77 protein-coding genes are annotated in these 91,353 nt (G+C 38.9%); 41 read left to right on the top strand and 36 right to left on the bottom strand.

Translation table 11 applies throughout. From position 1 onward, the window contains the following. The first annotated feature begins 444 nt into the window (after positions 1 to 444). Positions 445 to 1,770, top strand: a complete 1,326-nt coding sequence (locus P20429_RS04295) for an OprD family outer membrane porin (RefSeq protein ID WP_007585605.1) — start codon at positions 445 to 447, stop codon at positions 1,768 to 1,770. A 107-nt stretch (positions 1,771 to 1,877) separates the two neighbouring features. Next, the gene (locus P20429_RS04290; protein WP_007585607.1) at positions 1,878 to 2,747 is read left to right on the top strand and encodes an alpha/beta fold hydrolase; all 870 of its coding nucleotides are present in this window, start codon (positions 1,878 to 1,880) and stop codon (positions 2,745 to 2,747) included. Positions 2,748 to 2,815: 68 nt separating this feature from the next. Here P20429_RS04290 and P20429_RS04285 read toward each other — a convergent pair whose 3' ends face one another. Further along, positions 2,816 to 3,205: a DUF2750 domain-containing protein gene (locus tag P20429_RS04285; RefSeq protein ID WP_007585609.1), complete on the bottom strand. Its 390-nt coding sequence runs from the start codon at positions 3,203 to 3,205 to the stop codon at positions 2,816 to 2,818. 225 nt (positions 3,206 to 3,430) lie between these two features. On the opposite strand from P20429_RS04285, the gene P20429_RS04280 reads away from it, so the two are divergent. The 10 genes from P20429_RS04280 to P20429_RS04235 all read left to right on the top strand — a co-directional run bounded on the left by P20429_RS04280 (position 3,431) and on the right by P20429_RS04235 (position 22,699). Next, on the top strand, positions 3,431 to 4,474 hold the full coding sequence (locus P20429_RS04280) for an alkene reductase (RefSeq protein WP_007585611.1): 1,044 nt from the start codon (positions 3,431 to 3,433) through the stop codon (positions 4,472 to 4,474). A 202-nt stretch (positions 4,475 to 4,676) separates the two neighbouring features. Next, complete coding sequence (locus tag P20429_RS04275) at positions 4,677 to 7,046, top strand: TonB-dependent receptor domain-containing protein (RefSeq protein WP_007585613.1); 2,370 nt, start codon at positions 4,677 to 4,679, stop codon at positions 7,044 to 7,046. 73 nt (positions 7,047 to 7,119) lie between these two features. Then, a complete protein-coding gene (locus P20429_RS04270; protein WP_007585615.1) occupies positions 7,120 to 8,247 on the top strand; it encodes an alkaline phosphatase family protein in 1,128 nt (375 codons plus the stop codon). After that, positions 8,244 to 9,305: an alkaline phosphatase D family protein gene (locus P20429_RS04265; protein WP_007585617.1), complete on the top strand. Its 1,062-nt coding sequence runs from the start codon at positions 8,244 to 8,246 to the stop codon at positions 9,303 to 9,305. Before P20429_RS04270 ends, P20429_RS04265 begins: the two co-directional genes overlap by 4 nt. Before the next feature lie 161 nt (positions 9,306 to 9,466). Beyond that, positions 9,467 to 12,766: an exodeoxyribonuclease V subunit gamma gene (gene recC, locus P20429_RS04260; protein WP_007585619.1), complete on the top strand. Its 3,300-nt coding sequence runs from the start codon at positions 9,467 to 9,469 to the stop codon at positions 12,764 to 12,766. Then, positions 12,753 to 16,331 (top strand): exodeoxyribonuclease V subunit beta, encoded by a 3,579-nt coding sequence (recB, locus tag P20429_RS04255; protein ID WP_007585621.1) that lies wholly within the window; start codon positions 12,753 to 12,755, stop codon positions 16,329 to 16,331. The genes recC and recB overlap by 14 nt, the downstream gene beginning before the upstream one ends. Continuing rightward, a complete protein-coding gene (gene recD, locus P20429_RS04250) occupies positions 16,328 to 18,382 on the top strand; it encodes an exodeoxyribonuclease V subunit alpha (RefSeq protein WP_007585623.1) in 2,055 nt (684 codons plus the stop codon). The genes recB and recD overlap by 4 nt, the downstream gene beginning before the upstream one ends. 193 nt (positions 18,383 to 18,575) lie before the next feature. Then, positions 18,576 to 19,901 (top strand): PAS domain-containing methyl-accepting chemotaxis protein, encoded by a 1,326-nt coding sequence (locus P20429_RS21000; protein WP_007585625.1) that lies wholly within the window; start codon positions 18,576 to 18,578, stop codon positions 19,899 to 19,901. A gap of 610 nt (positions 19,902 to 20,511) precedes the next feature. Continuing rightward, complete coding sequence (locus P20429_RS04240; RefSeq protein WP_007585627.1) at positions 20,512 to 21,582, top strand: hypothetical protein; 1,071 nt, start codon at positions 20,512 to 20,514, stop codon at positions 21,580 to 21,582. Between the two features lie 55 nt (positions 21,583 to 21,637). After that, positions 21,638 to 22,699 carry a hypothetical protein gene (locus tag P20429_RS04235; protein WP_007585629.1) on the top strand — a complete coding sequence of 354 codons (1,062 nt, stop codon included), beginning with the start codon at positions 21,638 to 21,640 and terminating at the stop codon, positions 22,697 to 22,699. Between the two features lie 82 nt (positions 22,700 to 22,781). On the opposite strand, the gene ttcA is transcribed toward P20429_RS04235, so the two are convergent. From ttcA to ccoN, 11 genes are all read right to left on the bottom strand, one after another. Further along, positions 22,782 to 23,696: a tRNA 2-thiocytidine(32) synthetase TtcA gene (ttcA, locus tag P20429_RS04230; RefSeq protein WP_007585631.1), complete on the bottom strand. Its 915-nt coding sequence runs from the start codon at positions 23,694 to 23,696 to the stop codon at positions 22,782 to 22,784. A 170-nt stretch (positions 23,697 to 23,866) separates the two neighbouring features. Further along, positions 23,867 to 24,793 (bottom strand): universal stress protein UspE, encoded by a 927-nt coding sequence (gene uspE / locus P20429_RS04225; RefSeq protein WP_007585634.1) that lies wholly within the window; start codon positions 24,791 to 24,793, stop codon positions 23,867 to 23,869. 103 nt (positions 24,794 to 24,896) lie between these two features. Then, positions 24,897 to 25,634 carry an FNR family transcription factor gene (locus P20429_RS04220; protein WP_007585636.1) on the bottom strand — a complete coding sequence of 246 codons (738 nt, stop codon included), beginning with the start codon at positions 25,632 to 25,634 and terminating at the stop codon, positions 24,897 to 24,899. Positions 25,635 to 25,701: 67 nt separating this feature from the next. Further along, positions 25,702 to 26,373 carry a sulfite exporter TauE/SafE family protein gene (locus P20429_RS04215; protein WP_007585638.1) on the bottom strand — a complete coding sequence of 224 codons (672 nt, stop codon included), beginning with the start codon at positions 26,371 to 26,373 and terminating at the stop codon, positions 25,702 to 25,704. Beyond that, a complete protein-coding gene (gene ccoS, locus P20429_RS04210; protein WP_002963071.1) occupies positions 26,366 to 26,533 on the bottom strand; it encodes a cbb3-type cytochrome oxidase assembly protein CcoS in 168 nt (55 codons plus the stop codon). Before ccoS ends, P20429_RS04215 begins: the two co-directional genes overlap by 8 nt. Further along, the gene (locus P20429_RS04205) at positions 26,530 to 28,905 is read right to left on the bottom strand and encodes a heavy metal translocating P-type ATPase (protein WP_007585640.1); all 2,376 of its coding nucleotides are present in this window, start codon (positions 28,903 to 28,905) and stop codon (positions 26,530 to 26,532) included. The genes ccoS and P20429_RS04205 overlap by 4 nt, the downstream gene beginning before the upstream one ends. Positions 28,906 to 28,913: 8 nt before the next feature. After that, positions 28,914 to 29,405, bottom strand: a complete 492-nt coding sequence (locus tag P20429_RS04200; RefSeq protein ID WP_007585641.1) for a FixH family protein — start codon at positions 29,403 to 29,405, stop codon at positions 28,914 to 28,916. Positions 29,406 to 29,554: 149 nt separating this feature from the next. Further along, positions 29,555 to 30,589 (bottom strand): cytochrome-c oxidase, cbb3-type subunit III, encoded by a 1,035-nt coding sequence (ccoP, locus tag P20429_RS04195; RefSeq protein ID WP_007585643.1) that lies wholly within the window; start codon positions 30,587 to 30,589, stop codon positions 29,555 to 29,557. Continuing rightward, positions 30,586 to 30,771 carry a cbb3-type cytochrome c oxidase subunit 3 gene (locus tag P20429_RS19830; protein WP_010554061.1) on the bottom strand — a complete coding sequence of 62 codons (186 nt, stop codon included), beginning with the start codon at positions 30,769 to 30,771 and terminating at the stop codon, positions 30,586 to 30,588. Before P20429_RS19830 ends, ccoP begins: the two co-directional genes overlap by 4 nt. A gap of 6 nt (positions 30,772 to 30,777) precedes the next feature. Continuing rightward, complete coding sequence (gene ccoO, locus P20429_RS04190) at positions 30,778 to 31,452, bottom strand: cytochrome-c oxidase, cbb3-type subunit II (RefSeq protein ID WP_010554062.1); 675 nt, start codon at positions 31,450 to 31,452, stop codon at positions 30,778 to 30,780. A 12-nt stretch (positions 31,453 to 31,464) separates the two neighbouring features. Then, a complete protein-coding gene (ccoN, locus tag P20429_RS04185) occupies positions 31,465 to 32,898 on the bottom strand; it encodes a cytochrome-c oxidase, cbb3-type subunit I (RefSeq protein WP_007585649.1) in 1,434 nt (477 codons plus the stop codon). A 339-nt stretch (positions 32,899 to 33,237) separates the two neighbouring features. Between ccoN and P20429_RS04180 the strand changes: the two genes are divergently transcribed. The 3 genes from P20429_RS04180 to P20429_RS04170 all read left to right on the top strand — a co-directional run bounded on the left by P20429_RS04180 (position 33,238) and on the right by P20429_RS04170 (position 38,185). Then, complete coding sequence (locus P20429_RS04180) at positions 33,238 to 33,663, top strand: hypothetical protein (protein WP_007585651.1); 426 nt, start codon at positions 33,238 to 33,240, stop codon at positions 33,661 to 33,663. A 614-nt stretch (positions 33,664 to 34,277) separates the two neighbouring features. Then, positions 34,278 to 36,728 (top strand): TonB-dependent receptor, encoded by a 2,451-nt coding sequence (locus tag P20429_RS04175; RefSeq protein WP_007585660.1) that lies wholly within the window; start codon positions 34,278 to 34,280, stop codon positions 36,726 to 36,728. A 104-nt stretch (positions 36,729 to 36,832) separates the two neighbouring features. Further along, positions 36,833 to 38,185 (top strand): hypothetical protein, encoded by a 1,353-nt coding sequence (locus tag P20429_RS04170; RefSeq protein WP_007585662.1) that lies wholly within the window; start codon positions 36,833 to 36,835, stop codon positions 38,183 to 38,185. Between the two features lie 49 nt (positions 38,186 to 38,234). Here the strand turns inward: P20429_RS04170 and P20429_RS04165 are convergent, their stop codons facing one another. The 8 genes from P20429_RS04165 to P20429_RS04130 all read right to left on the bottom strand — a co-directional run bounded on the left by P20429_RS04165 (position 38,235) and on the right by P20429_RS04130 (position 47,127). Further along, positions 38,235 to 38,489, bottom strand: coding sequence for a hypothetical protein (locus P20429_RS04165; RefSeq protein WP_007585664.1), 255 nt, complete (start codon positions 38,487 to 38,489; stop codon positions 38,235 to 38,237). Positions 38,490 to 38,508: 19 nt separating this feature from the next. Next, positions 38,509 to 39,345: a peptidoglycan binding protein CsiV gene (locus P20429_RS04160; RefSeq protein ID WP_007585666.1), complete on the bottom strand. Its 837-nt coding sequence runs from the start codon at positions 39,343 to 39,345 to the stop codon at positions 38,509 to 38,511. After that, complete coding sequence (gene mfd / locus P20429_RS04155) at positions 39,345 to 42,818, bottom strand: transcription-repair coupling factor (RefSeq protein WP_007585668.1); 3,474 nt, start codon at positions 42,816 to 42,818, stop codon at positions 39,345 to 39,347. The genes P20429_RS04160 and mfd overlap by 1 nt, the downstream gene beginning before the upstream one ends. A 59-nt stretch (positions 42,819 to 42,877) precedes the next feature. Beyond that, positions 42,878 to 43,771 carry a carbon-nitrogen hydrolase gene (locus tag P20429_RS04150; RefSeq protein ID WP_007585670.1) on the bottom strand — a complete coding sequence of 298 codons (894 nt, stop codon included), beginning with the start codon at positions 43,769 to 43,771 and terminating at the stop codon, positions 42,878 to 42,880. Further along, positions 43,768 to 44,823: an agmatine/peptidylarginine deiminase gene (locus P20429_RS04145; RefSeq protein WP_007585672.1), complete on the bottom strand. Its 1,056-nt coding sequence runs from the start codon at positions 44,821 to 44,823 to the stop codon at positions 43,768 to 43,770. The genes P20429_RS04150 and P20429_RS04145 overlap by 4 nt, the downstream gene beginning before the upstream one ends. 57 nt (positions 44,824 to 44,880) lie before the next feature. Then, complete coding sequence (locus tag P20429_RS04140; protein WP_007585675.1) at positions 44,881 to 45,489, bottom strand: PilZ domain-containing protein; 609 nt, start codon at positions 45,487 to 45,489, stop codon at positions 44,881 to 44,883. A 220-nt stretch (positions 45,490 to 45,709) separates the two neighbouring features. Continuing rightward, on the bottom strand, positions 45,710 to 46,477 hold the full coding sequence (locus P20429_RS04135; protein WP_007585678.1) for a haloacid dehalogenase type II: 768 nt from the start codon (positions 46,475 to 46,477) through the stop codon (positions 45,710 to 45,712). Continuing rightward, positions 46,477 to 47,127, bottom strand: a complete 651-nt coding sequence (locus P20429_RS04130) for a peroxiredoxin-like family protein (RefSeq protein WP_007585680.1) — start codon at positions 47,125 to 47,127, stop codon at positions 46,477 to 46,479. The genes P20429_RS04135 and P20429_RS04130 overlap by 1 nt, the downstream gene beginning before the upstream one ends. Positions 47,128 to 47,249: 122 nt before the next feature. On the opposite strand from P20429_RS04130, the gene P20429_RS04125 reads away from it, so the two are divergent. Beyond that, on the top strand, positions 47,250 to 48,137 hold the full coding sequence (locus P20429_RS04125; protein WP_007585683.1) for a LysR family transcriptional regulator: 888 nt from the start codon (positions 47,250 to 47,252) through the stop codon (positions 48,135 to 48,137). On the opposite strand, the gene P20429_RS04120 is transcribed toward P20429_RS04125, so the two are convergent. Further along, the gene (locus P20429_RS04120) at positions 48,117 to 48,632 is read right to left on the bottom strand and encodes a DUF2937 family protein (protein ID WP_007585685.1); all 516 of its coding nucleotides are present in this window, start codon (positions 48,630 to 48,632) and stop codon (positions 48,117 to 48,119) included. The genes P20429_RS04125 and P20429_RS04120 overlap by 21 nt on opposite strands. Before the next feature lie 374 nt (positions 48,633 to 49,006). On the opposite strand from P20429_RS04120, the gene P20429_RS04115 reads away from it, so the two are divergent. From P20429_RS04115 to P20429_RS04105, 3 genes are read left to right on the top strand one after another with little or no spacing between them, the layout of a single operon-like run. Further along, the gene (locus P20429_RS04115) at positions 49,007 to 49,573 is read left to right on the top strand and encodes an RNA polymerase sigma factor (protein ID WP_007585687.1); all 567 of its coding nucleotides are present in this window, start codon (positions 49,007 to 49,009) and stop codon (positions 49,571 to 49,573) included. Continuing rightward, the gene (locus P20429_RS04110; RefSeq protein ID WP_007585689.1) at positions 49,570 to 50,649 is read left to right on the top strand and encodes a FecR family protein; all 1,080 of its coding nucleotides are present in this window, start codon (positions 49,570 to 49,572) and stop codon (positions 50,647 to 50,649) included. Before P20429_RS04115 ends, P20429_RS04110 begins: the two co-directional genes overlap by 4 nt. Before the next feature lie 9 nt (positions 50,650 to 50,658). Continuing rightward, the gene (locus tag P20429_RS04105; RefSeq protein ID WP_033027055.1) at positions 50,659 to 53,694 is read left to right on the top strand and encodes a TonB-dependent siderophore receptor; all 3,036 of its coding nucleotides are present in this window, start codon (positions 50,659 to 50,661) and stop codon (positions 53,692 to 53,694) included. A 72-nt stretch (positions 53,695 to 53,766) separates the two neighbouring features. Here P20429_RS04105 and P20429_RS19835 read toward each other — a convergent pair whose 3' ends face one another. The 7 genes from P20429_RS19835 to P20429_RS04075 form a co-directional block, all read right to left on the bottom strand. Then, positions 53,767 to 54,171 (bottom strand): biopolymer transporter ExbD, encoded by a 405-nt coding sequence (locus P20429_RS19835; protein ID WP_033027056.1) that lies wholly within the window; start codon positions 54,169 to 54,171, stop codon positions 53,767 to 53,769. Positions 54,172 to 54,742: 571 nt separating this feature from the next. After that, positions 54,743 to 55,186, bottom strand: coding sequence for a PA2169 family four-helix-bundle protein (locus tag P20429_RS04100; RefSeq protein ID WP_007585695.1), 444 nt, complete (start codon positions 55,184 to 55,186; stop codon positions 54,743 to 54,745). Positions 55,187 to 55,363: 177 nt separating this feature from the next. Further along, positions 55,364 to 56,302, bottom strand: coding sequence for a LysR family transcriptional regulator (locus P20429_RS04095; RefSeq protein ID WP_002961484.1), 939 nt, complete (start codon positions 56,300 to 56,302; stop codon positions 55,364 to 55,366). Between the two features lie 16 nt (positions 56,303 to 56,318). Continuing rightward, the gene (gene aceK, locus P20429_RS04090; RefSeq protein ID WP_007585698.1) at positions 56,319 to 58,037 is read right to left on the bottom strand and encodes a bifunctional isocitrate dehydrogenase kinase/phosphatase; all 1,719 of its coding nucleotides are present in this window, start codon (positions 58,035 to 58,037) and stop codon (positions 56,319 to 56,321) included. A 103-nt stretch (positions 58,038 to 58,140) separates the two neighbouring features. Further along, on the bottom strand, positions 58,141 to 58,620 hold the full coding sequence (locus tag P20429_RS04085) for a hypothetical protein (RefSeq protein WP_007585700.1): 480 nt from the start codon (positions 58,618 to 58,620) through the stop codon (positions 58,141 to 58,143). Positions 58,621 to 58,706: 86 nt separating this feature from the next. Then, the gene (locus P20429_RS04080) at positions 58,707 to 60,203 is read right to left on the bottom strand and encodes a DUF3413 domain-containing protein (protein ID WP_007585701.1); all 1,497 of its coding nucleotides are present in this window, start codon (positions 60,201 to 60,203) and stop codon (positions 58,707 to 58,709) included. A 5-nt stretch (positions 60,204 to 60,208) separates the two neighbouring features. Then, a complete protein-coding gene (locus tag P20429_RS04075; RefSeq protein WP_007375276.1) occupies positions 60,209 to 60,421 on the bottom strand; it encodes a DUF1414 domain-containing protein in 213 nt (70 codons plus the stop codon). A gap of 62 nt (positions 60,422 to 60,483) precedes the next feature. Between P20429_RS04075 and yejK the strand changes: the two genes are divergently transcribed. After that, on the top strand, positions 60,484 to 61,500 hold the full coding sequence (yejK, locus tag P20429_RS04070) for a nucleoid-associated protein YejK (protein WP_007585704.1): 1,017 nt from the start codon (positions 60,484 to 60,486) through the stop codon (positions 61,498 to 61,500). A gap of 71 nt (positions 61,501 to 61,571) precedes the next feature. On the opposite strand, the gene P20429_RS04065 is transcribed toward yejK, so the two are convergent. After that, a complete protein-coding gene (locus P20429_RS04065; protein ID WP_007585711.1) occupies positions 61,572 to 62,222 on the bottom strand; it encodes a DUF4124 domain-containing protein in 651 nt (216 codons plus the stop codon). A 15-nt stretch (positions 62,223 to 62,237) separates the two neighbouring features. Next, the gene (locus P20429_RS04060) at positions 62,238 to 62,837 is read right to left on the bottom strand and encodes a DUF4124 domain-containing protein (protein WP_007585712.1); all 600 of its coding nucleotides are present in this window, start codon (positions 62,835 to 62,837) and stop codon (positions 62,238 to 62,240) included. Positions 62,838 to 62,930: 93 nt separating this feature from the next. Between P20429_RS04060 and P20429_RS04055 the strand changes: the two genes are divergently transcribed. Then, entirely contained in the window at positions 62,931 to 63,296 is a 366-nt protein-coding gene (locus P20429_RS04055; protein ID WP_007585713.1) for a hypothetical protein, read from the top strand. 81 nt (positions 63,297 to 63,377) lie between these two features. Here the strand turns inward: P20429_RS04055 and rne are convergent, their stop codons facing one another. Next, positions 63,378 to 66,512 (bottom strand): ribonuclease E, encoded by a 3,135-nt coding sequence (gene rne / locus P20429_RS04050; protein WP_007585714.1) that lies wholly within the window; start codon positions 66,510 to 66,512, stop codon positions 63,378 to 63,380. A 772-nt stretch (positions 66,513 to 67,284) separates the two neighbouring features. Between rne and rluC the strand changes: the two genes are divergently transcribed. Beyond that, positions 67,285 to 68,244 (top strand): 23S rRNA pseudouridine(955/2504/2580) synthase RluC, encoded by a 960-nt coding sequence (rluC, locus tag P20429_RS04045; protein ID WP_007585715.1) that lies wholly within the window; start codon positions 67,285 to 67,287, stop codon positions 68,242 to 68,244. After that, positions 68,241 to 68,903 carry an HAD-IA family hydrolase gene (locus P20429_RS04040; protein ID WP_007585724.1) on the top strand — a complete coding sequence of 221 codons (663 nt, stop codon included), beginning with the start codon at positions 68,241 to 68,243 and terminating at the stop codon, positions 68,901 to 68,903. Before rluC ends, P20429_RS04040 begins: the two co-directional genes overlap by 4 nt. A gap of 1 nt (position 68,904) precedes the next feature. Here P20429_RS04040 and P20429_RS04035 read toward each other — a convergent pair whose 3' ends face one another. Beyond that, positions 68,905 to 69,501 (bottom strand): nucleoside triphosphate pyrophosphatase, encoded by a 597-nt coding sequence (locus P20429_RS04035; protein WP_007585726.1) that lies wholly within the window; start codon positions 69,499 to 69,501, stop codon positions 68,905 to 68,907. A 131-nt stretch (positions 69,502 to 69,632) separates the two neighbouring features. Here P20429_RS04035 and yceD point away from each other — a divergent pair, with 131 nt between their 5' ends. The 14 genes from yceD (at position 69,633) to P20429_RS03965 (ending at position 81,569) form a co-directional block, all read left to right on the top strand. Further along, complete coding sequence (gene yceD, locus P20429_RS04030; protein ID WP_007585727.1) at positions 69,633 to 70,157, top strand: 23S rRNA accumulation protein YceD; 525 nt, start codon at positions 69,633 to 69,635, stop codon at positions 70,155 to 70,157. Positions 70,158 to 70,166: 9 nt separating this feature from the next. Then, positions 70,167 to 70,337 carry a 50S ribosomal protein L32 gene (gene rpmF, locus P20429_RS04025; protein WP_002962381.1) on the top strand — a complete coding sequence of 57 codons (171 nt, stop codon included), beginning with the start codon at positions 70,167 to 70,169 and terminating at the stop codon, positions 70,335 to 70,337. 12 nt (positions 70,338 to 70,349) lie between these two features. Beyond that, positions 70,350 to 71,390, top strand: a complete 1,041-nt coding sequence (gene plsX / locus P20429_RS04020) for a phosphate acyltransferase PlsX (RefSeq protein WP_007585728.1) — start codon at positions 70,350 to 70,352, stop codon at positions 71,388 to 71,390. A 52-nt stretch (positions 71,391 to 71,442) separates the two neighbouring features. Next, positions 71,443 to 72,369, top strand: a complete 927-nt coding sequence (gene fabD / locus P20429_RS04015; RefSeq protein WP_007585729.1) for an ACP S-malonyltransferase — start codon at positions 71,443 to 71,445, stop codon at positions 72,367 to 72,369. An 11-nt stretch (positions 72,370 to 72,380) separates the two neighbouring features. Continuing rightward, the gene (gene fabG, locus P20429_RS04010; RefSeq protein WP_007585730.1) at positions 72,381 to 73,127 is read left to right on the top strand and encodes a 3-oxoacyl-ACP reductase FabG; all 747 of its coding nucleotides are present in this window, start codon (positions 72,381 to 72,383) and stop codon (positions 73,125 to 73,127) included. 250 nt (positions 73,128 to 73,377) lie between these two features. Further along, positions 73,378 to 73,614 carry an acyl carrier protein gene (acpP, locus tag P20429_RS04005; protein ID WP_002962377.1) on the top strand — a complete coding sequence of 79 codons (237 nt, stop codon included), beginning with the start codon at positions 73,378 to 73,380 and terminating at the stop codon, positions 73,612 to 73,614. Positions 73,615 to 73,830: 216 nt separating this feature from the next. Beyond that, entirely contained in the window at positions 73,831 to 75,069 is a 1,239-nt protein-coding gene (gene fabF / locus P20429_RS04000; RefSeq protein WP_007585731.1) for a beta-ketoacyl-ACP synthase II, read from the top strand. Positions 75,070 to 75,128: 59 nt separating this feature from the next. Further along, positions 75,129 to 75,944: an aminodeoxychorismate lyase gene (gene pabC, locus P20429_RS03995; RefSeq protein WP_007585733.1), complete on the top strand. Its 816-nt coding sequence runs from the start codon at positions 75,129 to 75,131 to the stop codon at positions 75,942 to 75,944. Beyond that, positions 75,938 to 76,924, top strand: a complete 987-nt coding sequence (gene mltG, locus P20429_RS03990; RefSeq protein ID WP_007585734.1) for an endolytic transglycosylase MltG — start codon at positions 75,938 to 75,940, stop codon at positions 76,922 to 76,924. Before pabC ends, mltG begins: the two co-directional genes overlap by 7 nt. A gap of 5 nt (positions 76,925 to 76,929) precedes the next feature. Continuing rightward, positions 76,930 to 77,556 (top strand): dTMP kinase, encoded by a 627-nt coding sequence (gene tmk, locus P20429_RS03985; protein ID WP_007585737.1) that lies wholly within the window; start codon positions 76,930 to 76,932, stop codon positions 77,554 to 77,556. 1 nt (position 77,557) lies between these two features. After that, positions 77,558 to 78,472: a DNA polymerase III subunit gene (locus P20429_RS03980; RefSeq protein WP_007585739.1), complete on the top strand. Its 915-nt coding sequence runs from the start codon at positions 77,558 to 77,560 to the stop codon at positions 78,470 to 78,472. 11 nt (positions 78,473 to 78,483) lie between these two features. Further along, on the top strand, positions 78,484 to 78,810 hold the full coding sequence (locus tag P20429_RS03975; RefSeq protein WP_002962367.1) for a PilZ domain-containing protein: 327 nt from the start codon (positions 78,484 to 78,486) through the stop codon (positions 78,808 to 78,810). Between the two features lie 115 nt (positions 78,811 to 78,925). Continuing rightward, positions 78,926 to 79,705 (top strand): TatD family hydrolase, encoded by a 780-nt coding sequence (locus P20429_RS03970; RefSeq protein ID WP_007585741.1) that lies wholly within the window; start codon positions 78,926 to 78,928, stop codon positions 79,703 to 79,705. A 4-nt stretch (positions 79,706 to 79,709) separates the two neighbouring features. Next, positions 79,710 to 81,569: an alkaline phosphatase D family protein gene (locus P20429_RS03965; RefSeq protein ID WP_007585743.1), complete on the top strand. Its 1,860-nt coding sequence runs from the start codon at positions 79,710 to 79,712 to the stop codon at positions 81,567 to 81,569. A 481-nt stretch (positions 81,570 to 82,050) separates the two neighbouring features. Here P20429_RS03965 and P20429_RS03960 read toward each other — a convergent pair whose 3' ends face one another. From P20429_RS03960 to P20429_RS03945, 4 genes are read right to left on the bottom strand one after another with little or no spacing between them, the layout of a single operon-like run. Then, a complete protein-coding gene (locus P20429_RS03960; RefSeq protein WP_007585754.1) occupies positions 82,051 to 83,397 on the bottom strand; it encodes an O-antigen ligase in 1,347 nt (448 codons plus the stop codon). Between the two features lie 33 nt (positions 83,398 to 83,430). Further along, positions 83,431 to 83,982 carry a hypothetical protein gene (locus P20429_RS03955; RefSeq protein WP_007585756.1) on the bottom strand — a complete coding sequence of 184 codons (552 nt, stop codon included), beginning with the start codon at positions 83,980 to 83,982 and terminating at the stop codon, positions 83,431 to 83,433. A 23-nt stretch (positions 83,983 to 84,005) separates the two neighbouring features. Next, complete coding sequence (locus P20429_RS03950) at positions 84,006 to 86,015, bottom strand: EAL domain-containing protein (protein WP_007585758.1); 2,010 nt, start codon at positions 86,013 to 86,015, stop codon at positions 84,006 to 84,008. Beyond that, positions 85,999 to 86,697, bottom strand: a complete 699-nt coding sequence (locus P20429_RS03945) for a transglutaminase-like cysteine peptidase (RefSeq protein ID WP_007585759.1) — start codon at positions 86,695 to 86,697, stop codon at positions 85,999 to 86,001. The genes P20429_RS03950 and P20429_RS03945 overlap by 17 nt, the downstream gene beginning before the upstream one ends. A gap of 293 nt (positions 86,698 to 86,990) precedes the next feature. Between P20429_RS03945 and galU the strand changes: the two genes are divergently transcribed. The 4 genes from galU to P20429_RS03925 all read left to right on the top strand — a co-directional run bounded on the left by galU (position 86,991) and on the right by P20429_RS03925 (position 91,338). Further along, positions 86,991 to 87,881 carry a UTP--glucose-1-phosphate uridylyltransferase GalU gene (gene galU / locus P20429_RS03940; protein WP_007585761.1) on the top strand — a complete coding sequence of 297 codons (891 nt, stop codon included), beginning with the start codon at positions 86,991 to 86,993 and terminating at the stop codon, positions 87,879 to 87,881. Between the two features lie 114 nt (positions 87,882 to 87,995). Continuing rightward, the gene (locus tag P20429_RS03935) at positions 87,996 to 89,000 is read left to right on the top strand and encodes an NAD-dependent epimerase (RefSeq protein WP_007585763.1); all 1,005 of its coding nucleotides are present in this window, start codon (positions 87,996 to 87,998) and stop codon (positions 88,998 to 89,000) included. 2 nt (positions 89,001 to 89,002) lie between these two features. Next, the gene (locus P20429_RS03930) at positions 89,003 to 89,896 is read left to right on the top strand and encodes a sulfotransferase (protein ID WP_007585765.1); all 894 of its coding nucleotides are present in this window, start codon (positions 89,003 to 89,005) and stop codon (positions 89,894 to 89,896) included. Then, positions 89,893 to 91,338: a lipopolysaccharide biosynthesis protein gene (locus tag P20429_RS03925; protein WP_007585767.1), complete on the top strand. Its 1,446-nt coding sequence runs from the start codon at positions 89,893 to 89,895 to the stop codon at positions 91,336 to 91,338. Before P20429_RS03930 ends, P20429_RS03925 begins: the two co-directional genes overlap by 4 nt. Positions 91,339 to 91,353 lie beyond the last annotated feature (15 nt).

Below are 91,353 nucleotides of genomic sequence, written 5' to 3' on the forward strand. Positions count from 1 at the left end.
ATAGCGAACAACAAAAAGTATTAGCTAAAGGTGTTGATTTTTANATTTATCGATTTTTTTAGTGAATATTAGGTGCTCAAAAAACAACGGATAGCTTTTAGTTTTTGCTTATAACTTTACTTTGTTAAGTTTAAATAAAGTAAAATTTAACCAATATTATGACGCTTTTAAAGGGAACTATCGGTATAGGTTCGAGCGAGCAAGAGACGATGCTCACCTTACTTTTATAATTCATCCGAAACAAAACAAACACTTAATATTTTATAATATTAAAATTAAAACATTAAAAACTTATATTGTTCTATATTTTAGTAGCGTGAAAGAAAACGTGATTACTTAAAATGTAATTACCTTATGACTTGTTTGCCGTGTAGGTCGAAAAAATACACGCTGCTATGCACTGCACAGTGAAAACTTAAACAAAACAAGGTAACGGAGATAACTATGGCTCACCGAGTATCTAAATTACTTGCGGCAACAGGCGCAGTATTAACATGTATTTCTATTCCTTCGTATGCCGCTGTTAATGGGCTGACAGAACAAGATGAATTTAATATAAAACTTAGATCAATTTATTTTGACCGCGACTACGATAACGACGCAAGTGACGATTCAACTTTTGCTCAAGGTATAGAGCTCAATTACACATCGGGTTATATAAACGATTTAGTGAGTGTGGGTGTATCGACTTACACCGTGATGGATATTAATTCTACGGGTTCAGCCGCAGGTAATATTTTGCCAGCAGGTAATGAGAGCGGTGGAGTTGACGATAGCTTTTCTAAATTTGGACAATATTTTTTAGATTTTAAATTGGGCAACAACGGTCACGTTAAAGTAGGTGGGCAAAAAACCAAAAGTATGTTGCTTAAAAGCTCTGGGAGTCGGGCTATTCCTAATACTTTTAGAGGCGTTTTTGGCGATTACAAAATTGGTAACACTAAATTATACGGTTACGTTTACGATAAATGGAGCCGTCGACACGATGATAGGTGGGAAGACTTTTCTACCGATCAATCGGCACCTGGTGCTATTAGCGTAATTTGGGGCGTAGGTGCTACGCATAAAAAAGACAATCTAATATTAGAGGCTGAATATTTAAATTCGCACAATTATTTAAGTAAAATCGGGTTAAAAATCAGTTACGACATTAAGCTTGAGCAAAGTAAGTTAACCCTTTCAACTGGCATATTTACCTCACAAGATGATGGTGATTTATTTGTAACAGGCGCAGAGGGTGGTGACTTAGATGATGAAGATGCACCTGGTGCATTAACAGGTTTAACCAAAAGTGAAAACGATGGGTTTGCCTATTACCTAGATGCCGATTGGAAAAAAGATATTTGGAGTGTAGGTGCGGCATTTACTAAAGTAAGTGATGCTTGGATTGAAGATAATTTCAGTGGCGACCATGGTACAAACCCATTTCCAACTCGCTCATTAATTGGTGCCGATTTAACAAACCAAAATGAAACATCATGGCAAGCTCGTTTAGGAATTGATTTGAAAGCAGTATCGCCTGGCTTAACAACTAAATTTTACTACACAGACGGCAGCGATGCTGAAAACTCTGCATTGGGTAAGTTAGGTGGTACAGCCGACGAAAAATATTGGGCTGTAGATACTCGCTATAAAGTTGAGAAAATAAAAGGCTTAAGCTTACGTTGGTTATTTGTAGATTATACAACCGAAAAATCAGGCAGTGTTGATGGTGTTAAAGGCGATAGAGCTGACCATCGAGTTTATGTAGATTACACTATTAAATTTTAACATGACTTTTAATAAGCCAATGCAAATTTTATGCATTGGTTTTGTTTCCTTTTTTCATTATCTTTATGATAAAACTAACAAATCAATAATAAAAATTAAGCTAATATATGTTTTCTCTTCAACAGTGGCAATCACAGGGTCAATTTACTCAAATTAGTGGCCATCAAATTTTTACTAAAACAGCTGGTGATATAACTAAGCCTGCGCTGCTTTTAATACATGGCTTTCCAAGTGCTAGTTGGGACTGGGAAGGTATGTGGCAAACCCTTAGTGAACATTATTTTGTAATTACACTCGATATGCTAGGTTTTGGTTTGTCAGATAAACCTAAAAATGCAGGCTATAAAATTACTGAACAAGCCGACTTATATACTCAATTTTTAAAAACGTTAAATATTAATGATATACATATTTTAGCTCATGACTATGGCGATACTGTGGCTCAAGAGCTATTAGCAAGACAAGTCGTTAGCCAAAGTGACTTTAAAATAAACAGTGTGTGCTTTTTAAATGGTGGGTTATTTCCTGAGGTGCATAAACCCTTATTTATACAAAAGCTTTTACTTTCAAAGCTAGGTTGGATAGTGCCAAAATTAATGAATAAACAAAAATTTGCCAATAATCTAGTTACTATTTTTGGTAAAAGTACACCGCCTTCAAAACAAGTGGTAGACACCCTTTGGGAGTTGCTAATTTATAAAGATGGTTTAGCCGTTATGCCTAAACTCATTAGTTATATAAAGCAGAGGCAGCAAAACAGAGAACGCTGGGTTGGTGCCATCATAAATAACAATATACCACTTACGTTTATAGCAGGCGCAGAAGACCCCATCTCTGGTAAGCATATGATTGAGCATTATAAAAAGCTGATCCCCAATGCGCGCGTACAAGAGTTTGTAGAGCTTGGGCATTATCCGCAAGTAGAAAATCCAGATGCAATTACGCAGGCTTATTTGAATTTTAGATATTGCCAATAAAAACGCGGCTACTAAATTAAGTGCCGCGTTTATAAATTTTAGAACTCTGAGTATTTAGGCTTTGAACCTTAATATTTTTGCTTTGGTGCTTTTAATTGTTTTTCAAACTCATCTGAAAACAATATCGTGCCATCATCTTCCTCTGTAGGGAAGGCAGCAATAAGTAAGTCATCTTCCTCAAGGCCTGGTGTCCAGCGACTAAACCAGTCAGCAAGTGGGATTGCTTTAGCGCTGCAGCCAGCCCATTCTCCAGTTGCCCATGCTTCTGCAAATTCACGAGTTGGCCAAACTGGCACACAGTCGTCATCTTCGTTGGCAAGCATAACGCAGCCATCATCATCGTTTAAAATCCATACTTGCTTGAACTGTTGTACGGTTTCGAACATATAGGCTAGGCGTTTTTTTGCTCCAAGTCCTAAAATTACTGCGTGTTCTTCGCTTAAATTTGGCGTTGTCATAATTAGCTCACTTTTAATTACTATATCTAAATTATATGCACACAAGTATATCGAGTTATATGACAGAGTGTTGAAAAGTTGCTATTTAATTTCAGCAATGCAGATCTAATTTGTAGATTGATCAGTATAATTTCTCACTAATTTGAGCGATCATTCAAAAATAAGCTTGAATGTTTGTAAAAAGGCCACATTGTAGTAAGCATATACTTAATGAAGGATTGAAAAATGACAACTGATCTACTTGCTCCGTTTAAATTAAATAACACGATTGAGCTTAAAAACCGCGTACTTATGGCGCCATTAACGCGTTGTATGGCTGACGATAACTTAGTGCCAACACAAGATATGGTTGAATATTATGCTCGCCGTGCCGAAACCGGTTTAATTATTAGTGAAGCAACTATTATTCGTCCAGATGGACAAGGTTACCCAAATACTCCGGGTTTATTTACCAGCGAGCAAATTCAAGGTTGGAAAAAAGTAACTGACGCTGTGCACGCTAATGGCGGCAAAATGTTTGCACAGCTATGGCATGTTGGCCGTGTTGCACACCCTCACTTTTTTGATGGCGATGTACTTGCTCCATCAGCAATTGGCGTTGAAGGCTCTGTCCCTCGTATGCGTGAGCTTACATACATCACACCAAAAGCAGCCACTACTGATGATATTAAAAGTCTAGTTGCTGATTTCGCAAAAGCTGCTGAAAACGCAATTGAAGCGGGCTTTGATGGGGTAGAGATTCACGGTGCTAACGGTTATTTAGTTGACCAATTTTTACATTACGCTGCAAATACACGCAGCGACGAATATGGTCAAACGCCTGAAAACATGTCGCGTTTTGCACTAGAAGTAACCGATGCGGTTATTGCTGCTGTGGGCAGTGATCGTACTGCACTTAGATTAACACCGGGTGCTTACTTTAATATGAGCGAAGATAGCCGCGATAAAGCGGTATTTGATTACTTATTAACAGAACTTGAAAGCAGAGAATTAGCGTACTTACACGGCGGTATTTTTGACGACAGCATGCGCTTTGACTCGCTTGAAGGCAAAAGCATCTCTGAATTTTTACGAGCAGGCTACAAAGGTACATTAGTAGGCGTAGGTAGTTATAGTTTTGAGTCAGCAAAAGAAGCTATTAACGATGCTAAGTTTGACTTAATCGCTATTGGTCGTCCACTTATTGCAAACCCAGATTACATTAGCAAAATTGCAAACGGTGAAGAGTTAGTACCATACAGCGATGAAATGCTTGCACAATTGAAATAAATTACTATTTGTAATAAGTTCTAGAAAATAATTAAGACACCCAAAGTTAAGCCTTTGGGTGTCTTTTTTTGTACATATTCCCGCCATAAATCTTCCATATTTGTTTAATTTTTATGTAAATAAAGTTCATCCTCGTTGTCATATTTAAAATTCATACTGTCCGCGTTTTCATATTTCATAATTAAAATCAAACGGGACAACAATGTACGCTTTAAAAAACAAATCGCTTTTGAGCATGGCTATTGCCATGGCTGTATCAACATCTAGTTATGCTAACGACAACACCATAGAAGAAGTAACCGTGGTTGCTAAACCAACGAGCTACGCTAACAATGTTATTGAGCCTGCAATGCTTGAGCAACAAAGTTCGGTATCGAGCATATTATCGGTTATTGATAATTTACCGGGTATTAGCATAAATGAAGGTGATGCATTTGGTGGCGACGATTGGTCTACTACAATCACCATGCGTGGTTTTAGTATTGATGGAAACCAACAACAATTAGGTATGACCGTTGATGGCATTCCCAATGGTGGCTCTAATTACGGCGGTGGTGCTAAAGCTAACCGTTACTTGGAGAGTGAAAATTTAGCAACGGTAGAAGTAGGTCAAGGTACCTCTGATATTAAGTCGGCTTCACTTGAAGCACTAGGCGGGACATTTAACTTTGTAAGTAAAGACCCAAGCCTTGAAAAAGGCACTACCTTTGCTTATACATCAGGGAGTCACGATGCCACGCGTTATTACTTTAAACATGAAACAGGCACTGTTTTTAATAACACACAAGCGTACGTAAGTTACTCGCAAACAGATACAAGTCGCTGGATTGGTTCAGGCAGTAATGGGGGCAAAGACAACCAACATGCAGAGGTTAAGTTTGTATCTAGTTTTGACGACTTAACACTTACCGGACGTTTATCTTACGACGACGTAAGCGAGACAAACTATAACAGCGTAAGCCTTGAGCAGTTTGAACAAACACCCGATTGGGATCAGCTAACATGGAATTGGACGGGAGTTCCGCACTTTGACCAAATGTTTGCAGAAGGGTGGGGAACGCTTCGTGAAAATACCTTAGGCTATTTAAAATTTGAATACGCGATTTCGCCGACTTCATTATTAACCGTTAGTCCTTATTATCATAAAAATTCAGGTCGCGGCGATTGGATCCCACCTTATTTAACAACGCCGGTTGATGAAAATGGCAACCCAACAACCGAGGGTGGCACTAATGCAGGCTCTTATGGTTTTGCTGATAGTGAAGGCAACCCGCTTGCACCAAATGCCGATTGTACGCAAAGTTTGAGCTGGCCATGGGAGTCGGGTCCTGGTTTAAATCCTGCGTGTTACGATGCAACAGCAACGCCGGTTATGTCTTACCGCCATACGCATTACAACAAAGATCGTTTAGGTGTAACGGCAAATTACCAAGCTACATTTGGTGATCACGATATCGAAGCGGGCTTTTGGTATGAGCAAAGCGAACGTGATGAATCGCGTGATTGGCACAAAGTAATTGACGCGCGTATTTATCATCACTTTGATAGCACGCCTTACTGGACACAATACAAAAACACTTTTGATACCGATACATTCAAATGGTACCTACAAGACTCGATTAATTTTGGTGACTTAACATTAAATATTGGTGCAAAACAATATTTAGTTGAATTACAAAAGTACGACCACTTTGCTAACGAAAGATCAGATAAAGTAGATAGCGACTCAGACGTGTTATTTAGTGGTGGTGTATTGTATCAGCTAAATAACAGCACAGAATTATTTGCCAGTTACAGCGAGAATTTTTCAGCAATAAAAGACGGTGTACTTGAGCGAGACAGCTCAACGCTTACAAACATAGAGCCAGAAACTGCCGACAACATCGACTTTGGTGTACGTTATCAAGCTGACAGACTAACTCTTACAGCAACGGCTTACAGTGTTAAGTTTGATAACCGCATTACCTTTATTGCCCCTGGTAGTGGCACAGACGGCATTGATTACACGATTGGTACAAATGGCTCGTACGTAAATGTAGGGGGTATTGACTCAAATGGGCTCGAGCTTGCAGCAAGCTATATGCTAACACCAAGCTGGAGCGTGTACTCGTCGTATACAAATAGCAGTTCTGAGTATTCATCCGATGATCCAAATGCATACGATTCACAAGGCGTAATATTAAGAGATGAAAGTGGTAATGAGGTAGCACCAAGCTTTAGAAAAGGCGACAGCATAATAGATTCATCAGAGGATTTATTTGTGGTATCTACCGATTACTTTAGCGATGGCTTTCGTGTTGGTTTATCGGCTAAATACACCGGTGAGCGCTTAGGCGCATGGCAAGACGAAGACACTCGCACGCGCAATAAAGTAGACGGCTACACCGTACTTGATTTTAATGCAGGTTATTCAACTGACGTAGATGCAGGCCCGTTTAAAGCCATTGACGTATCGTTTGTTGTTTATAATGTTACTGACAAAAGCTACTTAGCAGGTGGTACAGGTAACGGCTCTACTTATTACATTGGTGCGCCTCGCACTGCGGCAGTTACATTGACCGCTGACTTTTAATTAGGTTTTAGTAATTGAATTAAAATATAGCCCATCATTGATGGGCTTTATTATATGAAAGGGCGCAAACGCGATGAAAACAATTATAAAAGTAACACTATTTAGCTTAAGTGTATTAGCGAGCAGCTTTGCAACAGCAGCGCAAAATGTAGTGCTGGTAACGCTTGACGGGGTACGCTGGCAAGAAGTATTTAATGGGGCTGATAATAGCTTAATTAATAATACTGATTTTGTTAAAAAGCCTGAGCAATTAAAGACCCAATTTTGGGCAAAAACAACAAATGAGCGCCTGCAATTACTTATGCCTTTTTTAACGCAAGTAGTGGCTAAAAAAGGGATTATAATTGGCGATAGAGCTAACGGCTCTACTATGTCGGTAAGTAACCCGTGGTATTTTTCATACCCTGGTTATAACGAAATACTCACCGGTGAAGTTGACGAAAATATAAATAGTAATAACAAAGTGCTCAACCCAAATAAAACTATTTTAGAGCGTTTAGATAAGTTACCTGAGTTTAAAGATAGCACTGCCTTATTTGGCAGTTGGGATGTATTCCCATACATTGTAAATACTAAGCGCAGTAACGTGTATGTAAATGCAGGTTTTATGTCAATTGAAGAGAATTTATTCACCGATGCGCCGCTGTTAAATGCGCTACAAAATGAAATTCCCAGTCCTTGGTATAACGTACGACTAGATAGTTTTACATATCGCTTTGCTAAAGCGTATATGTTGGCTAAAAAGCCTAAGTTGTTGGTGATAAGTTTAGGCGAAACCGATGACTTTGCGCATGATGGTCATTACGATCAATACCTTAAATCGGCAAGGCAAAGTGACGCCTTTATAAAAGACTTATGGGCAACCATTCAAACTACAGCGGGTTATAAAAATAACACCACACTAATTATTACTACTGATCACGGCCGTGGCAATAATGCCAATGATTGGCAACATCACAGCTCTAAACGTGCACTTGCTGAACTAGAGTTAGGTGAAAATACCTACCCAGAAGGAATTGTCGGCTCTGAACATATTTGGCTTGCAGCCATTGGCCCCGCAATAAAAGGTAGTGGCTTAATTAAAACTAAAAATGAGCTTAAACAAGCGCAAATAGCGGCGACCGTTTTAAAGGCTCTTGGGCAGAACCCAAATGAAATAAATTCAAATATGGCGCCTGCTATTAGCGAGATTTTAAAATGAAGAATCTATTAAAACCATTAACCCTATCTGCCTTGGTGTTGAGTTTGGTTATTAGCGCGAGTGTTAATGCCGCGCCATCTAAAATCCTATTTGGTTCGTGTGGGCATCAAGATAAAAACATACCCATATTTAATACAATTAACAAAGAGCAGGGGGATTTGTTTATATTTTTGGGTGACAATATTTATGGCGATACCAACGATATGGATGTACTTGCCGAAAAATACCAACGTTTAGGGGCAAAGCCTGGTTTTAAAACGTTGAAAGCGCAAACGCCTATTATTGCTATGTGGGATGACCACGATTATGGCCAAAACGATGCAGGTAAAGAGTATCCGCATAAAGAGCAATCACGCCAAATTATGCTTAATTTTTGGGATGAACCTGTAAACTCAGCGCGTCGCACTCGTCCTGATGGAATTTATACCTCGTACATGTATGGTGAAAATGAGCAAACCATACAAGTAATAATGCCTGATTTACGTTGGAACCGTGATGCGCTAAACCATGTAGGTGAGCTTGAATACTACACTAAGCGCAAACTTAATAACCAAGGCCCGTATAGTCCTAGTGAAGTTAATGGCGCATCAATGCTAGGTGAAGCCCAGTGGCAATGGCTTGAACAAGAGCTTAAAAAGCCTGCTGCAATAAAATTGATTGCCTCAAGCTTACAGCTTTTACCTGACTTTACAGGTTGGGAGTCATGGGCAAACTTTCCTGAAGATAGAAACCGTTTATTTACATTGATTAAAAAGCATAAAGTAAATGGGGTAGTGATCATCAGCGGCGATACGCACTGGGGTGAAATATCAAAGTATCAGCAAAACCTTGATTACCCATTAATTGAGATGACCAGCTCTGGCTTAACTGAAAAATGGAAAGACGTGAGTCCTAACAAACACCGAGTAGGGGATTTTACTCATAACGTAAATTATGGTGATTTAAGCATAGATTGGCAGCAAACAGATCCCACTATTTCACTTAAATTAAAAGGCATTGATGGCGAAGTAATAATGCAAAGTGACTTTAGTTTATCAAGTATTAGCCCTTATAAATAAACTCACTACTACGCACAGTATATAAAATAGATGCTGTGCGTATAAAAATCTGTAAATTAGTTCTTAACTCTCTGATTTATTAAAGCCAATTACCCGTTTGCGCTACCCCTAATATTGAAAATATCTTACACTGGTTTTATCTCAAGCAAGGTCAGTGTTATATGCTAAATATTATTCAATCAAACCGGATGGAAGCCCTGCAAGCGCAGTTCCACCAGCTGTTAAAAGTAAACCCATTGCAAAGCCCGTTCGACAAAGAAGTGGTGCTAGTGCAATCGCCGGGTATGTCGCAGTGGTTAAAAATAGGTTTGAGCGAAAACTTAGGGGTTGCGGCGCAAGTAGATTTTCCGCTGCCGTCGAGCTTTATTTGGCAGTTGTATCAGCAATTACTGCCAAATGTCCCTAAAGAGTCGGCATTTAATAAACCTAACCTTGCTTGGAAACTGTTTGCAATTTTACCTAACTGTATTGATGAGCCATTATATTTGCCGCTAAAAACCTATTTAGAAGGCGATATCGACGGGCAAAAAACCTTTGCGCTGTGCGAAAAAATAGCCGATGTGTACGACCAATATTTAATGTACCGACCGCACTGGATAGCCACATGGGATAGTGGCAAAGATGAGCTTGATGACGTAGATGTAACCATTGCCCCATGGCAACCTGACTTATGGCGACGCATTGTAAAGCTAAGTCAAGATCTTGGGCAAAGCCAATTTCATCGCGCTAACATGCAAGGGCAGCTACTTGCAGCCCTTGAGACGATGGATAATAGCTTACTGCCACAACGCATTAGCTTATTTGGTATATCGGCGATTGCCAGTTCCCAGCTAGAGGTGTTTGAAGCGCTGAGTAAAAAAACTGAGGTTATATTATTCTTTTTTAACCCGAGTGAGCATTACTGGGGCGATATTATAGATGAAAAAACAGCAGCTAAAATAAGCGCTAAATACGCCAAAATGCCGCTGGTGGAAGCGCAACAAAAAAAACAAACCAACCCAGATGAAGAATACTACTTTATAGGTAATCCGTTGTTATCGTCGTGGGGTAAATTAGGTCGCGACTATTTTGAACAACTTGTACAGTTAGATGCCCGTTGGATTGATGGTTTTATTGATGTGTTTGACGACACCTTACTAGGGCAAGTACAAAGCGAGATTTATCAGCTTGCGTTTAAAGGCGAATCACTGACCGATAACAAAGAGTGGTTTATAAACGACGAAGGTAAATTACCAATCAGCGCAACCGACACCAGTATTACGCTCAGCGATTGCCATACACCGCTCAGAGAAGTTGAGCGCTTGCACGACTACTTACTTAACTTATTTAATCAAAACCCAACGCTTACTCCCAAAGACATAATCGTCATGATGCCCGATGTAGGCACTTACAGCCCTTATATTGAAGCCGTATTTGGCGGGGCACAAGGCAGCCGCTTTATTCCTTACGCATTGGCCGATTTAGCCATAGAGCAAGAAAAGCCTGTCCTTAGTTCATTTGCGAGTTTAGCTAACTTACCGTTTTCGCGCTTTGGTGTGTCGGATATTCTCGATTTATTACAAGTGACGCAAATAGCCGAAAAATTTGGGCTTGAAGCACACGAATACGAGCAAATTCAATACTGGCTTGAACGTGTTGGGGTTAAATGGGGCATAAACGCAGCGCATAAAAGAAGCTTTGATTTACCCGCTATCGATTTAAATACCTGGCAACATGGGCTTAACCGTTTACTGCTTGGTATTGCTATGCGCGACGAACAATGCCCGTTTAACGGTATTTACAGCGCTGACGAAGTAGAAGGCATGGCGCTTGATACACTCAATAAGCTCGTGCACTTTATTGATGTACTGCAAAGCTTTAAAGAGCAGCTAACGCCTGATGACACGCTCACTAATAAAGCGCATATTTTAAGCGAGCTATTAAACGCCATATACGAAAGTGAAAGTGACGACAGCTGGGATTTATTAGTACTTCAAAACGTGCTCGAAGAGTTACAAAAGCACCACGACAACGGCGATTACAGCAAAGCGGTTTCGCAGCGTATTGTTAGTTACTTAGTTAAACAAGGCATTCAAGAAAAAGGCGTAGGGCAGCGATTTTTGGTTGGGCAAGTAAACTTTTGTACGCTTATGCCCATGCGCGCCGTACCATTCAAAGTGGTATGCATGCTGGGCTTAAACGATGCCGACTACCCGCGTAACGTACAACCTATTGGTTTTGATTTAGTGCCTTATTCTAAAAAGCAAAAAGGTGACCGATCACGTAAATTAGATGACCGTTACTTATTTTTAGAAGCGCTACTGAGTGCCCGCGACAACCTATACATGAGTTACATTGGTCGCTCGTGTTTTGATAACCAACCGCGCATGCCATCAACCCTTGTAAGTGAGTTGTTAGAATATATTGGGCGTAGTTTTGTATTAAACGAAAAGAGTGAAAAAACGCTGCCCGCATGTCTAATTAATCAGCAGCATTTACAGCCCTTTAATAGCCATTACTATTTAGCCGATGAGCAAGCAAATACTGTGCTGAGCAACCACAGTTACAATCCAATTTGGCTGCCAAGTGAGTCAATTAAACCAGAGCCAGTTATTGCGCTTGATGTGACTGTGCCAGATCAGTTAGATCTTGATGTGTTTATTAGAAGTGTGTGCAGCGCACAAGAGAGCTTTTATCAACAAACATTGGGCTTACGCCTGCCACAATTTAACGAAGTAGCAAAAGACGAAGAACCCTTTAGCCTAGATGCGCTGCGCCGTTATTTTTACCTTGATGAAATACTTAAAGCCAATATAAACGAGCAACCACTGAGTACCGAGCAAATACTGCAGCGGGGTGAGTTACCTCAAGCCAATGTAGGCAGCCTCATATTTGAGAGTATGGAGCACCGAGTTGACGCGCTTGCAGGGCAAGTAAAAGAGCACATTAAAGGCGGAAAAAGTGAGCCAATAGAAGTTTTGCTTACCATTGAAGGCACTAAAATAGAGGGATGGCTCAATCATGTTTATTTGCAAAAACAAGTGTTTTATCGCAGCGCGAGTATTAAAGCGAAAGATTTAATTAAAGGCTTTATTTATCACCTCGCAGCGCAAAGTATGGGTCAACAAGTAGAAACATTGTTACTTGGGCTCGATAAGCAAATTACCTTTGCGCCAATTAATAAAGCTGATGCCGATGCATTGTTACTTGATTGGTTTGAGTTATACAAAGCGCTGCGCGCAGAGCCGGTGCCGTTTTTTCCGGTAAGTGGTTATGAATACGTTAAAAGCGGCGGCGATATAACAAAAGCAATGAGCAAATTTAGCCCGCAATACATAGGGCGAGGCGAGGGCGAGAACCCGTATATTCGCTTAACGGTGCAATCGCTAAACGACTGCCAAGAAGAATTTATAAAATGGAGTGATAAATTGCTCACGCCTTTATTTGAACACGCAAAGGAGAGTGACCATGCAAGCGCTTAATCCTCTTACTATGCCGCTCATTGGTCAAAGTTTAATAGAAGCCAGTGCGGGTACCGGCAAAACCTATACGATTACGGGGCTGTATTTACGTTACTTACTAGGTATGCAAATAGAGGGTGAGTTAAATACGCCGCTCAGTGTTGAGCAAATTTTGGTTGTAACCTTTACCGACGCCGCCACCCAAGAAATTAAAGACCGCGTACGCAGCCGAATCATTGCTGCACGCGACGCACTGCTTGGGCAAGACCCAAATGACGAACTCATTGAAGGCGTAATTGCCAAAATTGATGATAAACACCGCGCGTTTGATTTGCTCGATGCAGCTGCTAAATCAATGGACGAAGCCGCTATTTTTACCATTCATGGCTTTTGTCAGCGGATGCTAAAACAACATGCGTTTGAGTCGGGTGTGGCATTTAATCTCGAATTTATTTTAGATGAGCGCGACATACTGCTCGAAACTATTAAAGATTTTTGGCGTGCGTTTGTATACCCACTTAACAAAGAACGCACCGATGCTATTTTAGAGGTATTTGCCGCACCAGAGGCTTTATTCGCTCAAGTGGCGAGCATTTTAAATAAAGCTAATGCGCACATTACGCCACAAATAAATTTAGACGATGTGTGGAAAGCCCGCGACGAGTACATAACCCGTGTACCCGCATTTAAAAAAGCGGTGTTAGAGCAAGAGTTTATCGGTGCTATTAAAGGCTCGGGTTTAAGCGGGTCTAAAACGCCAGCACGAAAAGGCAGCCTTAGTGCGCTTGAGGCATTTTGTTTAGGCGGCGATTTGTTTTTTGAATTTGGCACTAGCAAGTATTCGTTTGAAGTGTGGAGTACAGAAAACTTAAGCGATGCAGGCAACTATAAAAAGAATCAGCCATTATTTGTGCATCCATTACTGAGTCAGTTTGACGAGCTTGCCGCCCTTAATAACACCATAAACCAAGGGCTTAAAATAGCGGTTGTACAACATGCAGCACGCTGGGTAAAAGCCGCAATAGTTAAGCGCAAGCAAGAGCAAAGCGTTATCACCCCAGATGACTTATTGACCAATTTACACAGTGCGCTTAATAACGAGCAAGGCGACGTACTGGCGCAAAAAATTGCGCAGTTGTTTCCGGTTGCCATGATTGATGAATTCCAAGATACCGATCCGATTCAGTACGGTATTTTCAGTAAAATTTATGAGCAAAAAAATACCACGCTTGCCATGATAGGCGACCCTAAACAGGCTATTTATGGCTTTAGGGGCGCGGATATTTTTACGTATATTGGCGCAAAAGAAGCTGTACAGATTGATCAGCAATTTACGCTGGGTACTAACTTTCGCTCAAGCACCGATATAGTAAATAGCGTTAATAGTTTATTTGGCAAACACGCTAATAGCTTTATTTATAACGACGCCATACCGTTTAACGCAGTGGCTGCTAAAGGCAAAAAAGCGGATGACTCTTTTTTAATTGATGGCAAACCCGCTACCGCATTCGAATTTAATGTATTTGTGGATGAAGCTGCCGATGAAAAAAACAAACCAACCAACAAAGGTGTAGGGCAAGCGCATTTAGCCACCCACTTTGCTAATAAAATAGTGACCCTGCTTGAAAAAGCAAAACAGGGGGACGCGTGCATTGGCAGTAACCCTGTAAGCGCTGCCGATATTTGTATATTAGTGCGCGACCGTGTTGAAGCACAAATAATGAAAAAAGCGCTTAGCGAAGCCAAAATAGCCAGCGTGTATTTATCGCGCGAAAGCGTTTTTAGTCAAGAGCTTAGCCATCACCTACTTAACTTTTTAACGGCGCTACATGGTCAATACGACGAGTCATTGCTGCGCGGTGTTTTAGCGGGTCCATTATTTTGTTTAAGTTATAACGAAATACATGCACTCGCCGATGATGAAAATAAATGGCAAGACTACTTAAACTTTTTTGCACAACTTAGCCACATTTGGAACAAGCAAGGCGCTATGGCAATGCTTGAGCGCTTAATGAGCCATAATCAGCTTAGCGCTAAATGGCAAGGGTTGGGATATAACGTTGAGCGTTGGCTGACGGACTTTAGGCACTTGGGCGAAATACTTCAGCAAAAACAAATAGAGCTTGAAGGCACGCTGCGTTTGCTGCGCTGGTTTGCACAAAAGGTAAGCCAACAAGACGGTGAAACAGTACAAGTACGCCTAGAAAGTGACGCCAACTTAGTTAAAATTGTCACTATGCATGCCTCAAAGGGGCTTGAATACCCACTGGTATTTATGCCGTTTGCCAGTGGCTATCGCGAAACAAAAGAAGCGCTTTATCATAATAATGGCAAGCTAGTTTACGATTTAAGTAAAGACGAAGATGCCCTTCAAAAAGCAGAACAAGAGCGCCTAGCAGAAGATTTACGCCTGTTGTATGTAGCACTTACTCGCGCTGTGCATTTTTGTGCGCTTGGTGTTTATAACATTGGGCAAGGGCAAAGTAGCCGCTTAGCAATGCAAAGTAGTGCACTAGGGCATGTTTTATTTGCAGGGCTTGAGCTTGCCAGTAGCCAAACATGGCGCACGCATTTAAGTGAGTTTTGCGACGCTAATAGCGCGATGAGCTATCAGCAATTTACCTCGCAAACGTTATTAGAACAGGGAAAGCTTTGTTTTAGTAATAGTAAAATTGCGCAGCAAACATTAAGTGTTAATAGAGTAACGGCAAATATTGAGCGTAACTGGCGAGCAACCAGCTTTAGTGCGTTGAGCTTTAAAAAGCACAGCGACCAATTAGCCCCAGGGCGAAGTGATGAAGATCACGAAAAAGACGAGTTTGCAGTGCAAGAGGACGAACTGCCATCACCTTATAGTTTTCCTAAAGGGCCAAAGCCGGGTAGCTGTTTGCATGAAATATTTGAACAAATAGATTTTATTAGCCCAATAGTTCACTCAACTAATACCGAGCAAAACTTATCTGAGGTAGTTAAGCGCAGTCTTGAAAAGTATCACATAAGTGAGCAATGGCGAGAAGTGGCTGAAAAGTGGGTACTCGATGTTCTTGCGTGCCCCCTAGATAAAAGCTCTCTAGAAAACAGCCTTCTTTCATTAGGTGTGCTTACACCAAGCGACTGCCTAGTCGAAATGGAGTTTAATTTACCACTTGAGAGCTTAAGCGCACCTAAGCTAAACGAAATGCTGGTTAAACATTTTGGCTTTACGCAAAGTAAGCTTGAATTTTCACAAGTAAAAGGCTTGTTAAAAGGCTTTGTCGATTTAATATTTTGCTATCAAGGCAAATATTATATTTTAGATTATAAGTCTAATTACTTAGGCAGTACGCCAGCTGATTACGAAGGCGATATGCTTGAGCAAGCAATGAGCAGTCATCAGTATCATTTACAGTATTTAATCTACACGGTAGCGCTGCATCGTTTATTAAAACAACGTATAGCTGATTACTCGATAGAAACCCATTTAGGCGGCGTGTATTACACGTTTTTACGTGGAATGCCGGCAGGGCAAGGCGTGTACTTTAAAAAGCTAACTGTAGAGCAAGTAACTATTTTAGATGGCTTATTTAGCCAAGGAGCTATGCTATGAGCGATTTAAATGAGCAACCTGGCTTGTTTGACGATATTGACGAGACACTTAATAATGAAGCCGCAGAGCCTCTTACTTCAAAAAATGTAGCACAAGATGCCCCATTAGAGGACATTGTGTTAAATAATACGATTACCGAAGTCCCGTTACTTGAGTATTTATTAGCGCAAAATCGACTGCGTGTAGTTGATGTGAAGCTCGCTGAATTACTGTGTGCTAATGACATTGAGCAAACTCACAATGAACTGTTTTATATTATTTTATTGCTGTGCTTATCGCAGCAAAGCCAGCATAGCTGCCTAACCTTAAATGAAGTTGATTGGAGCAATCCTTTTAACTTGCGCAAAAGCGACTTTAATAAACTCGATGGCAATGTACCCAGTGCGCTAAGCCCGTTTAGTGATGACTTTAATGTACATACAGCGCTCAGTTATTTACAAAACCATGAAAGCGTGGGCGATAATAAACCACTACAACTGTTTAACGAGCGACTTTATTTTGCGCGCCTTGCCGGTTATGAGCAAACGCTCGCGGACAGACTATTAAGTATGAGCGAGCGAAAGCTCAATATTAATAATGAAGTATTGGCTGAACTTTTAAATACCTATTTTCCTGCTGATTCAACAATTGAAACTGATTGGCAAAAAGTGGCGTGTGCGATTGCCGCCACCAAAGGCTTTAGTGTGATCACGGGTGGCCCAGGTACAGGTAAAACTACCACAGTGACTAAGTTGCTGGCTATTTTGCAGTCACTTTATGAAACCGCGCCGCTTAGTATTAAGCTGGTGGCACCCACTGGTAAAGCAGCTGCACGTTTAAGTGAATCTATTTTAGGTGCCAAAAATAAGCTCACAACGATCCCTGATGATATAAAAACGCTGATCCCGCAAAGCGCTCAAACTATTCATCGCTTATTGGGTGTAAAACCGTTTACTAATAAATTTAGGCATAACAAAAGCAATCCGCTGCATTTAGATGTACTAATTATTGATGAAGCCAGTATGGTCGATTTATCGCTGATGGCTAAATTAATAGAAGCACTGCCCGCGCACGCGCGATTAATACTCCTAGGTGATAAAGATCAACTTGCCTCGGTAGATACCGGCAGTGTAATGAGTGATTTATGCCAAGGTTTAACACTTGGGCAAACGCCAAGCTACTCGCAAGGACGTTGTGATGAGCTAAATAGCTTATGTTTTAATAATGACCCTAAGCTCGAAGCGCAAAGTGCGAGTGAATTTAAACTTGCAGATTGCATTGCCTTTTTACAGCACAGTTATCGATTTGACGCACAAAGCGGTATTGGTCAACTAGCACTTGCGGTAAACACCAATAACACCGGTATTTTAAATTACGTAGAGCAAGAAAGTACTGAAGGGCGTTTTAACGATGTAATTTTAGATTACGACTTTGTAGCAAAACCGATTGAAAAGCTCGTTAAATGTGCAGCAAGTCATTATGCAAAATACCTTAACTTAATTGCCCAAGGTGCAGACGTTGCACAGGTGCATACTGCTTTTGCTAGTTATCAGCTTTTAGCTGCGGTACGAGAGGGCGATTACGGCGTTCATAGCTTAAATCAACGAATAGAGCGCGTGTTGCAACAGCAAGGTTTAATTACCGTAAGTCCTAATACTCACCACTACACGGGTATGCCTATTATGGTGAGCCAAAACGATTACCAGCTTAAGTTATTTAACGGCGATATTGGTATTTTAATGCCCGATGAAAGTAATCAACTCAAAGCCATATTTATTGATGAGCAAGGTAATCAACGAGCATTTTCGCCAGCACGACTCCCTGCGCACGATAAAGTCTATGTAATGACTATTCATAAATCACAAGGTTCAGAGTTTAGCTACACAGCCATGGTACTGCCACCGCTAAAACAAGCGCGCATGGGTATTAACAGGCAATTAGTGTATACGGGAATAACCCGTGCTAAAAACACCTTTGAGCTGGTGGCTGATAAAAAAGTACTACAACTAGCGATGAATAAAAGTGTATCGAGAGCGTCTGGATTGTATGAAAGATTAAAGTTTGAGAATTAAAGGTTCTGCTGGGACATAGAAGTTATTTTATTGATGTATCCACATATTTGTAGATACCAGTGTTTATGTATTGGCTATTTTAAAACTTTCTGAATCTAGTAATTAAAGCTCTTATTATTTATCGCGTTATAAATAATATCTTCTATAATAAAATTAATTTCATTTCATATCGAATGTATTAGTAGGGATATTAATGTTTTTTTCTAAAAATAAACAAAACGAAATAGCTTCTCTAAAAGCTGAACTTTACCCATTACAACAAGTATGGGAAGGGCTTTACCGAGAGATGTTAGTACTAAACATTCTTTATGATGGCCGAATTTCGCACGCCAATGATAAGTTTTTAGAAAACCTAGGCTACAGTGAAGATGATCTAACTAATAATTCTTTTGACGATTTTATTACAGATTCGTCTCGTCAATCTTCAGAATTTAAAAGCCTGCAGCAAGCTATTAAAAAAGAAGGGCATTGGGGCGGTGCATTGCAAGTTATGCGCAGCGATGGTAAAGCTGAATGGTTACGTTTAATAGTACATCCAGTAAAAGGGGAGCAAGATCAGTTGCTCTATTTTTCTATATTCGGAAGTGTACTTACAAAAACAATTACGGCTTCTCGCGAGCAAAGCGATACTATTAAAGCGATATATCGCTCTATGGCGGTAATTGAATTTGATTTAGAAGGCCATGTATTAAAAGCAAATGATCAGTTTTTAGCTGCAATGGGTTATCAAGAAAGTGAAATACTAGGTAAACATCACCGTACGTTTTGTGAGGCTTCAGAGTATAATTCCCAAGAGTATCTGCAATTTTGGGCTAAATTAAGAGAAGGTAAGTTTATTGCTGAGCGTTTTAAGCGCGTAGATAAACATGGCAACATTGTTTGGCTAGAAGCGTCATATAACCCAATCTCAAATGACGCGAATGAGCTTTATAAAGTGATGAAGTTTGCAACTGTTATCACTGATCAAGTAAATCAAGAAATTGCGATATCACAAGCTGCCGAAATTGCTTATAGCACCTCAACCCAAACTGATAAAAAAGCAGAGCAAGGCGCGAGCGTTATACAAGATACAGTCGCAGTAATGACTGAGCTGGCTATTAACATGGAGCAAGCTGCAAATGAAATTTCAGCGCTTGATCAGCAGTCGCAACAAATATCGAGTATTGTACAAAGCATTAGTAGTATTGCTGAGCAAACAAATTTATTAGCATTAAATGCCGCAATTGAAGCGGCAAGAGCTGGCGAGCAGGGGCGAGGCTTTGCTGTGGTTGCAGATGAAGTGCGATTGCTTGCATCGCGTACCTCAAAAGCAACAGAAGAAATTGTAGAAGTTGTACAGCGCAACCAATCACAAACCCAAAATACGGTGGCTGTAATAGAAAAAGGTAAAGAGAAGGCAGAGCAAGGCTTGGCGTTATCTAAAGAATCTGGTGAAGTGATGCAAGAGATCCAACAAGGTGCACAAGAAGTTGTAAATGCGATTGGGCAATTTACCAGTGAACTTAAAGCTAACGGTTAGATTAGCTTCGTCCTTATTCTAAAGCGGGCACTTTCAATGGTATCCGCTTTAATCTTACTACCCTCAATATACCCCTTGAAACCCATCTAATAATTTCAAATATAACAACTATACCTCTATTAACTCATTAATCAGTATGAAATAAGTTTCTTCTCTTCCCTAAATGATAATAAGTTGTTGCATTTTTGTTCGTTGTTCCTAATACTAGAGTCTGTTGATCTTTCAAGGTTAAATTTGCAGCAGTCTGTTTGGTATTTAGGCAAGGCAGAGCCTAAGTAGTGTGGTTGTTCCCCATAAATAGGCGATAACGTAGCATTAATGCCAAACAGACGCTGCCCAAAGGGTGCTTCCTAGAGGCTATTTACTCTTTGTTGCTCGGTTTTTACTTATTCTTACATGGATGTAAGCCAGTAGAGTAACGCAGGAGCAGTTACCGAGCCCACTAGGTTACAAATCTCGCGCCGTGATTAAATAGCCTCTAGTTTGAACAAATTTTAATCCGCAAAGAACAACAGACTCTAGTGAACACCTAAGCTGACAAGCTTATGTAAACCAACATGAATACCTTAAATGATAATAAAATATTAAGTACACAACATTGAGGAATTGTATGAACAACACAAAGCGCACACACAAATTAATTAAGCCAAGCCACCTAATTGGTGCGGGGTTAGCTATGTTAATGAGCTTTTCTGCAGCGAGTAAAGACTACAAAATTATATTAATTCATGGGTTACAAACTTCGCAAATAACAAATAAGTCGGGTAGTGATGTAATCAATGATGGTGAAACATATTGGCAATCGTACTGGAATAATCGTGCAGATGAGCGAATTGATTGGCCTGCTTATGAGCGTATTGAAGGTAAAATTGCTACCGATTGGGTGTGGCCAAAGCTAAAGCAAATTTCACGCTCTAATTTATGCAGTGATGGCTGTGTATTTGTAACACATTCAACAGGAGACTTAGTTGCACGCCATATTATTGATAATCAAGAAAACTGGTTAGAAAACGAAGGCTTAGAGCCGCTTAATATTGTTGCTACGTTTGATTTGGCAGGCGCGGGTGGTGGAAGTGAGCTGGCTGACGTAGCTGTTAGTGCTTTAACTGGCGCATCATGGAACTTTGCGGTCGATGCAGCACTCAAATGGTGGCTAGGAAGTGATGTAACCGAGGCCGTTGGTGTATTACACGATTTAAAAGTGAATAATGCACGTAAAATATCTCCATTTCCTGATGCACGTACGCCACGTTTACGCTTTGTTGCCGATGGAAATGCATATTTGGGTTTAACGGGTGGTTTTTTAAAAGGCAATGATGATTCGGTTGTTGCATCGCACTCTTCATGTGGTGCCAGTTCGGCTGGCTCGTTTGGAAGTTGTAGCAGCAGTATTGATACAAATGGCCATTTAAAATCGCAAGGTGATGCAGTAAGTAGCTTTATGCCAAACCATTATCCAATGATGATGAGTGACAGTTATAGCCATAACGAAATACATAACGCGCAGCGAAAAGGTAATGTAACAATAGCCATGAATAACGTAAATGTGGAAGGTGACACTGTAGGTTTTAATACGTTTGATAAAACTACAGGTAGTTGGTTTTGGAAAAAACAATATCGTTATATTAAGGATTCAAATAATTTAAGCGCATCAGCACTTATTTATAATGTGATTCCATAACATACAAGGCGTGTAGTTAAAAACTATACGCCTTATAAAAGATTGAAATATAAAAATGAAAAAATTTTATGTCGTTGCTTTAATTATTAGCACTATTTTATTCTCGCTATGGTTTACAGGTAAAAATGATGCTCATAAAGTTGCTGAGCCAATAACACCTCAGGTTAAACACAGTGCGAGCGTAGCTGATTTATCGCCAGTAAAAGTGATCCCTATAGATGTACCTACAGCAAAAAAAACACAATCAAAAAAACAAATCGCGTTTAATGAAGACTTAACAAAAGCAGCGCAGCAAGTGGTTATGCAATATGAAAGTGCACTTAAATTTCCTCCTTATTCTCAGCCATTGAGTCCATTAGATGAAGATCGATTAAAGCCAAATCAATTCTACCCGGTATCGAGCCCTATTGATGAAAGTGGCGATGCTTTAACGTTAAGTCTTAAGCAATATCGTTTTGTATACCCAGAAGAAATAACAATAAAGATAAGCGCTCAAGGGCTTGGAAAAGTGGTCGTTGAGCTTGCAAATACAGATACAAAAGAAGTGTTAAATACCCATACAGGCAATGCGCGTGACGGTGAAGCAATTATAACATTTGAAGAGGATGAAGATTACCCTCGTAGCTTACAAGTGTTTGTAGAGGGTAATGTTGCCGGTAAAAAAGTTCCCGTAGTTGCACAAATTCAATATATGCCGCCTAGTGCAACTTTAACAGGTTTTGAAACTGCTTATGCACAAAACGAAAACATGATTTTGCCAGCTAACATAGCGGTAGTAAAAAGTGGTTTGTATCGTGTTAGGGCTAATTTATACAGTGGCGATACACCACTTGCTCATCTAGTATCTAAAGAGCGGTTAACGAAGGGAAGGCAAACTCTTAATTTGAAAGCTCATTGGTCCGTGTTACCACAAGGCATTACAGATATGCGCTTAAGCGACTTTGTTATTGAGAGAATGTCGCCAAGCCCAGGCGAGCGAAACAGCTTTGGGAATAGTGAAATAAGTCACTTTGATATTAACGATTTTTCGTACGATAGCTTGCAGCAATTACCATATCAGGCTAATGCACAAGAAAAGTTAAGTTTGGAATTTTTACAAGGCTTAGCTGAGAGTTAAAAATAGAACGCAATGCTGAATTGGAAAATTTAAGAGGGTTGTACATAAATACAACCCCCTTAAATTTGTTAGCTTAGATATGTTAGCTTAGATTTATAGTAACTACACTTGGCGCTTCTTGTTCATCAAGCTCATTAGCAACAGGCACTTTAGGAATATCTGGTTTATCAAGGGCTATATCGCCACCATCAATTACTTCACCTGTTTGTAAGTTTTTAAAATCAAACAAGTCGGCGTCAGCTAAATGTGAAGGCACTATGTTTTGCATTGCTGTAAAAATGCTTTCAATACGACCTGGGTGCTCCGCATCCCATTTAGCGAGCATTGTTTTTGTATGTTTACGCTGTAAGTTTTCTTGCGAGCCACATAGGTTACACGGAATGATAGGGTAACCTTGTACAAATGCGTATTGGCTTATGTCGCTTTCTTTACAGTATGCAAGTGGGCGAATAACCATATGCTCGCCGTTATCACTCATTAATTTAGCCGGCATACTTTTTAGCTTTCCGCCGTAAAACATATTTAAAAACAATGTTTCAATCATGTCGTCACGGTGATGCCCAAGGGCTATTTTAGTAGCGCCTAGCTCTTTTGCTGTGCGGTATAAAATACCACGACGTAAGCGTGAGCAAAGTGAACACGTTGTTTTACCTTCAGGGATAATATCGGTAACAATACTGTAAGTATCTTCTTCTACAATTTTGTATTCAACATTTAATTTATCAAGATACTGGGGTAAAACATGCTCAGGAAAATCAGGTTGTTTTTGATCAAGATTTACAACAACTAGGTCAAACTTTATAGGTGCTACACGTTTTAAATGTTGAAGCATTTCAAGCATTGTGTAGCTATCTTTGCCGCCAGAAAGACATACCATTATACGGTCACCCTCTTCAATCATATTGAAGTCCATAACGGCTTGACCAGTTTGGCGACGTAAACGCTTTTGCAGCTTATTTAAGTTAAATTGAGCTTTAGCTTGATCTGAGTGTGACAATTACGCCCCCTAGTAAAACAATACAGCAAAGTTATTTGCTAAAAATAAAGGGGCGTATTATACCCAAACCACCTGAATATGCGAGTTTAGGATGTAATTAAAATTGATTTAAACATGCCTTATTAACACGTAAAAATAACTCGCTTATAACTTGTACATAAGGCTTAAAATTAATCCTTTGCCATAGGGCTCACGTAACCATCGGGTTTGAGTGCCAGTACATCACAGTCTAGGCTATCAATTACATGCTCTGCTGTATTACCTACAAGAGCGGCACTTAAGCCCGTGCGACCTACGGTACCAATAACAACTAATTCGCTATTTAACCGCTTCGCTACATCAGGGATTACATCCTCTGGCAGGCCTTCTTCAATAAAACATTGCTCTGGGTTTAAATTAAACTCTGCAGCAAGTGCATTGGTTGATTCATGATGATGCTTTTTAACTGATTCGTTATAAAGTCCTGGGTTAAACTCAGGAATTTCGATGGCAATATTAATAGGAGTTGCAGGGTAGGCATTAACTAAATTAAGTTTTGCGTTGGCAAGTTCACATAAATATTGTGCGTCTTTAATAACGCGTTTATTAAGTGCTACATGTTCTTCGTTTTCACTAACCGCATTTACAGCAGCTAAAATATTACCGTTTGCTGGCCATGCCATTTCTTTTACAAATAATACCGGAGCTGGGCATTTGCGTACTAAGTGCCAATCGGTCGGGGTAAAAATAACTGATTTAAGTGCACCATGTTGATGTGTGCCTTTAATTACTAAATCGTACTTTTCATCAATTACAGTATCGATTATGGCTTCGTAAGGACGATTATGCCAAACCACTTGGGTTTCAATATTTATATCTTTGTAAGGGGAAACTAAATCGTTTAGCCATAGCTGGCGATCTTTTAGTACGGCATCGCGCATTGCTTCGCGTTCATCGCCAGATAGCATTGTCGTCATTTCGTAAGAGAAGTCGTAAACCGTCATAAAGGCGGTAATACTTGCGCCAGATTTTTTAGCTAAATCTATTGAACGTGCTAAACCGTGTTGATCATCTTTGGTGGGGTCAATAACCGCAATAATGCGTTTAATAGTGTTCATATGCTACTCCATTTACCTAACGGGTGTACATTTAGTGTAACGTAAATATAAAACAGTTAAAGGGGTAGCGTATAAATTGTTGTTCTAAATCAAACTATTTAATTTAGCGAGGCTTAACTATCGCCGCTGTTTTAGCCAAGGCATCATTATCTAAAATTGTAATAAATTTACCCTCTACTTTAATTAAGTCAGCTTTTTGAAAACGACTCAATAAACGGCTAATGGTTTCTACTGTTAGACCTAAGTAATTACCAATTTCACCGCGAGTCATCGTAAATCTAAATTCTTTACGCGAGAAACCACGCTCACCAAAACGCTCTGACAAGTTATAAATAAAACTAGCTAAGCGTTCCTCTGCTGATTTTTTATTGAGTAATAACAGCATTTCTTGATCGTAAGTAATCTCGCTACTCATTAAACGCATTATTTGTTGGCGAAGTTTTGGTAATTTTCCTGATAGTTCATCAAGAGTATCGAATGGGATTTCGCATACCATTGACGTTTCAAGTGCTTGCGAAAAACTGGGATGAGTCATTTTACTTATTGCGTCAAAACCAACTAGGTCGCCCGCTAAATGAAAGCCGGTAATTTGCTCATCACCTCGCTCCGATAACGTGTACGATTTAAATGAACCAGAACGAACCGCATAAATAGCCTGTAAAGGTGCACCTGATTCAAATAGATAGTCGCCTTTATGGAGTGGTTTTTTTCGCTCAATAATTTCGTCAAGCTTGTCCATTTCTTGGCCATTGAGTGAAAATGGCAAACACAATTGACTAATACTGCAGTTATTACAGCTAATAGCACAATTACCTTTAGCGCGACTTTGAGAGAAATCCATAATTTAATCCGTTTAAATTTTTATACACGACTGCAAAATAACCTTAAAGGTTAATAATGCGAATAGATTAATGTACCAGTTTGTCAGTTGCAATAATCAATAAGTAGATACCATACCAAATTATAACACTGCCTAATACAATTCGGGTCCATGGATGGTTAATAATCGTATTTAGTTTTTGCGCGGTAATGCCTAATGTGATCATCGCGGGAAAAGTACCCAAAGCAAAGCAAAGCATAACTAAGGCACCGTCAAGAGCACTTGGGCTGGTCATCGCCCATGTAAGCGCTGAGTATACAAGCCCACATGGCAGCCATCCCCACAAAGCACCATAACCTAGGGCTTTAAAAGGAGAGTTAATAGGCATTAAATATTTATTTAGTTTAACAATGTGTTGCCACACCAAGGTTTTACCAATTTTCTCTAACCATTGCAAAGTAGGGCCCAAGCGCATTATATACACGCCAACGAGGAGCATAAAAATAGCTGCAATGAACGAAAGTACTAAAGAGAAGGAGGTGTTTTGCCTTGCAAATTGGCTGCTAATACCAGCAACAAGTGCACCTGCAGCCATATAGCTCAGTGCACGTCCAATATTATAAGCAAATGAATAGGTAAATGTTTTACGTTTGTCACTTGCCAGTTGTAATGAGCTTGCAATACCACCACACATAGCAATGCAATGACCGCTACCGATTAGTCCCATTAAAAATGCGCTGGTATAAAGAGGGTCAATCATTACTTTTGTTATGTTGCTCTTTGTCATCTTCAAACAAAATACTATGACCTTGCTTGTTTAAATCCGAAAACTGCTCGCTTTTCACTGCCCAAAAGAAAACACCAATAGCAATAATGACGAACAAAATGGCGATAGGGATCAAAATGTAAATTATGCTCATAACTTTAATAGCCTTAGTGAATTACTAATCACAATAATTGAGCTGGCAGACATGCCAATAACAGCCATCCAAGGAGCAACTAAGCCCAACGCTGCCAGTGGTAATATTGAAGCATTATACAATAAAGACAGCGCAAGATTTTGCTTAATAATACGTCTGGTTTGTTTTGCTACATTAAGTAAGTGACCAATGGAGGCTAAATCGCTATTAAGAAGCACTACATCGGCGCTATTTTTTGATATGTCTGCACCGGTTTCCATAGCAATAGATAAGTGTGCACTAGCAAATACCGGGCTGTCGTTTACACCATCACCTACCATTGCAACGACTTCATTTTGTGAAGACCATTGCTCAACGGCGGTTTGCTTATCTTGTGGAGAACATCCAAATTGCACACTTTCAAGTTTAAGTTGCTTTGATACTTTTAGCCCAGCATCTGACGCGTCACCGGTTAACATGTGACAGGTTAAGTTTTGCGATTGAAGTGAGTCTATGAGCTTTTTAGCATCGCTTTTTACTTTATCAACAAAGTAAAAGTGTGCAACAACTTGCTTATTTATATACAAGCTCGCTTGTGCATTCGATTTTTTGCTATTAAACCAACCACTTTTACCAATTGCGTAATGATTAGTTGCATCTTGTGCGCTAATTCCCAGCCCTGGATGTACTTCAACGTTATTAAGACTGCGGTGAGCTGGCGTAAACTCATCAAATGCACTGGCGATAGGGTGTTCAGAATAACGCTCTAGCATGGCTGCTATATCTAGCACTTGCGCTTTTGTATATTGTTTATCGATTATATCTACTTCATCAAGGCTAAATTTACCTTGCGTAAGTGTGCCTGTTTTATCAAATGCAAATAAAGTAATTTGTGAGAGCGTTTCGAGCACATGCGCTTGTTTTATTAATACGCCTTTGCGGGTAAGCGTTGCCACTGCACATGTGAGCGCGGTAGGTATGGCTAAACTCAGGGCACACGGGCAGGTAGCAACTAAAACCGAAATAGTGATCCAAAATGCGTGTTCAGGATCAATTTGGTACCAGCCAATAGCTGTAAGTGAAGCAAATATAAGCAGGCACGCTATAAACCATTGCGCAACTTTATCTGTAATTTCAACCAGTTTAGGGCGCTTGGTTAATGCGTTGTGTTGTAAGCGTATAATTTGATTTAAAAGCGTATTTTGGCCAATTTTATTAATTTTTATTTCAATAACGCCGTCGTGGTTAACGCAGCCGGCGTAGACATTGTGGCCAATAAATTTAGTTACTGGTTGATGTTCGCCGGTCATCATTGACTCATCAACCGTGGTTTTGCCTTTAATGAGTTCGCCATCGGCAGGAATTGTCTCACCTGCTTTAATAAGTACTACGTCATTAAGTTTTAGTTTTTTGGCTGCAATTATAAGCTCTTCGCCACTTTCGTTAATGGTGCGGGCTGTTAACGGTAATAACTTTTGTAAATTGGCAGTAAACTCGCTCGCTTTTAAACGCGCTCTAAACTCAAGATATTTACCTAATAACAGTAAAAAGGTAAACATGCATACAGATTCAAAATACACTTCGCCGACTTGCATAAATGTGGCGTAACAACTTGCACCAAATGCGCCAAAAATAGCCAGTGATACGGGTAAATCCATATTGAGCTGTTTTGCTTTTAAGCCATTTATAGCATTGGTTAAAAAGGGCAGTGCGCTATATAAAATAACCGGGGAGGCCAGTACCAAGCTGATCCATCTAAAATACTGCTCAAAGTTACTGTCCATGCCTGAAAACATGCCAAAGTACATGGCGAACGCAAACATCATTACTTGCATGGTCATTAAACCAGCAACACCTAAGCGGCGAATATAGGCTTTGGCAGTTTGTTGTTTTTGCTTAGCTTCAATATCTGATTGAAATGGGTAGGCTTTATAACCAATTTTAGCTAAGGAAGTAATAACCTCACTCAACGGGGTGCTGGTTTTATCCCATTGAATCATCGCGCGGTTGGTAGATGTATTTACATCAACACGCTTAACTGAGGTTAAATTTAAGAGTTGTTTTTCGATAAGCCATGCACAAGCGGCGCAGGTTATACCTTCAACGCTTAATAATACCTCTGAGATATTATCGCTAGTGGCTATAAATTCGTCTTGAATGTCTTCGTTGTCATAACTTTTTATAAATGCGAGTTGCTCAGGTACCAGCTGTTCGACCTTTCCAGCACGAACCGTTCGGTATTTATAATAATCGGTCATACCTTGATCAACAATATTTTGCGCAACAGCTTGGCAGCCAATGCAACACATTGGCTGGGCAATATCGTCAATTATCACGTTTGCGCTAAATCCGTTTGGCACACTTTCAAGGCAATGAAAGCAAGAGTTAGACATAGTTATTACTACTTATAATTAGGAGTAACTAAAACGGTTTGTTCAGTTGGTAACGTTATATTTTCTTTCATTTTCCAACTGCCATCTATTGGCTCAATAAATACTGAGTAGGCGCCTTGTGTATACTCATCAAGTAATGCAGTAAATTCTTGATTGGCATTAGGTGTAAGTGTTGCCTCAAAGTCATGCGCTTTAATGGTGCGATGGTAAAACGAGAGCTTTAATACATGCACGTTACTGCTGTCGCCTTTTGTAAACTTAAAGCTTACACGCTCGTTGGTTACATTCAATTCGCCATGTAAATAAAGTGCTTTTGCTTTTTCAAACTTAGTCAGTTCTAAGTTTATTGCTTTACCTTTTTTGTAGTAGTCGTCAACAACCATATCTGGACCGTTACCTATTGCCGTAATAAATAAGCTAATACAGCCAATAATGGCAACTAACGGAAAAAAGATTAAAAACCAAGGCCAAAAATTTTTATACCACGGAGTAGGTTGCATAGTGTCTCTAAAATTAGTTTAGGAAGCGTTATTTTATAGGAATTATACGTAAAAGACTAAAAAAAAGCCTCACAGTGGAGGCTTTTTTGATCTGGATTAATCTATTGAATTAAATAAATTAATTTATAAACATTTTATTAACCGCGTGCTTATTTATCTTGCGATAAACTGTAAACATAGGCAGTTAATAAGTGAATCTTATCTTCACCTAAAATGTCTTTCCATGCAGGCATTACACCGGCACGGCCGTGGTTAAGAGTTTCTTCAACAGCACGTTGAGAACCACCATATAACCAAATGTTATCAGTCAGGTTAGGCGCGCCAAACGGTAGGTTATGTGCAACCGACCCTTTACCGTCAGCACCATGACATGCGGCACACATTGCAAACTTAGCGGCACCTGCGTCTGCGTCTTTTTGGTTAACAGTACGACCAGAAAGGCTCAGCACATGTGCTGTCATTTCTTTAACGCCTTGTTCGCCAAGAGCAGGACCCCAAGCTGGCATTGCTGCAATACGACCATAAAGAAGTGTTTCTTTAATTTTGTCAGGTGTTCCGCCATATAACCAATCTTTATCAGTTAGGTTAGGGAAGCCAGTACCACCACGTGCATCAGAGCCATGACATTGCGCACAGTTTTGTGAAAATAAACGCTGACCAATTTCAATGGCTACTTGACCATCTGTTTGCTCATGTTTATTACCATTATCAAGCGCTATTTGCTGTGCTGCATCACCTTCAAATTTAGAACTAACTAAATCTAAAACGGGTACTTGTGCAAGTTTATTAAAAATAGGACCAAAGCGCTCTTCTGCAGCTTCGTACTCTTTATCAAGTTTCACAAAGCGTCCATCCGCTTTTGCCTCTGCAACTGCTTTTTTAGATTCAGCTAAAGAGGTAATACCTTGATTAGAACTAGTCCATTTACCTAAACCTTCCCAGTTGCCTAAACCTGGGAAAGCTGCAAGGTAATATACCGACCAAGCAAAAGTTGCGAAAAACATGTAAGTCCACCATTTTGGTAGTGGATTATTTAGCTCTTCAATACCGTCAAATTCATGTCCACAGCTTTCACCTTCTTCTACGCCTGCATAGTTTTTTAAGTTCCAAACTAATAAGCCAAAGATGATGCATAAGCATGCAAGGGTTAATACAATAACCCAAATACTCCAAAAGCTAGTCATTTTTCAGACTCCTTTTCCTCGTTAGAGAGCGTGTTGTCATGTTTTTTTTCATCTTCAAAAATGGCATTAGCAGCGCTGTCAAAACGAGTTTTGCTTCGCTTGCTATATGCCCATGCAACAATCACAATAAACAATACTAAAATTACCAGAGTCAAAATACCTCTGTATGTTCCGTAATCCATAATTTTTTACTTCAAGTGGGTACCAAGTTGCTGTAAATACGCGATGAGAGCTTGGATTTCTGTTGCGCCTTTGCCATCATTCATAGCATTAACTTTATCAACATCTGCTTGAAGCTCTGCATCATCGCCATAACCTAAACCCGGATGTTTTGGGTTTTCTGGGTTAATAGCAAAAGTATCACGGAAAAGTTGTAGTTTTTTCAGAGTAAGGCTTGTATCAACCGTATTCTCTGCTAACCAAGGAAAGCCTGGCATGTTTGACTCAGGAACCACAGCACGTGGATCAACTAAGTGAGCATAATGCCAATCGTCCGAGTAGCGCTTACCAACACGAGCCAAGTCAGGACCAGTACGTTTAGAACCCCATAAAAACGGATGATCCCATACTGATTCGCCTGCTACAGAGTAGTGACCATAACGCTCAACTTCATCACGAAAAGGACGAATCATTTGTGAGTGACAGTTAGAACAACCTTCACGCACGTAAAGGTCGCGCCCTTCCATTTCTAAAGCGTTAAGAGGGCGTAAACCCTCCACTGGTTTAGTTGTATCGTCTTGAAACATTAGCGGAGTGATCTCAACTAACGCGCCAAAGCTAATAGCAAAAACAGTCAGAATAGCCATAAGGCCAACGTTCTTTTCTACTATTTCATGTTTGTTTTGTGAATTTTTCTTGCTCATCATCTCACTCCGTTATGCTAATTGTGCTTGCGCGTCTAGTTTCAGAGATTCTTTCTCAGCTGAAATAGTGCGGTAAACGTTATAAGCCATAACTAACATACCCGTTACGATGAATACACCGCCTACAAAGCGCATGATATAGAAAGGATGCGACGCTTCTAAAGACTGCACAAAGCTGTACATTAATGTACCGTCAGCATTCACTGCACGCCACATTAGACCTTGCATTACACCAGAAATCCACATTGCAACAATGTATAAAACAACACCTACAGTGTGTAACCAGAAGTGGGTATTAACTAATTTAACGCTATACATACGACCTTGCGCGAATAACGCAGGAATTAAGTGGTAAATAGCACCAATTGAAATCATAGCAACCCAACCTAGTGCACCTGAGTGTACGTGGCCGATTGTCCAATCTGTGTAGTGAGATAACGCATTTACAGATTTAATTGCCATCATTGGACCTTCAAACGTAGACATACCGTAGAAAGACAATGAAACAACTAAGAAGCGTAGTACTGGATCAGTACGTAGTTTATGCCACGCGCCAGATAGCGTCATAATACCGTTAATCATACCACCCCAAGACGGTACGAATAGGATAATAGACATAACCATACCTAAACTTTGCGTCCAATCAGGAAGCGCTGTGTAGTGAAGGTGATGAGGACCAGCCCAGATATATAATGAAATTAGAGCCCAAAAGTGAACTACTGATAAACGGTATGAGTACACTGGACGACCTGCTTGTTTAGGTACAAAGTAATACATCATACCCAAGAAACCAGCAGTAAGTAGGAAACCTACAGCGTTATGACCGTACCACCACTGAACCATCGCATCTACGGCACCTGCATAGATTGAATATGATTTAGTTAACGATACAGGCACTGCCATACTGTTTACAATATGAAGTACTGCAACAGTGATAATAAAGCCAGCATAGAACCAGTTAGCAACATAAATGTGCGACACTTTACGCTTGATTAAAGTACCAAAGAATACAATAGCGTAAACAATCCAAACCACAGCGATTAAAATATCGATTGGCCATTCAAGTTCTGCGTATTCTTTTGAGCTAGTAATACCGAGTGGTAATGTAATTACTGCTAATACAATAACTAGCTGCCAGCCCCAAAAAGAAAAGGCGGCGAGTTTGTCTGAGAAAAGACGCGTTTGACAAGTACGTTGTACGACGTAATAAGACGTCGCAAAAAGTGCACTGGTACCAAATGCGAAAATTACTGCGTTCGTGTGTAACGGACGTAGTCGAGAGTAAGTTAACCATGGTGTATCAAAGTTAAGTGCTGGCCAAGCTAATTGGGCAGCAATCAGAACCCCAATACTCATGCCAACGATGCCCCAAATCACTGTCATAATAGCGAATTGGCGTACAACCTTATAGTTATACTCAGTTTGTGATGCTACTGTTTGGCTCATTTTCTGGCTTCCGCTGCAATAAATGCGTTTAGAAATGAATTACCCACCTTTAAAAGTGGGGCCTACTATTTTCTCAAGCGTGTTATCTAAAACTTTCAATACATGAAAGCTTCAGAAAAAAAACTTGAGAAACCCTTATTTTTTGCGGGTGAAATGATAAATTTTTTGGCCTAAAAAAGATAGGTCAATTACATAAAATTATGACATCAATCAATGTTTGTGAGCTTGTTGTTTATTTTTTGATACAGTTTGTGCCTAATTTGGCTTAATAGTAACACTCGCACTTGTTATTTGCAGTCGCGATTATTAGTATTTGTTTTTCTTTAGTGCGAAATTGTTATGCTTATATATAGATTAAGTTTATTCACGGCGGTATTTTTTTTATTAACAGCATGTGATTTTTCCAAAAATACAGATGAAAAGTTTCTAGAAAATGCCACATGCACAGCCAATTTGCCTTGTACTTTTTCAAATGATGTTAAAGTATGGTTAAGCGAGAAAACCCTTTCTCCCGAAACTCCATTTACTATTTTTAGTGATTTACCAACAAACCTTACAATTGAAGATGCCAAGCTTAAAGGCATTACTATGTATATGGGTTACATTCCTCAGCAATTTAAAAAACATAATGGCCTGTGGCAGAGTAATACCATGGTTGGCATTTGTTCTGAACAAAATATGCTCTGGAATTTAGAGCTAACAGTTAAAGATAATACAACCTCTTTAATACAAACACTAAATTACTCTTTTTATGTAACGTATTAGGCTTAATACCTAACTTTCATGCAATCCATTTACCATTAGCAATTTGCATTGTTATCCATACGATTATTTAAGCGAGAAGATCATTAAAACTGCTATTTGAATCAAGTAGCCAATTAAGTTTTTATAATATGAAACTAATTCAATAAAGACACAGTTTTAATTGTGGCTGAACAAAAAGTCTAATCAAAAAAACCGCAAAGTAGTCAAATAAAGCTATTTAAGCACCAAACATGCGTAAATTCGGTTAGTAATTAACATTTAGTTTTGCGGTTTTAATAATTTGCTGTGATTAACTTGTTAATTTATCTGAATTTGGTACATAATTCGATTAGTTACATTGAATTACAAAGTTGACCAGTTTGGTTTCAACTGTGTTATTTAAGTATCTTAAATTGTTTATGCTACTGATATGTAGATGTATTTATTCATTAACAATGAAACAAGTTGTAACGTATGTCCCCAAAAGAGTTGTTCTATTTTGTTGGTTGATAAAAAACGCACTGGCGTTAAGTTTTCGTTCAGTTAAAAGCGCCTAAGTTGCCCATCTGACTCACTATTCTTATAACAAGTGAGCATTACCAATAAAGGTAAACTTCAACAAGTAGGGTTCTTTCATGAAAAAATCAACTCTTGGCTTAGCTGTAATTGCAGCAATACCAATGTTCTCAAGTGTGCAAGTTTTAGCGGCTGACGAAGCAGCTACATCAATTGAAAAAATTCAGGTGACGGGCTCTCGTATTAACCGTACTGATATGGAAACAGCAAGCCCAATCACAGTTATCGGTGATGACTTCATTGCAAAAAGTGGTTTCACATCTGTTGCTGACATACTTTCTACTCAGCCATCAGCTGCTGGTATTAGCTTAGGCGCTTCAAGTAATAATGGTTCAGGTGGTTCAGCAACAGTAAACTTACGTGGTATGGGTTCACAACGTACGTTAGTACTCCTAAACGGTCGTCGTATGGTTTCTTCAGGTACCGGCGCAGATTCTTCTGTTGATTTAAATACCATTCCTGTAGCAATGATCAAATCTATCGAAATCTTAAAAGACGGCGCGTCTGCAGTATATGGCTCTGATGCTATTGCTGGTGTTGTTAACATCATAACAAAGAAAGATTTTGAAGGTTCAGAGTTAAACGTTGAAGGCAGCCGCACTACAAAAGGTGATGGCAATAACTACGGTGTTAGTTTATTACACGGAATGAATATTGCCGATGGCAACTTAGTTGTTGGTGCTCAATACTCAAACCGTGGTGAAGTAATTCAGTCGGATCGTCGTTTTGTAGAGCCTGGCGAGTCTTCATTTATCCCTGAAGGAACACTGGGCGGCAGAACTTACCAGGGTAATGGTGTTTTTGCAGATAGAACTACTTCATACGACTTCACAACATCAAGCTATGCTCAAACACCTAATGAGCTATACAGCTTATTTACTAGTTTTGACAAAGAGCTAGACTCAGACACTACATTTAATGTTGATTTGATGTATACACGTCGTGAATCTAATCAACAACTTGCACCACAACCAGCAAGTATTGATTTAAGTACTTCTAGCTTGGATTCAACTTACACAGATAGCTTCCGTGACGCAGATACAGGCGATCTTGCTGACTCTTTAGAGTACAGAAGAAGAATGGTTGATGCTGGTCCTCGTATTTATGAGCAAGAAACTGACACTTACCGTGTATCTGTTGCATTACAAGGTTTATTAGATAACGATGCAAGCTGGGATGTAAGTGCAACTTACGGTCGTAATGACTCAAAAGATAAAGTTCAAAACTCAATTAATGCAAGTCGAGTTGAAGAAAGCATTTATGCAAACCAAGCTCTTTGGTTCAGCGGTGATTCTTTAGATCGTAGCTTATTAACATCTAACGATTCAATTTATACTGAGTCAAACGAAGGTGGTAACGAGCAATTTATTCTTTCAGCTGGTTATAGCGCAGTAACAGAAAGTGATATTGGTTACGCAATCGGTGTAGAAAACCGCTTTGAAAGTGGTTACTACACACCAGATCTAATTACTCAGCTTGGTGAGAGCACAGCTGCACAACAAGATCCAACTGAAGGTGATTTCTCAGTACAGTCTATCTACTTTGAAACATCTATGCCGGTATTAGAGACTGTTACCCTTGAAGGTGCTGCTCGCTACGATAACTACTCTACCTTTGGTGGCGAAACAACGTGGAAACTTGGTGCAACGTGGAATGTAACTGAAGAGTTTATGGTTCGTTCTGTATTAGCTACTGGCTTTAGAGCACCAAACGTATCAGAACTGTTTGGTGGTAACTCAGGTTCGTACGATTACCTAGCTGATCCATGGGGCAACGAACAAGATGCTCAAATACTTGTAAACTACACAAGTGATAACGATCTTAAAGCCGAAGAAAGTCGCTCTTTCACTTTTGGTATGGTTTGGGAAGTAGCTGACGGTTTATCAACAACTCTAGATTACTGGAAGTTTGATATTACTAATGCGATTACTCGCTTAGATGTTCAAAACGAAATGAATAGCTGTTTTGCAGGTGACTCAGAATCATGTTCATCAGTAAACATCACACAATCTGGTGACTTATCTAACCTAAGTTCAGCACTAACTAACGTAGGTTCTCAAGAAACGTCAGGTGTTGATTGGAATATTAGCTACTCTGCAGATAACTACCGTATAAACCTTGATACAACTTATTTAATTAAGTTCGAAGAAGATGACATTAATTACACAGGTACTATTGATGGCAACATCGGTGGTTACTCTAAAATAAAGTCTAACCTTTCAGTTAATTACGATCTAACTGATTCATTAAATATCCTTTATAACGCAAGATTCCTTCGTGGAATGGATGGTGACTACTACGGTGAAAACTTTAGTACTGACAACGTTATTTACCACGATATTTCAATGAGCTACAACTTGAATGATGCATTACGATTTACTGGTGGCATGAACAACATTTTCGATAAAGAGCCTGAGAAAGTATTAGGTGGTAACGATATGGGTACTGTTCCAGAAGTTTATGATGTAATTGGTTCACGTGTTTTTGCAAGTGTAAACTACAAGTTTTAACTAGCACATTAATCGTATTAAGGCTCAGTATTTACTGAGCCTTTTTTATTGAACAAAACAAAGGAGACAAGTACACTAAAACGATATTTTAGAAGGAGAACTGATTGTTAAAACAAGATGAAAACTTATCTTTTGTCATTGAACCAGAGCTAACTCCTCGTTCTGAACAGCGCATAGATCTGTATTTTTCTATCCCTAATGAAATGGGGATTAATCCGCAAACGCTTACCGAAGAATCTTACTTTAATAACCATTTTAAATCGCATTTAGCCTACAATGCTAACAATATACACTTGCCATTAGTACGAAGCCGTTTTGTTAGTAAAAACAAAGGTGAGCAGCAAGATTATCGTCAAAACCTTAATTTATTTTGTTACCAAGTGCGTTTAGCCCTTGATGCCGACATTAAAGACGCGTTAAAAATTGATGAAGCAGAAGACTTTTATAAACGCGCTAACGAAGTATATGAACAAAGTGAAGGACTTTTAAAAAAGCTGCGTCGCTACACGCCAGATGACGAAAAACTACTTCCATTTTTTACCAATGCTGACAACTATTTAAGTTGGCATGTTGAGCAATCATTTTTAAAGCTTTTAGATGAAGGCCCACGTAGTAGCGATTATGCAAAAGAGCGTAACGATTTACTGCAGTTTTGTAAAAACGAAAATACGTACCGAGCAGAGAAAAGCTACAATTCTGAAACCACCATGCAAGACGCAAATCGAATAACAAATAAAATGCGCTTGTTACAACGTTTAATTGAGCATGGCGTTATATTACAGCGCCAAACGCGTTTTCTTAACAGCTACCTTAAACGATTAGTTAAAGGCACTGTAACAGCTGTTATCATGGCATTTGTGATGGTTGTGATACTTAATGCCCGCTCAACGTTTACTGAAGTCACCGCGACGCTTATTTTAATTTTGGGGGTCATTTACGGACTACGTGAAATATTTAAAGAAGACATTACACGTATGATCTGGCGAGCTATTGTACAAGGGCGACCTAAGTGGCGATTTAGTTTTAAAAATAGTATTACCAAAGACAAAATAGCGAGTCAGCTAATTTGGCTTGAATACACACGCTTTAAAAAAATACCTAAAGAAGTTAGATCTATTTTTTCAAAACGTCGTCAGCAAAATAAACAAGCCGCGCAGTGGTTACACTTTGCAAGTGAGACACGTGTTAGTGCAAAAGAATTTTTACCCGGTTACGATACACTGCAACAAACACTGCAATTTAGTCTTGCACCATTTGCGCGTTATTTAAAGCGTGGTGAAGGGAAGTTATATCATTTAGATAGTAATAAAATTTCTAAGCAGGCGGTTGAACGGCGCTATCAACTTAACATGGTGCTTGTGCTAACTGAGGAAGATAGAACACTCTACCAACGCTATAAAATAACGTTAAATCGTAGTAAAATCGTTAATATTGAGCTTATCTACTCCAAAAAATGAATTTTAGTAATTAAAAAAGGGACTGATAAAATCAGTCCCTTTTTTAAATTTATTTATTAGCTAAACCATGTTTACTATATAAAGTTACTTTGTTTGATACTAGCGTGATCTCGATATTTTTTGCTTCGTCGCCCCACACACAATTAGTATGCAGTGTTTTTTCAACACAATTATCTGCACTTCCCAAAATGGTTTCAACTTCAGTCTTGTCCATACCTACTTTTATTTTTTCGTAACTCTCAAGACTTACCTTAGAACAAGCCGCAAGGCTTAGTGTAGCTGCGATGATAAGGAGTTTTTTCATTGTTATATCCTACTTAATATTAATGTTTGAATTTTCTGATTTGGACGATCATGCCCATTCGTGGGTGGTCAAAGTAATGTACTTCACCACTTATTACACGTCTAAACTGAGAAAAGCGGGCTGACTCTATATCGCCATTTTCTAGTTTTTGGCTAATATCAAAATTAGCTGTAATGTATAAATAATGTCGTAAGTGTATTTTAAATAAACCGTCTAGTTCCCATTCTGCTTTTGATTGGTTTGGGTCGTTAAACAGTTCAGGTTGTGAGTTTAATAAACTTACAAAATCAGGATTTGAATAGCTAGGGGTTACGTTGGAATCACTTTTAAGGTGTTTACCTGCTATTAAATGCATACTTGGAGCACGCGATTTACTTGCGCCTTCAAAGCGCCAGCCAGTATGTAGAATAGGTGTTAATCCTTTGCGATCTAGCTGTCGGTACTGCGCTTTAAATTGCAGTTGTTCTGGCGCTAATAAATAAGTTTGCTGCATATGATCTTTAGCGGGTGCTAGAGGTGTTACAGGTAGCTCATCGTAGCTTTGTAGGTAGTTTGTACTGTCACCGCATACACCCGATTGTGGGTTTGAATTAACTAATGAGTCGGTAAAAGAGCGTTTTTGAAAACGCTCATCACCATTTATACAGGCTTGCATTGCTTGCTCTGTATAAAGAGGGGTCATTAAATCTAGAGAGTTTTTATCCTCAATAGCTTTGTGCTTAAGTGTAAAATCTTCTTGCAAATACGGAGCAGGGCGCTGCTTAAATACAAGCACCTCAACCTCAAACCAGCGTTCTGCAAATGCAGTGCTGCTAAACAAGCAGCATAAAATAACTAGCGATTTTTTTAGCAACATTAATGGCTAACCTTTTTTTCGAAATCTGCAATCATTGCAGTGACCATTTTTAAGCGTTCGCGAGCGTTAGCTTCACTAATTGCAAAGCGCAGTTTATTTGCGCCATCCATTTTGTACACCTTAGGCGCACTTTGTATCAAACCAATGATGAAGCTAGGGTTAACCTTAGTATCTTGGCTAAACTCAAAGTAACCACCTTTTGGATTTGCCTCAATTTTTGTTATCCCTAAATTACTTGCCTGCATTTTTAATAGTTGTAGGCTAAATAGGTTTTTAGCGGCATCAGGCAGTAAACCAAAGCGGTCTATAAGTTCTACCTGTAGTTCATCCATATCATCAAGGTTAGCACAACTAGCAACTCGCTTGTACATACCTAGGCGTGCATTAACATCGTGTATGTAATCATCAGGTAATAGTGCAGCCAGTTTTAAATCTACTTCGGTTTGTTTTTTAAGTAGATTTTCAAGCGTTGGCTCTTTTCCTTCACGTAGCGCATTTACGGCTTGCTCAAGCATTTCCATATATAAACTAAAGCCGATTGTTTGCATTTGACCTGATTGATCGTCGCCAAGTAACTCACCAGCGCCACGAATTTCTAAATCGTGTGTAGCGAGGGCAAAACCCGCGCCTAAATCTTCCAATGATTCGATTGCTTGTAAGCGTTTACTCGCGTCTTTAGACAGTGCTTTAGGGTCACCTGTGAGTAAATAGGCATACGCTTGATGATGGCTTCGACCAACTCGTCCACGTAATTGGTGTAATTGCGCAAGGCCAAGTTTATCTGCTCTATCCATAATAATGGTGTTGGCTGTCGGTACATCGATACCGGTCTCGATAATCGTGGTACATACCAGCACGTTGTATTTTTGATGATAAAAGTCAGTCATTATTTGTTCAAGCTCTTGCTCGCGCATTTGACCATGGGCTGAGGTGACGCTTGCTTCAGGCACCCATTCACTAATTTCTTGCGCAACACGGTCAATAGTTTCCACATTGTTATGCAAAAAGTAAACTTGGCCACCACGTTTAATTTCACGTAGTACAGCTTCGCGTATTAGTTCTACATCGCGTTGGCGTACAAAGGTTTTTACCGCTAAACGTTTAGCCGGTGGCGTTGCGATTATTGATAAATCGCGCATTCCGCTCATGGCCATGTTAAGTGTACGCGGTATTGGCGTTGCAGTTAGTGTGAGTATGTCTACATCGGCACGCAGGGCTTTAATTTTCTCTTTTTGGCGAACACCAAAGCGATGCTCTTCATCAACAATGAGTAAGCCTAAATCGTTAAATTTAATGTCATGCTGAATAAGTTTATGTGTGCCAATAACTATATCGAGCTTACCGTTTGCCATTTTCTCAAGCGTGTCTTTTTGCTCTTTAGTGGAGTTAAAGCGCGAAAGTACACCAACTTCAATAGGAAAATCAGCAAAACGGTCTTTAAAGTTTTCATAGTGCTGCTGAGCCAGCAAGGTGGTAGGCACTAAAATTGCCACTTGTTTATCATCGTTAACCGCTACAAAAGCAGCGCGCATGGCCACTTCTGTTTTACCAAAGCCTACGTCACCACACACTAAGCGGTCCATGGCTTGCTTTGATTGCATATCACCTAACACCGCTTCTATGGCGTTGCGCTGATCGTCAGTTTCTTCAAACGGGAAGCTATCGCTAAATTGGCGATATGCAGGGGCGTCTAGAGTAAACTTATTACCGGGTTTTGCTTGGCGCTGTGCATAAATGTCGAGTAATTCGGCTGCTACATCGCGAACTTTTTCAGCCGCACGTTTTTTTGCTTTTTCCCATGCATCTGAGCCAAGCTTATGCAGCGGGGCGCTGGCTTCTTCACCGCCAGAGTAACGACTCAGCATATGCAGTGCAGACACTGGCACGTAAAGTTTAGCTTCACTTGCGTAAGTAATCGTAACAAACTCAGTAATTACACCTGCGGCATCAATTGTTTGCAAACCTTGGTAACGCCCAACACCATGATCGAGATGCACAACAGGTTGGCCTTCTTTGAGCTCTGCTAAATTACGGATTAGTGCATCTTGGCTGGCTTCGTACTTGTGCTTGCGGCGTCTGCGTTGAGATACTTTAATACCTAGCAGTTCTTGCTCGGTAATAATAGAAAGGCTGGGCTTAGTACCAAGTACTACACTTTGTTCAAGCGGACTTACTATTAAACCTACATCACTCGCGCTTTTTGTAAATTGTTCGAGTGTTTCAAATTCTTTAAATTTTAAACCGCTTGGTTTTAGAATGCTCAGTAATGATTCACGACGACCATCGGATTCAACACTGAGTAATATGCGGCCTTTTTTCTTTTTTTGCTCTGCTACATAATTTATAAACGCGGCATAAGGTTCATGCTGCTTATGATCAATTCGAATAGCAGGCAGCTCGCTAACGCTTAAGTTTTTATTGCCCGCTTTAGTACCAAGCTTTGCAAGAGATAAACGAATACGTGCAAAATTGCCTAAATTAGAAAACAGCTCTTCAATAGGCTGATAAAGCGCATTAGGTTCAAGTAATGGACGAAGTGGGTCAACTCTGCGGTTCTCATAGCGTACATTTACATCGTGCCAAAAGTTATCTGCCGCGTGCTCTAAATCACCCAGCTGCATAACAGTTGTTGTATCTGGCAAGTAGTCAAAAATAGTCGCTAGCTTTTCAAAAAACAACGGCATGTAGTATTCGATACCAGCAGGCCAGTTACCTTTGCTTACTTGCATGTATACAGAGTCTTGCTGCGAGCTTGCACCAAATTTTTCACGGTAGCTTATTCTAAAACGTTCAATATCAGCGTCGTTAGTAGGAAATTCATGCGCTGGGAGTAGCTCAATTTTATCTACTTTTTCATCAGAGCGCTGTGTTTCTACATCAAATAAGCGAATTGTATCGAGTTCGTCATCAAAAAAGTCGAGTCTAAATGGGTGCGGGCTACCCATTGGATATAAGTCAACGATAGAGCCGCGTATAGCGTATTCGCCGTGCTCCATTACTTGTTGAACATTTAAATAACCAGCTTGCTCTAAGTTGTCACGAAAGTTATGTGTGTCTAGCTTGTCGCCCACTTTAAAGTTTATTGTTGAACCGTAAATAAACGAGGCCGGGGCTGTGCGCAACATTAAGGTTGATACAGGCACAATTAACACACTTTGTTGTTCTTTTTTTAAGGTGTTTAAAGTGGCTAAACGGGCTGAAATAATATCTTGATGGGGAGAAAAGTGATCGTATGGCAGAGTTTCCCAATCAGGAAATACCATTACTGGGTTATCGGGTAATAAATATTCTAATTCTGTTTCAAGGCGTAGTGCGCTTGGTGTATCAGGCGTAACAATCAAGACTAAGTTGTCTTGTTGTTTAACGCCTTCAGCAATGGCAATACTTAAACCACTTCCGCTTAGCTGGCCCCATTGAATTTTATCTTTTTGAGATTTTACCCAAGGCAAGGCTGCCCATTGCTCAAACGCCATTTATTACTCCATTTATAGATGGCTCTTAGCAAGTAAGAGCCATCTTGAGTTAAGTTTACTTAGTCTCGGTATATTTTTGTTAGGTCTTTATAGTGATCAATTCGTCGGTCACGCAAGAACGGCCAGATACGTCTTACGTTTTCTGAGCGTTTTTGATCAATTTCAACCACTAAAATTTGCTCATCAGTATTATTAGCCTCTGCTAATAATTCACCTTGTGGGCCTGCAATGAACGAATTCCCCCAAAACGCAATACCATCGCTTTGCGCACTTGGGTCACTTTCATGGCCGACACGGTTACAGCTAATTACTGGTACACCATTGGCAACAGCATGGGCACGCTGACTAATAACCCACGCATCTTTTTGACGAGTTTGCTCAGCCGTGTCGTCATTTAGATCCCAACCGATAGCAGTCGGGTAAATTAATACCTCAGCACCAGCCATTGCCATTAAGCGTGCAGCTTCAGGAAACCATTGATCCCAACATACTAGCACGCCTAATTTACCTACAGATGTCTGAATAGGCTCAAAACCGATATCACCTGGGGTAAAGTAGAATTTTTCGTAAAAACCAGGGTCATCAGGAATATGCATTTTGCGGTATTTACCCGCAATACTGCCATCTTGTTCTAATACAACCGCGGTGTTGTGATAAAGGCCCGTAGCGCGTTTTTCAAATAAAGAGGCCACAATAACAATGCTTAGCTCTTTAGCAAGCTCACCTAAGGCGTTACTGCTAGGGCCTGGAATGGTTTCGGCTAAATCAAATACGTCAACATTTTCGGTTTGGCAAAAATAGAGGCTTCGGTGTAGCTCTTGAAGTACAACCAGTTTTGCACCTTTTTGAGCGGCTTCACGAATGGCACTCATTGATTTTGCCATATTGTGCTGAGCGTTATCGGTATTGCTTTGTTGCACTAACGCAACGGTTAATTTTGCAGGGCTTGTCATTGTGCTGCTCCAGCTAAAAATCCACGAGGTAATTGCATTGTAATACAGTGCAGGCTGCCAAATTGTTCAATAATTGGTTGGCAATTTACGCCAATAATAGTGTGTTGTGGGTATGCTTTTTGAACTTGTGCTAGAGCACGTTCATCATTAGCATCATTATACGTTGGCACAAGCACCGCGTTATTAATAATTAAGTAGTTAGCGTAGGTAGCCGGTAAGCGTGTTTGCTCATCGTCATAAGCGGCTTTTGGCCACGGTAACTCAATTAAGTTATATGGGGTGTTATCGGCAGTTTTAAAGGTTTTTAGTTGTTTTTCCATTGCATCAAGTGCGCTAAAGTGCTCATCAGTTTTATCGTCACACTGTACATATACAAGGGTATTATTTGGAGCAAAGCGGACTAAGGTATCAATGTGGCTGTCGGTGTCATCACCCGCTAAATAGCCATGATCAACCCATAAAAAACGTGTTGCTCCCAAGTGCTCTTTTAAAAGTACTTCTATGTCAGCAGGGTTTAAATCTGGGTTACGGTTTTTATTAAGCAAACATTCGCTGGTTGTTAGCAACACACCATGCTCGTTTATTTCAATACCGCCACCTTCAAGTACCATATCGAGCGCTTGATATTGGTTGTTTGTGCTACTTAGCTCTTTTACCAAAGTACGATTAATTTGATTGTCTAATGCGCTTTCAAATTTATTGCCCCAACCATTAAAAGTAAAATCATATACTTTTAGTTGTTCTGGTGAATCAATAGCGGCGCAAGTAAGCGGACCATGATCGCGCGCCCAGGTATCGTTGGTAGGCGTTACTACAAAATGAACACGATTAAGAGAGATGTTAGCGCTATTTAGCAATGCTGTAATATGCATTTTTAAGGCACTATTATGCGCCACAATAACAAGCTGTTGCTGCGTTGTTATATGCTTAGCAAGCTCAATATATACAGGTTCTACACGTGCTAAATTATCAGCCCAATCTGTGTCTTTATGAGGCCATGTAAGCATAACAGCGTCTTGCTCGGCCCATTCTGGTAAAAGTCTAAAGTTCATGAATTTTATATACTAATTAAGATGACGCTAGTTTAGCATTTTACATAAAGATGTCAGCTAATTATCACTGTTTAGGTCGGCTTGGTTTTGATCAAGTTCTTGACGTTTTTTAAGTTGGCGGGTTTGAGCATGTAAACTCGCTCTAACAATAAGTTCTTGGTCAGTGGTTCTAATTGCGGTAAAGAGCATAGTGTATTGGTAATGTTCGCTATCTTGTTTTTCTACTGCCACAACTTCGGTGTAACAATAAACCGCAGAGGCTTCGTGGTGCAAAAACAGTTTTGTTCTAAATGCTTGGCCAATTGAGTGTACTTCGGGTGATGTAAAGCGAATACCGCCCCCGCCGTAGCTATCACATTGAATTGCATTATCTTGGGCTTGTTCTGAGGCCAAAATATGGCTCATTATTAAATCTATTTTACGTGACTGCGCTTGTAAAAATGTAGCTAGTTCTTGTGCTATATCGCCTAAGTTACGCAGCGGGCGTAACGAGCTTTGCTCAAGTTCACTTACTTCATTTGCTAATCTAAATAGTGGGGGGATATCGTCTTCTAACTCAAGCTGCGATTTAGGAACTTGTCCGTTCGATACGGCGAATAAATTCACTCTTATACTTTCATTAATTTGAAAGTACTGCTCAAACTCACCTAATCTTTCACTATTCATTATGTTCTCCACCACGTATTTATTTAATAGTAGCGTTGTGAGTACTAAATTGCTAGCAGATAAAATAACTCATAGTGGGCTAAATGCTTTGTTTACATTCAATTTTTAACATACTGATTATGAAAATAAATACACTAAGACATATTTAGGGGTAGTTATAAAAAAGCGGCCAATGTCATCCTAACATTGGCCGCTTGGGTATTGATTCATCAGCGCATACTTATTTAAGTAGAGCGGCTAATTCATGTAAATCTTTCACAACGTGATTTGGTTTTTTAGCTAATGGGTAAAGTGCTTTACCTGGGCGTGCAATGAAAGTGGTTTGTAAGCCTGCTTCTTTTGCGCCAGCAACATCCCAGCCATGGGCTGCAACCATCATAGCTTCATTTGGTGCTACATTTAGCTTTTTAAGTACCCATTCATAAGCACGTAAGTCTGGTTTGTAAATTTTAATATCTTCAATGCTGTAACGTGCATCAAAGTAAGACATTAAACCAGCGCTTTCAAACTGTGCCTTTACACCTTTGTTTGAAGAATTTGTAAGGCTTACTAACTTATAGCCCTGAGCTCTAAGTTTTGCCAGTCCTTCTTTAACATCGCTGTGTGGAGGAAGCGTTAAAAGAGGCGTAACAATAGCTGTTTTAGCTTGTTCACTAGTAATATCAATATTGTTATTTTGAGCAACCATAAGAAGTGATGCCACCCCAATTTGCCCAAAGTCGTGATAACTACCGCTTACTGTATCTACTAATGAATGGTGCAGCATAGTCGAAAACCAAAGTGGTAATAAATCTTCACGCCCGCCTAGTGCTTTACCAATAGAGGTACGCATTGACGTTAAATCAAGTAGGGTTTCGTTTACATCAAAAATAAGCACTTTGGGCTTTACTTGTTCTTTTGGTTCATCAGCGACTGCATAACCAGATACAAGGCTTGTGCCTACAAGTAGTGAAAGAGTAAGTGTTTTTAACGATTTTAAAATAGACATTAGTTATTCTCCGATTCAAGTGCTGCCATAATATCAGTAGGTTCTGCGCGTAGGGTGTAGTCTTCGTTTAAAAATGCGTATGTAATAACACCTTCTTGGTTTATCACATAAGTAGCCGGTAGCGGCAATTTAAAGCTTTTATCGCCGTAGTAGTGTTCAAAATCAATACCAAATTGTGTGTATAACGCTTGAATACGCTCATCAAGTGTAAACAATAAACCAAATTGCTCAGCTACTTTATTACTAACATCTGAAAGCACGTCAAACTCAAGATCGTTTTTTTGTGCAGTTGAGAGAGTTTCATCAGGCAGTTGTGGTGATATTGCGACTAACTGAGCATTTTGAGTTTTAAATTGCGGTAAGTAGTCATTAAGTGCTTTTAGCTCTAAATTACAATATGGGCACCAGCCACCACGATAAAAGCTAATAATTACCGGGCCTTTTTTTAATAAATCCGCAAGCTCAATGTTTTCGCCGTTATGGTTGGCTAGGCTGAAGTTTTCTACCTTTTGACCAATTTGTAACGCATTGTCTTTAATATGCTGTGCAATAAGCTCTTCGTTTGTAGTGTTCATTAATGCTAAAACGTCAGCCGGTAACTTGGCATCTTTTTGTACGTTATAGGCATCTATTTGCGCTTTTAAACTCATGATTGAACCTCAATAATTAGACTATTTGCAATTATAGTGTTTTACATATTTAAATAAACATTGCAAAACTGAAAGCTTCATTCGAAAATGTTAAACATTGAAAAGTGCACAATGGCATCTTTATGTATAATTTAAGCGACCTAGAAACATTTATAGCAGTAGTTGAAAATAAAGGGGTGCTTGCTGCTGCCCGCGAGCAGCGTTTATCGCCTGCAACGGTAAGCCATCGCTTAAGTAAATTAGAACGTGAGCTTGCAACAGTACTTGTTTTTAGAGATAGCCGACGAGTACGGTTATCTCCCGCAGGTGAAATATTTTATACGCGAGTTGGCGCTATAATGGAGGCGCTGCACGACGCTGAGCATAGTATTGGTGCGCGTAGTTCATCTGTGAGTGGTTTATTACGCGTGACTATGCCCCCTTGGATTTTTTCAAAATACGTAATGCCAAGACTCAATGAGTTAGAGCAGGCCTATCCTGAACTAAAACTTGATTTTTTAATTACTGATCATTTTGTAAATGTGGTTGATGACGCACAAGATGTAGCAATTCGTGTAGGACAATTAAATGATTCCGGTTTACTGTCACGAAAAATAGTAAACAACAAACGTATACTTTGCGCAGCTCCTAGCTACATAAAAAAATATGGCATGCCTAAAAGCTTAGCTCAATTGAGCGAACACTATTGGGTTTGTCTGCCGTGGCAGCGCCAATTAAAGCTTTTTGATGAACAAGGTAAAACACATACTTTTAATGCAAGAACACGCTTTACTATTTCTAATTCCGACAATATGACTCAAGCAGCCATTGCAGGTCATGGCATTGCGATTAAATCAATGATAGCTATTCATGAAGATATTAAAAATGGCATTTTAGTTGAAGTTATGCCCGGTGTCATGGCACAAGATGATGCACCAGTTTGGTTTTTGCGTCCGCAAAATAGCTTAACTACCCGCAAAACCGATGTATTTTATGACTTTATGAAATCACTATTTTTGAGCTGCGAATAAGCGTTTAAATGAGCGTTTTACTCCAGTTAAAAACAAATAACCAGTAAGTTCTGCAAGTACGGCAATAAAAATGGCTGCAACAATGGCGGCTATAATAGAGTCTTTTTTTAAAATGATTTGACCTTCGAAGCGTTGCCACACTTGTTGCTTTACATCGCTCATGCCACTGATCATAGTAAAAATATATGGAGATTGCGCAAACCTATTTACAGCGATTTGTAAGTCTTGTTGTCGTGTGTAAAGTGTACTGATATTACTTGCACCTTTATTCACAATCCCATCATCAATATTTTTATAGTGTTTAATTAGCTTATTTAAATCATTATTAAAATACTTAGCTGCATCGTTTTTAAAAGGTGCAATGGCACTATTAGCTTCAATTAATTGGGCTGATAATGCTTGGCCAAAATCGCTTACAAATGCAGGAATTTGCACTCCAAGTAGTAAACCGAATGCAAAGAAACTAAGTCGGATATAATCTAAAAATTTACTCATTTATCTTCCTATCCATTTAAATAACCCAGAATTAACATTTGAGCTTGTTTTTATATCAAAAACTCGTAATCTAATGGGGCGTGTTGACCTTTGTGGATTGAAATTTGTTCAATCTAGGTACGTTTTAATCGCGGCGCGAGGTTTGTAACCTAGCGGGCTAAGTCAAAACCGAGCAACAAAGAGTTAATCGTCCCTAGAAAGAACCCAACGGGCAGCGCATGTTTGGCATTTATGCTGCGTTATCACCTATTTATGGGGAATAACCACACTACATAGGCTCTGCCTTGCCTAAATACCAAACGTACTGCTGCAAATTCAACCACGAAAGGCCAACACGCCCTAATAATAAAAATAACAACAGGTGGATGTTAAGGATGACGAAAAAAGTAAAATTCACGTCAACATTTGTTGATATATCTAAACAGCTCAAACGTTTTGTATCGCGCATTGTTCAACCCGACGATGTAGAAGATATTGTGCAAGAAACCTTTGTAAAAAGCTACGAAGCTGATTTAAAGCAAGATATACAGTTTACCCGCAGTTACATGCTTAAAACAGCAAAACACTTAGCACTTAACCATATAGCTAAGTGGGACAACAAATTTAATGATTCGTTAGAAAATGATAACGAATTACCGGTATTACTCAAATCAATGAAGCTTGAGGATGAATATACATCTAAAGAGCGCTTTTTACTTTTTTGTAGAGCTACTGAGCAACTAAGCTCATCGATTCGTAAATGCTTTATATTAAAAAAAGTTTACGGCATGAGCCAAAAAGAGATCGCAGACCAAATGCAGTTAAGCCAAAGCACTGTTGAAAAACACATTGCCAAAGGGTTGTTACAAACCATGTCGTACATGCGTGAACATGAGCAAAGCCCTCAAACAAACCCTAAAGCTCAAGCACACCCTATCTCAGTTAAGAGGGTCGCAGAATGAGTAATGTTCATCAATTTAATTCAAAAGATTTAATTTTAGAAAAGTCATGTGATTGGATAAGCGCGATTGATCGTGGTTTAACTGATGATGAAAAAGAGCAATTTAAATTATGGATGATGCAAAGCATCGCCCATCAAGACTCTATATACGAGCTTGCTCAGCTTTGGGATGAGCTTTCGGTGTTAAATGAATTAAGTCATTTATTTCCTCAGCGTAACAATACTAAAGCATCAAAAAATAAGTGGATGTTTTCTTACTCAATTGCAGCGAGTTTATTTGCAGCACTAATGGTATGCAGCTACTTATTAATTAATTTAGAAAACGGCTATAACCAAGAGCTTGCAAAAGTTAACTACACTAAGATTTATAAAACAAAAGTAGGCGAGCAAGCAACGTATGTATTGCCAGATGGCACCATAGTGCAGCTTAATACTAATAGCTTACTAGAAGTTGCTTATAGTAAAGGCCGCAGGCAGTTACTGCTAAGTCGGGGTGAAGGGCGTTTTAATGTAGCAAAAGATGCCACGCGTCCGTTTAGTGTTATGGCCGGCGACAAAAGCTTTACTGCACTCGGTACCGTGTTTAATGTACAGCGCAATACCTCATCAGATTTAGAGCTTGTTGTTACCGAAGGCAAAGTGATGATCACCGACCCTAGTGTAGCGGTTGATGCAAATGACTTTAAAGATTATCAGCTTGCAGATAACAGCACGCAAAAAATTCGTCAAATTAATGCCAATATTGTTACCTCAGGCGAAAAAGTAATTATAGAGCAGAGTGTTACCAAGCCAATTACCCAGCTTTCAATGAACGACGTACAACGCGATTTGGCATGGCAAAATGGCATGCTTATTTTTAATGGAGAAGAGTTAAGCGATGCTTTAAATGAAGTAAGTCGCTATACCGCAACACGTTTTGAACTTTCATCAGCCGAGCTTGCCAGTATTAAAGTAGCTGGGGTATTTAAAGCGGGTGACGTTGAAGGTTTACTAGAAAGTTTACAAACTAATTTTTCGATTGATCATGAGCGTTTAGGTGAGCATGTAGTAACGCTAAAACACCATACAGAATCATAAGTAGACGTTATGCAAATCAAACTAATGTTAGATAAAGTTGCATCAATAAAGATTGAACGTAAAAAAAACATTAAAAAAAAGAAACAAAACCATAGAGGATTTTTGTTTGTCAGCTGTTTATATAAGTTGCGCAGTAACCAAACGCATTTATTGAGTGGATTTAGTGTGCTTGTACCGGCTATTTTTAGCTTGAGTGTACAAGCAGCAACTCAAACCACTGGGCAAATGGTGCAATTTGATATAAAAGCGCAGCGAGCAGACAAAGCCTTAATTGAATATGCTAAACAAACAGAGCAAACCGTGGTGTTTTCTTATGAGTTGGCAAAGCAGTATGACGCAAATTCAGTTTATGGATTTTACACTCAGCTAGATGCTCTAGAGGCATTATTAGGTGGGACTGAACTCGATGCGGTTGTTGATCAAAATGGTTTACTGAGTATAAAACTCAAACAAATCAACAGGAATGATAACAACATGATGAAGCTTTCAGCGGTCAGTGCAGCAGTATTACCAGCTTTACTTGCAGTAAATTCGCAAGGTGTAAACGCAGCAGAAGAAGTCGCTCAAGAAAAAATTGAAAAAATTGCTATTGTCGGTAGCCGTGTAGCAGGACGTTCAGTTGAAGATTTACCCGTTCCAGTAGATATCTTAAGTGCAGAAGCGCTTGAAAATACAGGCCAAACAGAAGTTGGTCGTATGCTACAGTCTATCGCCCCTTCATTTAACTTTTCAAGCTCTGCAATTAGTGACGGTACTGATGCTTTAAGACCTGCGACACTTCGCGGTTTGGGCCCCGATCAAACATTGGTGTTAATTAACGGCAAACGTCGTCACCAAGCAAGTATTATTCATATTAATGGCTCTGTTGGGCGTGGTACCGCAGGTACTGACATGAATGCAATTCCAGCCTCTGCAATTAAACGCATTGAAGTATTACGTGATGGCGCTGCTGCTCAGTATGGTTCTGATGCAATTGCAGGTGTTATTAATATTGTGCTTAAAGATGGTAGCGAAGGTGGCAAAGCGGCTATTAACTACGGTCAATATTCTGAAGGCGATGGCGAAACCATTAACCTTGATTTTAATAAAGGCTTTGCGCTAGGTGATGACGGTTATTTAAATACAACTATTAATTACCGTGACCGTGCACCTACTAACCGTGCAGGTTTACATGGCTCTTGTCAGTTTTATGGTTGTACAGAACTAAGTGACGGCACTTTACTTGCTGGCGATCCGCGTGAGCTGACAGCCGATCGTGATACATTCAGAATTGGTGATGCTGACTCTCAGCAATTTGGTTTAACAATTAATACCGGTTACGAGTTAGGTGATGGCGAGCTTTACGGCTTTATTACTTACTCAACACGTGAAAATGAGTCGGCTGCATTTTTCCGTCATAATGCAAATGCAGGTGGTAACCCAGTACTACAAGATAACGATGCGACGATTCCATTAGGTTTCTTACCAAAAATTAATACAACTATCGACGATATCTCGTACAACTTTGGTTATAAAACTGAGTTTGATAACGATGCAAGCCTTGATTTATCTTACACCTATGGTGAAAACAGCATTGATTACACGACAAGTGACACTATCAATGCCTCATACGCTAACTTTTTACGTTATGACCAAGGTTTAAGTGCTGCTGATATTCGTACAACTATCCCACGTGAAGCGTACGCTTATGGCATGGAATTATCACTGCAAACAATCAATATTGATTTTACGCAAAACTTTGATGATTATTCTTTAGCAATGGGTGCTGAAATCCGTACTGACGAATATCGCATTTTAGAAGGCAATGAGTACGCATACCGCGATTACGATACAACCAACGGTGTAAGTATTTACAACGGCTTAAGTGGTGGTGTTGGTTCTGAAGATGCATCAGGTGGTTCACAAGGTTTTGGTGGTTCAGCTCCTGCGTCATCAGTTGATGAATCGCGTGATGTAATTTCATTTTACATAGATGCAGAAGCTTATGTGATTGAAGATGTAATTTTATCGGGTGCACTTCGCTACGATAACTACAAAGGCTTTGGTGATACAGTAAACTTTAAGCTTGCTGGTAACTGGTCTGTAACCGACGATATTTCACTACGTGGTGCATTAAGCTCAGGTTTTAGAGCGCCTTCAATGCAGCAGCTTTACTTTAATAACGTAAGTACGCAATTTGTTGTTGGTACTAATGGTAATTTAGTTGCAGAAGAGGTTGGTACATTTAGAAATGATTCAACACTTGCGCAAAGCTTAGGTATTCCAAAGCTTAAAGAAGAAAAATCACAAAACCGTAGTTTAGGTATTGTATATAACGTTACAGATAATATTAATGTAACCGTTGATTACTACTCAATTGATATTGACGACCGTATTGTAATTAGTGACCGCTTAGGTAAAGGTTTATCTACAAGCCTTGATGCTGCACTAAATAGTGCGGGTGCTGGCGTAGGTCAGTTTTTCTTAAATGGTGCTGATACAGAAACCCGTGGTGTTGATTTTGTAGCAACGTGGAACACTGAAGGTTTAGGCGGCACGCTTGATTTTACACTTGCAGCTAACTTTACCAAAACAGATGTTGTATCGTTATTTTCGCCTGCTGGCTCAAGCCTTGAGACAGTAAACGTAGAAGATATATTTTCAGCTGAAGACATCTCTATTATTGAAGAGTGGCAACCAGAGGATCGTATTAACTTAAGTGCACTTTATCAACGTGATGATTGGACAGTTAACCTGTCACTTAATCGCTTTGGTGAGTACACAGTAGAAGACGGTGGTCGTCAAACGTATGGCGCAGAAATTTTAACTGACGTTAAAGTTAACTACTTCGTTACTGAAGATTTATCGGTAAATATTGGTGCAAATAACTTGTTTGATGTTTACCCAGATAAAAACGAAATAGGTAACTCTCGCTCAGGTACTATTGTGGATGCTAGTGGCAACACAGTAATAAGTAGCTCAGGTGTGTTTGACTACTCACGTCGTTCTGCTCCATTTGGATTTAACGGTGCTTACTACTACATAGGCGCAGAATACCGTTTTTAATTAATAACCTCCCTTTCGTTATTTAACTCAAAGGGCCGTAAGGCCCTTTTTTTGGTTTTATATTGGGCTGTTTTATTTAGAAATCAAACTTATTGAATAATCATCGTATTGCTTAATATTATTCATTACACTCATTAAAGTATTATGAGTACTGTTTTCGTCTGCGGTTATAAGTACCGAACTTATTTCATATTTAGCCGCGAACATCGCTAAATTAGTCGCAACTTGCTCTAAATCAATTAACCTCCCTGAAAAATATACTCCGTTACTTTCATCAATTCTAAATAAAGCATTTTTAACAGGCTTATCTATTTGAGGGCTGCCGAGTGGTCGGTTTAATTCAATAGCCACAGGTTTTACAAAAGATGTAGTTACAATAAAGAAAATTAGTAATATGAACACTATGTCTAACATCGAGGTCATATCTACATCAGCATTATTTTGCAGTTTAGTTAGGGCGTGTGAATCTTTGTGGATTGAAATTTGTTCAATCTAGGGGCGATTAAATCGCGGCGCGAGGTTTGTAACCTAGTGGGCTAAGTAAAAACCGAGCAACAAAGAGTTAATCGTCCCTAGAAAGAGCCCAAAGGGCAGCGCATGTTTGGCCTTTATGCTGCGTTATCGCCTATTTATGGGGAATAACCACACTACATAGGCTCTGCCTTGCCTAAAAACCAAACATACTGCTGCAAATTCAACCACCAGAGATCAACACGCCCTAGCTTACTTTTCATATTGGACCTTATTTTTAATTAAATGCTGCGGCGCCACAGCAAGGTTTTAGGTACCTACTAACAAAATTAGCACAGCAAAAATAAAGCGTGGTTAAATAAATATTCTAATAACATTAAATATTTGTATTCATTATGTATTTAAAATGTGGCGAAATAAGGTGGTGTTTATACCAATTTGCTTATATATGGGGTCTATATGGCATCGTTATAGTGTGATTTAATTCGTTAAATTGCTTAAAGATTTATGCAGATTGGTATTAGAGGCAATAAAAAACCCAGCGCTAGGCTGGGTTGTATTTATGCGTTATGTAAGCTTACTGCTTTTGCATACGGCTCATTTCTGCATGGCAGCTTTGCATTGTTAATAATGTTTTAGCCAGTGCAGCTTCGCAATCAGCCGGTTGTGGTTTATCCATAGCGGCTTTAATTTCTACAAGCGTTTTATCTTCTACTTCTTCAAGCTCTTTTACATACGTGCTGTCGTTATGTGAGGTGAATGTAGTAAGTAAGGCTGTGTATGCACGTCGTGCTTCAACTGCGAAAGATGAACCATCTTCGCGTTCGCCTTTTTCATTAATTGCATATGGCTGCAAGCGCTCAACACTCACTTTTCGGGCATCTATCATACGCTGAAAAAGTGCGCCAATAGCAGGGTCTTCAACTTTTTCCTGTGCTTTTTGATAAAAATCGATGCCGCTGTTCATAACTTGAATGATGTCAGTAATATGATTTACTTCTGATCCTTGATGGGTGTTCATAATGACCTCTTTTATTAAATGAATGTATAGTTCAACTTAATAAAAGCAATGTATGTTCCACGTTTTTATTTTCATGTAGTTGTTTGATTTTATTAGTTTAATTTTATTTCAGAAAGGGGCTAAGTTAATGAGGAAAGTATTAACTTAGCAATTTTTACATTATATTGTGTAATAAAGTTATTTTAGCTCTTCAGCTACTTCAGCTACTTTTTGGCGTAACCAGATATGGCTCGCATCGCGATGCAACAGTGGGCTCCAAATCATATCAAGCTCAAAAGGAGGAATTGGAAACGGTGGCTCTAAAATTTTAAGCCCCGGATCATCTAAGTATATATTTGCAGCTTTTGAAGGAAGGGTCGCAATCAAATTTTTCTCTTTAGCTAAATGAATCGCTACATGGTAGTTACGCGTAAAAGTGGCAATGTTACGATGTTTACCAAAGTGGGCAAGTGCTTCGTCAACCCAACCAAGTTTTTGCACATCTTTAGGGTCCATGCCCACACCTACACCAAAACCTGTTTTACTCACCCATATATGGCGCGCTTTTAAGTAGCTGTCGAGGCTAAAGTTTTCAATAATAGGGTTGTCGGCCTTAACTAAGCAGCAAAAACTGTCTTTCCAAATACGTTTATGATGAAAAGACTGAGGTAAGTTTTCAAAACGGTTGATTGCCATATCTACTTTACCGTTTTCTACGTCATGAAAGGTTACATCACTTGGTGTGAGTATATCTAAAGTAGTATCGGGGGCTTCTTCGTGTAGTTTACTTAAGAGCTTTGGCGCTAACGTACTTGCAGCGTAATCACTGGCCATTATTCTAAATACACGTTTACTCTGGCTTGCCTCAAATTCTCTATTAGGTGCTAGGGTTTCTTCAAGCGTCATTAATATGCCACGAATAACGGGTTGTAACTCTAAAGCGCGCTCTGTCGGGACCATACCATCGCTGGTACGAACTAAAATAGGGTCGTTAAATAAGTTACGAAGACGTTTAAGGCCATTACTCATTGCGGGCTGCGTAATACTCAATTGATTAGCAGCGCGTGTTACGTTGCATTCTCGAAGCAATGTATCGAGATAAACGAGTAAATTTAAATCTATTTTACTTATATTCATTGTGTGTCCTTTGCGTCTACCAGTGATGGATAAATCGCTGTGCTGTCGGGTATGGGTAAATATGACTTACCTGCCCATTTTTTATATTTTGTTGCGCCTGCTTCCAAAAGCTAACATCTATAAGCTCTGGATGAGTGCTGAGGAAAAACTTTTTATACATAGGATTAGGCATTACAAATGTACATAACTGCTCTGGGAATACATCTTGTGGTGCAACAGAGTAACTTTGTTCATCCATTAAATAATCGTCGTAGCTCTTTGCTTTCGGTAATGCTCTAAAGTTCATATCTGTTAGGTATTGAACTTCATCGTAATCGTAAAAAATAATACGTTTGTGCTTACTTACACCAAAGTTTTTTAAGAGCATATCGCCAGGAAATATATTAACGGCAATCATTTCTTTTAGAGCTTGCCCGTATTCTTCAATCGCGTCTGCGGCACTTTCTTCATCAGCATTTTCTAAAAATAAATTGAGTGGTGTCATGCGCCGTTCAATATATAAATGCTTGATGATCAACCATTCGCCTTCAATTACCATTGATGAGCCAATTGTTTTATGTAATTGCGCAAGTAAATTACTATCAAAACGCGCCAAAGGAAATACGACGTTAGAATACTCTATGGTATCGGCCATTCTGCCAACGCGATCATGGTTTTTTACTAGTTGATAACGCTTTAATACGGTATCACGGCCGAAGGGCTTACTTTCACCAAATTTGTCTTTTATTACTTTAAAAACATAACCAAATGAGGGAAGGGTAAATACCATCATCACCATACCGGGAGTACCCGGTGCAATTGTAAACTCATCACTTGAGTGAGATAAGTGATTTAAAAACTCTCGATAAAACTCAGTTTTACCCTGCTTATGAAAACCCACTGCGTTATAGAGCTCAGCAAGTGTTTTGTTTGGCATAAGCTGATTCAAAAACCGGACAAGTGCTGAAGGTGCATGAGTCTCTACCATAAAGTAGGCACGGGCAAAGCCAAAAATGACACGCATTTGAGATGATTTAGTTAAAAGTGCATCTAAATATAATCCGTTATCTTCATCGTGTAACACGGCGATTATAAAAGGCTGAACCCCACTTTTTGAAACAACACGACCAACAATATAAGCTGCTTTATTACGATAAAAAGGTGTGTGCAAAATATCAAAGCGCATTTGCCAAGGTTGGTGATGTGTATCGGGTGCTTGTTTATAAAAAGCTTTAACAAGAAGGCGAATATCACGCTCTAAATTTACAAATGGGGCTTTAAAATCAAAATGATTAATAATGCGTTTTATTGTTGGCTTTAGGCCATCAACTACTGGAAAGTATGTCCTATATTCGGCCTCAACAGGTACTGAAGGAGCATCTTTCAAAGTTGCTTCTACAAATATAAAGTCATTATGAAAATAGCGCCTATGGTACAGCCGGCAAAATACAGAATTATAAAAGGTTTCGGCGAGTTCTGCTTGAGGGTGGAAACATAAAAAGTGCTGATATATCTTTTTAACTTCGAGCCATAGGCTTTCATCTAATTGCTCTGTTGGGGTTTCTTTTTTTAGCGCTTGTGTGGTTTCGTTAACACGATCATCATAATAGCTGATACGCAAACGGCTGATATCATTAATTGCTTGCCAATCTTTTTTTGCAAAGGCGAGAGGGGCTTTGGCCGTTGTTTTTTGAAATAGCTGATAGTGCCTTTTAAAACCCGTTAAAATTAATTCAGCAATATGGCGAGGCTGCATTTGCACTCCTTAATAGTCCCTAGAGCTTATACTCTATTGTGTTAAGGGTATGTTATTTTAAGTTTAAAACCAAGATAAATATTACTTGCTAATTAAGAGTGATTTATTGGTATTGAGCTATCTTTTTTTCGAGAATTTTAATTTGTTTAGTAATAACCAATACATCTTTTTTGTACTCTTTATTAATTATTTTTAATTTTTTAGTAATATCTTTGGTAATACGCTTTTTATCTTCAATGGCTAGAATATGATTTAACCGCTCTTGTTGTTTGTATTCAGCACGCTGCTTATTACGATCAAGTATTGTTAGCTTATGGTTATTACTGCGAAGCTCTGCCTGTAAGCCAGATAGAAGCCTTTCACGCTCAAGTTCGTTTAGTTGTTTAGTGTAGTCAACCTTAGGACCAGAATACTGATTACCCGTCGTGTTAACTTTATAAGTCGTTGCTTCGTCGTCACACGGCAGTTGAGAAAAGATTGTGCCTTTTTCTGTTACACATTTGTAGTAAGTGGTATCGCTAAAGCTAAAAAAACTGATAAGTAAAAAGCTAGAATGGAGAATATAACAAGAAGTTTTAAACATACATGTCATCCTTGGTTTTTATATCTAACAACAATATAAAACTATAACCTAGCTTGGTGGTATATCAAGCTAGGTTAGGATAACTGTTATTGGGTAAAGGTTTTGAGCTTTTTAATACTCTGTACTAAAAATGGTATATCTAAACCTTGTTCAATAGAAAAACCTTCAGCAGCGGAAATGTTTTTAAAGTTACCATCTGAATCTATTAAGGTAATCCTATCTTTTTTATAGGCTATAACGACACCCTGAGAGTAGTTCACGCCCATATCATCTTTTTTCTTGTATAAATTAACGCCCAGCATTGTTTGCTTAGCAATGGCTTTACAATTTAAATATTGGCCAACACTTGTTGCAATTAAATCGCTAGGTTGAATAAGTCCATCTACTTTAGAAATACGTTTGTCGGAGCTATATAAAGTTGATGTTGTTACTACTTCTTGCTTGTTATTGGCAAGACTAAAAGCAAAAACCTGTGTTTTATCATCTCGTACAACGGCGTTATCGCTACTTTTAATAACTCTAATTGCGCTAGAACTATGTGCTTGATCATTTATAAAACTAAGTTCTTCCACGCCGGTTACTTCAATGCTGCGGCGCTGACTTTGCCATGCGGGAAGAGTTTGATCTCTTAAAATTGCTGCTTTATAAAAAGCTGGCAAACCATACACTAAGCTAAATAGCATATCGTCGTGATTAGTTGGCTGTAAAAACTGCTCTGTTTTGTGTAAGTTTTTATTATCGGCAACAAATTTAGCGAGTTGTTGCTGGGTTTCAAATACAAAAATATCTACATTGGCTTGTGTGTAGTCTTCACACTTATCAAGCGGGCTTGGCATTTGATAACTAATGTTTTGGTTATTAATTTTTACGTTATGTGCTTGCTTATAGCTTTCTATATCAAGCAGGTCATTTTTAGCTAATAAACTTTTAGCGGTAGTAGGGTATGACAGTGGTAGTACATTATCTTGCTTCGTTACGTCAAAGTTTAAATTTGCGTCAGCCCAAATATGAATACTGTGACTAAGTGAAAAACACACTATTAAAAATGAAATTGCGTAACGTGCAAATTTATATTGTTTTAAGCGCTCAAGGTGTTGCCATGTGTAATTACTCACAAGTAGCTGAAAGCCTAAAATAAGTAATACAATCCCACTGGCTAAAATGGTTGTTAAAGCAGGTGAACTGGTTAAGCGATGCCACAGTAGAGAAATAATCTCAGGTAAGGCAGATATACTTAGATGATAACCCAAATTAACGTAAACATAAGCATCAAGGGTAAGCAGTGAAGCGCCTAGTGTGGCTATAACAGCCGCCATGCCTCGTATATGTCGTGGGTAGGGGAATATTAAACTAAGCGGAAATACCGTCAGCACAAACGCTAAAAAGGCGATAAAACTAGTGTGGCTTAACCACGTTACTAGCATATAAGTAATGCCCATAAAGCTTGTTGGTGGCGAGTCGGCAAATAAGTAGCTTAAGCTAATAAATAGCGCCAAGCCAATATTGGCAAAAGTAAACCAATGGCCCCAGCTTAATAGCTGACTCGCTTTTGATGAAAACTGATTGTGCTGCGATAAATTCATAGAGTTTATTTAACCGACTGTGATAGAGCTTTTGCAAAGTTCTCAGTTACGGCTTGTCTTTTCCCTGTTGGTACATGCTCTTTTAAGATATGCGTGATAGAATTTCCTAAACACATAAGGCTTAAATCTACCGGCGCATTGTGTTTAGTTAGCACATCAATAAGCTGATCGACGATTTGTTCTACTTCTTCATTAGAGTATTTTGATAAGATTGGCATCAGTTGGTTCAATAAAATAGTTATATTCTCGTATTTTAACACTAGAGGCGTGAAAAACAAAGATGACAACAGACGTTAAAAAATTAGTCGTTCATTATGTAGACAAAAAAGACGACGATACGCAAATTCACCTTCGAAATGATGAGATGGTAATTAACGATAAAGTAGCCGTTTTTATCGAACAATTACATCATGCATACAATGGTAAGCCAGGTAAAGGTTACTGTGCTTTCAGTGGTGATAAAAACAGCATTGTAGCATCTGCAATGCAAAGCTACCGTAACGATGAGCTAGGCTTTTGGCATATGACCGAGCAAGCCTCAACGGTTTTAAAAGAAGAGCTTGATAAGTATGCATTTAGTGAAACAGGCTATTTAGTATTTTGTCATTATCAGTATGTTGCTACCGATTACATGTTAATTGCGATGATTAACATTAAAGAGCATTACTCTATGACCTCTGAGCTTGATTTAGCGGCTTCTCGCCATTTAGATATATCTCGCATGCAACTTGCTGCTCGTATCGATTTAACAGCATGGGATACGCAAGCAGAAGATAATCGTTATATTTCGTTTATCAAAGGTCGTGCGGGTCGTAAAGTTGCTGACTTTTTCTTAGACTTTTTAGGCTGTGAAGAGGGTATTGATTCAAAACAGCAAAGCCAAGTAATGCTTAGCGCAGTAGAGGATTATTTATCAGAGCAACAGTTTGATAAATCAGAAAAAGACGATTTACGTAAACAAGTATTTGATTACTGTAATGATTGCGTAACCACAGGCGAAGATGCAAGTGTGAGCGATCTATCTGCAACGCTTACAAAAGGCGATGACAGTCCGTTTGATAGTTTTTGCAAAGAGCAAAGCTATGACTTGGAAGAAACTTTCCCCGTTGATAAAAAAACAGTAACCAGTATGGTTAAGTTTTCAGGCCTTGGTGGTGGTGTAAGTGTAAGTTTTGAACGTAAACACTTAGGCGAGCGCGTAACGTACAACGAAGCAACCGATACACTAGTGATTAAAGGCATTCCGCCAAACTTAAAAGATCAGTTACAACGTTTTATGGAAAATGAAAAAGAGTAGTGTTTAAGTACCTAAATTAAAAGAAAAAGCCGTGTTATAACGCGGCTTTATTAATTAGATAACGATAATAACTATTTGTTCGTCTTACAAGTGATTTTCAAACCAATAATTGAACTTTTCGGGTTAAAGTCAGATCGAGCATGACAGGCGAAATTACGATGAGTCCATCTCCAATTACCTCTTCCATAGCGAAGAGTGTTCTCAGTCTGGTCTTCTAATCCCATCTCCATCATTCGTTTATTGATATCAGAAAAAGTAGCATTGAAAAAGCCATTGTTATCAGTTATAGAAGAAAAATCTTTTGTGTATATTTTCCCTTGGTAAATAATTTCACCCAAACCATTAATAAATCTTGCTGTCACACTATGGATAGGAACAGTTGAGTATTGATAACGACTAGGTGCTAAAAAGGAATGTTCAAAGTTGAAGCTTTTTTTAGGAGTTATATATTGCTGTTCAATTAAGTCTAAATTTAATAACACTATTTGGTTCCAACCCACATAGTTTAGGGCTTCTTTAATAGAATTAACCTCTTTTGGAGTCTTGTTAATTATTGGACTTTGCGAAGTGCTGTTGTTCTGTTGAGGATTGCCTGATTCATCACCTTGCTCACAAGGGATATCGGTAAACGATACTTTGCCCAGTTCGTCTTCACACTTGTATACTTTTGCTTGTAAAACGAAACTTGAAAATAAAAGTATCGTGAACATAATTTTGATCATATCAATCCTTGGTTATTATAGTGAATTTATTTTTTTTTGAATGAGTTCCATATAGCGTAAATGGACTTGGATCTCACATTTATTTTCAGCTATCTGGTCCAGCGAGTTATCAATGGCATATTTAATTGATTCATTTTTTTTATAGTACTCTTGTTGTTTTTCAAGGTGAGTTTGTAACCTCTGGTTTTCTTTTTTTAATTTTTCTTTAGTATTTTCGTGCATTCTTAACCCTACTAGGGCTTTTCTTTTTGGAGTGTCAGAATCATGGAATTTTGAACGAGTAATGCCTTGAAATATATTCCCTTTATATGCAATAAGCTTATTACAGCTGAGCCTAGCTCCTGTTCCTTTAATTATTACTTCAGAGCCCGGAATATGTTCTTCAGGCTCATCTTCAAAGCCATGAATACGGTTATTAGTTTTAACTACAACTTTTTGCACAGTAGGTGTAGATTCAATTCCTTCAACTACTTCTGCTCTTTGATCTGTTGGAACATCTGAGAAATGACGTACACCATTTTTATCGACCCAACTGTAAACTTGTTGTGAACTGGCTGTCGCTGAAAATAATATAAGACCAAAAAATAACTTCCGTTTCATTTGGTTATTGGGCATGTTGCCTTCTTATGGATTGACTCAAATATGTATTTAATTATAGTGTTATATTAGGCTAAAAACCCATTACTATGTCAAGGAGGAATTATCAATATGAGAGGAGTTATTTATTGTTTATTGGCTACTTTTTTACTATTTGTTTGCTACAGCAAATTAACAGAGAAGAAAATAGTGAGTGACTATTACAAAATGAGCGAACAAATTCAAATTGACGCAAAGCTCAAGAGCTTAACGGCAGATCAAGAGTTCCACCAGCAAATGTTGGATGCTGGCAAGAAAAGTGAAAAGCATTTTTTACTCTATAGTATTGATCCAACCATGCCTAAAGTTGAGGAGTTAGAGCAACGCTGCACAGATCTAACTTTAAAGTCATATAGATCAGAATCTATTTATGATAAAAATATTGCAGAACTTGAATGTGATAAATATGAAGCGTACAAATTGGCGAATGAAAGCTAACTATTAATAGTTTAAGTAGGTATTAAACAAAAAAGCCCCGCTATTTATTAAATAGCGGGGCTTTTTAATAAGTGTTAGTTATTAATCAACACTCAATGTTTTAGTCATTGCAGAACTTGCACGACCAGCAGGTTTGATAGAACCCGCACGTAAACCACTGTCTGGTACTAGGTCACGTTTATCGTGAGCCATTGCTACAGATGTATGTTTTACTTCGCTATCAGCTACAGGAGTAGGCTGTGCCATTGGCGCACTTGCAGACCCTTGAGTAACCGCTGTTTTAACATGCGGTGCTGATTTTTCAGTTTTCACTTTTGCTTTAACTTTAGCTGGCTCTTCAGTTACTACTGGAGTTTCAACTTTAGCTGGTTCTTCAGTTACTACTGGCGCTTCAACTTTAGCTGGCTCTTCAGTCACTACTGGAGTTTCAACTTTAGCTGGCTCTTCAGTCACTACTGGCGTTTCAACTTTAGCTGGCTCTTCAGTTACTACTGGCGCTTCAACTTTAGCTTGCTCTTCAGTTGCTACTGGAGTTTCAACTTTAGCTGGCTCTTCAGTTACTACAGGAGTTTCAACTTTAGCTGGCTCTTCAGTTACTACTGGAGTTTCAACTTTAGCTGGCTCTTCTACAGCTTCAACTTTTGCTAAGTCTTCAACTGCAACGGCTTGTTCAATTTGCTGCGCTGCATCCACAGGTGTTTCTTCAGATTTAGCTTTAAGCTCTGCTTCATATTCTGCAGCAGCTTGATCAGCAACTGGAACAAATGCAGGGGCTTCGTCAGATTTAACTTCTGCTTCACCTTCAGGACGTCGACGACGTTGACCAGATGCACGAAGATGACGAGGAGAACGGCGTGAACGCGTACGTGTTTGCTCTTGATCGTCTTCAGTAGTTGCTGCTTCATCGTTAGAATCAACAACGTCAACTTTCTCTTCTTTAATGTGAGCTGTTTTTTCTGCCGGAGCTTGTGTTTGCTTTTCTACAACAGGTGCTTGCTCTTGAACTTGTGGAGTGTCAGTAACTACAGCTTGTTCAGGTGTTTGCTCTGTTGAGTTAGCTTGCTCAGCGTTTTCATCTTGCAGACGTACTTTTTTACGTATGTTACGACGTTGACGGCGAACTTTAGGCTTTTGCTCTTTAGGCTCTACAGCTTGAGCTGGCTTAGAATCAGTTTCTACTTCTACTTTTACAGGGGCTTCAGTTTTAACTTGATCTTTTTCTTCGCTTTTATGCTCTGGGCGCTTACGAGAGTTAGGGTTACGACGACGCTTATTGCGGTTCTCGTTTCTCTCTTGAGTCTCGGTACTTGTTGCTGCTGGTGAGTCTGTTTTAACTTCCTCTTCAGCTGCAGGGCGCTCATTGCGTGGTTTATTAGTGCGCGGGTTATTATTACGACGACGTTGGTTGTTATTACGACGACGATTATCGTTACCACGGCGAGCGTTATTACGCGCTTCTTGCTGCTCTTTTTCTACAGCTTCTTTTTTCTCTTCTACTGTTTCGCTTGCAAATAACGATTTAAACCATTTAGTGATTGCTTCAAACAAGCCACCTTCAGTTTTAGTCTCTGTTATTACAGGCTGAGCTACTGGTGTAGGCGCTGCTTGTGGAGCCGGTGTAGAAGGCATTACAACACCTTTTAGCATTGGCTCTTCACGTACTGGTGCACTTGGTGATTTTGACATCTCAAATGCTTCAGGTTCTGGCGCAACAACTTGTCCGTAACTTACCGTTTCAAGTGTTTCGTCTTTACGTAAACGCATAACTTCGTAATGTGGTGTTTCCATATGTTGATTAGGAATAATCACTACGTCACATTTATGATGTTTTTCAATGCGATGAACACTACGACGTTGCTCATTTAATAAATAAGCGGCAACGGCAACAGGCACTTGTGCATTTACTTGTGCTGTGTTGTCTTTAATTGCTTCTTCTTCAATTAAACGAAGAATAGAAAGCGCAATTGATTCGTTTGAACGAATAGTACCTTGTCCACTACAACGTGGGCATGGGCCTTGGCTTGCTTCACCTAATGAAGGACGCAAACGCTGACGCGACATTTCAAGTAAACCAAAGCGTGAAATTTTACCAATTTGAACACGAGCACGATCTGGACGAGCAGCATCTTTTAAACGATTTTCTACTTCACGTTGATGACGTGGAGGCGTCATATCGATAAAGTCGATAACAATTAAACCACCTAAGTCACGAAGACGTAATTGACGTGCAATCTCATCGGCCGCTTCTAAGTTAGTATTAAGTGCTGTTTCTTCAATATCGCCGCCTTTAGTTGCTTTAGACGAGTTGATATCGATAGACGTTAGTGCTTCAGTTGGGTCAATTACAATTGAACCACCAGAAGGCAAGCGTACTTCACGCTGGAACGCAGACTCAATTTGGCTTTCAATTTGGTAATGCGTAAATAAAGGAGTGTCACCTTGATAAAGCTTAACACGGCTCATAAAGTCAGGACGAAAACGTTCAATGTGCGCTTTAGCTTCTTCAAAAACACGTGGTTTATCAATTAAAATTTCGCCAATATCACGACGTAAATAATCGCGTATCGCACGGAATATTACATTGCTTTCTTGGTGTATTAAAAATGGCGCTTTAGCACTATCGGCTGCTTGTCTAATTGCTTCCCAATGTACTAATAATGCTTTTAAATCGTAGTTTAATTCTTCAAACGATTTACCAACACCCGCTGTACGAACAATTAAGCCCATACCTTTAGGAAGTTCTAAACGACCCAATGCTTCTTTAAGTTCAGTACGTTCATCACCTTCAATGCGACGAGAAATACCGCCAGCACGAGGGTTGTTAGGCATAAGCACTAAGTAGCTACCAGCAACACTGATAAAAGTAGTTAACGCAGCGCCTTTTTGGCCACGCTCTTCTTTATCAACTTGTACTATAACTTCTTGACCTTCTTTTATTACGTCGCGGATGTTAGGGCGACCATGAAAAGTGTAACCTGCAGGGAAGTAAGTACGGGCAATTTCTTTTAAAGGAAGGAAACCATGGCGGTCAGCACCGTAATCAACAAATGCTGCTTCAAGAGATGGTTCAATGCGAGTGATTTTGCCTTTATAAATATTGGCTTTTTTCTGTTCGTGACCTGGGCTTTCGATATCTAAATCATAAAGGCGCTGGCCATCAACCAGTGCTACGCGCATTTCTTCTTGCTGCGTTGCATTGATTAGCATACGTTTCATATTGTTACTCTACTTATTTATGTCGCTGACATGACGATGTTTTTCTCGCCTGTTCAGTTGTCCCTATTTTTAGAATGTGCAGCCTCACGACTGGGTCTTTAACGGAACGGCTCTGTTTCTCGTATGCAGTATTTTAAATGCTGGCAAACAATAGCAATTATTATCGCTATTAAATTCTTAATGGTGCTAAAACTGTCGGCTTTTCAGCTACGTTTACAAGTTTTACCCAGAAGTCGGCCTGTCATATTAATCTTACTAAATATCATTCATATTAGGCGCGTAGGGCTCATTAAGTTGGTGAGCAATACATACTGATGTATCGCTAATATCCGTTTTAAGAGCAAAAATCGCTGCCGATGTTAATGAACGCTTATTTATTAGATTTTTTTAGTTCTAAATAAGCTGCTATACGGTACTACAATAATTGAGCTAGTTCTGAACGACGTTTTTTACGTCGTCACTATCAGACAAATTATCTGTTCATTGCTTTCTCTAGCACGTTAAAAATCGCTTCATGTTCAAACTTAACCAGCAATATATTACGCGCATTGCCGTTAATTGATCGCACGTGTTAACTGAGGAGGCATAAAAGCTTTGGAAAACTTAACTCGGATCTGTATGATCGGCTACCCAGAATGTGCATCACGAATGTTTTAATGTGTTAAAAAGCACCGTTGTTATTTGCAAATACTAAATATTTGCGCTGCTGATTATCCCACTATTATTACAGTGTTAGCAACTAAATTATTTTACTTAAATTAGTGATTAGGCAATGTCAGAAAAAAACGACTTACAAGTAACTTATGTCACGATCAACGAAGACCATTTAGGTCAGCGTATTGATAACTTTCTTATTACCCATTTAAAAGGGGTGCCTAAAAGCGCTATTTATAAACTTTTGCGCAAAGGTGAGGTACGCGTTAATAAAAAGCGTATTAAGCCTGTATATAAACTACAGCTTGAAGATGTACTTCGTATTGCACCTATCAGAGTTGCTGAGCGTGAAGAATTTGTTCCATCAAAATTAGACAAAGTAACTCGCCTTGAAAACGATATTTTATTTGAAGATAAATACCTTATCGTAATAAATAAACCATCAGGTATGGCTGTTCATGGCGGTAGTGGTTTAAGTTATGGCTTAATTGAAGCTTTGCGAGCACTTCGCCCAGAGGAACGTAGCCTTGAGCTAGTTCATAGGCTTGACCGTGATACATCAGGTTGTTTACTTATAGCGAAGCGTCGTTCGGTGTTAACAGCATTGCATGAACAACTTCGCGAAAAAACAATGGAAAAAAATTACTGGGCACTTGTAGAAGGGCAGTGGGATTCTAAAACTAAAAACGTAACCGAAGGGCTGCGTAAAAATACACTTAAATCGGGCGAGCGCGTAGTACGCGTAGATAACACTGAGGGAAAACCTTCACATACTCGTTTTAAAGTACTTGAACGTTTTAACGATTGCTCACTTGTACAAGCATCGCCTGTTACAGGGCGTACGCACCAAATTCGTGTGCATACGCAATGTAAAGGTCACCCAATAGCGTGCGACGATAAATATGGCGATCAGGGTTTTGACGATTCTATGCGTAAAGTTGGGTTAAACCGATTGTTTTTACACGCACATGATTTAAGTTTTTATCACCCTAAAAACGAAACAACGATGCGAGTAGAAGCACCGCTAGATAAAACGCTTAAAAATACATTACTAAAATTACGAGATGCAAAACTGTGATAAAAGTAGCCCCAATTAAAAAATATAAGCTCGTCATTTTTGATTGGGACGGCACTGTTATGGATTCAGTCACTAAAATAGTTAACTGTATTCGTAGTAGCGCCGAGTCACTTAATTTAGTGTCGCCAAATGATTTAGCAATTAAAAATATTATTGGTATGTCGCTTGAAAAAGCAATTGATGTTTTATTTCCCGATAATGTAGCGCAGCACCAAGCGCTAATTTCAGGTTATAAATATCAATACAGTGTGGATACTACTCCCACGCCTATATTTGCTAATGTTGTCAGCGTTTTAGGTGCCTTAAAAGAGCAGGGCATTGTTTTAGCGGTTGCAACAGGTAAAGGTAGGGGTGGGTTAGAGCGTTTGCTTGAACAAAGTCAATTGAGGCATTTTTTTAGTGCGACACGTACAAGCGATGAAGCGCAATCAAAGCCCTCTCCAGATATGTTGTATCAATTACTTGAAGAACTTGGCATAAGCGCTCAAGACGCTGTAATGATTGGCGACACTCAAATAGACATGACTATGGCAAAAGCTGCTGGCATGGATAGAATTGGCGTAACAATGGGTGTACACAACGCACAGCAGCTAAATAAGCTTAGTCCTGTTGCAACAGTAGATAACTATCTGCAGCTGCAACAGGTTTTGCTTGGCTAATTTATTTACCCTGAGCAGTAAGTACATCAATACCAAACTCAGCCAGTAACTGGCTGAGTTTAATTAATGGTAATCCAATTAAGCTATTAGGATCGTCTCCGCTTAACTTTTCAAATAAACAGATACCCAACCCTTCACTTTTAAAGCTGCCAGCACAGTTATAAGGCTGCTCAGCATCGCAATAAGCACTAATTTGTGCATCACTGAGTGTTTTAAACGACACATTATAAGGTTCTACGCAGGTTTTTTTAGTGCCAGTTACAATATCGTAAACACAAAGCCCAGTTAAAAATGTTACAGTATTACCGCTAAATAAATTTAGTTGTTTTACGGCATTTTGTTTATTATGTGGTTTACCTAAAATTTGATTATTAAACACAGCGACTTGGTCTGATCCAATAGCTAACCCTTTGTTAAAGTGTTTATTAGCTGCTGAGGCTTTTAATTCACTTAAACGCTTAACCAGTTCGGTAGGTGTTTCGCATTCAAGTGCTGATTCGTCAACGTCTGGTGAAAACGTATCAAATGGTAAATTAAATTTTTGTAATAAAGACTGCCTAAAAGGCGAGCTTGACGCTAAAATGAGTGGATGCTTCACGGACTGTTTTCCTACGATAATTCAGATTGAGTTAGGATAAATCAGATCCGAGAGTAAAACACGTTAAAAACCAAGTAAAAATGGTTTTTTACTTTGACTAACAAACTAACTATCTATATGATGCAGCCCCTATGCAAAAGGTGAAAATTCCCATCACTCTTCATCCAGGCAAAGCAGCGCAGCACCGTTTAAAGTATGACGGAATTGTACCGCTTGAAAAACTTACTCGTTTAGAGAAAGTTGTGCAGGAAGAAGTAGGTGAAATAGCGGTAAAAATACATTGCAAAAACGATGATCAAGGTTTCGCTGTGATTAGAGGCAATTTGTCCACACACGTTACTGTCATTTGTCAACGTTGTAATGGTGATTTAGGGTTGGATTTGGTTCAAGACTTTGCATATTCACCAGTAGGTGAAGATACAGAGTTAGATATTTTTCCAGAAGACTACGATGAAGTAGCGCTTGATGAAAATGGTGAAGTTAACGTTTTTAATTTAATTGAAGACGAACTAATTTTAGCAATTCCATTAGTGGCTACCCACAACGAAGCTTCATGCAGTTATTCAGCAAAGCCTGCCAGCTTTGGTGTATTAAAGGCGGAAGATGATAAACCTAATCCATTTGATATTTTGAAACAACTTAAGAAAGATTCTTAGGAGAAGACTATGGCTGTACAAAAAAGCAAAAAGTCTCGTGCAAGACGCGGCATGCGCCGTTCACACGATGCGATCAGTGGTCCAACTTTAACTGTAGATCAAACATCTGGTGAGACTCATCGTCGTCACCATGTGACTGCAGATGGTTACTACAAAGGCGTTCAAGTAATTTCTAAATAAGAGATTACTTATATGCTGAAAGATCTAACCATAGCGTTAGATATGATGGGGGGCGATTACGGCCCCCGTTCATCTATTCCTGCTGCCGTTTGTGCAGTAAATGCTCATGCCAATTTAACTCTCATTTTATGTGGCAATGAACACGTTATATCTAAAGAACTCGAATCCCTCGATTCTCTACCTCATCCTAGACTCATAATTCGTCACTGTAGTGAAATAGTCACCAATGCCTGTGAACCTGCAATTGCTGTGCGTTCAAAAAAAGATTCATCTATGCGTGTTGCCCTAGATTTAGTTAAATCGGGCGAGGCTCAAGCATGTGTTAGCTCAGGTAATACCGGCGCTCTATTTTTTATGGCTCACTATGTATTAAAAATGCTGCCAGGTGTTAAACGTGCCGCACTCATTTCATCTGTTCCTACAGAGCTTAAAAACCCAGTATATTTACTCGACTTAGGTGCTAATGTGCATTGTGATGCGCAAATGCTCTATCAGTTTGGCATTATGGGCTCTATAGTTGCAGGACAAGCACTTGGTTTGGATAATCCTCGCGTTAGTTTATTAAATATTGGCGCTGAGGACATTAAAGGCCACGACGACATTAAACAAGCTGCACAATTAATGCAGCAAAGCCCACACATAAATTATATTGGTTACAGCGAAGGAAGTGATATTTTTTCGGGTAAGGCTGATGTCATTGTATGCGAAGGGTTTGTTGGCAACGTAGCACTTAAAACATGTGAAGGCATTGCCAAGCTTATTATGAATAAGTTTACAACCGCGCTCGAAAAGCACCTTTTATATAAATGTATGGCGTTTATATTGCGCCCAATAATAAAAAAACTCTATAAAAGGGTGAACCCCGACCAGTATAACGGTGCTTCTCTGGTAGGATTGCGCGGTATTGTCGTTAAAAGTCATGGAAATGCGTCAGCTAAAGCATTTCAAGCAGCAATTGATGAAGCGGTAAAAGAGGTTGAACGTCAACTTCCTGATAAAATAGCCGCTATTTTCGAAAAAACACATTCTAAAGACACGGCGGTTAATCAATAATTGATGTGCCGTGTATTTCATTATTTATTTGTTTAATTAAAAAGAGCAAAGTATGGCACAAAAAATTGCACTTCTATTCCCAGGTCAAGGCTCGCAAAGCGTTGGTATGTTACAAGAACTACTAGAGAGTTCTGACATTGTTAAAGCAACATTTGCAGAAGCGTCAAATGCACTGGGTTACGACTTAGCAGAGCTAGTTCTTAATGGCCCAGAAGAAAAATTAAATCAAACCCACCGCACACAACCTGCATTACTAACTGCAAGTGTTGCTATTTACCGTGATTGGTTAGCAGCTAACCCTGATGCAGACGTTGTTATGGCGGGTCACAGCTTAGGTGAATACTCAGCGTTAGTATGTAGCGATGTATTAAGCTTGAGCGAAGCCGTAAAGCTTGTTGAAAACCGTGGTTTATACATGCAAGAAGCCGTGCCAGCAGGCGTAGGTTCAATGGCTGCTATTATTGGCTTAGGCGATGAAGAAATTAAAGCGGCTTGTGCTGCCTCAGCGCAAGGTGAGGTTGTATCTCCAGTTAACTACAACTCTCCTGGTCAAGTTGTTATCGCAGGCCATAAAGCGGCAGTAGATAGAGCATCGCAAGCATGTAAAGATGCCGGTGCTAAACGTGCATTACCACTTTCTGTTAGCGTACCTTCACATTGTGAGTTAATGAAGCCAGCAGCTGACAAGCTAGCAGCAGACTTAGCCGCTTTAACATTTAATACACCTAAGTGTGATGTAATTAATAATGTTGATGTAAAAGCTGAAACGTCAGCTGATGCAATTAAAGACGCATTAGTACGCCAGCTATACAGCCCAGTTCGCTGGACAGAAACAGTACAAGCCTTGGTTGCGCAAGATGTAACACAAAGCTACGAATTTGGTCCTGGTAAAGTATTAACAGGACTTGCTAAACGAATTGATAAAGCAATGATCTGTGGCTCAGTAAACGACGCCGCTTCAATTGATGCAGCTAAATAAGAGTATATAAAATGTCTAATTTATTTTCATTAGAGGGCAAAATTGTCCTAATTACTGGCGCCAGCCGTGGTATTGGTAAAGCAATTGCAACAACATTAGTTGCACAAGGTGCAAAAGTTGCAGGTACTGCGACAAGTGAGTCGGGCGCTGCTAAAATCAGTGAATACCTAGGTGACAATGGTAAAGGTTATGCATTAAACGTAACCGATCCTGCATCTATTGAAGCAACACTTGCTGCAATAAAAGCTGATTTAGGCGATATTGACGTACTTGTAAATAACGCAGGTATTACACGCGATAACTTATTAATGCGTATGAAAGAAACTGAGTGGGACGATATTATCGACACTAATTTAAGCTCAGTTTTCCGTTTATCTAAAGCGGTACTTCGTCCAATGATGAAGAAAAAGAAAGGCCGTATTATTAACATTGGCTCAGTAGTGGGTACTATGGGTAATGCAGGTCAAGCTAATTATGCAGCGGCTAAAGCGGGTGTAATTGGTTTTTCTAAGTCACTTGCGCGCGAAGTTGCATCACGTGGTATTACAGTTAACGTAATCGCACCTGGTTTTATTCAAACAGACATGACTGATAATTTAACTGATGAGCAAAAAGCAGCAACACTTGCAAATGTTCCAGCAGGGCGTTTAGGCCAACCAGACGAAATTGCTGCTGCAGTATGTTATTTAGCATCTGACGCGGCTGCGTATGTATCAGGCGAAACTTTGCATGTAAATGGCGCGATGTACATGGTTTAATCGCCATTGTACCTAGATTACTACTTAATAAAGTTAAGTAAGTTACCTCAAAAACATTGAATTATTTGTGAACTTGCTTTAAACATACTTGAAATCGCTGCGAAAATAAGCGATAAAAGACAAAACACACACTCAGAGGTTTGACCAGACAATTATTTATGGTCAAATCATTGAATCAGAGAATTATGCGGCGTAAACTACGCCGCAATCTGAAAATAACGCATTGGCGTTTTTAATAAAGGAAAGAAGAATGAGCGATATCCAAGAACGCGTAAAGAAAATTATCATTGAACAACTAGGTGTTAAAGAAGAAGAAGTTAAAAATGAATCTTCTTTCGTAGATGACCTAGGTGCAGATTCTCTTGATACTGTTGAACTAGTAATGGCTCTTGAAGAAGAGTTTGATACTGAGATCCCAGATGAAGAAGCTGAGAAGATCACTACAGTACAAACTGCTATCGATTACGTTACAGCACACGCTGAGTAATTAATCGCACGTTAAAGGCAGCATCCGCTGCCTTTAATTTTTTATATCCAAACCACCTCAAAGTTCGTGATTCAAAACTTAAATCTCTATGCTCAATTTTAGCTAAAAATTAATTTTGATTGTGTTATGCGTTTTTAATCTATTTTGGGACTAGCACTTTGAGGTAGCTTGGGTATGATCATCCCCTTGTAAAATATCCCTTATTGGAGGCAAACCGTGGCTAAACGTCGAGTCGTCGTAACTGGCTTAGGAATGTTGACGCCGCTAGGTAATGATGTTCAATCAACCTGGCAAGGCTTATTAGATGGTAAAAGTGGCATTCAAACAATAACGCACTTTGATACATCAAAATTTGGTACTAAATTCGCTGGTTTAATAAATGATTTTGATGCAACTGCATACATGTCAGCGAAAGATACTAAAAAAATGGACTTGTTTATTCAGTACGGCATTGCAGCGGGTGTTCAAGCCTTTAAAGATTCAGGCCTTGAAATCACTGAGCAAAACGCAGCACGCATTGGTGTAGCTGTAGGCTCAGGTATTGGTGGGCTTACGTTAATTGAAGAAAACCACATTAAGCTATTAAACAGTGGTCCGCGCAAGTTATCGCCATTTTATGTGCCGTCTACCATTATTAATATGATCTCAGGTCATTTATCAATGATGCATGGACTTCGTGGTCCAAATATTTCAATTGTAACTGCCTGTACTACTGGTTTGCATAATATTGGCCATGCAGCGCGCATGATTGCCTACGGTGATGCAGATGCAATGGTTGCTGGCGGTGCAGAAAAAGCGTGTACCCCAATTGGTATGGGTGGCTTTAATGCTGCGCGTGCACTTTCAACCCGCAATGACGATCCACAAGCGGCTTCTCGCCCTTGGGATAAAGACCGCGATGGCTTTGTGCTTTCTGACGGCGCTGGTGTTGTTGTAGTTGAAGAGTACGAACATGCTAAAGCACGTGGCGCTAAAATTTATGCTGAGCTTGTAGGCTTTGGTATGAGTGGCGATGCGTACCACATGACTTCACCACCAGAAGATGGTGCGGGTGCTGCACTTGCAATGCAAAACGCACTAAACGATGCGCAAGTAAACGCTGAGCAAATTGGTTACATTAACGCACACGGTACATCTACAAATGCAGGCGACAAAGCAGAAACTGCCGCTGTTAAGTCTATTTTTGGTAATGCAGCTAAAGATGTAATGGTAGGCTCGTCTAAATCGATGATGGGTCACTTGTTAGGTGCTGCAGGTTCAGTTGAATCGATTATTTCGATTTTATCGCTGACAGATCAAAAAGTGTCGCCAACTATCAACCTTGATAACCCAGACGAAGGGTGTGACTTAGATTATATTGCTCACACTGCACGTGATGCAAAGTTAGACTTTGCACTGTGTAACTCGTTCGGTTTTGGTGGTACTAATGGCTCGTTGCTATTTAAAAAGGTATAATCTTTTTTAACAACGAATCAAATTATAAGAGCTCAGTTGTTTAACTGGGCTTTTTTTATATGCCAAACAAAATGCAAACAATAATAGCAGTAGATCAAAACAGCACTTTAAGCACGCGTGACAGGGGCTTAAATTACGGTGATGGCTTTTTTACAACCGCTAAGGTTGTTGATGGGCAAGTACAGTATTGGGCTCATCATAAAGCGCGTTTGATTGAATGCGCACAGCGTTTGGGTTTTCCTGAGTTAGACTTTAATAGCCTTGAAAATCAAATTGCTTTGCATATAAACGCTGCACCACTAAACGTGCTTAAAATACTTGTAACGCGAGGCGAAGGCGGACGTGGTTATGGGCTGCCAAGTGAGTGTAATGTCACTATTTTATTGAGTGTATTAGATTACCCTAGTAATTACGAATCGCTTGTTAAAAAGGGTGTACATCTCGAAATAAGCCCGATTAAATTAGCGGCACAGCCTTATTTAGCGGGCCTTAAAACATTAAACCGACTTGAACAAGTGCTAATTAAAAAAGCGATGCAAACGCAAAACTGCGATGATGTGTTAGTGCTTGACTACAACAACAATGTAATTGAAGCTTCAGCAGCTAATATTTTTGCGATTAAAAATAAGTGTGTGTTTACGCCATTGCTTGATGAGTGCGGAATAAAGGGCGTTTATCTACAATCGTTATGTGATAAATTGCCTGTTGAATTTAAACGCGTGAAAGTAGAAGATTTAACCCAAGCAGACGCCGTATTTGTGTGTAATAGCTTAATGGGAGCAATACCTGTTAAAAGTATTGAGCAACAGGTATTTAATACAGACGACAGCCACGCATTACTAACTAGATTATTAGCCAAGGAGGCTGAGTGTTAAAAGTTATTTTATCGGTACTTTTTTTAGCTGTTATAACCACTGCTATTGGTTACCAGCAATTACAAGCAACAATAAATAGCCCGCTAAAAGTAGCGCAAAACACACAATTTGAAGTTAAGCATGGCACTGGCTTTAATAAGTTATGTCAGCAGTGGCAAGCTAATAACTGGGTGGAAGGCTGCTGGCGTTATCAAGTAATTGCCAAATTAGATCCCACACTTACCGACTTAAAAGCGGGCCTTTACGAGCTAACAGCCGATAGCGTTATCAACAACGTAAAAAAAATTAACCAAGGCCAGCAAATCAACTTTAGTTTTACCATAATTGAAGGGCAAAACTTACGTGAAGTACTTAGTGCTATTAAAAAGGCCGATAATTTACAAAACGATTTAAAAAGTGATGAGCTAAGTACACAAATACTGGGTAATAATACACACTTAGAGGGCTGGTTATTTCCAGACACTTACCATTATCATAATAACGATACTGCAAGCAGTGTATTAAAACGTGCCGCGCAAAAAATGCAGCAAACGTTAGACGATGCTTGGCAGCAGCGCGCAGCTGATCTCCCTTACAAAACAGCATATGAAGCACTTATAATGGCTTCAATTATTGAAAAAGAAACAGGCCTTGCCAGCGAGCGTCCGTTAATTGCATCAGCGTTTGTTAATCGATTAAACACCAATATGCGCCTGCAAACCGATCCAACCGTAATATACGGATTAGGCGCTGATTTTGATGGCGATATTAAACGCAAAGATTTACGCGATTATACGCCTTACAATACGTATCGTATTAATGGTTTACCACCAACACCGATTGCAATGCCATCAAAAGCCGCTATTTTAGCTGCAGTTAATCCGCCACAAAGTGAATACGTTTACTTTGTATCAAAAGGCGATGGTAGCCACCAGTTTTCAACCACGTTAAAGCAGCATAACGCGGCAGTTAAAATGTATATATTAAATAAAAAGAATTAATTTTTATGAAATCAAAATTTATAGTAATAGAAGGGCTAGAAGGCGCGGGTAAATCAACCGCTATTTCGTTATGCCAAGACTTTTTAAACAAACAAAAAATAGACTTCATTAACGTCCGTGAACCTGGCGGTACACCATTGGCTGAATCGCTTCGTACGCTTGTAAAAGCAGAGCATGAAGAAGAAATTGCCTTTGAAACCGAGTTGCTTATTATGTACGCAGCTCGCTCACAGCTAATGCACAATGTTATTACCCCTGCGCTTGATAAAGGCCAGTGGGTACTTGCCGATCGTCATGATTTATCGTCTCAGGCGTATCAAGGTGGCGGGCGTGGTATTAGCTCAAATACATTAGCTTCACTTTCGTCAATGGTATTAAAGGGCTTAAAGCCTGATTTAACTATTTACCTTGATATTGATCCAGTGATAGGCCTTGAACGTGCAAAAGGACGTGGTGAGCTTGACCGTATTGAACAAGAAGCCATTGAGTTTTTTCAGCGTACACGTATGCGTTATGTTGAACTTGCTAATGACGACAACACAATTAAAACGGTTGATGCAAACCAAAGTATTGATAAAGTACATCGCGATATAACCAATGTACTGCATTCATTTTTTGAAGGCCTAAAATAATATGCCATTGCCGTGGCTACATGATACCCAAGCACGTTTAGCGCAAAGTTATCGTGCAGAACGTTTTCATCATGCGCAATTATTTTGTGGGCCTGTTGGCGTAGGTAAGTTTGAGTTAAGTGATGAGCTTGGTAATACTTTGTTATGCCAAAATATAGCTAAGCAGGTAGCTGCGCAAAACAGTATGCTAAAACCTTGCGGACAGTGTAAAAGCTGTTTACTTACTCTTGCGGGTACTCACCCCGACAAGCGCTTAACGCAAGTTGATGGGCAAAGCATAGGCGTAGATGATATACGCGGCATTAGTGATTTTATGAATCACTCAGCAGCGCAAAATGGTAATAAAGTAGCGATAATCGAAAATTGCGAAAAAATGACCACAGCAGCAGCTAACGCATTATTAAAAACACTTGAAGAGCCAACTAATAGCCGTTTTCTAATATTAACTACAAGCCAACCAGCACAGCTCCCTGCAACTATTTTAAGTCGATGCGCTAAAAGTGACGTAAAAATAACAAATACAGCCCTTGCTCAGCAATGGTTAGAGACATTAGATATTCCTAACTATAGTTGGTTAGCACTTTTTTATAACCAACCGCTGCAAGTAAAGCATTGGCAACAGCAAGACCAGCTAAAAAATATTGATACACTGTATAAGTTTGCAACTGAGTTTAAACAAAGCCATAATTTCAAAGCGTTAGTCGATATAATAAATAAACAGCCTGAGCTTGTTCGTATATTTACTTTATTTTTAAGCGTGCAACTAAAGCATCAATTGCTGCAAGGTATGAGTTTTGACGCTTATCAAAGTGCGCAAAATGCATTAGGCGAGTTTTTACAAAATAACACACAAGTACTTGGCCTTAATTTATCGCTTGCTGTATCACGATTAGCATACACATTGCGAAATTCTTAAAAGGATTAATCATGCAAGAACTACTAGTAGACATAGACGATTTAGACGAGTTATACCGTTGTTATATGCCTTACTTAAAAAAAGGTGGCTTATTTGTACGCACTAATATGCGTTACGAAGCAGGGCATTCATTAGCGCTTAGAGTTACTTTGCCCGATGCCTTAGAAGATGATGTAGTAACAGGTAAAGTGTCGTGGATCACGCCACAAGGTGCACAAAGCTCTAATCCTCCAGGTATTGGTATTAGCTTTTTAGATGATAAAACAAACCTAAACGCTAAAATCGAAAAGCTGCTTGGGACTATGTTAAACTCAGGCGATCAAACATATACCATGTAGTTATTGGGTCGGTTTTTCATTGAGATTAACGCCGCCCTATATTGGGTTCTTTTAATTACTAACATAATAAATTAAACGAACAAATTTAAACCCTGAACATAATACAGGCCTTATAGTGATTGTAGATTCTCATTGCCATTTAGATCGTCTTGATTTTGATAAATTAGACTTAAACCTTGACCAAGTTCTTGATAAAGCGCGTGCAAAGCAAATAGAGCACTTTTTATGTGTAAGCGTAACGCTTGATCAGTTTCCAAGCATGCTTGATAAAATTAAGCACTACGACGATGTTTCAGCCTCATGTGGTGTACATCCACTTGATCAAAAAGACGCCCTTAATAAACAGCAACTAATTGACCTAGCCTCACACGAAAAAGTCGTCGCTATTGGTGAAACGGGTCTTGATTACTACTATTCAAAAGATACTCACGCAGTGCAGCAAGCAAGTTTTGTTGGGCATATTGAAGTGGCTAACGAATTACAAAAACCGTTAATTATTCATACTCGTGACGCCCGCGCCGACACCATTAATTTAATGCGTGAGCACAAGGCCGAAAACTGCGGTGGTGTACTACATTGCTTTACTGAAGACTGGGATATGGCTAAAAAAGCCATAGACATGGGCTTTTATATATCTATTTCGGGCATTGTTACCTTTAAAAATGCTATTGAGCTAAAAGAAGTAGTAAAACAAATACCGCTTGATAGATTACTAATAGAAACAGACTCGCCTTATTTAGCACCAGTACCGTATCGTGGGCAAACAAATCAGCCAGCGTACGTAGAAGACGTTGCTTACTACATTAGCGAACTTAAAGGCATTAGCTTTAATGAACTGGCTAAAGCGACTACCGAAAACTTTTATTCTTTATTTAAATTAGCAGCTAAAGGCTAAATACATGATTACTCACACGGCAAACCTTCCTATTTTAATAATGGGGCCAATGGTGCGCCGTGCAGAGCAAACTGGAGTCTGTATTCAGTTTGCTACCTCCAAGCCTGCAAACTGCCAAATAAATTTATTAAATTTTGAGTGTTATAGCGATCAACACACTGTTTCTTTAGGGGAGCATTTATACCTGCATTTCGTTATTATAAAGCCAATAGACAACAAACTCCCTGTCGATAGCTTATTAAGCTATGAACTTGTAATTGACGATACAGCAATCGATTTATCGCCTTGGTGCTATAGCAATCAAACAACGCCTGCATTTGTAATTCCTAATAAACTGAGTGATATTTTGCATGGCTCGTGCCGTAATGCACATCATCCAGCAAAAGACAGCTTAGTGTCTGCAAGTCACTGGCAAAATACTCAGCGCGCTAATAATAATCAAGGCGCACAGTTATTATTACTAAGTGGTGATCAGGTTTATGCCGATGATGTAGCAGGCCCCATGTTATTAGCTATTCATCAGTTAATTAAAGCCTTAGGTATCTATAAAGAGCAACCACTTGCCATTGAGCTACCCGCCGACATAAATGAGCAACTTTATAATCGCCATTTATTTTTACCAAAAACGCCTTGGCAAAAACGCTCAAAGTTAGGTGTTGGCTACTGGCTAAAAAAAGATGAACCTCACTTTTCAAGTGTAAAAGCCTACAATCACCTTGTCCATTTTGAAGAATACATTGCACTTTATTTATTAAATTTTAGTGCTGCTGCTTGGCAATGCGTTGATATACAAAACACAACGTATTTAGGTCAAAGCGAGCAAAACAAAACTATTTTTAACGCTGAAAAAGCAGCACTGATTGATTATGCAAAAGGCTTAAGTGAAGTAGAGCGGTTGTTTGCCAATGTATCTACATTAATGATGTTTGACGATCACGATGTAACTGATGATTGGAACCTCACCGCTGGGTGGGAGCAAGCTATAAATGAAAATCCAAGTAGTAAACGAATCATTAATAACGGTTTAATTAGTTATTGGCTTTTCCAAGGAATGGGGAACGATGCACTAGATAAAACAGGCGAGCTACTAACACCTTTTAAGCAAAGCCGTACTGCTAATAATTTATGGCAGTTTAAAGCATTTGATAAACCACTAAACGATTTTAGCTTTTGGCATTACGAGTTAACGACAATACCTAAAGTAGTGGTGCTTGATACGCGCACGCACCGCTGGCGAAATGAGCAAAACTTTAATGAGCCGTCAGGTCTACTTGATTGGGAACGTCTCACAGAGCTTGAGGAAAGCCTATTAAGCCACGACCAAGTTATTATTGTATCGCCAGCTCCCGTGTTTGGTGTTAAATCAATAGAAGCCATTCAAGCCATGTTCAACATATGTGGCCAACCGCTCATGGTTGACGTAGAAAACTGGATGGCGCACGAAGGCTCAGCCAAAAAGCTACTCGATACTTTTAGACGAACCGACACCCCTAACGAAACGCTTATTTTATCGGGAGACGTACATTACTCATTTTGCTTTTCAGTGCAAAAGCGTTTTGGCGATCACCACAATCGAATTTGGCAACTTACCGCCAGTGGTATTAAAAACGAGTTCCCGCGTAAATTAATAAACATACTCGATAAGCTCGACTCAATTTTATACGGCCCAAAAAGTCCCTTAAACTTTTTTACTAAACGCTGGCATATGGAAGTAGATAAACACCAAACTAAAGGTGAAGGGCAAAAATACTTAGTAAGTGACTCAGCTATTAGTTTAATAACACTAGAGCAAGGAAATTTAGCCCGCTACCAACTCATACATGGTGAAGGGCATTTAACCGAGTTTGATTTAGAAGAACAGTAATTCTTAATCAATAATTAAATAAATTAAAGGCCTATTTGCACAAAGAGAAGCGAAAGAGGAGTGAATGAGAAGACACAATGCCAATCAGAATACAGTTTCGGTGTTTATTTTCTTCTCTTCTCTAAAAGCGCAGCGCCTCATACCCTCTTAGTGAATAAATTACTAATTACGGAGTAAGGTTGTTAAGAAAGCAGCGCTTAATTTATTTAAAATCAGCTAAAAACCTATTTGCACAAAGAGAAGCGAAAGAGGAGTAAATGAGAAGACATAATACTAATAAAAACTGCGTTTGGTTTTTATTTCCTTCTCTAAAAGCGCAGCGACTCTTAACCTCTTAGTGCATAAATTACTTATTACAGGCTTTGCTTGCCACGCCAACAAGTTAACCGTAAATTGAACCTTGGCGGTAGACGCTGAGCTTGCTCGCGTGAGAAGCGCAGCTTCTAATTACTTTGTATTAGGTAATTACTTAGCTTTGTATTTAACTGTGCTCTTTTCGACTTCGTTTAGACGCAGGTAATTTACTACTTAATATCGCCAAGCATAGAATAGTCATAAACAACATAGAGTTTGCACCCGCTTGTAAAGAGTAATCTACCAACGAATGCAGGAGCATATCTATAATTGCAATGGCGCAGCCAAAAGCAACGCCCTGAAACAACGCTGTTTTACGTTTTCGCATAGTCGCTATACATAACCATAAACAATAAAGTATAAGTGAGCCCAGTGCAGCTGTAGTGGGTATACCCAGCTCTACTGCAAACTGCACGTAATCGTTATGGGCGTTATCGTAGTAACCTGAATAAGGCTCAGACTGATACGCCGGGAACGCTGTATAAAACGTACCACCACCAGATCCTAACAAAGGCTTATCTAAAATGAGGGGTATTGAATCACGTACAACTTCGTCACGGGTTTCTGATGAAATACTGGTTTCGCTAATACGCTGTTTAACTTTTTCTACATCAAATATAGCGCCAATAATAATTAAATCGATTATAAAAAAACTAACTATAAGTAGCTTAAACGCTTTAGGTTTTTGCCTGTAAATAAAAAATGCGAGTAGGCTAACAACCATTAATGCAATAAAAAATGCAGAGTTACCCATTCGGCTACGCGTTAAAATTAACGCAACAATAATTATAATTAACGAAATACGTAAAATTATTTTTGAGCTTAAAAGTATTTCAGTCCACGCCCGAAGTGTTTGTTTTAATGTTTGTTTGTAATCGCTAGTAGAGCGTTTTAGCTCGCTAACTAAAACACCAATACCTAAGCACAAACATAAAGCTAAAAAGTTAGCTAAAAAGTTAGAGTAGGTAAATGTACCTATAGCACGTTCGGTATGTTTATAGCCAAATAGCGGGCTAATTATATCTGGCGATAGGTTTAAATAAGTGGCATACAAAGCTTGAAAAACGCCTGCACTTATAATTGCATATATTAAATTTTTAATACGCTTTTCAGTATTACAATAAATAAATAATAGCCAACAAAATAAAATCATAAAACTTGTTTTTATAAGCATTTGTTTTGTTTGAAACGGGTCAAGGCTAACGCTAAATATTTGTATAAAGCAAATTAAAACAACAGCACCAAGTGCAACAAATAACGGCCAGGAATACAAAGGAGGATATAGGGGCTGCTTATTATTTATAGCGCTATTAATTAAATGAACTAAAAAAGTGGCACCAATTAACAAACCAATAGCTAAAATAGCCCAAGGGCGGTAGCTACCTAAGGGAATAGGTAGTAAAAAAAGTATTGCGCATAGCAACAAAAATATAAAACGATTCAATGTAAACTCATAAAGTAAAAACGCAGCCATAGGCTGCGTTTGTATTATATTTTAGAAGAGTGTTTAGTTACCAACTTCAGATATACCAGCATCACCACCAGTACCACCAGTACCAGGCGGTACAGTAACTGTAGGTAAAACAACAACTGGAGGGGCTGCAACCGGAGTGCCATCAGTAGGACCCGCAGCAGTAGCTTCAGATGCAACGGTAGCATCTATACCAGCAGTGATTGCAGCAATAGTTACCGCATCACTATCAGCTCCAGCAGTTACTAAGGCTGCTAAAAAGTCAGAAATTAACGCATTATCTGCACCTAAAGAGGCAACAACCGCGTTAATTAATATATCAAGTTGTTCAGCAGAGCAGGTGGCGTTTGCAATAGGCGAATCAAGGTCCATAGGACCCATGTTTTGACAAAATTGCTCAATGGCAGCCACTAACTCTCTTTGTAATTCTTCTGGCGTAATATCATCAGGAGCATTATTCAAAATATTTAGTAAGTTAGTAAGGCTGTCAGATTGTACTACAACGTCAGAATCTGCTTGTGAGTAAACAGGTGAAATAGTAAAAGCCATTGCACCTATTAATAAACTCTTTAAAAAAATCGATTTCATCTTGTGTCCCTTTAAGTGAGTATCTAATTACAGAATTTTAGCGTGTCTGCGCAAAAAGTAAACTCTTTATTAACGTTATCACGGTTCTTACTTGTAAGTACTTTAGAAGGCTCCATAATTAAATTACCTTGTACACCATCACAGCCTAAGTTTTCAAGCATTTTTAATGTTTCGGGTTTTTCAATTAAGCATGCCAACACCTTAATACCAAAGCCATGACAAATATTATTAACAGTTTGAATAAAAAATTGGCTTTGAGAATTATCTAACAAGTCTTGAATATAACTGCCATCAATTTTTACATATTCAATATCAAGGCCTTGTAAATACCTAAACGACGTTAAGCTCGTTCCAAAGTGTTCTATACACACATTAATGCCAATATCTTTAATTGCATCTATATGTTTTGAGGCTATGTGTACATTATAAAGTAAACTAATTTCATGTAACTCAAATATAAGGTTAGTTTTAATAACAGGTTTAGTGTGGGCATAAAGAGTAAGCCATTGTATAAAATCAGCCGAATATAAAGACGCCTTACTTACGTTTAAAGCAAATACGTCATCAGGGTATTGTTCTTTAACGTTTACAAAGTTACGAATTATTTTTTTGTCTAACTCTTCGGTTAAATTAAGCTTTTCGGCCATAGCAAATAAATGGCCATTATTTACCTTTTCACCTTCATGGGTAAAGTGGGCAAAAGCCTCAAAGTAACACTGCTTATTTTGTGAGTTAGCGCGTTTAACTGGCTGCACCGAAAAGCTTACCTCACCAGAGTCAATAATCGACTGAATAAGTGTACGCCATTGTTTAACACTAAATAGCGTGTCTTTATCTATTTTGTTAGTTTCTATTGTATCGCCAATAGTACTACCCGTATCCAAAGCAGATAAAACACTACCAATAGACGAGCCTTTATTCACTTCTAATATTGCAAAATTAGCAAACCCATTAACGTGTAAGCTATTTTTTTGTTTACTAAAAGCATCGGTAATTTCTAAGCGAGTTCTATTTAAAAACTGCGTATCGTAAGGTATAAGGGCAATAAAAGTACTACCATTTAACCTAAATATTTTAGAGTTAGTAAGGTTACCAATAATTTTAGTAAGAATAACGCTCACATCTTTTACATGCGCGTCACCATCTTGATAGCTAACAGTTTGGTTTATATTAGTAAGTGAAGGTAGGGTAATCATCATTGCAGTAAGTGGCGCATCGGTGGTTATTGTATCAACAACCGAGCTAAAGTGATTTTCAAACAACTTTCGATTACCTAACCCTGTTAAAGAATCAATATAAACTTCTTCTGTTAAGGCTTGGGTTTGTTTAGTTAAAGAATCAAAAGTACTTTGTAAGTTAATAACCATATTATTTATAGCTTTGGTTACAGTGCGCAGCTCTCGTGCAACAGGTATTTCTTCGTTTAACGTAAAGCGCTTACGAGTAACAAGGTGAGCTTGATGTTCAACTGCTTTTAAAGGCTTAAATACTTCGCGTAATATTAAAAAGGCAACTGCAAGTGAGGCAATTAGTATTAAAAAAGAACCATAAAAGCTGCGTTTTGTATGCTCCCACAATGTAACGTAAGACTGCCCAGTATGGCTTGTAACCTCAAGTATACCCGCCATAATCCAACCATTATTTAGTTCCGACTGCATAGTGGGTGCTTTTAAACTACTTAAAGCAATAAACCAATTAGGCACAGATTCAACACGCTTAGGATTTTCCAGATCAAATACAACTTGGCTTTGTGAATTTGTAAATTTAATTTCTTTGTAGTAACCAGAATCAAAAATAGCAGTAGCCATTGTTTCAGCTATCACTAGGTTTTCTGGCTCCAAATAAGGCGAAATAGAAAGGCCTAAGCTGGTAGCAGTGTCTTGGGCATGGCTACCCATTTGGGTTTGTAAGTAATCGCGGGTGGTTTCAACATCTGTAACTACCCGAACCACAAATGAAACAACCGAAATAACGATTATTAAACCATAAACTTGGGTTTTAAGGCTCAATCCATTTTTAAAAAGTCGAGACATAACTGATAGTTCCTTTAATGTTACTTTTAATGGGAGCAAGCTCACCTTGTTCAATTCGCTCTAGCATAGTATTCCAAGCCGACACACCACGGCTATTTTTTACTTTATTGCCTAACCCTTTCGATTTAGCTAACCAAAGCCCTTGACCATTAAAACTGTAAATAGGCGTTAAATCGGGGCGTTTATTAGCGGGCAGCAGTTTAGTATTAAAGTTACCTAAAACAAAGGGAATTCTGTTTGGATCTTCTATATATATAAGTACCATGTGGGGTTGGTTTACTGTGCGCTGTCGTACATACATTAAACGAATTTTATCCTCAGGAACACCTAGCGCTATTAACGTAAAGTATTTAGCAATAACGTAATCTTCGCAATCGCCCATACCAACGCCTAAACTCTCTAGTGGGGTAGCCCAGTAATCTTTTTGCTGCCAAAGATCTTCATCGCTTTTATATTTAATGTGTTTATTAAAAAAATCGTTAACAAGGTGAATTTTTTTCCATTCGCTTTCATCAGCCGAGTCATCAATAAAGTTAAGCCAATCTTTAATTCGTTTATGACCTTCGTTGCCATACTGTTGCTGTGCACGGGTAATAATATCGCTATTACGCAAATACAAAAGCATATCTTGTGCGCATACAAAAAACGACACAATAAATAAAATGCAAAGCCCTAAGCGCACAAATGTTCCTTAAGTTGGTAATCCCTAATAAACGACATTAACCAGTATAGTATTATTACTTTTAAAAAGGTAGATCATCATAAAGAATGGGATGCCCCAACATGACTCAACCCGACCAGTTTGGTGCAACATAAAATTAACAAAAAAACAACCTAAAAGGATGTTTTATTTATTGAGTCAAATATTATGGCGTGTATAATAATCCTAACACAAGGTATGTGAAGCACGTTATATGGAAGTAAACTTTAGTTTCTTCTTTATATATTTACAAAATAATAATGAAAGGAATTAAAGTGAAAGTTTTAAAAGCCGTATTACCTGTAGCTGGCCTTGGAACGCGTATGTTACCAGCCACTAAAGCCATTCCAAAAGAAATGCTGCCTCTGGTAGACAAACCACTTATTCAATACGTAGTTAACGAAGCCGTACAAGCAGGTATTAAAGAAATAATACTTGTTACTCACGCTTCAAAAAACTCAATCGAAAACCATTTTGATACTAGCTTTGAGCTAGAAGCCACACTAGAAGCACGTGTAAAGCGTAGCCTACTAGAAGAAGTGCGCTCAATAGTACCAAAAGACGTAACCGTAATTTCGGTTCGTCAATCTGCGCCTTTAGGCCTTGGCCACGCAGTACTTGCCGCCAAACCAATAGTAGGCAACAACCCTTTTGCAGTAATGTTACCTGACGTAATTATTGATAAATACAAATCAAATCCAAAAACCGATAATTTAAGTCAAATGATCGACCGATTCGACAAAACAGGCCACAACCAAGTAATGGTAGAGCCAGTGCCAAAAGAACAAGTACATCAATATGGTGTGGTTGACCTAGCAGGTATAAAAATTAACGCGGGCGAAAATGCAATAATTAAAAACATGGTAGAAAAACCAAATACCGATGAGGCCCCAAGCAACCTAGCTATTACAGGCCGTTATGTTGTATCGCCTACTATTTGGGATTTACTAGAGTACACACCTCCTGGTGCCGGTGGCGAAATACAACTTACCGATGCATTACTGCAATTACGCCACCTAGAAACACTCGAAGCATACCACTTAAAAGGCCAGTCGCACGATTGTGGTTCTAAGTTGGGCTATATGCTTGCCAACGTAGAATATGCAATGCAATCAAGCCATATGGGTGAAGAGTTTACTAAAGCAGTTAAAAAACTAGTTTCGTAACTTACTTGTATAAACCATAACCAAATTTAATTTGTATTTAACGGTAATATTTAAAAGCCAAAATAGCAGTGCCTGAAATTAAATAAATAAAGTAAATTTAAAGGATTCTTACAAATGAAATATCTTGTAACTGGTGCCGCAGGTTTTATCGGTAACTTTGTGGCTGAACGCTTATGTAACGATGGCCACGAAGTAATAGGCCTAGATAACCTAAACGATTATTACGATCCAGCATTAAAACATGCAAGACTTGAGCGTATTAAACACCTTGCGCAATTTCGTTTTGTAAAAATGGATTTAGCCGACAGAGACGGCATAGAAAATTTATTTAAAGATGAAAAGTTTGACCGCGTAATACACCTAGCAGCACAAGCTGGCGTGCGTTACTCGATAGAAAACCCAATGGCATACATTGACTCTAATTTAGTGGGCACTGCTACTATTTTAGAAGGGTGTCGGCATAATAAAGTACAGCATTTAGTATATGCATCATCAAGCTCTGTTTATGGTATGAACGAAAAAATGCCATTTTCGACTGACGATGCGGTAGATCACCCGGTATCGCTGTATGCAGCAACTAAAAAATCAAATGAGTTGATGGCGCATAGCTATAGCCACCTATACGACCTGCCAACAACAGGGTTACGCTTTTTTACAGTGTATGGCCCTTGGGGTCGCCCAGATATGGCCCCGTACTTATTTACCGATGCCATATTAAATAATCGTGAAATTAAAGTATTTAATAACGGAAAAATGAAACGCGACTTTACCTACATAGACGACATTGTAGAGGGCATTATTCGCATTCAAGACGTAGTTCCAAAAAGGGACCAGTCAAATAGCAATACCTCGCCAGAGTCAAGTAAAGCACCATACCGTGTATTCAATATTGGTAATAACGAACCCATAGCATTAATGACCTTTATTGAATCAATCGAAAAAGCGGCAGGTAAAATAGCCGACAAAAATTACATGCCAATGCAAGCAGGCGACGTACCTGCAACATTTGCAGATATAGATAGCTTACAAAAAGAAGTTGGCTTTAAACCTAACACAAACATTGAATATGGTATGCAACAGTTTGTTGATTGGTACCGGAGTTATAACTCTGGGAAGTAATCATGAAATGTATATTTATTGGTGGGGCAGATAGAAGCGGTACAACAATGCTCGCTTCGCTGCTTTCTAAAATTGAAAAAAGTGTCGTTACTCCTGAGTCTTTATTTAAAAATGAAGTTTTAGCTGAACAACCCTTTTGTACAAAAATATACTGTGATTTACTAGAAAATAACGAGCGGTTTAAAGTTTGGGGTCTTAACATCGAACCCTTAAGAGATAAAAAACACCGTTCGTTTGAAGAATTCTACAAAGACCTAGTTAGTTTGTATTGTGGGAAAAATGATGTTTTATTCTGGATTGATCACTCACCGAATAATTTAGTTTATTCTAAGTGGCTAAATGATATTTTTAGTGAGTGCTACTTCATACATATTGTACGTGATGGGCGTGCTGTTGCCCACTCACAGATACCACTTGAATGGGGCTCAAATACCTATTTAGATGCATCTAGAGCTTGGAACAACAAAATTTTATATGGGTTTATTACTCAAGCATTATTTCCTAATAAAACTCTTTTAGTAAAGTATGAAGACTTACTCCATAACGAAGTAAATGAAATAAATAGAATTATAAGTTTTTTAAATAATCCCAACATAATAAAATTAAATAGTGTCAAAAATGAATTTTTACCTGAATTTACTAAGTCTCAACATACTTTAGTCGGGAAAGCACCTGATGCTAGCCGAGCAAGTGCATGGAAGGGTAAAATGACAAAACAAAACATAGCAGACTTTCAATACTACGCTAAAGATACTTTAAATTTACTTGATTATAAATTAATAGAAACTGATGGTTTTAAAGTAACTAAATTACACTTAATTAAAGAGTATTTAAAAGAAATCTGGTTTAAAAAGTTTGTTAACCCAAAAAAATATACAGATAAAAGAAAAAAATGACATTAAAAAATAAAATTGTTAGTGGCTCCTTGTGGAGTTTTATAGGTAATGTTTCATTCCAATTATCTGGGTTAGTAATATTCATAATTCTATCACGTATTTTATCTCCTGTTGATTTTGGTACTGCAGCATTAGCCATCGTTTTTGTTGAGCTAACAAACACAATTGTTAGGTACGGATTAGTAGAAGTAGTTGTACGCAATAAAAATAACTCAAATGTAGAGAATAGTATTTTCTTCGCCACTTTATTAATTGGAATAGCTTCGTCTCTATTTTTTATTATTGCATCTCCTTATTTAGAAGTACTATTTGACGCACCAGGACTTGCACTATCACTACAAATACTCTCAATTATACCTATAATGCAGGCTTTAACGACAGTACCAGAAGGGTTACTTAAACGTGATTTTAAATTTAAAGCACTTGCTATAAGATTATTATTTTCGTCATTATTTTCCGGTGCTGTAGCTATTTACCTTGCATATGCAAGTTATGGTTTTTACAGCTTAATAATTCAGAAGATCATATCTATTTTCTTATCATTATTACTAGTGTGGAAAGCGATAAAGTGGAGACCAAAATTTAAAATATCCTCAAATGATATTTTAAGTATTCTAAAGCAAGGTCAACCCATATTATTAAGTTCGCTGGTTGGGCAGGGTATATTTAGATTTGTTGAACTTATCATAGGTTTTTTTCTAGGAGTCGTTGTATTAGGTTACTTTAAAATTGCAGGTAAATTGCTCGACGTTATTGTGCAATTTACAATAAGACCAATTGTAGATGTCTCTTTTTCAGCTTTTTCTACCTTACAAAGCGATAGTAGTGAGTTAGAAGCTTGTTTTATTAAATTTGTTACTACAACTGCATTATTTTCGTTACCTATATTTATTGGTGGTTTTATTATTGGTGACGAAATGGTGTACTTAGTTTTTGGCGATAAATGGTCTGAAAGTGGAGTGATATTTTCTATATTATGTTTAAGTGGCTTTAGTGCATCATTTAATTATTTTTTTGCACCACTCTGTCACGCAACTCATAATTCAAATATCCCATTTAAGTTAAGAGTTGTAGAATTTATTATTACGATCTCCGTTGTTAGTTTTTTTGCTCAATACTCAATTTTTCATGTGGTTTTTTCTAATGTTGTTATTGCAAGTATTTTAACTACGAGTATGTTATTTATCTTAGGAAGTAAATTTTCTTTTTCTATTAAATCCATGATAATAAGTTTATTACCAACGATAGTGTCTTCTTTCGTTATGGGAGGAGTATTATACCTTGTAGACTATTTTATTTTATTTGAAGAGCAAGCGTTAGTTAAAGTGGTTTTAATTATTCCAATGGGACTGTTGTTTTATTTTGTATTTTACAGGCTTTTATTCCCTGAAGTAGTGTTGGAAATAATAGATAATATTAAAAATTTAAAGAATAAAAAATAGTTTTTTACTAATGCT

The organism is Pseudoalteromonas sp. BSi20429 (assembly GCF_000238895.1).
In the GTDB taxonomy this organism is placed as follows: Bacteria; Pseudomonadota; Gammaproteobacteria; order Enterobacterales; family Alteromonadaceae; genus Pseudoalteromonas; species Pseudoalteromonas arctica.

What these genes read in the sequence shown, in the direction of transcription:
- P20429_RS03965 (WP_007585743.1), top strand. Translation starts at nt 79,710, where the DNA reads ATGATTACTCACACGGCAAACCTTCCTATTTTAATAATGGGGCCAATG.
- P20429_RS04125 (WP_007585683.1), top strand. Translation starts at nt 47,250, where the DNA reads ATGTATAATTTAAGCGACCTAGAAACATTTATAGCAGTAGTTGAAAAT.
- ccoO (WP_010554062.1), bottom strand. Translation starts at nt 31,452, where the DNA reads ATGAGCAAGAAAAATTCACAAAACAAACATGAAATAGTAGAAAAGAAC.
- P20429_RS04115 (WP_007585687.1), top strand. Translation starts at nt 49,007, where the DNA reads ATGACGAAAAAAGTAAAATTCACGTCAACATTTGTTGATATATCTAAA.
- ccoS (WP_002963071.1), bottom strand. Translation starts at nt 26,533, where the DNA reads ATGAGCATAATTTACATTTTGATCCCTATCGCCATTTTGTTCGTCATT.
- P20429_RS04065 (WP_007585711.1), bottom strand. Translation starts at nt 62,222, where the DNA reads ATGATCAAAATTATGTTCACGATACTTTTATTTTCAAGTTTCGTTTTA.
- recB (WP_007585621.1), top strand. Translation starts at nt 12,753, where the DNA reads ATGCAAGCGCTTAATCCTCTTACTATGCCGCTCATTGGTCAAAGTTTA.
- rne (WP_007585714.1), bottom strand. Translation starts at nt 66,512, where the DNA reads ATGAAACGTATGCTAATCAATGCAACGCAGCAAGAAGAAATGCGCGTA.
- P20429_RS04150 (WP_007585670.1), bottom strand. Translation starts at nt 43,771, where the DNA reads ATGACAAGCCCTGCAAAATTAACCGTTGCGTTAGTGCAACAAAGCAAT.
- P20429_RS04235 (WP_007585629.1), top strand. Translation starts at nt 21,638, where the DNA reads ATGAAAAAATTTTATGTCGTTGCTTTAATTATTAGCACTATTTTATTC.
- P20429_RS04140 (WP_007585675.1), bottom strand. Translation starts at nt 45,489, where the DNA reads ATGAATAGTGAAAGATTAGGTGAGTTTGAGCAGTACTTTCAAATTAAT.
- P20429_RS03975 (WP_002962367.1), top strand. Translation starts at nt 78,484, where the DNA reads ATGCAAGAACTACTAGTAGACATAGACGATTTAGACGAGTTATACCGT.
- P20429_RS04220 (WP_007585636.1), bottom strand. Translation starts at nt 25,634, where the DNA reads ATGGATTTCTCTCAAAGTCGCGCTAAAGGTAATTGTGCTATTAGCTGT.
- P20429_RS04085 (WP_007585700.1), bottom strand. Translation starts at nt 58,620, where the DNA reads ATGTTTAAAACTTCTTGTTATATTCTCCATTCTAGCTTTTTACTTATC.
- ccoP (WP_007585643.1), bottom strand. Translation starts at nt 30,589, where the DNA reads ATGACTAGCTTTTGGAGTATTTGGGTTATTGTATTAACCCTTGCATGC.
- rluC (WP_007585715.1), top strand. Translation starts at nt 67,285, where the DNA reads ATGTCAGAAAAAAACGACTTACAAGTAACTTATGTCACGATCAACGAA.
- P20429_RS04080 (WP_007585701.1), bottom strand. Translation starts at nt 60,203, where the DNA reads ATGAATTTATCGCAGCACAATCAGTTTTCATCAAAAGCGAGTCAGCTA.
- mfd (WP_007585668.1), bottom strand. Translation starts at nt 42,818, where the DNA reads ATGGCGTTTGAGCAATGGGCAGCCTTGCCTTGGGTAAAATCTCAAAAA.
- P20429_RS04180 (WP_007585651.1), top strand. Translation starts at nt 33,238, where the DNA reads ATGCTTATATATAGATTAAGTTTATTCACGGCGGTATTTTTTTTATTA.
- P20429_RS04285 (WP_007585609.1), bottom strand. Translation starts at nt 3,205, where the DNA reads ATGACAACGCCAAATTTAAGCGAAGAACACGCAGTAATTTTAGGACTT.
- P20429_RS04120 (WP_007585685.1), bottom strand. Translation starts at nt 48,632, where the DNA reads ATGAGTAAATTTTTAGATTATATCCGACTTAGTTTCTTTGCATTCGGT.
- yejK (WP_007585704.1), top strand. Translation starts at nt 60,484, where the DNA reads ATGACAACAGACGTTAAAAAATTAGTCGTTCATTATGTAGACAAAAAA.
- yceD (WP_007585727.1), top strand. Translation starts at nt 69,633, where the DNA reads ATGCAAAAGGTGAAAATTCCCATCACTCTTCATCCAGGCAAAGCAGCG.
- P20429_RS04200 (WP_007585641.1), bottom strand. Translation starts at nt 29,405, where the DNA reads ATGCAACCTACTCCGTGGTATAAAAATTTTTGGCCTTGGTTTTTAATC.
- fabG (WP_007585730.1), top strand. Translation starts at nt 72,381, where the DNA reads ATGTCTAATTTATTTTCATTAGAGGGCAAAATTGTCCTAATTACTGGC.
- P20429_RS04060 (WP_007585712.1), bottom strand. Translation starts at nt 62,837, where the DNA reads ATGCCCAATAACCAAATGAAACGGAAGTTATTTTTTGGTCTTATATTA.
- rpmF (WP_002962381.1), top strand. Translation starts at nt 70,167, where the DNA reads ATGGCTGTACAAAAAAGCAAAAAGTCTCGTGCAAGACGCGGCATGCGC.
- P20429_RS04105 (WP_033027055.1), top strand. Translation starts at nt 50,659, where the DNA reads ATGCAAATCAAACTAATGTTAGATAAAGTTGCATCAATAAAGATTGAA.
- pabC (WP_007585733.1), top strand. Translation starts at nt 75,129, where the DNA reads ATGCCAAACAAAATGCAAACAATAATAGCAGTAGATCAAAACAGCACT.
- uspE (WP_007585634.1), bottom strand. Translation starts at nt 24,793, where the DNA reads ATGAACACTATTAAACGCATTATTGCGGTTATTGACCCCACCAAAGAT.
- P20429_RS04205 (WP_007585640.1), bottom strand. Translation starts at nt 28,905, where the DNA reads ATGTCTAACTCTTGCTTTCATTGCCTTGAAAGTGTGCCAAACGGATTT.
- P20429_RS03935 (WP_007585763.1), top strand. Translation starts at nt 87,996, where the DNA reads ATGAAATATCTTGTAACTGGTGCCGCAGGTTTTATCGGTAACTTTGTG.
- P20429_RS04175 (WP_007585660.1), top strand. Translation starts at nt 34,278, where the DNA reads ATGAAAAAATCAACTCTTGGCTTAGCTGTAATTGCAGCAATACCAATG.
- ccoN (WP_007585649.1), bottom strand. Translation starts at nt 32,898, where the DNA reads ATGAGCCAAACAGTAGCATCACAAACTGAGTATAACTATAAGGTTGTA.
- P20429_RS04160 (WP_007585666.1), bottom strand. Translation starts at nt 39,345, where the DNA reads ATGTTGCTAAAAAAATCGCTAGTTATTTTATGCTGCTTGTTTAGCAGC.
- P20429_RS04135 (WP_007585678.1), bottom strand. Translation starts at nt 46,477, where the DNA reads ATGTCTATTTTAAAATCGTTAAAAACACTTACTCTTTCACTACTTGTA.
- tmk (WP_007585737.1), top strand. Translation starts at nt 76,930, where the DNA reads ATGAAATCAAAATTTATAGTAATAGAAGGGCTAGAAGGCGCGGGTAAA.
- aceK (WP_007585698.1), bottom strand. Translation starts at nt 58,037, where the DNA reads ATGCAGCCTCGCCATATTGCTGAATTAATTTTAACGGGTTTTAAAAGG.
- plsX (WP_007585728.1), top strand. Translation starts at nt 70,350, where the DNA reads ATGCTGAAAGATCTAACCATAGCGTTAGATATGATGGGGGGCGATTAC.
- P20429_RS03950 (WP_007585758.1), bottom strand. Translation starts at nt 86,015, where the DNA reads ATGTCTCGACTTTTTAAAAATGGATTGAGCCTTAAAACCCAAGTTTAT.
- P20429_RS03930 (WP_007585765.1), top strand. Translation starts at nt 89,003, where the DNA reads ATGAAATGTATATTTATTGGTGGGGCAGATAGAAGCGGTACAACAATG.
- P20429_RS04270 (WP_007585615.1), top strand. Translation starts at nt 7,120, where the DNA reads ATGAAAACAATTATAAAAGTAACACTATTTAGCTTAAGTGTATTAGCG.
- P20429_RS04240 (WP_007585627.1), top strand. Translation starts at nt 20,512, where the DNA reads ATGAACAACACAAAGCGCACACACAAATTAATTAAGCCAAGCCACCTA.
- P20429_RS04110 (WP_007585689.1), top strand. Translation starts at nt 49,570, where the DNA reads ATGAGTAATGTTCATCAATTTAATTCAAAAGATTTAATTTTAGAAAAG.
- P20429_RS04215 (WP_007585638.1), bottom strand. Translation starts at nt 26,373, where the DNA reads ATGATTGACCCTCTTTATACCAGCGCATTTTTAATGGGACTAATCGGT.
- P20429_RS03955 (WP_007585756.1), bottom strand. Translation starts at nt 83,982, where the DNA reads ATGAAATCGATTTTTTTAAAGAGTTTATTAATAGGTGCAATGGCTTTT.
- P20429_RS04295 (WP_007585605.1), top strand. Translation starts at nt 445, where the DNA reads ATGGCTCACCGAGTATCTAAATTACTTGCGGCAACAGGCGCAGTATTA.
- P20429_RS04265 (WP_007585617.1), top strand. Translation starts at nt 8,244, where the DNA reads ATGAAGAATCTATTAAAACCATTAACCCTATCTGCCTTGGTGTTGAGT.
- P20429_RS21000 (WP_007585625.1), top strand. Translation starts at nt 18,576, where the DNA reads ATGTTTTTTTCTAAAAATAAACAAAACGAAATAGCTTCTCTAAAAGCT.
- recD (WP_007585623.1), top strand. Translation starts at nt 16,328, where the DNA reads ATGAGCGATTTAAATGAGCAACCTGGCTTGTTTGACGATATTGACGAG.
- P20429_RS19830 (WP_010554061.1), bottom strand. Translation starts at nt 30,771, where the DNA reads ATGGATTACGGAACATACAGAGGTATTTTGACTCTGGTAATTTTAGTA.
- recC (WP_007585619.1), top strand. Translation starts at nt 9,467, where the DNA reads ATGCTAAATATTATTCAATCAAACCGGATGGAAGCCCTGCAAGCGCAG.
- P20429_RS04275 (WP_007585613.1), top strand. Translation starts at nt 4,677, where the DNA reads ATGTACGCTTTAAAAAACAAATCGCTTTTGAGCATGGCTATTGCCATG.
- P20429_RS04290 (WP_007585607.1), top strand. Translation starts at nt 1,878, where the DNA reads ATGTTTTCTCTTCAACAGTGGCAATCACAGGGTCAATTTACTCAAATT.
- P20429_RS04100 (WP_007585695.1), bottom strand. Translation starts at nt 55,186, where the DNA reads ATGAACACCCATCAAGGATCAGAAGTAAATCATATTACTGACATCATT.
- P20429_RS03980 (WP_007585739.1), top strand. Translation starts at nt 77,558, where the DNA reads ATGCCATTGCCGTGGCTACATGATACCCAAGCACGTTTAGCGCAAAGT.
- P20429_RS04055 (WP_007585713.1), top strand. Translation starts at nt 62,931, where the DNA reads ATGAGAGGAGTTATTTATTGTTTATTGGCTACTTTTTTACTATTTGTT.
- P20429_RS04075 (WP_007375276.1), bottom strand. Translation starts at nt 60,421, where the DNA reads ATGCCAATCTTATCAAAATACTCTAATGAAGAAGTAGAACAAATCGTC.
- P20429_RS04280 (WP_007585611.1), top strand. Translation starts at nt 3,431, where the DNA reads ATGACAACTGATCTACTTGCTCCGTTTAAATTAAATAACACGATTGAG.
- P20429_RS04145 (WP_007585672.1), bottom strand. Translation starts at nt 44,823, where the DNA reads ATGAACTTTAGACTTTTACCAGAATGGGCCGAGCAAGACGCTGTTATG.
- P20429_RS03925 (WP_007585767.1), top strand. Translation starts at nt 89,893, where the DNA reads ATGACATTAAAAAATAAAATTGTTAGTGGCTCCTTGTGGAGTTTTATA.
- fabD (WP_007585729.1), top strand. Translation starts at nt 71,443, where the DNA reads ATGGCACAAAAAATTGCACTTCTATTCCCAGGTCAAGGCTCGCAAAGC.
- P20429_RS04165 (WP_007585664.1), bottom strand. Translation starts at nt 38,489, where the DNA reads ATGAAAAAACTCCTTATCATCGCAGCTACACTAAGCCTTGCGGCTTGT.
- P20429_RS03960 (WP_007585754.1), bottom strand. Translation starts at nt 83,397, where the DNA reads ATGGCTGCGTTTTTACTTTATGAGTTTACATTGAATCGTTTTATATTT.
- acpP (WP_002962377.1), top strand. Translation starts at nt 73,378, where the DNA reads ATGAGCGATATCCAAGAACGCGTAAAGAAAATTATCATTGAACAACTA.
- P20429_RS04095 (WP_002961484.1), bottom strand. Translation starts at nt 56,302, where the DNA reads ATGAATATAAGTAAAATAGATTTAAATTTACTCGTTTATCTCGATACA.
- P20429_RS04130 (WP_007585680.1), bottom strand. Translation starts at nt 47,127, where the DNA reads ATGAGTTTAAAAGCGCAAATAGATGCCTATAACGTACAAAAAGATGCC.